Source organism: Bradyrhizobium sp. sGM-13, assembly GCF_018398875.1.
Taxonomy (GTDB): Bacteria; Pseudomonadota; Alphaproteobacteria; order Rhizobiales; family Xanthobacteraceae; genus Bradyrhizobium.
In genome coordinates, this window is sequence record NZ_JAGWDK010000018.1 from 1 (window position 1) to 113923 (window position 113923).

Sequence of the window (113923 nt, forward strand, 5' to 3'; positions counted from 1 at the left end):
GCGCTTTGGCAATGCCGTTGGGGTCGATGATCATGATCACGGCGCCATCGCCCAAAATGGTGTTGCCGGAGAACATGTCGATGTGCCGCAGCTTGGTCGACATCGGCTTGACCACGATTTCTTCGGTGTGGAACACGCCGTCGACCACGATGCCAAAGGTCTGGCTGCCGACCTGGGTGACCACGATGAAGCCGTTCTCCGGGTCGCTGGACGAGCCGTCGTCGATCTTGAGCAGCTTCTTCAGGTGCATCAGCGGCAACAGCTTGTTGCGCAACCGCAAGACCGCGGTGTCCTTGATGCGCTCGATGCGGTGTTCGGAGTTGGCGCGGGCGCGCACCAGCTCGACCACAGACAATTGCGGGATCGCAAAGCGGTCGCCGGCGGCTTCCACGATCAGCGCCGAGACGATCGCCAGGGTCAGCGGGATCTTGATGGTGACGGAAGAACCTTCGCCGGCCACGCTCTTGATGTCGATGGTGCCGCCGATCTGGTCGATATTGGTGCGCACCACGTCCATGCCCACCCCGCGGCCGGAGACCGAGGTGACCTGCGCGGCGGTGGAGAAGCCCGGCGCGAAGATGAACTTGTGGATCTGGGCTTCGGTCATCTTCTCCAGTTCGGCCTCGGTGACGAGGCCGTTCTGCAGCGCTTTGGCCTTGATCCGCTCGGTGTTCAGCCCGCGGCCATTATCGGCGATGCAGATGATGATGTGGCCGCCCTCGTGATAGGCGGAGAGCCGGATCGTGCCCTGCTCGCCCTTGCCGGCCGCGAGCCGCTCGGCCGGCGTCTCCAGGCCGTGGTCGGCGGAGTTGCGCACCATGTGCGTCAACGGATCCTTGATCAAATCGAGCACCTGGCGGTCGAGCTCGGTGTCGGCGCCGTGCATCTCGAGTTCGATCTGCTTGCCGAGTTCGCCCGAGAGGTCGCGCACGATGCGCGGCAGCTTCTGCCAGGCATTGCCGATCGGCTGCATCCGCGTCTTCATGACGCCTTCCTGCAGCTCGGCGGTGACGTTGGAGAGCCGCTGCAGCGGCACCTTGAACTCGGTGTCCTCGTTGCGGCGGGAGATTTCCAGAAGCTGGTTGCGGGTCAACACCAGCTCGGAGACCATGGTCATCAGATGTTCGAGGGTATCGACGTTGACGCGGATCGACTGGTTGGCGATCTTGTCGGCGACCTCGCCGTCGGCATCCATGGCGGCGGCGCGCTTGGCCGGTTTTGCCTTCGTTTCCTTCGCAGTTTCCTTGGCTTCCGGCGCCGGCGCAGCCTTGGCAACGGCAACAGGTGCCGGCGCAGCTTCGGTCTCGGTCTCGCGGAAGGCGCGCTCGAGGTCGTCGAGCGAGACTTCGCCCGGACGCAACGGGCGTTCCAGCACCTGTTCGACCAGCGTGCCCTTGGTCTTCGCGGGCGCTACCGGCGGCGCGGCCACCACGGGGATCGGCGCGGGCGCGGGTTCAGCCGCGGCTTCCGCATGGTGACCACCTTCGGCCATCGCATGCAGCTTCTCGATCAGGTCTTCGTCGGTGCCCTCGGGCTCGGTCTCGGTGGCTTCCAGACCTGCGAGGATCTCCTTGATGCGGTCGATGCTCGACAGGATCAGCGTCACGGCTTCGGCCTTGACCGGCATGCCGTCGCGGAATTTGCCCATCAAGGTCTCGCCGGCATGGGCGAGTGCTTCCAGTCGCGGCAGGCCTAGAAAGCCGCAGGTTCCCTTGATGGTGTGGACCAGGCGGAAGATGTTATCCAGGATCTTCGCGTCGCTCGGATCCTGCTCGAACCGCACCAACTGATTGTCGACCGTATCCAGGCTCTCGCTGGTTTCGGTCAGGAACTCCCGCAACAAATCATCCATGAAACTGGCCTTCGTACGCACCGGCACGCGACATCGACGCGCCTTACGGAACACGGCCAGCTTCTATGCAAAGCGTTTAATATTGGTTGAGCAAATGGAAAAGAACGGGATCAACAAAGAGATAAGACGGCAGAAATGAATTCTGCCGCCTGTTTTCAACCGTTGGTTAACCATGTCGGCGCGGTGGCGCGCTCAGGAAGCAGTAACGAGTACCTTGTCCCCGTCGGGCTCAAGCGTCACGCTCAGCCCGCAGGCCTGCGCCAACAGTCGCGTATAGTAAGGCTGCACTGCATGCGCGTCGACGGTCGCCGTCGAACTCGCGCTCACGAGATTGGCGATGTTCTGCGGCACGCGCGCGTTGAGGCCCGAAGACGTGACGCGAAAACCCATCGTCTCGCTGTCGCCGATCGGATCGATCGTCAGCGTGCCGCCGCGCGGGATCGTTTGCTGCGCGATGATCAGCATGTTCAACAGCAGCTTGACGCGGTTCTTCGGCAGCAACAGCCGCGGCAGATTCCAGGTGATGGTGATCTTGCCGTCCTCGATGTGGCCGCGTGCCATGGTCTGGGCGTCGCCGAGATCGATCTGCGCGCCCGCCGATCCTGCAGCGCCAAACGCCAGGCGGCAGAACTGCAACCGTGCGGAGGCGGTCTTGGCGCTCTTGCGGATCAGATCGAGCGCGAAATCGCGGTCTTCGGGCTTCGGGTTGTCGTCAAGCACCTCAAGCCCATTGACGATCGCGCCAACCGGGCTGATGAGATCGTGACAGACTCGCGAACACAACAGCGCCGCAAGTTCGAGGTTATCGGGAGCCGGACCGGGAGATGAAGTGCCAGACATCATGGGTTCCTGGAAAGCCGCCGGGTCGCAAATTGCTGGCGGACCGTTACGAATCACGCGTGCTTATCGGTTTGATACACTGCGCAGCCCCGTGCTGCCAGCAGGGGGCGGCAATGGTAAGGCAGGACGAACAGCAAATGGGCCGAGCTCATGAATGAGGCACGTCCGCCCGCGCTCGATCGCGAGGCCGCAGCGGTGCTGATCGAACCACTGACCGAGATCGTGATCCGGGCCGGCGCCGCCATCCTTGCCGTCGACCGTTCCGCCATGAAGGTCGACGGCAAGACCGATGGCTCGCCGGTAACGGAGGCAGATCTGGCGGCCGACCGAATAATCGCCGAGGGCCTTGCCCGGGTAGTGCCCGAAATACCCGCACTCTCGGAGGAGCGCGTCCAAACGTCCGCACTGCCCTATATGGAAAGCTTCTTCCTGATTGACCCGCTCGACGGCACCAAGGAATTCGTCGCCGGCCGCAACGAATTCACCGTCAACCTGGCGCTGGTGACTCAGGGGATTCCGCTGCTTGGCATTATCAGCGCACCTGCGCTCGGGCTGATCTGGCGCGGCATTGTCGGAGGTGGCGCGGAGCGGCTGACGCTCGGCAAGGGCAGGCCGCTCGTCGAGCCTATACGTACCCGCGCTTGCCCGCCGCAGGGCCAGCCATGGACCGTGGCGGTCAGCCGCTCGCATGGCGACGCCAGGACCGAAGCGTTTATTGCCGCAAGACCGGAGGCCGTACGGTGCGAGCTTGGCTCGGCGGTCAAATTGGGCCGGGTGGCCGAAGGCTCCGTCGACATCTATCCCCGGCTGTCGCCGGTCTCGGAATGGGACGTGGCCGCGGGCCATGCCGTCGTCGCGGCCGCCGGCGGCAAGATCACGGATTCAAGCGGCGCCGCCCTGCAATTTGGCACGGGACGGACGGGCTTCATCGTTCCGGAATTCATCGCCTGGGGCGATCCGAAGGCGGCGCCCTGAAGACGGAGCATATAGCCCGGGCTTCGGCGCAAGCTACTGCGCCAGCCCTCGCTCGAGCGCCGGCCATCGTGCGGTGGCTTCCTCGAGGAAACGTGCCGGCTCGGCGGCGAACGCATCGCGGTTGTCCTCGCGGCCGAACAAATAGAGCCGCTGGCCCGCAACCACCCAAAAGCGCGGGTTGCCTGGATAGGTTACCCCTCGCCCCAGATCGACCGGGTCATAGCCGCCGAACTGAGGCCCGTAAATTTCCGGATGCGCGACGAAAGAGGCGCGATTGCCCTCGTTGCGAAAACGCCAGACGGCGCCGGCTTCGCGAGCCTCGAAATCGGGTAAGCCCTCGACGGCCATGGATTCCGTAAAATAGGCAACGGGATCGAAGCCTCCGATGGCGAGTCCGGAATAGCGGTTCACCACCACCCGCTCGGTGGTCGCGGCGCGCGCGGCGAAATCAAGGCTAGCTACGCAAAAAAACCCTGCCAATAAGGCAAAAAGGGCCCTTTGGAGGCGCGAACCGTATCTTTCCTGCCGTTGTGCCGTCATAGTTGGTGCCGATAACATGCGAGTCGAGGGGACACTGGGCGCAACCTAGAGCCATGCTTGTTGGCGTCAGGTTAAGGCGGCGGCCAGAATTCGATGCCAGGGGTTCTTTCATGACGTTTGCTTCACGCCTTGCCGCGGTGACGTTCGCCGCGCTGATATGCTGGACCGTGCCAGCTTCTGCGCAGCAGCCGCAGCCGGGAGGGCCTTATCCGCCCCCACCGGGCGGGCCTTACCCGCCACCACAGCGGCAGCCGGGTCCCGAGACTTTCGGGCCCGAGGAGTTGGTGTCGGCCGGGCACAAGTTCTTCGGCAACGTCTCGCGCGGCCTCGCTTCGGTCATCGAACGGGCGGTGAGCCAATGGGGCTTGCCCAATGGCTATGTGCTCGGTGAGGAAGGCTCCGGCGCTTTTGTGGCGGGCCTGCGGTACGGCGAAGGCACGCTCTACACCAAGAATGCCGGCGACTTGCGTGTCTACTGGCAGGGGCCGTCGGTCGGCTTCGACTGGGGCGGCGACGGCGCGCGCACCATGACGCTGGTCTACAATCTGCCCGCCACCAACGCGATCTATCAGCGCTTCGTCGGCATCGACGGCTCCGCCTATATCGTCGGTGGCTTCGGCATGACCGCGCTGACCGCCAACAACATCGTGCTGGTGCCGATCCGTTCCGGCATCGGCTTAAGGCTCGGCGCCAATGTCGGCTATCTCAAATATACCCCGCGGGCGACCTGGAACCCATTCTAAGCCCAGCTTCAAGCATAGACTCCAAATCTCCCTGGATGGATTCAGGTTAACGCGGCATCGGGCTGGCGCAGGGTCGGGCTGGCGTGGCAATGTGATTAACGATTCCTTGTCTGTGTGGAGTAACCATCCATGATCGAGCCGATCATGTATCTGGCGATCGGTTTTTTGGTCTCGATGTTGTTCGGCCTGATGATCGTGCCGCTGGTGCATAACCGCGCGGTGCGGCTGACGACCCGGCGGCTGGAGGCGGCGACGCCGCTGTCGATGGCCGAAATCCAGGCCGACAAGGATCAGTTGCGCGCGGAATTCGCCATGTCGGCGCGGCGGCTCGAAATGAGCGTCGAGCAGCTCAAGAACAAGACCACCAGTCAACTCGCCGAACTCGGCAAGAAGAGCGATGCAATCAATCGCATGAAGATCGAGCTCGGCGAAAAGAACGCCACGATCTTTGCGCTCGAAGCGCGCGAGAAGGCGATGAAAGAGCAGCTACGCGCCACCGAAGAGGAATTCGCGGCCAAGACTGAACTGTTGCGCAATGCCGAGCAGGCGCTGACCGACAAGCAGGCCGAACTCGCCAGGATCAATCATGAATTGAACAACCGCTCGATGATGGCGGATAGCCGCCAGGTCGAGTTGGTCACGGTGCGCACGCAGATCGAGGAACTGAAGGGCCGCGTCGGCGACGCCGAGAAGGAATTTTCGGCAACCCAGGCCCGCCTCGCGCAGGAGCGCGCCGAGTCCGAGCACGCGACGCGCGAATTGGTGGAAGCGCGCAGCCGCGTCGAAAATTTGAGCCAGCGCGTCACCGATCTCGACCGGCAATTGATCGTGCAGGTCAAGGAAGCCGAGATGCTCGGCAACCGCGTCAACGACCTCGAAGCGCGGTTGGCGACGCAAGGCAAAATCCTGGCTGAGCGCGAATACGAGAACAATCAGCTCCGGCAGGCGAACGAAAACGCCGAACGCGCGGCGCGCGAACTGCGCGAGGAGATCGCAGGCATGAGCGGCGGCAAGTCGCCGACCGTGGAAAAATTGCGAGCTGAAAAGGCCGCGGTGGAAGAACAGCTCCGCATCGCCCGCGACGAGCGCGCCAAACTACAGCGCGACCTCAACGCGATGCAGCAGCAGGCCGAAAGCTCCTGGGCGACCGAGCGGATGGAAAACGCACTGCTCCGCGAGCGCATCAACGACATCGCGGCCGAAGTTGCAAAACTCGCGATGCAGCTCGAGGGACCGAATTCGGCGATCGAGGCCATGCTGGCCGCGGAACCGGCCGTGCCGGCCAAACCCGCCAACGACGTCGCCGGTGCCGCCCCCGCCATGGCGGAAGGCGGCGGGACGCTGGCCGAACGCATCCGCGCGCTACAGTCGCACGCTTCGCGGGCCCGCCAGCAGGGGGCGTAACTTCCCGCCTCTACGCGAAAACGCGAGGTCACGGCCCGACTGATCGCTTGACACTATGGGCTCGTCCTTCGTAAATCGCGGGCTCTGATGGGGCTCATTGTTCGCCCACACTTCCCGGACGCATAGCTCAGCGGGAGAGCGTTCCCTTCACACGGGAGAGGTCCAAGGTTCGATCCCTTGTGCGTCCACCATTCCAAAGCCCCGTAAATCGGGGCTTTTGCTTTTGGTACCCGCCTATTCGGCAGATAGCCGCGTCACCAGCGTGACGCGTGTAGGCGCATCGAAATCGACTACCTACTCGATGCGGGCTTTTTCTTTCAGGTCGCGGATGCGAATTTCGGCCTCTTCCTTCGAGGTCACGATTTCGGACTGATCGGGGACGCGGGCCTCGCGGCTGAGCCTCTTCAATTCCTCAAGCTGTTCATGCGTGGGCTTTTCGGTCATGGGCACCTCCTCTGACGGGGCAACCGTGTCAGGAACGTCCTGTTCCCCTCGAGAAGTCCGTTGCGGCCGCCACCAGGATGAGAGAGGCCAAACCGAGACGGCCTTACTCCGGCGCCCTCATGCCGGGCGAGCGGAGCCATTCGTTTAGCCGAGATGCGGCTTCCATCTGTCGCGCCCGCCGCAAGAGCAGTTCCCGGGCCATGCCGGGCTGTGCCTCCCTTGCCGCCTCTCTGAAGCGCTTGGCCTCTTCCGCCAGCCGCTCTTCGAAGGTCTTCTCATGCTTGATGCGCCGTCGTGTTGGCATGCCCGTGATCCTCGTTCACGAGGCCATTGAAATCCCGTGCCGGATCGCTGTCTGTCCGGCACCAGACTCATCGGGCAGGCTGCTTCTTTTCGCCAATAAGTCGCGGCCCGTAGTTTGCCCGTCTTGCCGGAACACGATTCTCGGGGCGTCGTAGTAGCGGCACTTTCCGGGAGCGACCCATGCTTACAACCCTTCTTGTGATGGCGGCCATTACCATCATCGCGGGCGCCGCGCTGATCGCTATTTCCGAACTCACCCGTGCACGCCACCCGCAAGCCGATCCGCCGCCGCGGCGCCGGGCGTTTTGAAGGCGCTCTCCGCGAGCGGAGCCTTTGCTGCAGGCCATCAGCAGAAAGGGCCCCAGCGGCGGCGCTGAGGTCCTTTCAGTCAATGTCGCATCGGGGATATGCGACACACGGTCCAATGCGGGTCGCAGATTTTCGTTCCTATCGCGCGATGGCGCCCGGGATCCAGTGCAGCCGCATTTAGCGCGGTGACGATCGCGTCGATAGCAAATCCGGCCAAATGCCAATCCCAATGAATTCAAGTGGCACCGATCGGGATCATCATATGAATCGAATTCAACTTATACCCATTTCAGGAAAGAGGTCGCTCAACGGCGACCTTTTCGTTTTAGCCAGCGCGGCTGCGTCAATTCTGGCACAACCGCGCTATCGGATTTCACAGGGGATTAAACCACCATTCAAGCAGCATGCGGGTTAACAACCGTGTACCCCCGTAACGAGCGTGCATGAATTCTGGTTGCGCGGCCGCCCGAGTTCGCATCGTATGCCATCCACGTATCGCCTTCGACATGTCGCTCTAGAACGAAAACGTGCCCACGCCGCGCAGCGACCATTCCAGGTGCAGGCGCTGTCCGTGGAAAGCGCAGCCAGTTGGATGCGAGATTTAGACCAGGCACGATCCGGCCGAAAACACGTACAGACGCGCCGCAGCCGCAGAACGAGCGGGGACAACCGGCCGGACGACCGCCGACCGTTTGGCCGCGATCGACACTCACGTCCGCCAATTCGCGACGATAACTCTGTGCGGTCGCTTGATGTGTATAAGAACTAATCCGCTCACGACGGGGCTGCGAAAACGAGAAGTCGCAGGGCATGGTCACATTGCATTCGGGTATCTGAGCGGTGCGAGAAGGACGGGCTTCCGAAGCGATAGACCCGGTTACAACAAGGATAGACGCAACAAGGATTTGTTTGAGCATGCAGGACTCCGATTTAAGCGGTCCTGCCCCGCAATCAGAAGCCAATAACAGTTTGGCGAAAATGCGTTTCGAGCAGCCGACAGTTCCATATGCTGAACCCCACCTAACCGCGCCTGAACGCTTGGTTCACAACGTGTTCATTCGCTTTGCCGTTAGTAATCGGCGGGAGGACCGGACATGGCAAACACGAACAACCGTTTCGATGCTGTAGGTGTTGTCGTCGATTGGATCGATGCCTGTAAGCAGCGGCGCCTCGATGCACTATTGGACCTGTATGACGATGCGGCCATTGTGGAATGCTGCGAGAGCGGCAGCTTCAACGGTCGATCAGAGATGGAACGATATTGGCGGCCGCGGCTCGCCAGGGCGGGAAACGACGCGTTCGCCATCGACGCATTGACGCCGGAGGAGGACGGCATTTCGCTGGATTATCGCGGTTACGACGGAAGGATCATGAGAACGCATTTCCGCTTCACGCGATCCGGCAAAATCCGGCTCACGGCGTGCGAACCCGTGAAATCCACCGCGTGGCGACGAACGATCGGCCATTGATGTGAGGGCCGCCCAAGGGGCGACCTTTTTCGTTCTGGGTTCAGGAAATCAAACTACGTGGTGCTACAGGCCGCCGCGCCGACGATGGTGCGTCCAGACAAGGAAGGCTTACTCGTGGCCGGCAGCGAGTGGCTCGCGCAGAGATAGCCTAAATCAGATCCCGAGCACCCAGATCGCCACGATGGTGCCTAGCGTCGCTAGCCCGCTGATGGTCCATCCGGTTGCATAGGAGATGTCGTCGTCGCTGGTGCCGCGCATTTCGTCGGCGCCTGTGGTTGCAGACCGCCACCGCATGGCATTGCTCCAAAAAGCCTGCCCGCAGGTGTAACGTGGGCCCGGGTTCCCGGTTCCACTCTATTTGGAGGCCGTCGGAGAGACGGCGCACGAATCTTCGATCAGACGAAGGAAAGCCGGCGCGCGTCGGCCGGTGCGACCTCATTTTCGTCGCCGACGATGATGGTGACCTTCCATCCCTCGCTGGCCCAGACGCGCGCTTTGGCGACCGCCACCAGCATGCTGCTCCGGTCCATCCTGACGGTCTCGTCCTTGCGTTCCGCCACGATCCTGTACGCCATGCCACATCCCCTACGCACGTAGAACTACTGGGGAACGATGTTCCGTTACCGCTTTGGCCGCAATTGGCCGACAATTTGTCCAATCGGGGGCATGGTTAAAGGCCTTGGGGACAATCTCGCCCTCTATTTCGCGGCGTTTCGCACCGCAAGCGCCGGTTTGGTCACGCCATCCAGCCCGGTCAGGATCAGGACGGTTAACAGCGCGTTCTGCGGGCCGTACCAGGCGTTGGTTGGCTTGTACCATTCGTTGCGCGAGTGCCAGTTGCCGCCCTCGCCGCCGCCGCCAATGGTGACGGCCGGGATGCCGAGCGACATCGCGATGTTGGAATCGGTGGAGGAACCCGCAAAGATCGGCCGCGGCCCCTTGGTGACGGCAGAGACCGCGCGCTGGGTTGCCTGCACGATCGGCGAATCCATCGCGACAATGCCCGCCGGCCGGTCGCCGATCAGTTTTGCCTCGACCGTCATCTTGTCGGATTTCCAGCGCGCGTTCTCATCCGCCACCGCTTCCTTCACGAGTTCGAGCAGCCGCGCCTCGAGCTTCAAGAGCTCTTCGGTCGAGTTCGAGCGCATGTCGACCGCCATCTTCGCTTCCGCGGCGATAGCGTTGACCGAGGTGCCGCCGGTGACGGTGCCGACGGTAAACGTGGTCTTGGGATCGATTGGGGTCTGCAGCTCGGAAATTTTCGCGATCGCCCGGCCCATCGCATGCGTCGCGCTCGGCAGTCCGAATTCCTGGAACGAGTGCCCGCCGGGGCCCTTGAAGGTGAACTCGTAGCGATGGCTGCCGGTCGCCTGGTTGACGACGCGCGTGATGCCGAGCCCGTCGATCGAGATGAAGCCGTCGATATCGGTGTGATCGCGGAACAGCGCCTTCACGCCGCGCAGATTGCCGAGCTCTTCCTCGCCGACAGTGCCGACGAACAGGATGTCGCCGACGGTCGCGATTCCGTTTTCGTTCATCACCTTGATCAACGACAGCAATGTCGCAAGGCCTCGTGAATCGTCGCCGATACCCGGCGCTACGATCGCGCCGTCCTTTTCCTTCACCGTGACGTCGGTGCCTTCGGGGAACACCGTGTCGAGATGCGCGGAAACCACGAGCTTGGGCCGGCCGCCGCCACTGCCCTTGCGTAGCGCGATCACATTGCCTTCGGCGTCGATCGACGCATTCTTGAAGCCGAGCTCCTGCATCCGCTTCTGAAAATATTCGGCACGGACTTTTTCCTTGAACGGCGGCGCCGGGATTTCGGTGATGCGCTTCTGCTCGGCAAAGGTCCGCTCGTTGTCAGCCTTGATGTCGTCGAGCGTCTTGGTGATTTTCGGGTCGGCCAGAATGGCTTCCAGATCGGGCGCGGAAGCTTGCGCGGCGGCCTGCTGCACCAGAGCGTGCTGTGCGACGGCGACAAATGCGATGGCCAGGATCGATCGACTGAGCGTCATCAAAAATCTCCCTTCGTGGGCTTCAGCCTGCGCTTAGACCTGCATCCTTCAGTTGCTGCGCGAACCAGCCGGACAGGGCCCGATCGAGAACGCCGCTGGTATAGACCTCCGACATCGCGACGTGGGTCTTGCCCAGCGTCAGCAGCACGCCGACCCAGTAGGCGAACCACAAATGCGGATCGGTCAGCGCGCGCAGCTTGTGCTGATCATGTTCGAGCGGTTGGTGATTGGCCGATTTGCGCACCTCGACCGCGAGCAGGTTGTTGGGAATGGCGCGCTGGTGCACCACGATGTCGGGATAGATGGATTTGGCGAGGTGATCGTCGGTCGAGACGGTGGATCCGTGCGGCAGCCGCAGCGTACGGTCGCCGAGTCGATCGTATTCGCAGTCGATCTCCCAGCCCGGGAAGTGCTTTTCGAACTGCACCGCCAGCCGGTGCGTCAGCGCGCGCTCGCCGACATCCCGCTCGAGCAGGAAAGTTTCGCGTGCATAGAACTCGTGCAGTGCGGCCACGACCTTGTTCAGCTCGGTCTGCATAACGCCTCCCAGGAAGGCGAGCGGTGACAGTCGCCCTACATCTGCACTTCGATCAACCGCGGCCCCGGTTCGGCGATGGCTTCCGCTAAGGCCTTGTTGAAGTCGTCGGCATTGGCGACCGCGCGGCCTGGCACGCCCATGCCCTTGGCAAGCGCCACAAAGTCGAGGTCGGGACGATCGATCTTGAGCATATCCTGCGCGCGCTGCCCCGGCTCGCCGGCGCCGACGCCGTCGAATTCGCCGCGCAGGATCTGGTAGATCTTATTGGCGAATACCATCGTGACGACGTTGAGGCCTTCGCGCGCCTGCGTCCACAGCGATTGCAGCGTGTACATCGCGCTGCCGTCGCCGACCATGCAGATCACCTTGCGGTCCGGGCATGCCACCGCGGCCCCGGTCGCGACCGGGGTCGAGAAGCCGATCGAGCCACCCATGTTCTGCAGCCAGTCGTGCGGGGCGGCGGCGGCCGTCGGCGGAAAGAAGCCGCGGCCGGTGGTGATGGATTCATCGACCACGATGGCGTTTTCCGGGATCGCCATCGCAATCGCCTGCGCAATCGAGGCGTGCGTCAGCGCACCGGTCGGTTTGGCGATTTCGACCATCTTTTGCGGCTGCCGGTCCTGCGGCTGCGCGTGCAGTGCGCCAGCCAGCGCTTCCAGCGCGGCAACGGAATTTTCGGCGCCCGTGGTCATGCGGTGCACTTCGCACCCTTGCGGCTTCAGCATGCTCGGCTTGTTCGGATAGGCGAAGAACGCCACGGGGTCGTTGGCCTCGACCAATACGATATTCTTAAAATCCTTCAGGATCGGCAGCGCTTGCTCGATCACGTAAGGGATGCGGTCGATCGCGAACCGGCCCCTGCCGCGCGCCATGCGTGGATTGTAGGTCTGGCCCATCACCTTGCAGCCGGTCTTGCCCGCGATCTGGGCAGCCAGCGCCAGCCCGTGCTCGGTCAGCGCGCTACCGGTCATCAGCAGCAGCGTCGACGCGCCGCCGTTGCGCAAAACCTTGGCGGCATTGTCGACGGCCTGCGCGGAATAATTGGCGCGCTGGCTTTCCACCGGCGCTAGCGCGATGCCGTCGGCCTCGTTCCAGGCAGTGTCGGCGGGCAGGATCAGCGTGGCAATCTGCGGCGGCGAACTCTTGGCGGCGGCGATCGCGGCCGCGCCATCGGCGGCCACGGATTTGGCATCCGGCGAGGTCCGTACCCAAGACGACATCGGCCGCGCCAGCCCTTCGATGTCTGACGTCAGCGGGGCGTTGTAACCGATATGGTAGGTCGCGTGCTGGCCGACGATGTTGACGATGCCGGAATTGGCCTTCTTGGCGTTATGCAGGTTGGCAAGACCGTTGGCGAGGCCGGGCCCGAGATGCAACAGCGTCGAGGCCGGCGTGCCCTTCATGCGGTAGTAGCCGTCGGCGGCCCCCGTCACCACACCCTCGAACAGGCCGAGCACGCAGCGCATCCCCTCGACCCGGTCCAGTGCGGCGACGAAATGCATCTCCGAGGTGCCGGGATTGGTGAAGCAGACGTCTACCCCGCCCGCGACCAATGTCCGCACCAGACTTTCCGCACCGTTCATGGCTTCGTTCCCCTTTGCGCTTCGTTTTTAGAGCCGCCGACGATCAAACATTGTTCGCGCGTTTCGTCAAAGGTTTAGCCGCACAATGCAGCCATCGCTCAGGGCATGTTGCCTTTTTTAACCGCGGTGTTTGAAAATGGCTGTGGTCACAGGCTCGTTGCTTGCACGATCGCCGCAATTATGGCCTGTCTCGACCTGCATATTCAGATTTTTTCGCGAGGGAGAAAAATGATCCGGGCTTTTGCTTTGCTGTTTGCAGCAATCACGATGCTGGTGGGGACCGGCCTAGCGCAGGCCCAAAATCTCTTTTTCTTTGAAGACTCGCGCGACATCATGGGCGGCGGCCCCGGTTTCTTCCGACCCGGCATGCCCAGCGGATCGAGTCCGATCCCACGCACGACCGTTTACTTTCCCGGCAATTACGCCCCCGGCACGATTCTCATCAGCACCGCCGAGCGCCGGCTCTATCTCGTGCTCGGCAACGGCCAGGCGATCCGCTACGGCATTGGCGTAGGCCGGGACGGCTTCCGCTGGAGCGGAACCCACCGCATCACCGCAAAGAAGGAATGGCCGAGTTGGACACCGCCGGCCCAAATGCTCAGGCGCCGGCCCGACTTGCCGCGCCACATGGCCGGCGGCATCGACAACCCGCTCGGCGCGCGGGCGATGTATCTGGGATCGACGCTGTACCGCATCCACGGCTCCAACGAGCCCGAGACGATCGGACAGGCGGTCTCATCCGGCTGCTTCCGCATGACCAATGAGGACGTGACCGATCTCTATAGCCGCGTCCGCATCGGCACGCCGGTCATCGTGAGGAACTAGGCCATAGCCATCCCGGAGTTGGGCGTCATGCGCGCAAGCGCGTGATCGAGCCTTTCAAGCCTTGCACGCACGCGCCAATTGCTGCAGCGTTGTTTGAATGCGCACACCCCGCCTACTCCTGTATGTACGGACGCTAGCGGCTGCTCTGTGCGCCGCGGCACTTGGCGAAGCCTTCACGCCGTACACCGCCTTCGCCGATATTCCCGCCATCGCGCAGCGTCAGCGCACCGAGAAAAAGATCTTCACCGACAGCGAGATCGTCGAAGGCTTTCTGAAAATCGCCTTCGGCGCCGAATATCATCTCGCCGGCCGCGTCGACCGCATCCGCAAATATGACAGGCCGGTGCGGGTGTTCGCCGACGGCACGCGCGCCGACCGCAAGGCGCAGCTTGCGAAGATCGTGGCCGACATCGCCGCGCATGTTCAGCACCTCGACATCGCCATGGTCGAAACCAGCGAAGACGCCAATGTGCAGGTCAAGCTGGTGCGCGACCGCGATCTCCAGCGCACGATTGCGACCTTCTACGGCAGCGAGCGGGCGCGCCAGATTCGCTCTTCGCTCGACCCGCAATGCCTGTCCGGCTTTCGCAAGAACGAGAAATTCGAAATCGAGCATTCCGACGTGATCCTCACCGTCGACAATGGCGACTTCGTCTTCTTCGACTGTGCCTATGAGGAATTGCTGCAGTCGCTCGGGCCGATCAACGATACCTCGACCGTGCCCTGGACCATGTTCAACGACAATGTGTCGAGGGGCTATTTCGATATCTACGATCAATACCTCCTCAACCTTCTCTACGATCCCCGGATCAAGCCCGGCATGACCGTTCAGGAGGTCAAGGCGCTGCTGCCGGACGTGCTGGCCGACGTGCGCACCTGGGTGCGAAAGGTCAATAACCTGCCGCAGTGACCGGCCGCGGGCCGATCCCATCGCGGCCCCCCAGATCGGGGCCATCCACCTTTTTTCAATGACAACGCCAAGTTTTATCGATGAAAGGTTGTGACTTGCAAGAGCAAATCCTGTCTAATGGGGGTCATGGGTGCTTGCTATAAGTCCTTCAAATGAACGACCTGCCGCGGATCCAGGCTTTGCGCTGTTTCATCACCGTGGCCCGCGAAGGCACGGTTTCGCGCGCGGCCACCCTGCTGCACCTCACCCAGCCTGCCGTCAGCCTGCAACTGAAGGGTCTGGAGGAGAGCACGGGCTTGCAGCTTTTCAACCGCACGCCGGGCGGCTTTACCCTGACAGAGGCAGGCGCCGCCCTGCTGCCGCTGGCGCATCGGACGGTCTCGGCGTCCGCAGATTTCAGGACAGCGGCGGATTCCTTGCGCGAATCGCTGCGGGGCACCCTGCGCGTCGGCACGATCCTTGATCCCGAGTCGATCCGGCTCGGTCCGTTCGTGCGAACCCTCGCCACCTCCTCGAAAAAGACCGAAGTCTTCCTTCGCTACGGCATGACCGAGAACATACTGGCGCAGATCGGCAGAGGCGAACTCGACGTGGGATACTATATCGATGCCACGCCCGCCGAATTCCTTACGTCAGGGATGCTGTCCGAACGCACCATCGACGATGGCAAGTTCCAGCTCATGGCGCTGGCGCGCTTCGACTACCGCGTGATCGCTCCGCGCGAATGGAGCGGTAAGGTACTCGGCAAGGGCTGGGCCGATCTCGCAGACCTACCCTGGATCGGAACGCCGCATGACTCGGCGCAGCGGAGGCTACTCGACGACGTGTTTCGGCCGATGGGCTCTTCGCCGAAGCGCGTCGCCTTCGCCGATCAGGAAGAAACCATGATTGACCTTGTCGAAGGCGGCAATGGCCTCGGCCTCGCTCGCGACAGCGTGCTCGACCGCGTCACGAGCAAACGGAATGTCGTGATTGCCGACAAGGTGGCGCTGACCTGCGATCTCGGTTTCGCCTGCCTAACGTCGCGGCGCCACGAGCCGATGATTGCACAAGCCTTCTCGGCCATGCAGGCGGTGTGGGATCTGAAGCCGGCCGGTGTAGCACCCGCACCGATCGAAGCGGCGAGATCACGGAAGAGCGCACGCAGGTAAGCCAGAGCGGGTCAGGATTTGCCGTCGCAGATCGATTTCAGCGATCGCCATTCCTCTGATGTCAACAGCGGCGGCCCGCTGGCCGGTGGGTCTTGCCGGCTCATCCGTGCCAGCCGGTCCTCGCTCAAGGGGTGAGTGGAGATGATGGAGAGGCCCTTGCCCTCTTTTCCAGTGACCCGAAGCAGCAATTCCCCGGTCGGCTTCGCCGGCCGGCCGAGCCGGTGCATGACGTCGATCGCAAAACTGTCAGCGTCGTTCTCGGCTTCGCGTGAATGCGACGACGTCACCAGCGTGCGCGAGCCGAAGATCAGCGCGCTCGAGCCCGTGATATCGCCGAACAACAATCCGATCAGGAACGAGGTGCCGCCGTTGTGAATCATTGCGCGCATGCTGTCGCGATGCTTCAGATGGCCGAGCTCATGAGCCAGCACGCCCGCAATCTCGTCGGCGTTCTCTGCCTTCGTCAATAATCCGTTGAACAGATAGACCTTGCCGCCCGGCAGCGCGAAGGCATTCGGCACCGAGCTCGACAACACACCCGACTGCACCGACGTGTCGAGGCCCGCGGATTCCCGAAGCGCAGTCATGAGTTTGGTGAAGGCCTTTTGCCCGGCGGCATTGTCGCACACCTTGGCATCGAACATCGTCTTGACCTGGCTGTCTGCGACATCGCCGAGCCGCCGTTCGAACGCTTCGGGCACCAGCGGCGTGAGGCGATCGGCCGCGAGCGGAAGTCCGAACAGCACCACGGCAACGATCGACACCGCGGCCGCGAGCGACCAGCCGACGATAGCGGCAACGCCACGGCGGCCGATCATGTGGTCATCGATGTTGGTGCAACGCGACACCAGCTCGTTGGCAAGCTCCTTGTCGCGAAGTTCAAGACGCGCCAGTGCAGGGGCGGTCAGGCAGCTCAGGCGCAGCATACCGGCCGGGCTGTCGGCGCGGCGGATGTCGGCGTAGGCCCACGCCGCCAGCGTTTGCTCGTCCTCGTCGATTTCGAGCCGGTCGGCAAGGCGGAGCGTCACCATGCGTCGCCGGCTCGACGTTCCGTCGAAATAGGCCACCGAACCGAGCGTGGTCGATTTTGCAGGCGTTGGTGTATCGCTATCCATGGCCATAAGAGCTCTTAAGCCTAGAAGCCGCCAACATCGAGGCCGTCGGCAAATCCTTCGCCCAGCGCGCTCGCCATTCCGCCGCGCGCCGAAACGTTGGCGGCTGTCTCGATACCGCTAACATTGATCGATCCGAGCACCCTGACCCAGAGATCACGCAACAGATAGACCCGGATCACGATATTCATCGCTAGCGCAAACACCAGGTAGCCGATGCCCGCGAGCACCAGAAGCGGAATGCTCTTCATGAATTCCTGCGACTTGAAGAACTCGCTGAATGCATCGCCGCTCATGCTGGCGACCAACACCGCCGCCAGCGCAAGGTAGGCCGAGAACACCAATCCGAGCACCACGATCCAGCCGATGACTTTCCAGTACAGGCCGATCAGAGCGCTCTTGGGCAAGGACGATTCCACACGCACTCCGCCGAACCGAATGCCCGAGAGCCACCAGCGCCATTCGATCGCCTTGAAGGCCCCGTAAATGAACGGGGCGAGCGGGAAGACGTAAAGCGCAATCGGCGTGAGCAGCCACAGCCACCAGCCGCGCTTGAAAAACTCCCAGCCGCGCCCCTCAAAACTGCCCTGCAGGTCGCCGTAGAAGGTGTGGCGCATCTTGTAGCGTTCGAGCGCGGCCGAGCGCCACGGCAGCGCCAGCCCGAGGGTCACCGCCGACAACAGGCCCCACAGCGATGCCTGCAAGGCATAGATCCAGCCCGAGCCGGTCATCCAGAACCGCAGGCCGCGCCACACCGTGCGCGTCAGCCGGTAACGGCGCGCGCGATAGATCGCGAACTGCCCGAACACGTAGAAGAACGCGACCAGCGGAATACTGGCAAACGCCTGGATATGCTCGGCCTCGAGGCCAACCAGAAAGTAGCCGAGATAGACCGGCACCAGGATCGCTAGCGCGACCAAAAATCCGATCAGCAATTCCTTGCCGCGGCCGGTATATTCTGCGGCGTCGCCATCGACATGGGTGTTGGCCCAGAGATGGCGGCGGATATCGGTGAGCAGCCAAAACCGGTAGAAGCCGAGGGTGACGAATTCCAGCCCCGCGCCGCGCTTGACCAGATCAAAGAATTCGCCGCGGCTGCCCGAAAACGCCACCGGCATCGGCGGCGGCACGGGCAAAGGCTGCGGAGGCGGCAACTGCGGCGGCCAGCTCATCTGATTCATGGTTCAACTCCAGCGCGAACGATGGGGATCAAACCACAGATTTGCCAGCCGTTGTGTGACCCAGGTCCCACACATGCATTGAAGCTTGCGGGTTTGACGCTGGGCCGAGCCGTCGCGCCACATTGGGATCACCTGCGCTGAGAGAGCCCATCCCGACCTTCTCCCCGTAAGAGCGGCGAGAAGGAGCAAGAGCTACGCCGTCTTTTCGAACAGCTCCCGCCCGATCAGCATGCGGCGGATTTCGCTGGTGCCGGCGCCGATCTCATAGAGTTTGGCGTCGCGCAACAGCCGCCCGGTCGGGTAGTCGTTGATGTAGCCGTTGCCGCCGAGGAGCTGGATGGCATCCAGCGCGCATTGCGTCGCCTTCTCGGCGGCGTAGAGGATCGCGCCAGCCGCATCCTCGCGCGTGGTCTCGCCGCGGTCGCAGGCCTTGGCCACCGCATACACATAGGCGCGCGAGGCGTTCATCGTAGTGTACATGTCGGCGATCTTGCCCTGCACTAGTTGAAAGCTGCCGATCGGCTCGCCGAACTGCTTGCGCTCGTGCACGTAAGGCAGCACCACATCCATGCAGGCCTGCATGATGCCGATCGGCCCCGCCGCCAGCACTGCGCGCTCGTAGTCGAGGCCGCTCATCAGCACGTTGACGCCACGGCCGACCTCGCTCAGCACGTTCTCTTCCGGCACCTCGCAATCCTCGAACAAGAGTTCGCAGGTGTCGGAGCCGCGCATACCGAGCTTGTCGAGTTTCTGCGCGGTGGAAAATCCCTTCATGCCCTTTTCGATGAGGAAGGCGGTGATGCCGCGCGGGCCGGCATTGGCATCGGTCTTGGCGTAGACCACCAGCGTGTCCGCCTCGGGGCCGTTGGTGATCCACATCTTGTTGCCGTTCAGCACGAAGCGGTCGCCCTTCTTTTCAGCCCGCGTCTTCATCGAGACCACGTCGCTGCCCGCGCCCGGCTCCGACATCGCGAGCGAGCCGACATGTTCGCCGGAAATCAGCTTCGGCAGATATTTGCGCTTCTGTGCATCACTGCCGTTGCGGCGGATCTGGTTGACGCAGAGGTTGGAATGCGCGCCATAGGACAGGCCGACGGAGGCGGACGCGCGCGACATTTCTTCCAGCGCGATGCAGTGTTCGAGATAGCCGAGGCCGGCGCCGCCATATTCCTCTTCCACCGTGATACCGTGCAGGCCGAGCGCGCCGATCCTGGGCCAGAGGTCGCGCGGGAACTGATTGCTGCGGTCGATCTCGGCGGCGCGCGGGGCGATCTCGTTCTGCGAAAATGAATGCACGGTCTCGCGAATGGCGTCCGCAGTCTCGCCAAGATCGAAGTTGAACATCCGATGGGCGTTGGGAATCATGGCCGCCTCCCGGCGAATTAAGCGTTGTTTCAAACAGACTTAGTACCCGGGCCTACACTTGTCACGCGGCGAAATACGCGCGCCGCCCAAGATCGAACAGGCACTGCGCTGCGGCCAAATGCGCCCAACTCGCCCTTGCGCCGGGGCACGGCTCGGGATGTAATAGGGTAAAACATGACCCGTCCGGCATGCTTCGCGCGGGGAATCAGGGAGAGCGGCTCATGCACGGAACCATCGATCTCGCCGGAGATTCTCATCTGCGCGCCGCGCGCGATGCGGCTCAATCCATGCCGCTGGCGGATTTCGATGTCGGCAATCCCGAACTGTTCCAGAACGACTCGTTCTGGCCGTATTTCGACCGGCTGCGCCGGGAAGAGCCGGTGCATTACTGCAAGGACAGCATGTTCGGGCCGTACTGGTCGATAACCAAGTACAACGACATCATGGACATCGAGACCAACCACGCGGTGTTCTCCTCGGCAGCGTCGCTGGGCGGCATCACCATTCGCGACGTCGCGCCGGACCTGCGCCGCGAAAGTTTCATCGCGATGGACCAGCCGCGCCACTCCGCACAGCGCAAGACGGTGGCGCCGATGTTCACGCCGACGCACCTGGACCAGCTAGCGATCAACATCCGCAAGCGTTCCGCCGAATGCCTCGACAACCTTCCGAAGAACGAAACCTTCGACTGGGTCGATCAGGTCTCGATCGAACTCACCACGCAGATGCTCGCCGTACTGTTCGACTTCCCCTGGGAAGATCGCCGCAAGCTGACGCGCTGGTCCGATATCGCAACCACGATTCCGCATCATGGCGGCCTAGTGGAGACCGAGGACCAGCGGCAGGCCGAGCTGCTGGAATGCGCGACCTATTTCGCAAGACTCTGGAAGGAGCGCATCAACCAGCCGCCGAAGAGCGATTTGTTGTCGATGATGGCACATAGCGATGCTACGCGCGACATGGACCCGAAGAACTTCCTCGGCAATCTGATCCTGCTGATCGTCGGCGGCAACGACACCACCCGCAACACGCTCTCGGGGAGCGTCTATGCGCTGAACAAGAATCCGGATCAGTACCGCAAGCTGCGCAACAACCCCGAGCTGATCGACAGCTTCGTCCCCGAAGTGATCCGCTGGCAGACGCCGCTGGCGCATATGCGCCGCACCGCGCTCGAAGACATCGAATTCCGAGGGCGTCAGATCAAGAAGGGCGACAAGCTCGTGATGTGGTACGTCTCGGGCAACCGCGACGAGGACGTGATCGAGCGTCCGTACGAGTTCATCATCGACCGCGCCCGTCCCCGCACCCACCTTTCCTTTGGTTTCGGCATCCACCGTTGCGTCGGGATCAGGCTGGCGGAATTGCAACTGAAGATTATCTGGGAAGAAATCCTCAAGCGGTACGATAATATTGAAGTGATCGGCGAACCGAAGCGGGTATATTCGAGTTTCGTCAAGGGCTACGAGACCCTGCCGGTCCGCATCGCTGCCTAGCCGCGCTCACGCTCATCCGGGATGATCGAACCATGAACGTTCAAACTGCCATCAGAGCCGACAAAAAAGAGCTGCTGCGCGCGGCGCGCGAGGAGGCCTATTCGACGCCGCTGAAGGATTTTCATCCCGGTGCGCCAAAACTTTTCCAGAACGACACGCTGTGGCCATGGTTCGAGCGGCTGCGCAAGGAAGAGCCGGTGCACTATTGCGAGAACTCGCCGATCGAGCCCTATTGGTCGGTGACCAAGTACAACGACATAATGCATGTCGACACCAATCACGGCATCTTCTCCTCCGACTCCACGCTCGGCGGCATCTCGATCCGCGACGTGCCGCCCGGCTACGACTATCCGAGCTTCATCGCGATGGACCAGCCGCGGCACTCGGCGCAGCGCAAGACGGTGTCACCGATGTTCACGCCGACGCATCTGGACGAGCTGGCAAAACTGATCCGCGAGCGCTCGCAAAAGGTGCTGGACAATTTGCCGCGCAACGAGACCTTCAACTTCGTCGAGCGCGTCTCGATCGAACTGACCACGCAGATGCTGGCGACGCTGTTCGATTTCCCCTGGGAGGAGCGGCGCAAGTTGACGCGCTGGTCCGACGTCTCGACCGCGCTGCCCAAGAGCGGCGTGGTGGAATCGCCCGAGCAGCGACGCCGCGAGATGGACGAATGCTACGCCTATTTCTCAAAACTCTGGAACGAGCGCGTCAACGCGCCGCCGAAGAACGATTTGCTGTCGATGATGGCGCACAGCGATGCGACGCGGCACATGGACCCCGACAATCTGATGGGCAACATCATCCTCTTGATCGTCGGCGGCAACGACACCACCCGCAATACCATGAGCGGCTCGGTGCTGGCGCTGAACGAGCACCCCGACCAGTATCAGAAGCTGCGCGAGAACCCCGCGCTGATCGATTCCATGGTGCCGGAAGTGATCCGCTGGCAGACCCCGCTCGCCCATATGCGCCGCACCGCGTTGGTCGATACCGAGATCGGCGGCAAGAAGGTCAAGAAGGGCGATCGCGTCGTGATGTGGTACGTCTCCGGCAACCGCGACGAGGAAGGCATCGAGCGGCCCGACGAATTCATCATCGACCGCGCCCGGCCCCGCACCCATCTGTCGTTCGGCTTCGGCATCCACCGCTGCGTCGGCATGCGGCTGGCCGAGCTGCAGCTCAAGATCGTGTGGGAAGAAATGCTGAGGCGTTTCGACCGCATCGAGGTGGTCGGCGAGCCGAAGCGGGTCTATTCAAGCTTTGTGCGCGGCATCGAGCAGCTCCCGGTACGCATTCCCGGGTGAGCAGCGAGCTCCACTCCGCCTGATCCCGACAGGGCGCAAAAGAAAAAAGCCGCCCAAAGGCGGCTTCCACATTCGAACCTGATGATCGTGGATCAGGCAGAGATCACTGCTGGCTGTATCTTCCAGAAATAACCGAAAAGCAGAAACACCAATCTTCCCCACTTCGATGTAGCGCGCAAGGGGCTTGCTTCAAGACCCCGGTCATCCCGTAGAACCGCCGGCCAAAGCCACAACCTACGGGGGTCACGAAATGAGTGCATTTGCTGTCGACGTGCCGATCGCGCAGGGCCGGGTTGATCGCAGCCGCGGAAACGACCGGAGCGTCGCGATGACCGAGCATGCGGTGGTCATCGTTGGCGGAGGTCCGACAGGGCTGATGTTGGCCGGCGAGTTGGCGTTGGCTGATATCGACGTCGCCATCGTCGAGCGGCGTCCTAACCAGGAGCTCGCCGGCTCGCGCGCGGGCGGTCTGCACGCACGCACCATCGAGGTTCTCGATCAGCGCGGCATCGCTGACCGGTTCTTGTCGCAGGGACAGGTGGCCCAGGTCGCAGGCTTCGCCTTGATCCGTTTGGACATCAGCGACTTTCCCACCCGGCACAATTACGGGCTCGCGCTGTGGCAGAACCATATCGAGCGCCTCCTCGCCGGCTGGGTCGAGGAGCTGGCGGTGCCGATCTATCGCGGACGTGAGGTGACGGATTTCGCGCAAGACGACAGCGGCGTCGACGTCGTGCTGTCCGATGGCGCCAATCATTGCGGACGAAGTATCTCGTCGGCTGCGACGGCGGACGCAGCCTGATCCGCAAAGCAGCCGGCATCGACTTCCCCGGCTGGGATCCGACAACGAGCCACCTGATCGCCGAGGTCGAGATTGCCAAGGAGCCGGAATGGGGCATCCGCCACGACGCCATCGGCATCCATGGCCTGAGCAGGCTGGAGGATGGCGGGCCGGTGCGGGTCATGGTGACCGAGCAGCACGTGGGATCCACCAGCGAACCCACCTTGCGCGATCTCCGCGAAGCGCTCATCGCCGTCTTCGGGACCGACTATGGGATCCACAGTCCGACCTCGATCTCCCGATTCACCGATATGACCCGGCAAGCGGCGTCCTACCGCAAGGGGCGCGTATTGCTGGCTGGCGACGCCGCGCACGTGCATTACCCCGTGGGCGGACAGGGCCTCAATATCGGCGTGCAGGATGCCGTGAATTTGGGATGGAAGCTGGCGCAGGTGGTCAAGCAGACATCACCGGAAAGCCTGCTGGATACTTATCACGCCGAGCGCCACCCGGTTGGTGCCCGCGTGCTGCGCAACACGATGGCGCAAGTCGCGCTGATGCGTCGCCCGGACGACCGCGTCAAGGCCCTGCAGGACACCATGTCCGAACTGCTCGATATGGACGAGCCGCGCAAGCGGTTCTTCGCCGCCATGATGTCCGGTCTGGACGTCCGTTACGACCTCGGCGAGGGACATCCGCTGCTCGGACGCCGCATGCCCGATCTCGACCTGGTCACCGCCGACGGTCCGCTGCGGGTATTTACTCTGCTGCACGGCGCCCGCCCCGTGCTGCTCGACTTCGGTCATCCCGGCCGCCTCGACATCACGCCGTGGGCGGATCGGGTCCAGCTCATCAGCGCTGAATATGCAGGTGCGTGGGAGCTGCCGGCAATCGGCGTAGTTGCTGCTCCCACCGCCGTGTTGATAAGGCCCGATGGATATGTCGCCTGGGTGGGGGACCAAACTGAGTTCGGGCTCGCTGACGCGCTAACGACATGGTTCGGACCGCCTGCCGCCGCGTGAGCTGCATAGGTCTTGCCGCAGCCTCTCGCGCGATGGCATTTGATTCTGCACGCTACACGAAGTCGGCCCTTGCGCCGCTATCCGCGTGCGGACCTCTATGCTGCCAGAAACGGTATCTCGACCGCCAGTGTGTAGCCGTTGACCATCAGCAGGCCACCCGCGGCACCGACGATGCCGCCGACGATCGCAAGCCAGGGCAGCGTCGCGACGATCGAGACCGAGATCAGCACGATGGCGATTTGCAGAAGAGCTTCGGCATAGTCGAAGTAGGGATCTTGCTTCAGCGCATGGTCGCGCCTGCTCTCGTAGTCCTTGGCCCGCGCCACCAATTCCTTCTTGCCCTCCTGCGTCTCGGGCTCGGACTCGTAGCGTGCCGCCGTCTTGCGATAGGCTTCCGCTTTTGCCTTCAGGGCCGTCCTAGCCTCGGCGTTGAGGCTTCCGTCCTGCAGGAACGCCAGTTCGATCGCGTCGGCCGCGAGGTTGTAGTCGGTCTGGCGGATGTTCTTGGCCTGGTAGAAGGCATAGTGGTTCGCGGCATAGATGTTGTTGTTGGTCGCCTCCTTGCCGGCGTTGGCGCCGCCAAGCCCGGTGATGGCCAGCAGCATCGCCAGAATGGCGATGCCGACCGCCGCGCGCTGCTTGAAGCGGTCGTTCTCCTTCTCCTGATCCATCATGTCGGCGGCGTCTTCGGCTTTCATCGATCGGCTCCTCCTCGCTCCTAAAGGGCAGGCACGATAAACAACGGCGTTATGTCACCATCGCGACGCACGAGCACGTTGATTTGTTCCGCAGAATGCGGCAGGCGCGATCGGTCATACGAAGGGATCGGCAATTCCACGCAGCGATCAAGGTTTACGCAAACGTTCGGATGCTTCAGTTCAAGCGTCACAGGAACGGCGCGCTGCTACGGGAGAGAAGTCGACCAAAATGAGGTCGAAACAGGCCAGCCACAAGGCCAATACAAAAAGGTCCGGTCCGGGGTCATTTTCAGACCTCTGCGTCATCAAAGCCGAGGTCTCCTTTCCATCTCGCGGCGTCGGGTAGGAACTGCGACCGAACGCAACTGCCGCGGGCCTTGACAAAAAAATTTGTCAATGTACGTTACCGCCATGATCGATATCGAGGTGATCAGCGATCCGGTGGTTGCAGTTGCGGCCCTTGACCCTATCCGAAGCGAGTTGCTGGCCGAACTCGCAGAGCCCGCGTCGGCGGCGATCCTGGCGACGCGCCTGGGACTGCCTCGTCAGAAGGTGAACTATCATTTGCGCGCGCTCGAAGTCTGCAGGTTGGTCGAGGTCGCGGACGAACGGCAGTGGGGTGGATTGACCGAGCGGCTATTGGTGTTGTCGGCCAAGTCGTTCGTTGTTTCGCCAGAGGCGTTAGGCGCGGTCGCAGCCGATCCGAAGCGCAGCAAGGATCAGCTCGCGGCCAGCTATCTGATCGCACTCGGCGCCCGGATCGTTCGCGAAGTCGGCGATCTCTGGAAACGTGCGCGGAAAGCCGACAAGCAGCTTGCGACCTTGTCGATCGATACAGAGATTCGCTTCGCTTCCCCCGCTGCCCGCGCCGCGTTCACGCGCGAGCTGACACAAGCCATCACCGAACTGGTCAGCCGCTACCACGATGCGAGCGCTTCGGGCGGCCGCGACCATCGATTGGTGATCGTGTCTCATCCCTTGCCTCAAACGTCTCACTGAAAGGACAGACCATGCCCGTGAAGAAGGAACCGTCTGGCCGTCGCAGCGTCGAAGCCAAGGTTGAGGTCCCCGGCACACCCGAAGAGGTATGGCAGGCGATCGCGACGGGTCCCGGCATTTCGTCGTGGTTTGTGCCGACGACGTTGGACGAGAAAGTCGGCGGCGAAACCAAATCGAGCTTTGGTCCGGGAATGGATTCCGAGGCCAAGATCACCGCTTGGGAGCCGGCCAAGCGTTTCGTCGCCGAAACAGAGGAAGGACCTGGCACAGTAGCCACCGAGTGGACCGTCGAAGCCAAGGACGGCGGCACCTGTGTGGTCCGGGTCGTTCATAGCTGGTTCGCCAATACGGACGATTGGGATGACCAGTTCGAGGGGCACACCTACGGCTGGATCGCATTCTTCCAGAACCTGCGGCTCTATCTGGAGCAATTCCGTGGGCAACACTCGACGACAGTGGCGCTGTCCGCGATGTCGAACGACAGCGATGCCTGGAGTCGCCTGGTCGGTCCGCTCGGATTAGCTGACGCAAGCGCCGGCACACGCTTTGCGACACCGGCTGGAGTGCCCGAGCTACGCGGCATCGTGGAAAACGTCAGTCCTCCACAGTGGCCAGGGCTGCAATTGCGGCTCGAACACCCCGCACCCGGCATCGCACATCTCTTTGCCATGCCGATCGGAGGGCCGATTCTGCTGACGGTCCGCCTCTACCTCTACGGAGACGCCGGGCGCGCCGTGGCCAATCACGTCGAGGCCGATTGGCGGCGCTGGCTCGACCAACAGTTTCCACCACAGACGTAGCGGCTGACGGTGACGGTCATTCCGGCACGCGACGCAACTGATGTCGTGGGCTGTTGGGCAGCTCATCGGTGAACTGCGACGCTCGCCAACGAATGTCTATTGCTCGGCTCGTTGCCGTCGTTGTGCAATCAAGAACAGCGGAAGTGAGACCATCTGGGCGATGACTGCAAACACGACCAAGCCGATGCGCGATTGCTGGTAAAGGATACCGGCCACAATGCTGCCGATGAGCCAGCCGCCCCCATATCCCATGTAAAATAGCCCAAACGCAAGATTTCGTTGCCCCTCGGGCAAGATGCCGGCGACAACCGCTTTCAGCAGCATGTCCTGAATGACCTGACCGACGCCCCATAGCGCCATCCCGAACAGCACGAAATAAAATCCGCCGAGGAAGACGAATGGCGAAAACAGTGAGGTCACGAAGGTCGCGGCCAACAGCACTGGCAGGCCGAAGCGGTCGTAGAGTTTGCCCAATGCCAGGGTGACCACGACTGCTATGCCGGTCCCGAATGCCAGGAACAGTGGCACTCCGGTCTTGCTGACCAGGCCGCTGGTGGAGAGGTGATACGCGATCAGCTCAAAACTCATGAGACCAGCGGCGAAACAAGCGCTGGCCGACATGTACAGCCAATAGGCCGAAGTGAAGCCTATTGCCTGCGCTTCCCGCTGCTGCTCGAGGTCCGATGGGGCAGGAAATTGGATCCGCGCAAACGCCAGCGCAGCCAGCGCCAACAGCGCCGGGATCAGGAGCAATGCATATCCTGTTCGATCATCTCCTTCCAGGAAAAACACCATGGCGACCACGACAGGACCGAGCGTCCGTCCTGCGCTATCCAGCGCGCCATGCACTGCGTAGACCCACCCGCGGCCGTGTTGCTTCGTCGCGTAAGACAGCATCGCCTCGATGATTGGCTTCCGGATGCCTCGCCCGATGCCCTGCAGAAGAATGAGTCCGAAGGCCAGCGGCCAATATCCGGCCAGCGCCACTGCGGGTACCGCAAGGAGGTTGAGAGCGTAACCGATGGTAACAATGAGCCAGTATTTCCCGGTCTTGTCGGCCAGATAGCCGGATATACCGCGTATCGAGTACTGCACGGCCTCGCTGGCGCCTCCGGCAATACTGACGATGACGGCCTCCGCCTCGAGCGAGCCGAGGAACGGACCGTTCATGCTCGCCCCGCCGGAGTAGGTCGTGTCGCCAAAGAAATCGACGACCCCCATCAAGAGCACGAAGGCAAAGGCGGGCGACAGCGAGCCAAGCAGGCGAGATCCGGACACGGCGTTCACCTTCGGATGAGCGAGTCAACGGACCATCGCCCTGCACCCACATTGAGGAGGTAGGTCGAGCCCAGCGGCATCGTGAGATCAGCGCGTGCTTCCTTCCAACTCATCGCAGCGTGAACTGATTGAGATCGTGGATGCCCACCTGTTGTTCCAGTTGAGCAACCCGGGCCGCCATCTTCTCGAAACCGTCCGCTCCGAACAGTTCGTGCTCCTTCTTCTCGAACGCCTCGGCCATCGCGTCGTACGCGTCCGACGAGACCACGTCTTTCAGCTTCGGGAAGAGATCCGTGTCCTCGCGTGCGGCGTGCGGGCGATACATCGTGATGAAGGACTGTATCGATGCAATGAGCTGTTTGCGGTCGTCAGCATTGGCGCGGCTGGACGGCGCCAGCCTGATGATCGTCTGGGTGACCCTCCGGCCCGCCTCATGTTGGCGCAGTAGGGAATCGACCAGGGTGACCAGCTTCCCGGCTTCCCTGAAGCGCGGGAAAACATACTCCTCTTCGGACTTCTCATGATAGTTATTGATGAAGTCCCGGATGATCTCGGCCGATTGCGTGATCAGGGCCGGATCGAAATCTTCGTTTGAAGAGAACTTCCGGATCCCCGCTTCGTACAGCAGAAGCACCCGATCCAGCACCCCATGCTCCCGCATCAAATCCTCGGGAGGCGTGACCTCCTCTTTCTTGCCCGTTACGATCTTCTTCAGCTTCTCGCCGACGCCCTTCTCTTCCGCCAATGCACGTCTCGTGAACACGGCAGGGGCCGCCAGTGCCGCGGCCACGGCGCTTCCATACAGAAGCAAATCGCGCTTCCTTGGCATGATGGTTTTCATCACGGCCTCCTTGGCGACAGCCGCTGGTGCCACAGCCGCGGATACTGGTCAGCGCCAAGCGCATTCGTTCGTAGTCCTTGAATGCCCTTTCCAGAGCGCCGACGACTCCGGCGGAGTTCGCGAACATCGAGGGACCGTCCGGGAGCTTGCGCGTTAACGACCGGCGGCATGTCGCGTTCCAATTACGAAACTCAACAAACCAGACAAGTTCAAAGATCTGCTTACCGGGTTCATCAGACTGCACATTCTGCATCATGCAGCGGAACATGAGATCTACGGTCAATGGATCATCGATGAACTCGCCCGTTGAGTAGCGGGTGAAGCGTGCCGGGACTGAGCGCGCACCCGGCCGAACCATTTCCGACTCGAAGGAGCCGGCGAGAATCTTGGGCGCTTGCTAATTGTCCGTGCTGGCAAACGCGGTTTCGAGAACGTCGCCGATCGGCTGCCAGGTGCGGCCGTCGAACTGAACGAGCCGCATATGCTTGATCGGCCGGAAATTCCAAGGACCGGTGCTGATCTTGATGCCGGGCAGCAGAACGGAGCTCTGATAATCCTTCAGCGCCGCGGCCTGTTTCATGACGTTCTCGCGCGATAGATCATCGCCGCACTGCCTGAGTACCTGCGCCAGAGTCTCGGCGGCTGCGTAGCCGAACATGGCGGCGCTTTCGTCATGGCCGCCGGCGCGACGATAGTTTTCCAGGAACGACTGCCAGTCGGCGCCAGACTGTTCGTCCTTCCAGGCCGGATCGTTGGCGTCCTTCAGATAGGCAGCGGTAGTCACGCCCACTGCGTTCTCGAGACCTGCGGGCTTCAGCCCTGTCCCGATTGAGGAGGCCATCTGATTCATGATGAACACGGGACGCCAGTCGAGGCTCGCCGCCAGGCGGATAACTTTTGCGGCGTTTTCGGGTACGCCCGCGAACACGAGAATTTCGGCGCCCGATCGCTTCAGGATCGATACATGCGTATCCAGATGTTCATCCCTGAGATCATAGGCGATACCGACCCTGATCATCCGCGCGACGGGACCGAGGCCGTCCTCCACCCCCTTGATGACCTCCCGGCCGAAATGATCGTTCTGCCAGAGAACGACGATCCGCTTGCCCGGATAGAACGCCTGAATGTAGTTGGCGTAGATGCGTCCCTCCTCCCGGAACGAGGGTTGCCAGCCCATGGTCCATGGAAACAGCGAGGGATCGCTGAGATGATCGTCTCCGGAAGCAACGAACAGTTGGGGAAGCTGGCGTTCGTTGAGATATTTGCGGACCGCAAAATTGCCCGGCGTTCCGAACGAGCCGAACATCAGAAGCACGTTGTCTTCCTCGACGAGCTTGCGCGTCAGGCTGAGGGCGGAAGCAGGATCGGATTTGTCGTCGTAGGAGATGAACCGCACCTTGCGGCCGTTGATGCCACCGCGCGCGTTGAGCATCTCGAAATAAGCTGCTTCGGCCTTGCCGATCGCCCCGAAGATCTCGAGGCTCCCGCTATAGGGCATGAGATTGCCGATGCGGATTTCGTCATCGGTCACCCCCTCCTGCCGCAGCCGCTCGGAAATTGCGCCCAGCGAGGCAACGGCTACAACGATCGCCAGCAGGGTCCGCAGGAGCGTGTTCATGGCAGGAACTCCACCTGAGACAGGGCGTCAGATTTTAAAGTCTGCTGAATTAATCGCTTGATCTAAATCAATGACCAGCCAATTCCCGGTGGGGACCGGCTGCTCGGACATCTTATGAGGCTCCGCGAGGGTCGCAATTGCCAGAAGCGGTTATTTCGATCAATTGCCTGCGAACAAAGCGGTGAAAAAGCCCTTTGCGACGGTTAGTGCCAGCAGGCTGCCCCGCCCTATACAATTGCGGCATGACAGAAGTAGCCAGATGAGAATGCCGCACCCGGCCGTTTTGCTCTAAGCCAAGCCACAAGGCCCTCGCATCTGCTCAAGCGAGCTTGATGTCCCAGAGGCCCTCTTCGCGGCAGGCGGAAAGTTCGCTGCGAAGCAGCTCGCTCACGAGCGCAATCGCAGTCGAGCCGGGATGATCGATGGGAGACGCAAGGGTCAGTTCGCGCATCGGCGACGGTCTTGCTATCGCCGCGGTTTCCAGCCGGCCGCTGGCTACTTCCTGGCGCACCGAGGACGGCGGCAGCAGCGTGTACCCTAGCCCTTCCTCGACAAGGCTGGTCAGCACGCGGAAGGAATCGGCTTCCAGCTTGACGTCGAGTTTGATTTTCTTCTTCGCGGCCGCCTGCTCGATCAGCGCACGGAGCCCATGCGAATGACTGGGCAGCACGAGGCGCTGTTTCAGCAGCCAGCCGATATCGACCTGCTTCCTCTCGGACAGCCCGCTGCCGCGCGGCCCGACGGCGACGATGGGGTCGCGGCCGAGGCTTTGCACGGCAAGATGCAGGTCGCTCGACGGCCCGTAGATCAGCGCCAGGTCCATCTCGCCGCGGTGCAGCCATTCCGTCAAATGGCCGCTGTAACTCTCAACGATGCAGAGCGAGATGCCCGGATATTTGTCGACGGTGCGCCGGGCGAGCCGCGCCGAAATCACGTAGCTCACAGTCGGCACCAGCCCAAGCACCACCCGGCCCGAGGGCGGGCCGCCGGCGGACTGGATCTCATCGCGCACCTGGTCGATCTGCCGGACGATCCCCGCGGTGCGCGCGAGCAGGAGGCGGCCGGCGTCGGTCAGCACCATGCCGCGGCCGTTCCGCGTGAACAGCTCGGCCCGCAATTCATGTTCGAGCAGCTTGATCTGGCGGCTCAGCGCCGGCTGCGCCACCCGCAGCGTATCGGAGGCCTTGCTGAGGCTGCCGAGCTCCGCCACGCAAAAGGTCCTGAGCTGCCTGATATCCATTACTTGCCAATCTTCGAAGGCAGGCCATACGCTATAACAATTCAGCATAGGTGCCCAGCCGCAGTTTCACAACGTTCCGCATCCTTAAGCAATTGACATCAACCCGCATCCATCGCCAGAAAACCCAATGACCGCACAAGAACAACAAGACGAATTCCACGACATCCGCGACGCCGTCGCAAAACTCTGCGCCCAGTTCCCCGGCGAATATTGGCGCAAGCTGGATCGCCAGATGGCGTACCCGAAGGAGTTCGTCGATGCGCTGACCGAGGCCGGCTATCTCTCGGTGCTGATCCCCGAGGAGTATGGCGGCTCCGGGCTGAAGCTGTCGGCCGCGGCCGCGATCCTGGAAGAAATCCAGCGCGCCGGCTGCAACGGCGGCGGCTGCCACGCCCAGATGTACACGATGGGCACCGTGCTGCGGCACGGCAACGACGCGCAAAAGGCGAAATACCTGCCCGGGATCGCCAGCGGCAAACTGCGGCTGCAGGCGTTCGGCGTCACCGAGCCGACCAGCGGCACCGACACCTCTTCGCTGAAGACCGTCGCTAAGCGCGACGGCGACCACTACGTCGTCAACGGCCAGAAGATCTGGACCAGCCGCGCCGAACATTCCGACCTGATGATCCTGCTTGCGCGCACCACGCCGAAGGAGCAGGCGAAGAAGCGCACCGACGGGCTTTCGGTATTCATCGTCGACATGCGCGAGGTGAAGGGCAAGGGGCTGGAGATCCGCCCGATCCGCACCATGATGAACCACGCCACGACCGAAGTCTTCTTCACGGATATGCGGGTGCCGGCGGAAAACCTGATCGGCGACGAGGGCAAGGGCTTTCGCTACATCCTCTCCGGCATGAACGCCGAGCGCATTTTGATCGCGGCCGAATGCATCGGCGACGCCAAATGGTTCATTGCAAAAGCCACCGCCTATGCCAAGGAGCGCGCCGTGTTCGGCCGCCCGATCGGCCAGAACCAAGGCATCCAGTTTCCGATCGCAAAAGCCTACGCCGCGATGCGTGCGGCGGAGCTGATGGTGAAGGAAGCCACCCGCAAATACGAGGCCGGGCTCGATTGCGGCGCGGAAGCCAACATGGCCAAGATGCTGGCGGCGGATGCGTCGTGGGAGGCGGCGAACGCCTGCGTGCAGACCCATGGCGGGTTCGGCTTTGCGGAAGAATACGACGTCGAGCGCAAGTTCCGCGAAACGCGGCTCTATCAAGTCGCGCCGATCTCGACCAACCTGATCCTGTCCTACGTCGCCGAGCACGTGCTCGGCATGCCCCGCTCCTACTGAGAACGTCAGATGCTGCCATTGGAAGGATTCATCGTCGTTTCCGTCGAACAGGCGGTTGCAGCTCCGTTCTGCAGCTCCAGGCTCGCGGATGCCGGCGCGCATGTCGTCAAGGTCGAACGACCCGAGGGCGATTTCGCCCGCGGTTATGACGCCGCCGCCAAGGGCCAGAGCAGCTATTTCGTCTGGCTCAACCGCGGCAAGAATTCGCAAGTGATCGACCTCGCCACCAAAGAGGGCCGCGCTGAACTCGAAGACCTGATCGCAAGCGCCGACGTGCTGCTGCAGAACCTCAAGCCCGGATCGATGGACAAGCTCGGCTTCTCGCTGGATCGCCTGAAGAAGGATTATCCCGCGCTGATCTGCTGCACCATCTCCGGCTATGGCGACGAAGGCCCCTACGCGGACCGCAAGGCCTATGATCTGCTGATCCAGGCCGAGAGCGGACTTGCCTCGATCACCGGCGGCCCCGAGGGCCCGTCGCGCGTCGGCATCTCCGTCGTCGATATCGCGACCGGCGCCACCGCGCATGCGGCGATCCTCGAGGCGCTGATCGCGCGGGGACGCACGGGCCGGGGCGCCGATATCCGGATCTCGATGTTCGACGTGATGGCGGACTGGATGGCGGTGCCGCTGATCAATTCGGAAGCCGGCAATCCGCCGAAGCGGATGGCGCTGGCCCATCCCTCGATCGCGCCCTATGGCGTGTTCAATTCCAGGGACGGCAAGGGCATTCTGATTTCGATCCAGAGCGAGCGCGAGTGGAAGAAGCTCTGCGCGGAAGTCCTGGATCGGCCCGACCTGCCCAATGATCCTCGTTTTGCCAACATGGTCGAGCGCGTGCGCAACCGCCAGCTCACCGACAAGGTGGTCGCCGACAGCTTTGCTTCGATGACGCGCGTCGAACTCTTGAAGCGCCTTGACCAAGCCGACATCGCCTTCGCCGAGGTCAACACCATGGCCGACCTCTCGGTGCATCCGCATCTACGCCGCATCGAGGTCGACACGCCGAACGGCAAGGTGAGCTACGCCGCCCCCGCCGCGATCTTCGTCGGCGAGGAACGGCACTATGGCGCGGTGCCGGCCATCGGCGACCACGTCGAACTCCCCAAAGCTCCCCGTATCAGGAGCCGCCAGTCATGACGGACGCTATCAACCTCGATCATTTGCGCCAATGGATCGGCCGCAGCACGGAAGCGTCAGACATCGTCACCGCGCAACTCGTGAAGGGCCTGCGCGCGACGCTATTTCAGGACATCGGCGACCCGAAGCCCGGCGACGCCGCGCCATGGACCACGCATTGGTGCCTGGCGCAGCCGGTGTTTCCGATGTCGCAGCTCGGTCCCGACGGCCACCCGACCCGCGGCGGCTTCCTGCCGCCGGTGCCGCTGCCGCGCCGGATGTGGGCCGGCGGCGAAATCGAATTCCTCCAGCCGTTGCGCGTCGACGATGAATCGACGCGCACATCGCGCATTTCCGACGTGACGATGAAGACGGGCTCGACGGGTGTGCTGTGCTTCGTTTCCGTCGAACACATCATCACGACCCCGCGCGGGGTTGCGATCCGCGAACGGCAGGACATCGTCTATCGCGACATGGGAAGCGCTGCCCCCGCTTCGCCGCCGAAAGCCGCTCCGCCGCCGGTCGCACGGCATCGCGAAACCCATGTCAGCGATCCCGTGCTGCTGTTTCGCTATTCGGCGCTGACCTTCAACGGCCACCGCATCCATTACGACCGCGACTACGTCACCAAGGTCGAGGGCTATCCGGGTCTGATCTTCCACGGCCCGTTGCAGGCGGCGCTGCTCGTCGAGTTCGCGGCAAAGCTGCACGGCGACAGCGCCCCGAAGAAGTTCAGCTATCGCGGCGTGCAGCCGCTGTTCGAAGGCGGCGAGTTCTCGATCAACGCCAATGAAACCCACGCCGGCATGGAGCTGTGGATCGCGAATGCGGAGGGACAGCCGACGATGAAGGGCACGGCTGTGTGGTAGTAGCTTGAACGTCATTCCGGGGCGATGCGAAAGCATCGAACCCGGAATCTCGAGATTCCGGATCTGGTGCTAGAGCACCATCCCGGAATGACGGGATCACCTCAGGGAATCAAAGATGTCGTCCCGCAAACCAGCCAAACCCGCCACCGCCGCCCTCACCGTCAAGGATGCCACGTTCGGCCTGCTGCGCGCGTTCGGCATCAAGCGCGTGTTCGGCAATCCCGGCTCCACCGAATTGCCCTTCCTCAGCGACTGGCCCGACGACATCGATTACGTGCTCGGCCTGCAGGAGGCTTCCGTCGTCGGCATGGCCGATGGTTATGCGCAGGCGACCCGCAATGCCGGCTTCGTCAATCTGCATTCCGGCGCCGGCGTCGGCAATGCGCTCGGCAATATCTACACCGCGCACCGCAACCAGACGCCGCTGGTCATCACCGCCGGCCAGCAGGCGCGCTCGATCCTGCCGCTGCAGGCTTTCCTCTATGCCGAGCGCGCCTCCGAATTCCCGCGCCCGTATGTCAAATACAGTGTCGAGCCGGCGCGTGCCGAAGATGTGCCGGCCGCGATCGCGCGCGCCTATTACGTCGCGATGCAGCCGCCCTGCGGACCGACCTTCGTTTCGATCCCGATCGACGACTGGACACGCCCGACCAAACCGGTCGAGGCCCGCCACGTCAGCCGCGAACTCGGCCCCGATCCGCAAGCGATGAGAGCGCTGGTCGCAGCACTCGCGGCCAGCAAGCGCCCCGCCCTCGTCGTCGGCCCCGCCGTCGACCGCGCCGAGGCCGTCGATCTCATGGTAAGGGTCGCGGAGAAGACGAAGGCCGCGGTCTGGATCAGCCCGTTCTCGGCGCGCTGCTCCTTTCCGGAACGTCATCCGCAATTTGCGGGCTTCCTGCACGCCTCGCCGGGACAGCTATCGGACGCGCTGCGCGAGCATGACCTCGTGGTCGTGATCGGCGCGCCGGTGTTCACCTTCCATGTCGAGGGCCATGCCCCGATCTTCGACGGCGCCACCACGATCTTCCAGATCACCGACGATCCGGATGCCGCCGCGGTCACGCCGTCGGGCGCCAGCATCATCGCGACCATGAAGCCGGCGCTTTCGATGTTGCTCGAGTTGCTGCCGGAAACAACGCGCGCAATGCCGGCGGGCCGCGTGCTGCCGCCGGCGCCAGCGGAGGCCGATCCGCTCCCGGTCGAATTCCTGCTGTATCAGCTCTCGCAAGCCATGCCCGACAATGCAGCACTGGTGGAGGAAGCGCCCTCGCACCGCCCGGCGATGCAAAAGTTCATGCCGATGCGCGGCCAGGACAGTTTTTACACCATGGCGAGCGGTGGCCTCGGCTACAGCCTGCCTGCCGCGGTCGGCATCGCGCTCGGACGCCCCGGCGTCCGCACCGTTTGCCTGATCGGCGATGGCTCCGCGATGTATTCGATCCAGGCGCTGTGGACCGCGGCGCAGCGCAGGCTGCCGCTCACGGTCGTGGTCATCAACAACGCCGGCTACGGCGCGATGCGCTCGTTCAGCCAGGTCATGCAGGTGCGCAATGTGCCGGGGCTTGAGCTGCCCGGCATCGATTTCGTGAAACTCGCGGAAGGCATGGGCTGCCACGCCGTGCGCGTGACGAAATCATCCGAACTCGCGGGCGCGCTCAGCTACGGGCTCTCTTGTGACGGCGTCAGCCTGATCGAAGTGATGGTCGATTCCGCCGTTCCCCTGCTCTACGCGCAGAAGGGGTGAGCGAAGCTCTCTCCCCGTCATTGCGAGGAGCGAAGCGACGAAGCAATCCACTCTTTCTTCACGCGGTGAGATGGATTGCTTCGCGGAGCCTGTCATCCGGCGGCGCTTTGCGCCGACCGGGTAGCTCGCAATGACGGGGAGAGGGCCGCTACTCCTGGCATACCAGCTCGCCCCCTCATTTGCTTCAAAGGCTCGTCTATTCGGCCGCGAGTTCCATGCGCTATATCTACTTGACGTTGTTCTACGTTCGCACGAGAATTTGGTATGGGGCAACCATGGAGTGAACGCCATGAAACAGCCAAGCCTCAGAAAAGCTGCCCTCGCGGTCTCCGTCTTCACATGCGCGACCATGCTCTCGTTTGATTGGAGCGAACAAAGGGGCGCTTCGCTATCTATCGAGCGCGCGCAAGCACAGACGGTCGATCCGTTGACCCCAAGCGTTCCCCGGCGGCAGGCGCGGCGGGCCGCGGCGGGTGCCGCCGCGGTGGGCGCCGGTGCTGTCGCAGCCGGAGCGACTGCCGCCTACTACGGCAGCGGTCCCTACGCCTACTACGGCGGCAACGGTCCCTACGCCTACCGCGGCGGCAACAGTCCCAACATCTATTACGGCGGTCCGGGCGTATGGAGCCAGGACTATGCAGCGCGCAACGGCATAATCTGCCAGCCCGGAACAATGGTCCGCCTGGACGACGGCTTGATGCACAGGTGTCAGTAAGCGAGGTAATCGGGAAAGGGCGGCCCAAGGGCCGCCCTTCTCGCTTCACTACTTCCCGTAAGCTTCCCGCATCTTCGCCTGGATCTTGGCCATGCCTGCAATCCAGCGGTCGTAATTCTCGGTCTTCTTGCGCATGTAGCCGAGCACCTGCGGGTGCGGCAGGATCACAAAGGTTTCCTCTTCCAGCCCCTTCAGCACGTCCTGCGCCACCTGCTCAGGCGAGAGATCGCCGTCGCCGGATTGCGGGCCCTTCGGGATCGAGCGCAGCATGTTGGTGTCGACGCCCTGCGGGCACAGGATCGAAACCTTGATGTTGTCGGCCTTGTGCGAGATCGCGAGATTCTCGGCAAAGCCGACGGCGGCATGCTTGGTAGTCGAATAGGCCGGGCTGCCGACCTGCGACAGCAGTCCGGCCGCCGAGATCGTGTTGAGGAAATAGCCGCCACCGCGCGCCTTCATGCGCGGGATCAAATGCCGCGCCGCATAGACATGGGCCATCACATGAACGGCCCAGCTTCGCTGCCACGGTTCGTCGGAGTTTCCGCCGGCATTGACCGATAGTGGATCGAAGCCGCCGCCGATGCCGGCATTGGAGCAGAACAGCGCAATCGGGCCGAATTGATGCTCGGTCTCCTCGATGACGTGAAGGACGTCCTTCTCTTTTCCGACATCGCATTTGAAGGCCGCCCCACTGATCGGAGTGGCGACGGCTCGCGCGCCATCGGGATCGATATCGGCAACAACGACCTTGGCGGCGCCTTCGCGATGAAAGGCCTCGCACATCGCCTTGCCGATGCCATTGGCGCCACCGGTGACAACCACGACTTTGCCCGTCACCCGCATGGTCGCTCTCTCCCGTTTGTTATGATCCTACGTCAGGACCACCATATCGAGAATAGCCGTATAATGGCAGGCGGCGCCGAGCAACACGAAGCCGTGCCAGATCGCGTTCTGGAAGCGCAACCGCTGCCAGGCATGGAAGATCACCCCAAGACTATAGAGCACGCCGCCCGCCACCAAAAAGCCCAGCGCCAGCGGCGGCACCGCCTTCACCACGGCGTCGTAAAGCGTGACGCCGCTCCAGCCCAAAGCGAGATAAAGGCCAACGGCCAAACGATCGTATCGCCCCGGCAGCGCCAGCTTCAGCACGACACCGGCGATCGCGATGCACCACACCCCGGTCAGCAGCGCGATCGCGAGATAGCTGTCCCGGAGCTCCACGATGAACGGGGTATAGGTCGCGGCGATCAAGAGATAGATCGCCGAATGATCGAAGCGGCGCAGCACCCATTTGGCGCGCGACACCGGCCAGAGATTATAGACTGCCGACAACGTCAGCATCGCGAGCAGGCCTGTTACGTAGACCGACACCACGGTAATCTCGAACGCACCGGCATAGACCGCCGTCAGCACGATCAGGGCGGTGGCGGCGATGAGCCCGAAACAGACGCCGACAATATGCACGACGCCATCGGCGATCAGCTCGGCGCGGTCGTAATTCCAGTGCATGGCGCCAGCCGCTGCATGGATGGATGTCGAGGCGAATTGTTTCAGTCTGAAGATGGTCATGCAGGTCCGTAGTAAGTAGCGAGGGAGCGATTAGGGATATGGGTCTTCCAAGGTCAACGAACCGTTCACGCCGCCGGCTCCAAGCCCGTCGCCATGCGCTTTCGCGAATGATGCCAGTATCCCGTCGCCGTGGCATTTTCGTGCAACCGGTAACCGCCGGATATCCCGAGGGGATTCGCTCATCAGACGATCACAAGCGCTTGATTTCGGCCCGCCAATCGCCACTTCTCCGGTAATTGCACACCAACGCCTCTCTCGAGCTTTCCGCCCCGCATGGCTCCCAGTTTTTCAGATATCGTCGAGGAAGCGCGCCTGTCGGCGCGGGCGCTGCTGGACTACGGCGACAGCTTTTTCAATCCCACCGTGCGGCTCGGCGTCACCGGCCTGTCGCGCGCCGGCAAGACCGTGTTCATCACGGCGCTGATCCACGGCCTGACCCGCGGCGGCCGGTTTCCGGTGTTCGAACCCTACGCTTCTGGGCGGATCGCGGGCGCCCGGCTCGCGCCGCAGCCGGACGACGCGGTGCCGCGTTTCGATTATGAAAACCATGTCCGCACCCTGATCGAGCAACGGAGCTGGCCGAACTCGACCACTGACATCTCTGAATTGCGCCTCGTCATCGATTACCAGCGGCAGAATGGCGCGGACCGCACGCTCACCATCGACATCGTCGATTACCCCGGCGAATGGCTGCTCGACCTGCCGCTGCTCAACAGGAGTTTCGAGCAATGGTCGGCCGAGAGTCTTGCGCTGTCGCGCGAAGGCCCGCGGGCAACACTCGCCGCGCCCTGGCACGAACACCTGAAGACGCTTCATCCCCAGAGCCGCGAGAACGAGCAGGCGACGCTCGCCGCCGCAAGACTGTTCACCGATTATCTGCGCGCCTGCCGCGACGAACGTTTTGCCATGAGCCTGCTGCCGCCCGGACGTTTCCTGATGCCGGGCAATCTCGCAGGATCGCCGGCGCTGACCTTCGCTCCGCTCGATGTGCCCATCGATGGCGCCGCGCCCGATGGTTCGCTGTGGGCGATGATGCGGCGGCGCTATGAAGCCTACAAGGACGTCGTGGTGCGCCCGTTTTTCCGCGATCATTTTGCACGGCTCGACCGCCAGATCGTGCTGGTCGATGCGCTCGCGGCCTTCAATGCCGGGCCCGAGGCGCTGCACGATCTCGAAGCTGCGCTTGCCGGTATTCTCGATTGCTTCCGGATCGGCCGCAGCACCATCCTGAGCAGCCTGTTTCGTCCGCGGATCGACCGGATTCTGTTTGCCGCCACCAAGGCCGATCACCTGCACCATTCCAGCCACGACCGGCTGGAGGCAGTGCTGCGGCGGGCCGCCGCCAAGGCAGCCGACCGCGCCGAATATGCCGGCGCCGCCATCGACGTGGTCGCGCTATCAGCGGTACGCGCCACACGCGAGGCAATGGTTACGCGCGGCCGGGAGAAGCTGCCGTCGATCCTCGGCACGCCCGCGCCCGGCGAGACCGCCAATGGCGAGGCCTTCGACGGCGAGACCGAAGTGGCGACCTTTCCGGGTGACCTGCCCGCCGATCCCGAAGAACTGTTCAAGGGCGGCTTTCGCGGCCTTTCCAGCATGCCATCCGACAGCGCCGATTTCCGCTTCCTGCGCTTCCGGCCGCCGCTCGTGGAGCGCACCGGCAAGGACGAGCCCGCGCTGCCTCACATCCGCCTCGACCGCGCCCTTCAGTTCCTGATCGGAGACCGACTGCAATGAGCGAGAAAACGCCGCATCGGCGGCCGGCGACGTTCAAGCTCGGCGATCCCGGCGTGATCGTGATAGACCCGGACGAGACCGGCCGCCCTGCCCGCGGCACGGTGCAGATCACACCGGAGGCCGATCCGGCGCTGTTGCCCGTTCCGCTCGATGCACCGAGGGTCCCGATACGCCGCGGCTTTCGCTGGGGCGCGCTGTTCTGGTCGGCTATCGGCGGGCTGGTGCTGCTCGGCACAGGGCTCGGCGTCGTCAACCTGGTCGAGGACCTGTTCGCTCGCAGCCAGACATTGGGCTACGTCGCGCTTGTCTTTGCGGTGGCGGCCGGACTGGCGCTGACCGTCGTCATCGCGCGCGAAGCGTTCGGCCTGGCGCGGCTGGCGGCGATCGAAAAGCTGCATCAGCGCGCCACTGAAGTGCTGCGCAGCGACGACCGCGCCGAGAGCCGTGCCGTCGTCAACGAACTGCTCAAGCTCGCGCATCAAAACCCGCAACTCGCACGCGCCCGCGCCACGCTGGCAGGCCACGCTGACGACATCATCGATGGCGCCGACATGATCAAGCTGGCCGAGCGCGAACTGATGGCGCCGCTCGATGAGGAGGCACGCCGGCTGGTCTCGACGGCCGCGCAGCGCGTCTCGGTCGTGACCGCGGTGAGCCCGCGCGCGCTGATCGACGTGCTGTTCGTGTTCGTCGCCGCGATGCGCTTGATCCGTCAACTGGCGCGGCTCTATGGCGGCCGCCCCGGCACGCTCGGCATGCTCAGCCTGTTGCGCCAAATCATCGGCCATCTCGCCATCACCGGCGGCATGGCGGTGGGCGATAGCCTGGTGCAGCAGATGCTCGGCCACGGCATCGCGGCAAAGCTCTCGCAACGGCTCGGCGAGGGCGTGCTCAACGGGCTGCTCACGGCAAGGCTCGGCCTTGCCGCCATCGACGTGACGCGCCCCTTGCCGTTCACGGCGCTGCCACGGCCCGCGCTCTCCGATCTCGCCAAGGATTTGCTGAGCAAGCGGGAACGGGAAGAGTAAGTTCGCGCTAGTTTCGTCCCAGGGCCTGCGTTGATCACTTGGAGAAGCATTTTTGAGTGGCATGTCCGCTTCCGGCGAGACAGTAGACGTCGGTTTAGGCCCCGCGTGACATCTGCTATTGGCCCTGAGCCGTCATTCGTGTGGTACTTGAGTTGACAGAGCGAGCTGCGAAATCAGCTGCCGGGCACCATTGACCAATTCGTGGACGACATCCGCTGCGGGCTTAATCGCATTGACTAAACCGACGCCCTGTCCCGCAAGAAAATCCATTGAGTCAAGGTCGCCGAAGGCATCTGGCGTCGGTGGAAAGCCCATGAAGCGCAAGAGCGGCATTGCCCGGCCGCCGATCTTGGTTTCGCCAATCTGCGGCTCATCGTCTCGCTGTTCACTGCCACGCGCCTCATCTGGTAGCCAGCGCGCGACAAAGGGCGTGCGCAGGGTGCGATGTGGCGCATTGGGCCAACCGTGACCGAAAAGTGTCGTCCGCACCGTGTGATCTTCAGCCGCGTCTATAACCTTCTGCTTATAGACCGGATGCGCGTAGGCTTCTGTCGTGGCAATCAGCCTCGTTCCGATCATTATCCCCTGCGCTCCGAGAGCGAGAGCGGCGGCGAAGCCGCGCGCATCGGCAATGCCTCCGGCTGCGATCACGGGAACTGGAGCTACTGCGTCCACAACCCGAGGTACCAGCGCCATTGTTGTGATCTCGCCAGCGAGGTGGCCGCCGGCTTCCACACCTTGAGCAACGATGGCATCGACGCCGGCACGAGCGGCTCTTTGCGCGTCAGCAACAGACCCGACTTGGTCGATCACCTTCACCCCTGCCGCATGGGCCGGAGCTACAAAGGGTGTCGGATCGCCCCAAAATGTCACAAGCACTGAAACCCGCTCGTCGAGGCACACGTCGACGACTGCCTCGATTGGAAAGGGCAAATGCGGCCCACCCAGCAATACACCGACCCCGAACGGCTTCTCCGTTAGCGACCGCAGGCGGCCAATCTCCTCGCGCAGCACCGGCGGCGGGTTGCCGCTAAATGACATGATGCCGAGTCCGCCAGCATTGCTCACCGCTGCCGCAAGCTCGGGCCCGGTGATAAACCCCATCGGGGCGGCAAGGACGGGCACATCAATGGCCAACAGATCAGAGAGCGGGGTGCGCAACATGACAGCCTCCCGTACATGTCCGAAATTGCCCTGCCGCTGCAGCGGAAGTAAACATCGCCGACCGCGCAGACGCAAGGCGGCACGCTTTGAAGGTCCGGAGTTGGCACGAAACAGACTCGCCCGCGCATTTCGCCGATGTCCGTAGTTGATGGTAGAGCGGACCAAGCGCGTCCGGCGCCGGAGGTCAGTTGATGACCCAATCCGGAGTCGCGCTCATCGGAGCCGCGTTCCGGAAAGCCGTACTGGACCATCGCGATACCTCGCACTTGCGGGCGCGGCAGCATCGTGCGCAACGCCACGCGGGTTCCAGGCGCCGAGGGGATCACCCGTTTCGAGCGCACGCGCTACGGCTCCAATCAGCGATTCCATTTGGAATACTGCCACACTTGTTACTCGCAACAGCGGGCACTACGAGACGCTGCGCCACAGCGTCAGTAGCGCTTCATTGAGCGGCTCTCCGGTGAACTGGATCTCGTGGCCGGCACCTTCGATCACCATGCGAGACGCGCCGATCCGTTGCGCCAGTTCGTCGCATATAGCATCGAATCCGGCACTGTGCCCACCGGATACCACGAGTTTCGGGAAGGCGGCCGATGCCAGCGCGGCGAGCGGCAGTTCAGCCTCCCAGATCGGCCGTCCGCGGCGGAACACGGGTACGAGCGGCACTGCAGCCGCGATCAGTTCGGGGGAAAGAGCGTCCGGATCACTCCCCACAGCTTGCAGGAAACGAATGACCCACTCCTCGTCCGGAACCTTCTGATCCCAGAGAGAGCGAACTTCTGCCACGAGTGTCCTCGCAGCTTGATGGTGCTGGCCCAGCGCGAATGCGGCTGGCTCCAACAGTGTCAGAGATAGAGTCGCATCGGGCCGGCGGGCAGCGGCGAACAGAACCGCGAGGCCACCGTAAGAATGTCCCACAAGGTGGGCTCCATCGCCCATGAGATCGGCAATGTCGTCGGCATCGACCAGGAAATCCTCGCCGTGAGCCGCGGGACTCCGCCCGTAACCACGCCGGTCTGACACCAACAGACAAAAGCCGCCGTCGGCCAGCGGTCGCTGAGCCTGCCACTCGTCGGATCCTGTCGCCAGGGAGCCGTGCACTAACACCACGGGCACGCCCGACCCCCATGCTTCTACGAATAGGTCGCTCATTGTTGGACTCCTCCTTTGGCCAGCCGGTGGTTGAACTCAGCTCGCTTTATATCATCCGTTTACGATGGAACGCCCCATTGTTGTCCGCAACGGGGTCGGGTAGTGACCTTCTATACACCGAGAGCGGCTGTCAGGAGTTGGCACTTTCGGACGTGACAACCCTATGCAGCGATGTCTGCTGTTGGCCCGTAGCCGAACAGCGCTTAAGCCGTTGTGAGGTTGGTTGTCAGCGCTAAACCGGATATCGGTCCGCGCTCGCCTCCATCGCCGCTTACGACCCGGAGCGGACTTCGAATCTCAATGCTGAGCAGGTGCAAGCCGCGCTCGACACAGCGACCGCCTGATTAGGCCTAGTATCCGTCCGGCAGCGTGATACCTGGGAAGAACCTGCCCGAACCTCGAACCGTGCGCCGCGAATTGTACGCGCCAGCTTGTCCAAAGCTTCTCGTCCGATGTGCAGTACAAGAGATACTCGCCGGGGTTTCGCGACGATTCGCGTCTCGCGGCCTGACTGCAGGCAGAGACTTTGCACACTTTGGTATTTGACGCGTCGAGTTAAAAACTATTCGCCCGGACGCGTTCGGTTTCAGGAACTGAGTGGTGGCGAGCGCTGCGGCCTCATTGACTCCCATGGACCGCCTTCGCCAACGCAGCTTCATTGGACCGGACGAACAAAAAGCGGGACGCCACAGGTATTTCTGCGTCGGCGCGACCATCTCGGCCGATGAGGATTAATCCCGCTCCGCCATTAGCCACGGTTAGAATGACAGGTTCGCCCGTCCACGTTTTGATCGGCTCCATTCCGATGACAAACTCCCCCATCGGCTGGTCAAAATATTGGAGCCTTAGTTGCGGAGCGACCTCTGCCGCCGCAAGTCCGAAACCTAATTGCTGAGCGCGCGCATAAATGTCTGCCAGCGGTGCAGTATCGGTCTGAAAGCCGAGTTCGGCCGCCGACACCGCAAAAAGCTCCACGTTTGTTCTTGTAGTGCTGACGGTAAAGGCCGGTCGAGCGAGAATTTCTCCAGCCAAGCCTCCGATGCCACAGCCTGCTGCATCCAATGCGTTAAGGAGGGCAAACGAATTTGCAAACGTCCCTATTGTGATCGTTTTCCACACAGGAGCGGCGAACGCGGATCTGACTAGAACGGGCGGAGTTTTAGCTGCCTTGAGCGTCAAGCGGTTCTGCAGGACGTCTCGCGCCGTACATTGAGCACTGGCTTTGCTCGCGAAGAGGACGATGCACGCGGCGCAAAGCATAGCAATAATGAGGATATCGCCACTTTGTGTGGCGTGGTAACCGCTTTCCTTGCCAGCAGTTCGGTCCATAGCGACCTACTTGCGCATGCTATTATGCGCGGCAATGCAATCTAACAATTCCTTCAGTATCGTCCGCGCGAAGTGGTTCGCAGCGGGGCAAGCTTGTTATGCAAAAGCGAAGCGTTTGGGTCTCACTGCAAATCTGAGTTCTCGAACGACTATGTTGAGAACAGCGCGCTGCTTCAAAGCGGCTGCGGAACCGACGTGATATCGGAACAAAGAATACTGCAGTGACGCTTTGCGGTATGTGAACTAGCTTACATCCGCTCAAGACGTTTCCTTTCCGATAGGTCGCCTGTTGGCCCACCTTCATCGTCGTCCCTGCGAAAGCAGGGTCCCTTAGCCACAGGGTTGCGTGGTCCGTAGGGGCAAAGGCGCGACAGCGCCGTGCCCACCATCTGTCATCGAGCGCGCTTCGTGATGGTGGGCACGCTTGCGTTTTGCCACCCTACGATCCGCGAGCTGATTTGCGGTGCGCCCAAACGAAACTTCAATGCGCGGCTGCGACCAATTGGCACGACGGGCAAATCACTTCCGATTTTCAGAAATCGTGTCAAGCCCGGGAATCAAAAATATTCCGCTTAACAACATGGGCAAATCATCTGCATAACTCCGCCCGTCTCACCCATTGAGGGGCGCTCGCGATCGTCACGAACGTGCGGTGAGATGCGGTGGACGCGGAATGCGCAAGACGTAGGCGCAGGAAGCGTACGGCGAAGTCGTGTGGTTCGGGCGCCGCGGTGCTGGCGTTAAGTTCTTTGAGAAGCGAAAGCTTCTTGGGAGCGACGGAGGCAAAAGAGCCGTTCTCCGGGGAGAGCACGAAGTAAGCCGTAAAGCCATTGCGCAGGGAAGGCCGGGATGCTCCCGCTGTACCTGTATGCTCGTGTGCGCTTTTGCTATGCGCAATTGCACACGAGACCGCGGGTGCAGCCAGCATCCGGTCTTCCCTGCGCCCTCTGAATGAGAGAGCGGGAAATGAAGATGCAAACCTCGGGCGCAATGCGTCGCGAGATCGCAAATACATACTCACTCGTCATCACCCGCGAAAGCGGGTGATCCAGTATTCCAGAGACGTCAATGATTGAGCCGATAAGCCGCGGCGTACTGGATCCCCCGCATGCGCGGGGGATGACGACCTTACCCAAGGCCGGCACCACGCCCGAAAACCCCCGCCAGCACGCGCCAGCGGAACAGCGGCGAATCCGGCGGTGGCGAGAGTTCGGGCGTCCAGCCGGTGAGTTTTTCCAGCGCGTAGGTATCCATCACCATCCCGCGCCAGACGCGCTCGACACGCTCCAGGGGCTGCCGCTTCGCCGTGGTGAGATGCCAGAGCGGCAGGCGGTGGTCCGGCTCGCGGGCGACGTAGAGGCCGGGATGATCCTTGATCAGGTTCATGCCGGGATCGCGAAAGCCTTGGAACCGTCCGCGCTCGTTGATCTGGATGACCGGCACCTGCCCTTTGAAATACCAGCGCAACATTGCATAGGTGCGATAATCCGACGTGGCGATCCAGCTCGCACCGGTCTTCTGCAACTGATCCCGCGCGCGCGTCGCGACCTGCTCATAGCCGGCCTCGCCACCGATGGGATCGGTCCTGCCGATAAAATTCCAGGGCGCCGCAACGTAATAGAAGAACACGCCGACCACGAAGGCGATGCCGGAGATCACCGCCACCCTCGCCCACCGGAACGTCGATTGGACCATCCATTCCGAAAAGCCCTCGCGCGGCAGCATGACGAGGTTGATGGCGGTCGCGGCAAAGCCGGCGGGCCACAGGAACATCGGCCAAGTGTCACCGACGCGGAGCGTCAGCGACTTCCAGAGGAAATAGAGGAACGGCACCAGCACGGCGGTCGACAGCAGGATCGCGACCGGCTCGCGCGTGCGGTAACCGCGCCAGGCCGTCAGCGTGACGCCGGACAGCACCACCGGCAGCAGCACGAAGCCGACAAGACCGAATTGCAGCCCGATGAATTCGCCGACGGTGCGGAGCGACAATTGATGGGTCGCGACCGCGCGCACGAACTGGAAACGAAACGAGGCCCAGTCATGTTGCGCGTTCCAGATCAAGACCGGCGAGAATACGATCGCCGCGATCAGCGCTGCCCGCCATGGATACTGGCTGAGCAGCCAGCGGCGGCGCCAGTCCGGCACCAGCACGAACGCCACAACCGCCGGCAGCAGCATGATCGCGGTGAATTTCGACAGCAACGCCAACCCTGCGAACAGCCCCGCGGCAAGCCACCAGCGCGGGTTGCCGCTCTCGTTGAGCCGCACCAGCGCCCACAGCATCGCGACCGCAAACGGGATCATCGCGGTGTCGGGCGCGACCTTCGCCATCAACAGCCCGTAATACAGCGCTGCTTCCGGCAGCAGCAAGGCGAAGATCACGGCCCGAACATCATGCGTCACGCGCCGGACGATGTCGGCGAGCAGGAGCTGCGTGACCAGCATCGCGACGATGCCACCGAACCGCACACCGAGATTGGTGTCGCCGAAGATCGCGGTGCCGAACCGGATCAGCCAGGCGATGCCGGGCGGATGATCCAGAAAAGCGAGCGCGCTCTCCTTCGACCAGGTCCAGTAATAGGCCTCGTCGGTGCGCAGATCGAGCACGCTGGCATAGACCAGCCGCATCGCCGTCAACGTGGCGATCAGCAACGCCACTGCAAGCCAGGGCGGCGTGGCAGAACGGTCCGGTTTGGCTTGGCTGTTATTGGGCGGGGCTATGGTCACGGCGCTTTCTCTTCGACCACCCCTGGAGTGTCAACCTGCCGCAACGGAAAAAGTTGGTCGTCGTCCCTGCGAACGCAGGGACCCATAACCACCAACCGCGGTAAGGAAAACGGCATGAGCCACAGCCTCACTGACAGGCCGCGGAGTATGGGTCCCTGCGTTCGCAGGGACGACGGCGGGTGGTATTCACCGTATGAATTAGTCGCTACCATTGCCCGATATCGACCCTGTGGATCGCATGGCCGCCCTCTCCCGAGACCAGATCACGACCTTCGTCCGAGGCATCAGCCTGCGGCAGATCCGCCTTATCACCGGCGTGATCCTGTTCGCCTATCTGGTCAGCCATTTCCTCAACCACGCGCTCGGCAACATCTCGCTGGAGGCGCTGGCGACCGGCGTCTATCTCCACACGTCGTTCTGGCAGTTCCTGCCGGTCACGATCCTGTTCTACGCGGCATGCCTGGTGCACACCGCGCTCGGCATCTGGGCGCTGTACGAACGCCGGCAATTCCGCTGGAAGGCGATCGAACCGCTGCAGCTTGCGCTCGGCCTCAGCGTGCCGATGCTGATCATCGCTCACATCATCGGCGTCCGGCTCGGCCAGACGCTTTATGGCCATGAAAAACTCTATCCGCAGGTGCTGTTCCTGTATTGGATCTGGGCGCCCTGGCGGATCTGGATGATGCTCGCGGTCATGACCATCGCCTGGGTCCATGGCTGCATCGGACTGTATCTGTGGCTGCGGATGCGGGCGTTCTACAAGCGCGCCGCACCGTTCCTGCTTGCCGCGGCGGTACTTATTCCAACGCTCTCCATGCTCGGCTTCTATCAGAGCGGGCGCATGGTGATTGACAATGACAGCGCGGAATGGCGGGCGGAAACCCAGTCGCAGCGCCAGATCGGCACGCAGGCCGAGGCGCAAGCGCTCGATCGCATTACCGACTATTTCCTGTTCGGCTATTTCGGCCTGATCGGCATCGCGCTAGTGGCGAGAGGCGTTCGCGCCATCAACGAGCGCCGCCGCGGCATGATCAGCCTGTCCTACGGCAACGGCCGCACGGTGCGCGTGCCGAAGGGCCTCAGCGTGCTCGAGGCGAGCCTGCGCAACAACGTGCCGCATGCCAGCGTCTGTGGCGGCCGCGCCCGCTGCTCGACCTGCCGCATCCGCATCATCGGCGACTGCTCTGCGCTGCCAGAGCCTTCGCAGCGCGAGGCGTTCGTGCTTAGCCGGGTCGGCACGTCGGATCCATCCATCCGCCTCGCCTGTCAGTTACGGCCGCCGTCCGATCTCTCATTCTTTCAACTCTTCCTGCCGCACACCTCCGCCGACGGTCACGAGTCGCACCCGACGCGGATTGGTCAGGAGCGCTATCTCGTCAGCCTATTCGTGGACATGCGCGGCTCGACCAAGCTTGCGGAAAAGCGCCTGCCGTTCGACACCGTCTTCATCGTCAACCGATTCCTCGGTGCGGTATCGCAGGCGGTGCTCGCGAGCGGCGGCATGCCGAACCAGTTCGTCGGCGATGGCATGCTGGCGCTGTTCGGGCTTTCGACCAGCCGGCAGGAAGCCTGCCGCCAGGCATTGCTGGCGGCTGCGATGATCGCCGCCAACATCGATGAATTGAATAAATTTCTCGAACATGATTTGCGCGAACCGATCCGCTTCGGCATCGGCATCAACGGCGGCGAAGTGATAGTCGGTGATATCGGCTACCGTGATCACATGGTGTTCACCGCGCTCGGCGACGCCGTCAATGTCGCGGCGCGCTTGCAGGACATGACCAAGAGCCTTGCATGCGAAGTCGTCATCTCGGACGAAGTTCGCGCTACCGCAGGCCTCGCCGCCGATGCATTGCCGCAGCATGAAGTCGAGATCCGCGGACGCAACGAGCCGATGATCGTACGCAGCGTGACAGATGCGCGGATGCTGCCGGCGCTGGCTAACGAAGAGCAAAGCGCCGCTGCGTGAAATCACGCCGGCAATGGTGGTTCGAGGCGCATGAATAATCGTTCAGAAAATTGTCGGCGAACGCGGCGCGGCCATGCCCAAGCGCGGCGCCGCCATGCCGAAGGCTCGCCGCCGCCACGCTCCAGGCGGAAGAATGGCGTCAACGCAGCGGATCGATCCACTCGCCAAAAATTGGAATTGCCGGCCGCCCGGCCGCGTCAAATGGGCCGGAAACCCTCAAAACGGCTGGAATCGGCTGGAAATGGGGGCATTTTCGCCGAAACGGCCGGTCCGTTTAAGCTACCCAGCCTGCCCCAACCCGCGTATCCTCGCGGTGCGGGCATGCCGGTTAGTGCGGGGACCGACGGCTCGCTTATTTTGTTGATTCCGCGGAGACGACGTGAATGGCTAAAGGTACGGTGAAGTGGTTCAATCCAACGAAGGGTTATGGGTTCATCCAGCCCTCAAGCGGCGGCAAGGACGTGTTCGTTCATATTTCGGCAGTTGAGAAAGCTGGTCTTTCGACACTCAATGAAGGGCAGACCGTCGAGTACGAAGAGATCGCCAACCGCGGCAAGACTTCGGCCGAGAATCTCAAGGTTTAGCGCGACCACATAATCGGCAACGGCGCACTCTCGGAGTTAGATCCGGGAGTAGGGCTTAAGAAACTTCTCGAAACTGTGAGCGTTCGGCGGAGCGGGCACCGCTTCTGCACGCACGATGGCTAGATCGTTGCGCGAAAAACCGGCCGCTCAATCTTCCGTGACCCACTTCTGAACCGTCATCACGTCGGGTGGCTGCAGGTAGCCGCGCGGCCAGAGATCGACGACCCACTCGACCTTGGTGGCGCGATCGACCAGCACCGCGGTGTTGTGCGGCGTCTGCAATACCAGCGTATTGCCGCGATAGCGCGGATCGCCGATCGCGTGATGCTTCAACAGGCCCCACTCCTGCAGCACCAGCAAAAGGCTGGTGGTGTTGCGCGTGGTGTCCCAGCAATCGTAATTGTGCTTGTCGTCGAAGTAGCGGAAGTCAGCCTTCGCGACGCGCTTGTTGGTGCCGATGATCGGCCCCATGCGGCGATCGAACCACACCACCGCCTTCTGCACCGCCGCCCGTTCGGCCGCAGCCGAGGCGCGGCCCGCTTGCATGATCTGCGTCAACGCACTGCGGTCGCCGGCCGTGAAATCGAGGATCTCGCGGCGCCGGCAGACGAAGCCGTAGCACACGGTCATGGATTTGGCTGACGGCGGATAGATCGAAACCGAGCTGTAGAGGTTGGCGATCTCCGCACTCATCTCGACCGCTCTCGCCGGCAGCGCTGCAAACAGCGCGGTCAGGAGCACGCCAAACGCGACCGCGAAGCTGGTCCGCGTTCGGCTTCCCTGTATCGGCGGAGCGGCGCCTCTCATGATTCCTGCTGTTCCCAAGCGACGGCGTGCCTGACGATTAGCGCGGCTCCTGCACGCTGCCAACCAGCAAGCCCGCGATCTGTGGATCAGGCCGCGGAAATTCCGGCCGCTGTGTTTTCCATGCGCCAGTCGGTTCCGCCAGCGCCGGCATCCCCAGCGCAATTGAGGGGACTTGCGGGCCTGTTCCGCCCATCCCGGCCCCGTTAGACTGGGCGAAGCCAAGAGAAATCCCATGCTAGAAATCCCATGCTGATTCCTCCGTCGCCGCTTCCGCCCTTCAGCGCGCCCTACGCGCCCGATGACCGCGCGATGGCCGCCAGCCTGCTCCAGGCCGCGCGGCTGGACGCGGCGCAGGAGCGGCGCATCGAGCGCGCAGCGACTGCGCTGATCAAGGCCATCAGGGCCAATGACGATCCGCTCGGCGGGGTCGAGGACATGCTGCGCGAGTTCGCGCTGTCGACCAAGGAGGGCCTTGCGCTGATGGTGCTGGCGGAAGCGCTGTTGCGGGTCCCGGACGCCCGCACCGCCGACCAGTTCATCGAGGACAAGCTCGGCCAGGGCGACTTCATCCATCATGAAACCAGGTCAAGCGCCTTCCTGGTCAACGCCTCGGCGTGGGCGCTCGGCATGTCGGCCCGCGTGATCCAGCCCGGCGAGACCCCGCAGGGCACCATCGGGCGGCTGACCAAGCGGCTGGGCGCGCCCGCGGTGCGGGCGGCAACGCGGCAAGCGATGCGACTGATGGGCAATCATTTCGTGCTCGGCGAGACCATCGAGGCGGCGCTGTCGCGGGCGCAACCGCATTCCGCGCGCCAGCAACGCTACTCCTTCGACATGCTCGGCGAAGGCGCCCGCACCGCCGACGACGCCGCGCGCTACTTCACTTCCTATGCCAGTGCCATCGAGGCGATCGGCCGCACGGCCGATGACCGTCCCCTGCCCGACCGGCCCGGCATCTCGGTCAAGCTCTCGGCACTACATCCCCGCTTCGAGGCGGTGAGCCAAGCGCGAGTGATGGACGAACTGGTCCCGCGGCTGATCGACCTCGCCAGGCAAGCCAAAGCCTATGATCTCAATTTCACCGTTGATGCCGAGGAAGCGGACCGGCTGGAATTGTCGCTCGACGTGATTGCGGCAGCCTTCGCTGATCCCTCGCTTGCGGGCTGGGACGGATTTGGCCTCGCGGTCCAGGCCTATCAGAAACGGGCCAGTGACGTGATCGATTACGTCAATCGTCTCGCACGCGGCCTGGACCGCAACATGATGGTGCGGCTGGTCAAGGGCGCCTATTGGGATACCGAGATCAAGCGCGCGCAGGAACGCGGGCTCGACGGCTATCCCGTATTCACCCGCAAGGCGATGACGGACCTGAACTACGTTGCCTGCGCAAAACAATTGCTGGCGCTGCGACCACGGATATTTCCGCAGTTCGCCACTCACAATGCGCTGACGGTCGCGACCATCCTCGAACTGGCAACGGAGCAGAGCGGATTTGAATTCCAGCGCCTGCACGGCATGGGCGAGGCCCTCTACGCAAAGCTGGGCGAGGACCGTCCCGATATCGCTCATCGCACCTACGCGCCGGTCGGCAGCCACCGCGACCTCCTGGCCTATCTGGTGCGGCGATTGCTGGAGAACGGCGCCAACTCATCCTTTGTCGCGCTCGCCGCCGACGAGGCGGTGCCGGTCTCGCAATTGCTGCGGCGCCCCGCTGACATCGTCGGCAGCGCCGACAATGCCAGACATCCGAATATCCCGCAGCCGCGCGACCTCTATGGGCCGCAACGAAAAAACTCCCGCGGAATCGAATTCGGTGAACGCGCGGCGTTGAGCAAACTCGTCTCGGCCATCGCTGCGGAACGACTGCCCGCATCCGGAAGCATTGCGGAAGCGACGGAGGTGGAGGCGAATGCGGCGGTATCGGCCGCACGCGCCGGCTTCACGAATTGGAGTAGAACGCCGGCCAAAACACGCGCAGCCGTGCTGAAAAAAGCTGCGGATCTCCTGGAAGCCCGCGCGGCGCATTTCATCGCACTGCTGCAACGAGAGGGCCGCAAGACGCTGGACGATTCGGTATCAGAAGTTCGCGAAGCCGTGGACTTCTGCCGCTACTATGCGGCGCAGGGACGCGAGCTGTTTGGCGATAGCAAGCCGCTGCCGGGACCGACCGGCGAGAGCAATATGCTCCGTCTGCGCGGCCGCGGCATCTTCGTCGCGATCTCGCCGTGGAATTTTCCACTGGCGATATTCCTCGGACAGGTCACGGCGGCATTGATGGCAGGCAACGCGGTCGTCGCGAAGCCGGCCGAGCAGACGCCGCTGATTGCGGCCGAAGCCATCGGGCTGTTGCACGAAGCCGGCGTGCCGGCGTCAGCGCTGCATCTGGTGGCCGGCAACGGCCGGATCGGCGGCGCGCTGGTCGCGCATCCCGATATCGCCGGCGTCGTCTTCACCGGCTCGACAGAAGTGGCGCGCACGATCAACCGCGCGCTCGCTGCCAAAGATGGGCCGATCGTGCCGCTGATCGCCGAGACCGGCGGCATCAATGCGATGATCGTCGATGCCACCGCGCTGCCCGAACAGGTCGCCGACGACGTCGTGACCTCGGCCTTCCGCTCCGCCGGCCAGCGCTGCTCGGCACTGCGGCTGTTGTTCCTGCAGGACGATGTCGCCGACCGCGTGATTGAGATGATTGCGGGCGCGGCGCGCGAACTCGTCATCGGCAACCCCAGTGATCCAGCCACGCATATCGGACCGGTGATCGACGCCGAGGCCAAGCAGCGGCTGGACGCGCATATCGAACGGATGAAGAAAGAAGCCCGGGTGCACTTTGCGGGTCACGCACCACAAGGCAATTACGTCGCGCCGCATATTTTTGAACTGTCCGATGCTGGCCAGCTCACGGAGGAAGTGTTCGGCCCGGTGCTGCACGTGGTGCGCTATCGCGCCGACCGATTTAACGAGGTGCTGCAATCGGTCGAGCGCTCCGGCTACGGGCTCACCCTCGGCATTCATTCCCGGATCGACGATACGGTGGAAGACACGATCGAGCGCCTGCAGGTCGGCAACATCTATGTCAACCGTAACATGATCGGCGCCGTCGTCGGCGTGCAGCCGTTCGGCGGCCACGGGCTATCCGGCACCGGGCCCAAGGCCGGCGGGCCGCATTATCTGGCGCGTTTTGCAACCGAGCAGACGGTGACCATCAACACGGCGGCTGCCGGCGGAAATGCAGCGCTGATGTCTGGCGGCGAGTAGTTGCATCGCCTACCCCACATGGGTCAAATGGCATCCGAATTCCAGCTTTCGCTGGCGGTAATTCCGACTTGCGAAAAAATCAACAAGCCACACGGAGCGGCGGCACTATGGAAAAGGGTATCTTCGACGGCCTCAAGGTTCTGGATTGCGCGAGCTTCATCGCCGCGCCCGCGGCCGCCACTGTGCTGTCGGATTTCGGCGCCGACGTGATCAAGATCGAGCCGCCCGGCTCCGGCGATCCCTACCGCAATCTGCCGAATTTGCCGGGCTACCCGCATAGCGAGCATAATTTCGCGTGGATGCTGGAAGGCCGCAACAAGAAGAGCCTTGCGCTCGATCTCTCCAAGCCCGAGGGACAGGCGGTGCTGCATCGCCTCGCCGCCCAGGCTGACGTCTTCATCACCAACTATCCGCCGCAGGTGCGCCAGCGGCTCGGCATCACCCATGACCATCTGGCGCCCCACAACGAGCGCCTGATCTACGCCTCGTTCACTGGTTATGGCGAGAAGGGCGAGGAAGCCAACAAGCCCGGCTTCGACTCCAACGCCTATTGGGCGCGCTCCGGCCTGATGGACCTGGTGCGGGCGGACGAACATACGACGCCGGCACGCTCGATCGCCGGCATGGGCGATCACCCCTGCGCGATGGCATTCTACGGCGCGATCGTCACCGCACTCTACAAGCGCGAGCGCACCGGGAAGGGATCGCATGTCAGCTCCAATCTGATGGCCAACGGTGTCTGGGCCGCTTCGGTGCTGGCGCAAGCAAAACTGGTCGGTGCGAAGTTCGGCGAACGCCGCCCGCGCGAGCGCGCGTTGAACGCGGTGACGAACCACTACCAGTGCAAGGACGGACGCTGGCTGATCCTCTCCCTGCTGAACGAGGACCGGCAATGGCCGACGCTGGCGCGCTGCCTGGGCCGCGACGATCTCGTCACCGATCCCCGTTTCGAGACCAAGAAGGACCGTCATGCGCGGTCGGTCGAATTGATCAAGATTTTCGACGAGACCTTTGCGACCAAGGACCTTGCGGAGTGGCGCAAGATTCTCGACGGCAATGGTCTCGTATTCGGGGTGGTCGGCATCCTCGACGATATTCCGAATGACAAGCAGATGATCGAAAACGAGGTGCTGGTGCCGTTCGAGAACGACACCATGCTGACGATCAATAGTCCGATCTGGGTCGACGGCAGCCGCAAGGTCCAGCCGCGCAAGCCGCCCGGCATCGGCGAGCACAGCGACGAAATTTTGCGTGATGCCGGCTATGACGAGGCGGCAATCGGCAAGCTGCGCGCCGCCGGCGCGGTGGCGTGAGGCAACCAGCCATGCCCAGCTACCGCCTGCATTACTTCCCCGAGTCGGGAAACAGCTACAAGCTCGCGCTGATGCTCACTCTGTGCGGGCAGACATTCGAGCCGGTCTGGACCGATTTCGGCGGTGGCGTCACGCGCACGCCGGAATGGCGGCGCGACGTCAACGCGATGGGTGAAATTCCCGTGCTCGAGGTCGACGGCGAACGGCTTACCCAAACCGCGCCGATCCTGCTCAAGCTGGCAAAGCAATTCGGCCGGTTCGACGGCGAGACCGAGCAGGAACAGTTCGAATTGCTACGCTGGCTGTTCTGGGACAACCACAAGCTCACCGGCTACATGGCGACGTACCGCTATTTCCGCACCTTCACGCCGTCGCCGGACGAGCACGTGCTGAAACATTTCCGCAGGCGCCTCGACGATTTCCTGTCGATTCTCGAACAGCACATGCAAAAGAATGCATTCGCCATCGGCGAACGGCCGACGGTGGCCGACATTTCCATGATGGCCTATCTGCATTATCCCGCTGACGAGACCGGATATGATTGGGCTGTGAGCCATCCCGCGATCAACGCGTGGCTCGGGCGGATGGCGCAGCTGCCCCGCTGGAAATCGGCCTATGATCTGTTGCCCGGCAAGCGCTTGACGCATTACGCCAAACAATAGTGCGTCAAGTGACCTTGCGTATCGCTACCGGCTTTTGACGAAGCACATGCCGATGCGCGAGGTCTTGCCGGCGGCTTGACAGGTCAGGCCCTCAGCGCAGGTCCAGTCGCGGAAACTCGTGTCATTGTTGGCGGCTGGCTTGCCCCGAACATAGCAATGCGCGCCCCAGCCGTCGTAATAGTTGCTGCCGGCGAGTTCGGTGCTGCCGCGCAACTGCGGACGGCTCGCGAAGCCGCGCGAATAATCCGGCGGCTTACCGTCGCGCAGGCTTGCGAGAATAGCGCGGCGGCGGACCTGGTCGCCGAAGAAATGCGGCGATGCCGGCACGACAGTTGCATTCGAGGGCTTGTCAGCCATCCAGTCAACGCCGGGGAAATGAAAGCCACCGATGCCGCGTGTCTGATGGCAGCCGGAGCAGGTCACGTCGTTGAGGCGCCGTTCGAACCCGGCAAGCGAACGGATATTCTGCAACTTTGCGCCGCTTTCCGTAGCCTTCCTTAACGCCGTCACCACGTCAGCCTCGCTGAATACGGCGCCCTCTCCGTGCACCAGCCCGAATTCCGGCTCCAGATCTGACGGATCGAATCCGACCGGCGTTGGCGCAATCGCGCCATGCGCGAGGAATTTTTCCGGGATCAGCACGGTGCCACGATCGAACGCGACGAGATTGACGGGATCGAGCAGCCATGCCCTGAACTCGCGCTTGAGGCCATCGTCCGCCAGAAGGCGCGCACGGTCGATCTGGTTCTCCATGGGCGATTCCACGAACGCGCGCGCTTGCCGGTCGTAGCGAAACACCTTCAACAGATAGTCGATACGAAAGTCGCGAACCGAGGATTTCGGCGCGTGCGCGATCTGAAGATTGGTCTCGATGCGATCGATATTCTGATAGTCGATCAGATCGAGCGGGCCGTCGCTCGCCGACGGCGCTCCGCCGAGCCAGCGCCTGGCAATTTCGGAGCATGCGATCGCCGCCCCCTCGCCTCTTGCCTTCAGCACGAGGTTCAGCGTCATCGGCAGCCGCGGCGGCGCCGCAACGTCACCCGCCGCCTTGTTGACCCGCGTCAGGCGGTAAATCAGGCGTATCTCGCCACAGCTTGCTTCCGCGGTGAAAGTGCGGTCCATGCGATTGACGATGCCGGCCAGCACGAACCGCGTCTCTGCCGAATAGAGCAGCGTGCGGTCGAACAATTGGAAATCAAAGCCCTCGCCGACGCCGATTGTTTCCTTTGAGAGGCTCGCGTGATGCCGCGCGATATAGCGGTTGAACTCGCCGTCGATCGCTTGCCGGACCGCCGCCATCGATGGCAGGGCGAACAACTCGCTGTTCGCGAGCGGGATGTCCGCCGACCGCTCCGAAACCAGCATGCGATCGAGGCGAAATTTTCCGGCGTCGAGTTCTCGCAACGTCGCGGGATCGGTGATGGCGGCGCCGCGCTCAAGCGCCGCATCTTGTGCCGCGCGCGCCGACAAAGCGCCACACAGCAGAGCAAGCAAAATGGCGAGAAATCGTGGCGCGCGGCTCATGTCGCAACTAACACCGCGCAAAGAGGTCTATTCAAGAAAAAAGGCGCTTCACATCGCCGTGAAGCGCCTTTGCTGTTCGTTTGTCGTGCCGCTATCGCGCGACGATCAGGCCCTTGCTGGTCACGACCACCCAGCGGCCGTCCTGCTTGCGAATGGCGTCGACCCGGCCGAGACCGGGCACGGGATCGCCGGCATAGACCTCATACATGCCGCGACGGCTCTCGATCAGCGCGCTGCCATTGCCGATATCGCGCAACACCCAGCCTTCGACGGTCGGCAGCCGGGCGACTTCAGGCTTGGGCGGAGCCGCGGGCGCTGCGGCGGCAACCTGCTGCGGCACCGAGCCGGTCACGTCCTTCGCAGGGGCCGGCGCAGCCGCAGCGGTCGTTGCGGAGGCCTGGGCTGCGCGGAGCTTATCGACGGTCTCGCTGAGCTTGGCGAGTTTAGCGGCGGGCTCAGCCTGGGCCTTTTCCACCTTGTCGAGGCGATCGCTGGCCTTGTTGAGCTGGCCCGACGTCGTCTTGGACGTCTGCTCCAGGCTCGCCTTCAGTGCACCGATCTCGGCATCGAGCCGCGCCACCGAGGCTTCGAGCGCGCTGTCCTTCGCCGACGCCACGGCCGAATCTCCGGCCATCAACTTTCCAATGCCTGTGGTCGCCAACGCGCCACCGAGCGCACCGGCCACGGTCGCCAGCGCCACGACGGCGGCCATGGCCCCGATCCTGCGCTTGCCGGACGATGCCTCCGCCGGCGCGGCCTTCGCCTCAGTGCCGACGCGGTCGCCAGGCGACATGATTGTCACATTGCCGGGGAAGCGCGGCGCTTCCTGCTTTACGGCGTCGATCTTGGGAGGCTCGACCTTTGATGTCTCGACTTTTGGCGTCTCAACCTTTGGCGCGTCCATGTTGACGGCGTCCACCTTGGGCGCGTCTGGCTTCGGGGCGGTCTCTTCCTGCTCGGGCGCCAGTCTAACGGGCTCGACCTCAGCCGCGGCGGCCACCGGCGCGCTCGGCGCCGGTTTGTCCGGTGCGGCTGGCCCGGCCCCAAGGGTTCCGGTCTCACCGCTGGTGGGCTGGGATTGTTGATCGCTCACGTTGGATTCTCCAGAATTGATTGACCATTTGGTAACTTTTATTGCTTGCCAAATCGTTACCGGCCCGGGCCTTACCGAAATTTTAGGAACTGATCCGGTCCGGTTTTGGCCTGATACACGTCAGCCATCCCGATCCCAGTCTCCCATGCCGCCCTGCGGCATCCGTGGTTCCGTTTGCGCCGGCTCTTTTCCCGACTAACATGGACGCAACCGACCAGCCAGAAAGGCAGGGGGCCACCATGACCATCGAGAAATGCATCAACGAGTTTGATGTAGATGACGTCATTTTTGAGGAAGGCTCGGCCGGGCGGGAACTGTTCGTCGTGCTCGACGGCCAAGTCGAGATCGCCAAGATGAACGGCGCCAGCAAGACCGTCATCGTCACGCTCGGCAAGGGCGAGTTCTTCGGCGAGATGGCGGTCATCGACGGCTCGGCGCGTTCGGCAACGGCCATTGCGGCCACCCCACACACCCGCGTGATGCGCATCAATCACGCCCGCTTCGTCTATCTGGTGAGCCAGCAGCCGGCCTTTGCGCTGATGATCATGGATGCCCTCAGCAAGCGCTTGCGGGCCTCCAACACGGTGGCCTTCGGGGCCGCGGGCGGTTGATGAGCGAGCGCAGACCAAGCCCGTTCAAGACGCTGCTAGAGAGCGACGTCTGTACGCTGATCCAGGCCGCCGAAGACGTCTATCAGGTCCGCTTCAAGAACCGTGGGGCGAACGCCTATCTGGTGCGCGGGAGCTCGCGCACCATCCTGATCGATGTCGGGCTGTCCTCGAACTATCCGCACCTGTTGACGTCTCTCAATCACATCGAAGTGAAGCCCGACGATATCGATATGGTGGTGCTGAGCCACGAGCATCTCGACCACATCGGCGCGGCCTATCATTTCCACGGCCACGCCTTCATCGCCGCGCACAGGCTCGCCGCCAACAAGATCATGCTGCGCGACGACTTCTCGATGCTGCGCAAGATGTTCAACGAGCCGAACGTGCCGATCAACATCGATCTCTGGCTTGAGGAAGGCAATTTGATCGACCTCGGCAATTTCCGCCTCAACGTGATGCACACGCCCGGCCATACCTCGGCCTGCATCACGCTGTTCGACCAGGACAAGGGACTGCTGTTCGCCTCCGATACGCTGATGCCCGGCGGCGTGATGGGCGGCGTGTTCGGCTCCGGCAGCATTGCCGACTACATCCAGTCGCTGGAGCGGCTGAAGGGCCTGAACTCGAAAATCCTGCTGTCGGGCCACGGGCGGCTGTCCGATACGCCGCAGGAGGATGTGCGGATCGGATCCAGCGCTCGCATGGATTGTTGTCGGACACCGCGCAATTATTCGACGCGCTGGATGCGCGAGCGAATTTCGAGCCGATCATGCAGTCGGTGCGCGACCTCAACAAGCTCGACGACTGACTCGTCATTGCGAGCGCCAGCGACTTGTCCGCCATAGCTCAAAGGGGGAAGGCGGAAGCAATCCATTGCGCGAAGCGGCGAGAGAAGGCCCATTGCTGAAGCAGCCGGCCGCCGCGCCCATTTGAATCGCACGATGTCGAGCAGTTCGCTCACCGCTCAAGAAAAAGGCCGGCGGGCGTTACGCCGCCGACCTTGTCTTGCAACTGCCGGCTCGCGGGTCCGGTTCCGTTGCTTTGCATTTCGCTTACTGCATCTACCTTGATCGGTACCACCCAGTGCCCGCTGATGCCATTGCACGCAGGTATGGCCAAGCCGTCCAGAGGTAGCCTCACATTATGGAAACGGATGGCGCCAACTATCCAGAGGTTTAGGGCAGTGGTAGCGAGCTACAGTACCACCGGCGCATCCGGGAGTTCATTCGCCCCGCCGCCCGCCTTCGGAAAATGCGTCGCCAATTCGCGCGACACCGCCGCGACGCCCTTGGTCACGCCGCGTTCGAAATCCCCTGCCCTGAAATCCGCTTCCATCTCCTTGCAGATCGTCTCCCAGCCGGCCGCGCCGACCTTAGCGTTGATGCCGCGGTCGGCGACGATCTCGACGTCGTGATCGGCGAGCAAGAGATAGATCAGCACGCCGTTATTGTCGGCGGTGTCCCATATCCGCAAATGCGAGAAGACGTCCAGCGCCCGCTCACGCGCGGGCTGGTTGCGAAACAGCGGCGCGCCGTCGAGCGCGCCTTCGACCACGAAACGGACCTGCCCGGAATGAGTTGCCTCGCCCGCTTTGATCGCCTGTTCGATCCTCGCCAAGACGGCTGGCGGGAAATCGCGACGGCGGCGCCAGTGATGCTGGAGAAGATGCCTGATGATACGTCCGATGCTCATGTCTACCAGCTCCCCGATGCACCGCCGCCGCCAAAGCTGCCGCCGCCACCGCGGAACCCACTGTCGCTGGAGCTGCTGCCGCCGGACCAGGAGCCGCCGCTGCCACCGACCCATCCACTGTCCCTGCCGCGGCGTCCCACGCTTGGGCCCATCGAGCCCATGTTCTGGACGAGGAAACTTACGACGAACACGATAAAACCGATGAGGATCGCCGCTGCGAGCGATCCTACAACGAACCAGCCGAAGACGCCCACGATGCCGCCGGTCGCCGCCGCGCCGATGAATCGGCCGAGCACCGCCCTCAGCACCCCGCCGACAATGAAAACGAAGACGAGAATAAATGGATTGAACGGGTCGACATAGTCGGACAAGCCGGGACTTTGCCAGTGTGGCGGCTCCGGCTCCGGCAGTTTCTCACCATTGGCGACCGCGATCATCCGGTTGACGCCCGCCGAAACACCACCGGCGAAATCGCCGCTCTTGAATTTTGGCGTGATGTCCTCGTCGATGATGCGCTTGGTAGTGGCATCCGTCAGCGCGCCCTCGAGGCCGTAACCGACCTCGATCCGCAAGCGGCGATCGTTCTTGGCGATCACGAGAAGCGCGCCGTCATCGATCTTCTTGCGGCCGATCTTCCAGGCTTCCGCGACGCGGAGCGCGAATTGCTCGATGGCCTCGCCGTCCGTCGTCGGCACAATCAGCACGGCGACCTGGCTGCCTTTTCGCGCCTCGAGATCCCTAAGCTGCTGCGTCAGCGCGGCGACGTCGCCGGCGGTGAGCGTGCCGGTCCGATCGACCACCCGTCCGGAGAGCGGTGGCACCGCGACGAGTGCTAGTGCGGAAGAGGCCCAGCACAGCAGTAGCGCAAGAAGGGACGCTCTCGCAGCGTTCATCGCAGTGGCCTTTTCAGCCGCTACTTGGCGGGCGCCGGCGTCGGATTGAAGTCCACCTTCGGCGCCGTCGAGATCGCCTTCTCGTTCTCGACCGCAAAATTCGGCTTTTCCTGGTAGCCGAACGCCATCGCCGTCAGATTGTTCGGGAACGTGCGGATGCCGACGTTGTAGTCCTGTACCGCCTTGATGTAGCGGTTGCGTGCCACCGTGATACGGTTCTCGGTACCTTCGAGCTGCGCCATCAGGTCGCGAAACAGCGCATCCGATTTGAGCTGCGGATAATTTTCGGTGACGACCAGCAGCCGCGACAGCGCGCTGGTGAGTTCACTTTGGGCGGACTGGAATTTCTGGAACGCAGCGGGATCGTTCAGCACCTCTGGAGTGGCCTGGACGCTGCCGACCTTGGCGCGGGCATTGGTGACGCCGAGCAGCACGTCTTTCTCCTGCTGCGCAAAGCCTTTTACGGAATTGACGAGATTGGGCACCAGATCGGCCCGGCGCTGGTACTGGTTGACCACTTCTGACCACCCCGACTTGACCCGCTCGTCATTGGTCTGGATGGCGTTGTAGCCGCAATTGGTCAGGCTCAGCGTCGCCAGCGCCGCCAGTACAGTCCAAATTCTGCGCATCGAACTCTCCCAAAGGAAAGTTCAACGCCAACCTGTTTGATTGGTTGCGTCTGGCATGCAAGGCGCGAGCCTGCTTCAGGTTCATTTTGCAGCCCGATGGCCCTTGCCTATCATTCGCCGAAATAACAACATGGCCCGATAACAATAATTGAGGGAGGGCCGATTGACCGCTTTCGAAACCATCGTCGTGGAGCGGCCGGAGCCGCGCATCGCGCGGATCGTGATGAACCGGCCCGAGGCGCGCAACGCGCAGAACCTGCAGATGACCTACGACCTCAACACCGCTTTCGATCAGGCTGTGCAGGACGACGCGGTCAAGGTCATCATTCTCGCCGGCAACGGCCCGCATTTTTCGTCAGGGCATGACCTGCGCCCCGGGGCCAAGAATACTGCCGGCGCGGATTTTCCGCCGGTCGGAAATTGGGGTGGGTTCGCCGAACCCAACGCCCACGGCCGCTTTGCGCGCGAGCAGGAAATCTATCTGCAGATCACGCGGCGCTGGCGCAACCTCGCAAAGCCGACGATTGCCGAAGTGCATGGCAAATGCATCGCCGGCGGATTGATGCTGGCGTGGGCCTGCGACCTCATCGTCGCAAGCGATGATGCCGAGTTCTGCGATCCCGTGGTCACCATGGGCGTCTGCGGCGTCGAATGGTTCGTGCATCCCTGGGAACTGGGCCCGCGCAAGGCCAAGGAATTGCTGTTCACCGCCGACGTCTGGAGTGCGCAGGAAGCCCACCGGCTCGGCATGGTCAACCACGTGGTGCCGCGGGATGAGCTTTCCCCCTTCGTTATGAAGCTTGCTGAAAGGATCGCGGCAAAACCTTCCTTCGCGCTGAAGCTGACCAAGGAAGCGGTCAATCGCTCGGTCGATGTGATGGGACAGCCGGCGGCGATCGAGCAGGCATTCGCGCTGCATCAGCTCTGCCACGCACACAATCTTCAGGAATTCGGAATGATCGTGGATCCCGCGGGCCTTCACCCGTCCGTCCGAAAGCCGGCGCAGGCCAGCTAAGAAAAGGCAAAAGCAAATCAGATGGACCTCAACCTGAGCGACGAGCAGCGATTGCTGCGCGAAAGTGCCGACCGCTTCGTCAACGAGACTTACACCGCCGATCACCGCCGCAAGATCGCGAACGACCCGCTCGGCTTCAGCATGGATATCTGGAAGCAGTTCGCCGATCTCGGCTGGCTGGCGCTGCCGATCCCGGAGGCCCATGGCGGCCTCGGTGGCGGCGCGATCGAGATCGGTATTCTGATGGAAGCGTTCGGGCGTGGCCTCGTCTCCGAACCTTATCTCTCCACCGTCATCGGCACTTCGCTGATCTCGGAGTGCGGCACGGAAACGCAGAAGCAGGCGCTATTGCCGAAAATTGCTGATGGTTCACTGATTCTGGCATTCGCGCATTCGGAACGACAAGCGCGCTACGACCTTGCCGAAGTGGCTACGACAGCGAAGAGAACACCTGACGGTTGGCGTATCGACGGACAGAAGACAGCCGTCCTCGATGGCGGAGCCGCCGCGCAGATCGTCGTCTCGGCGCGAATTGATGCCGGCAAGATCGGTCTGTTCATGGTGCCGCAAGGTGCGGCCGGCCTCACCTCCCATGATTTCCCGCGGCTTGGTGGCGGCCGGGCCTGCAACCTCGAACTCAGGGATGTGGAGCTTCCCGCCGATGCCCTGCTCGGCGACGGCAGCGACGCGCTGCCGGCGATCGAAGTCGTGGTCGACCGCGCCATGGCCGCGCTCGGTGCCGAAGCCGTCGGTATCATGCAGACCCTGCTCGACCAGACGCTGGAATACACGAAGATACGAAAGCAGTTCGGCCGGCCGCTCTCTGCCAACCAGGTGATCCGTCATCGCCTCGCCGACATGGCGATGCAATGCGACGAGGCGCGCTCGATGGCGTTACGCGCCGCGCTGATGGCCGATGCCGAACCGGTCACGCGCAGCCGCGCCGCCTCGGGCGCCAAAGCTAAGATCGGTAAATGCGCGCGTTTTGTCGCCGAACAGTCGGTCCAGCTTCACGGCGCGATGGGCGTTACCGAAGAGCTGGACATCGGCTCCTACTTCAAGCGGCTGCTCGCCTTCGAGACGCTGTTCGGCGGCAGCGCCCATCATTACCGCCGTCACGCCGCCCTCGGCGGACGAGCCGTTGAGGCCTGAAAGGAACATACCCATGGATCTCACCTTCAGTGCCGACGAGCGCGCCTTCGAACAGGAAGTGCGCGACTTCATCGCGGCCAACCTCACGCCGGAGATGAAGCGCGCCACCGCGCTGACGCCTTCGGTGTTCTCGGATCCTGATATCGGCATGGCCTGGCAGCGCGCGCTGCACAAGAAGGGTTGGAGCGCCCCGGGCTGGCCGGTGGAGTATGGCGGGCCGGACTGGACGCCGGCGCAACGCTGGATTTTTGAGGCCGAATGCGCCCGCGCCGGCGTGCCCAATGTGAACGTGATGGGCGTCAAGATGGTCGGCCCGGTCATCATCGGCTTCGGCTCGCCCGAGCAGAAGAATTTTTATCTGCCGCGGATTCTCTCAGGCGAGGATTACTGGTGCCAGGGCTATTCCGAGCCGGGCTCGGGCTCCGACCTCGCCTCGCTGAAAACCCGTGCCGCGCGCGACGGCGACGACTACGTCATCAACGGCACCAAGATCTGGACCACGCACGCCCACCACGCCAACCGGATGTTCGCGCTGGTGCGCACCAACGAGACCGAGCGGCAGCAGGACGGAATCTCCTTCATCCTGATCGACATGAAGACCCCGGGCATTACGACGCGGCCGATCCTGACCATCGGCGGCGACCATGAGGTCAACCAGGTGTTTTTCGACGACGTACGGGTGCCCGTCGCCAACCGCGTCGGCGAGGAAGGCAAGGGATGGACCTACGGCAAATATCTGCTCGAGTTCGAGCGCGGCTCCGGCATCGCCTCGGCCAAGCTGCGCGACGCGCTGAAGACGATTTCGGAGCTTGCCGAATCTGACGCGACCGGCCACGCCATCGGCGATCCCGATATCGCGGTGCGGATGTCGGAGATCGAGGTCGATATCGACGCGCTCGAGATGACGGAATTACGTGTGCTGTCGGCGCTGCAGACCGGGCAAAATCCCGGCGCGGTGTCGTCGCTCCTAAAACTGCGCGTCAGCGAAATCCGCCAGGCGGTGACGCGGCTCGGCGTCGACGTGATCGGCAATGACGGGCTCTATGTCGAGCCAATGCGGCCGCTCTACCGGCTCAAGGAGGCGCCGGGAATCCCCGAGGAGTTGCTTCCCGTCGTGCCGGAATATCTCAACGGCCGGGCCTATACGATTTTTGGCGGCTCGTCGGAGATCCAGCGCGATATCGTCGCGAAGATGGTGTTGGGGCTTTGAGGCTGTCGTCCCGGGGCGATGCGAAGCATCGAACCCGGAACTCGAGATTCCGGGTTCGCGCTGACGCGCGCGCCGGAACGACGGCATCTAGAATCCGCCCGCCCTCGCATCCCTTATCGCCTGCCAGACCTTCGCCGGCGTCAGCGGCGCGTTGAGCTGCTTGATGCCGAGCTCGCTCAACGCATCCATCACGCCGTTGGTGACGCAGGGCGGGCCGCCGATGGCGCCGGATTCGCCGCAACCCTTGGCGCCGAGCGGGTTGGTCCGGCACGGCGCGGAATCGTCCAGCGTCACCACGATCGGCGGAATGTCGTCGGCGCGCGGCACGCAGTAGTCCTGGTAACTCGCGGTCAATAGCTGCCCTTCCTCGCTGTAGGCGACGCCCTCATAGAGCGCCTGCCCGATGCCTTGGGCGATGCCGCCGTGCACCTGGCCGGTCACCAGCATCGGGTTGACGGCAATGCCGACGTCATCGACCGTGGTGTAGCGCACCACCTTGCTGACGCCGGTTTCCGGATCGATTTCGACCTCGCAAATGTGAGTGCCGTTCGGCCAGCTCGGGCCGTCGACTTCGCCTTCGGAATCGACGGAGAGCCGCGCGCCATCTTCGTTCTTCGCGATCTCGAACAGGCTGATGCGCTTGTCGGTGCCGACCACCGTCAGCCAGCCGTCGCGGTACTCGATATCCTCGATGGACGTTTCCAGCACGTTCGAGGCCTTCTCGCGCGCCTTCTGAATCATGTCGTTGGTCGAAACTGCAACCGCCGTGCCGCCGACAAACAGCGAGCGCGAACCGACGCTGCCGAAGCCGGTGGCGAGATCGGTATCGCCCTGCACGACGTCGATCTTGTCCATGGGAATGCCGAGCGTATCGGATACCATCTGCGTGTAAGTGGTCTGCAGGCCCTGCCCCATCGCCATGGTGCCGGAATGCAGGATAATGCGGCCTTCCGCGGTCGCGTGCAGGCTGACCTTTTCGGTATGCGCGCGCCCACCAGTCCATTCGATATAGCTGGTAAGGCCGCGGCCGTAGAGCAGGCCCTTCTTCTTCGCCGCCTTCTTGCGCGCGTTAAAACCGTCCCAGTCCGAAAGCTCGGAGGCGCGCGACAGCATGTGCGCGAAGGCGCCGGAGTCGTACACCTGCCCGACCGCGTTGGTGTAGGGCAGTTGCGCCGGCTTGATGTAGTTGACCTTGCGAATGGTGCGCGGGTCCATGCCGATCTGCCGTGCCGCAGCATCCATCAGCCGCTCGACGATGAACACGGCTTCGGGCCGCCCGGCGCCGCGATAGGCGCCGACCGGTGCGGTGTGGGTCATCACCGATTTCACCTCGAAATGCACCAGCGGCAGATCGTAGACGCCGGTCTGCACGAAGGGCCCGAGCACCAGCGGAATGATATTCGCGGTCCCCGACGAGTACGCGCCGGTGCCTCCGATCGAACGCACGCGGTAAGCGAGCACGCGGCCCTTGGCGTCGAGCGCGAATTCGCCGGTCGAGGTAAGATCTCGGCCATGGGTGCCGCCGACGAACTCGTCGGTGCGGTCGCCGCGCCAGCGGATCTTCTTGTTCAGCTTGGTCGCGGCGTAAGCAACGATGCCGTCCTCGGGATAGAGGCTGGTCTTCTGGCCGAAGCCGCCGCCGATGTCGCCGACCAGCACGCGGACGCTGTCCTTCGGCCGCTTCAGAATCGATTCCGCGAGCAAGTCCCGGGTCGAGCCGGGTGTTTGCGACTGCACGTGCAGGATCAACCGACCGGTCTTCTTCTCGATCTCGGCAATCGTCGAGCGAGGCTCCATCGCGGAGGGCACCAGCCGCTGGCTGACCAGGTCGAGCGAGACCGTGTGCGCAGCCTTGGCAAAGGCTTCCTCGACCTTGGCGGCATCGCCGTAGCTCATGGCAGCGACGATGTTGTCGGGCGCCTCGGGCCATACTACCGGTGCGCCGGGCTTCACCGCCTCGACAGGGTCGACCACCGAGGGTAGCACCTCGTAATCGACCACGATCGCTTCGGCCGCGGTCTGCGCCAGCACGCGCGATGTTGCGACCACGGCGGCCACAGCTTCGCCGGCACACCGCACGATTTCATGCGCAAGCAGACGTCGCGGCGGCACCGTCATCGGCGATCCATCCGGCCGCTTGAAGATCGCGAGCGTCGGGATGGTGCCGACATCGTCCTTGATCAGCTCCGCGCCGGTATAGATCGCGTGGACGCCCGGCATCCCGGCGGCATCAGTCGTATCGATCGAGACGATCTTTGGGCATGGGGCGAGCGCAGCACGTAGAGCCAGAGCGCGCCCTCGTCGGGCTTGTCGTCGATGAACTGCCCCTTCCCGGTGAGCAGTCTCTGGTCTTCCAAACGCTTGACCGGCTGGCCCGCACCGAAACGCATATTGCCGGGAAGAATGTTCATCAGTTTGTCCTTAGCTTGTTCGGATTGGGCGGGGTTTTAGCGGTTTTTCACCGCGAGACAACTCATTCAGCCCGCTGCAACAAGCGCCAGCGCTGAAGACGCAAGCACCGCGCGGGGTACGATTCTGCCCTTCAGGGGGACTATTAGCCGCGGCTGATATCCACGATATCGACGTTGACATCGCGCGTTTCCGAACCGCGTTTCAATGTGATGCGGACGCTTTTGCCTGCACCGACCTGCTCGATCTGGTCGGTCAGGTCGGAGAGCCGGTGAACCGGCTTACCATCGGCTTGAACGATCACGTCGCCGAGCGCGCCCGAGTTGAAATCAACGCCACGGATGCCAGCCCGTTCGGCCGGACTTCCGGGCGCGGTGCGCACGACGATCACCCCTTCGACGCCCATGCGCGTCGCAACGGCTTCGCCGGCGGCGACGATCCCGATCCCCGGGGTCGGCACCCGACCATTCTTGATGAGCTCGGGCACGATACGATTGACGATATCGGCTGGAATCGCGAAGCCGATGCCGGCGCTGGAGCCGGAGGGCGAGATGATGGCCGTGTTGACGCCGATCAACCGTCCCGCCGAGTCCAAAAGGGGGCCACCGGAATTGCCAGGATTGATCGCGGTATCGGTCTGGATCACATTGGCGATCTCGCGACCGCTGCTGGTCGGCAGCCGCCGCTTGAGCGCGCTGATGATTCCGCTCGTCAGCGATTGATCTAGTCCGAATGGGTTGCCGATCGCAAATGCAATTTGGCCTACCTTGAGGTCGTTAGAACTGCCAAGCGCCACCGGCGGCGGTAGTTGGCGCGGATTCCTGATCCGCAGCACCGCCAGATCGTAGTTCGGTGCAACGCCGACGATTGAAGCTTGGGCCACCTCGCCTGAGGCGAAGCGAACAGCCACCTCGCGGCCATTTTGCACGACGTGATTGTTGGTGACCACATGACCGCTACTGTCCCAGATAAAGCCAGTGCCGGAGGCCGCCCGCCCGGAGGCCGCCGGGCCTTCCTCTTCTTCGAAGGGATTGGCCACGGCGGATCGCGCCGCGACTTGCACGACGGATGGCGAGACGCGTTCGAACAACTCGATGTTCGCGCGCTCGGCATCAGACAGCGGCCCACGCTGGTCGACGCTGCGGGCGACTGTATTGGTCCACGGGCTGTAGCGGATATTGGAGAGGGTTAACGCCACCAGTACGGCTGCGATAGCGGCTAATGAAAGCGCGAAACGACGATTCATCGATCACTCACTAGATATCGCGCAAAGCGCGATGCGGAAGGTAAGCAAGCCGGGCATCATCACCAACCAAACGTCCTGGCCGGACTAAAGTTTCTGAACTTTCAGAGACTTAATCATGCGGCAAAATCGACCGGCGGAGCTGATTTATGCATGACGGTTTGTCGCGCAAGCAGCGGCATGCGCTTGAAACCAAATCCTGCCATTCTAATTGTTCTAAAGCCGCAGTCCGTCATTGCGCCACCGGTCCTGATCGGGCGCCTGGCATGGCCATCAGGCAAAGGTCCCGATGCGGCTTCCTGCGACAAGGCGTCCGGAGTTGCGAGATGAACAACAAGACGCGCTTCAATATCGGATATGCGATCGCCGCAATCTTTGCTGTCCTGATCATCCAATATTTCGTTTCCACGGCGAGCCAGATCGCCATCATTCCCTACAGCGAATATCAGCAATTGCTGAAGCAGGGAAAGGTCGCGACCGTCGGCATCTCCGACCGCACCGTGCAGGGCACCTTGAAGGAGCCGCTGTCCGGCGGACAAAAGCAGTTCGTCACCACGCGCGTCGATCAGGAGACCGCGCAGGAGCTCGAGAAATACAACGTAAAATTCACCGGCCAGATCGAGAGCACGTTCCTGCGTGACCTGCTGTCTTGGGTCATGCCGGTGCTGCTGTTCTTCGGCCTGTGGTGGTACATCGCCAGACGCGCTGCAGAAGGCGGCGGTCTTGGCGGCGGGCTGATGGCGATCGGCAAGAGCAAGGCCAAGATCTATGTCGAGTCCAATACCGGCGTGAATTTTTCCGATGTCGCCGGTGTCGACGAAGCCAAGGACGAACTGCGCGAGGTGGTCGACTTCCTGAAAAATCCAACCGACTACGGACGACTCGGGGGACGCATGCCCAAGGGCGTGCTGCTGGTCGGTCCGCCCGGCACCGGCAAGACGCTGCTGGCCAAGGCGGTGGCCGGCGAGGCCAAGGTGCCGTTCTTCTCGATTTCAGGTTCGGAATTCGTCGAGATGTTCGTCGGCGTCGGCGCGGCGCGGGTGCGCGACCTGTTTCAGCAGGCACATCAGAAAGCGCCTGCCATCATCTTCATCGACGAACTCGATGCGCTCGGCCGCGCCCGCGGCATCGGGCCGTTTGCGGGCGGCCACGACGAGAAGGAGCAAACGCTCAATCAGCTTCTGGTCGAACTCGACGGCTTTGACTCGCGCTCCGGCCTCGTCATCCTCGCCGCCACCAACCGACCGGAAATCCTCGATCCAGCGCTTCTGCGCGCCGGTCGCTTCGACCGCCAGGTGCTGGTCGACCGCCCCGACAAGAAGGGCCGCACCGAAATTCTTAAAGTTCATATGAAGAAGGTGCAGCTCGACTCCAGCGTTGATGCCGAGGCGGTCGCTGCACTGACGCCCGGTTTCACCGGCGCCGATCTTGCCAATCTGGTCAACGAAGCCGCTCTGCTGGCGACACGGCGCAGCGCCACTGCCGTCGCAATGACTGATTTCAACAACGCGGTCGAGCGCATGGTCGCGGGGCTGGAGAAGCGAAACCGGCTGCTCAATCCGAAGGAGCGCGAGATCGTTGCCTATCACGAGATGGGTCACGCCTTGATCGCGCTGTCGCTGCCAGGCGTCGATCCCGTGCACAAGGTGTCGATCATCCCGCGCGGCGTCGGCGCGCTCGGCTACACCATCCAGCGCCCTATCGAAGATCGCTTCCTGATGACCAAGGAGGAACTGGAGAACAAGATGGCGGTGCTGCTCGGCGGCCGGGCGGCGGAGTTGATCGTGTTCAACCACCTTTCCACCGGCGCCGCCGACGATCTTCGCCGCGTCACCGACATCGCCCGCAGCATGGTGACTCGCTACGGCATGTCCGAGAAACTCGGCGGCGTGGCCTACGAGCGCGACCCCGGCAATTTCCTGGCCGGCGCCGATCGGCCCTTCCCCACGCGCGATCGCGATTATGCCGACGAAACCGCTGCGGCAGTCGACGAGGAGGTTCGCGCGATCGTCGACCGAGTGTTCGACCGCGCGCAGGGCATCCTGAAGGCGCGCCGTGCGATCCTGGATCGCGCAGCGAAAAAATTGCTGGAGAAGGAAACCCTGGAGCAGAGCGACCTCGAAGCGCTGATGCGCGAAACGCCGAAGGAGGCGCTGCGGGCGATCTAAGCTACGCCGGATATTGTAGGGTAGGCAAAGCGAAGCGTGCCCACCGTCTTTGCTTGAGCACGCATGGTGGGCACGGCAAAATGCGCCTTTGCCCATCCTACGGAATCTCGCAGGCTGCGTTATCCGAGGTCGCGCAGCGCCGCCTCGACCATCTGGCGCTGCTCGGCCGTAAGCGCCACTTGCGGCGGGATGGGATCGCCGACCGCGTAACCCTGGATGTCGAGCCCGGCCTTGATGCAGGCGGCGAGGTTGAACCGCGCAAAAGCCTCGTTGATGCGCCACAGTTTGCGCTGCAATGCCATCGCCTCATCCCAGCGCGCCGCCTCGCAGAGCTTGTAGAGTTCGACGCTCTGCCGCGGGATGATGCAGGCAGGACCGGCCATCCAGCCCACCCCACCGATCAGCATCACCGCCGCCGGGATGTGGGCGGATGCGGAGAACACGCGGATCGCCTCCCCACAGCGGTTCATGATCGATAGCAGCCGGCCGGTATTGGTGGAGGCGTCCTTGATGTAGCCGATGCGCGGATGGGTCGCGAGCCGCGCGATCACGTCAAGCGTGAGATCGGAGCGCTGGAATTGCGGATTGGTGTAGATCACGACGGGAATGTCGACCGCGTCAGCAATGGCGCGGAAATAGGATTCGACCTGCGCGTCGTCGAGCGGGAAGTAAGCCTCCATGATCGCGAGAATCCCGTCGGCGCCGAGCTTCTGATACGCCTTCGCCTGCGCCACCGCATCCGCCGTTGACGTCGAGGCGACGCCGGCGATCACCGGCACGCGGCCATCAGCGGCTTCGATCGTGGCCTGCACGACGCTGGCACGCTGCGCCTGGTTGAGATAGGCGAACTCGCCGGTCGACCCCAGCGGCGTCAGCCCATGCACGCCTGCCTTGATGAGGTCGTCGCAGAGCCGGCTCAGCACTTCCGTGCGAATTTGACCGGATCCATCGACTGGTGAGACCAGGTAGGGAAAGACGCCGTGAAAATCAGCCATGAAGGAAGATGCCTTTGGCAGGAGAGTCCGGTCCGCATGGCTATCCGGAATACCGGTGCAAGACAACATTTCGCAAACGCGATGACCTGATCCCGCACGCCGAAGCAATGTCATATTGGCTGCGTTGAGCGGCAGCCGCGCGCGTGGGCCGCAACTCCGATATCGACACCTCAGCTCGATTGAACAGTTGATCGGATCGGCCGTCGTCGGTGGCCGGCTCGGATTACGCAGCGCCTAAAGCAACATCATCATCGCGAGCATTGCGCCGAAATATCGCGCCAGGGATGCCGTCTCGATGAGCTTCACATGCGCCAATAAGCTCTTCAGGTTCCGGATCATACCGTCGCACCACTTGCCGGAAAGCAGGCCCGAAAGGCCGCGTCACGCACTAGGCGCGCTGCACCACATGGCCAAAAGATGTCCACAGATGTTCACAGGTTCTAACGATTTAACTCACGATAATTTCACGACTTTCTCCGCACTCTCGCAGCCTTGACCAATCGCGAGAATAGTCTTGATGGCTGTGCAGAAGGTCGCTGACGTATCCTCTTTCCGAACTTCCGAGCTCAATACGCGCGGCTCTGTTCCACCGGCGGCAGTTCCCGGCTTTCGCCACTTCCTCGGCACACCGACTCCTTCGCAGCGCTTCCGCGCCTTCGGTATCGATCCGCTCGAATCGCCGTCACACCATGCAAAGCTTCGCGGATTGATGCATCGCCTGTCACGGCGAATGGATGCCGCCATAAAATGGCCGTCACATCAAGTTCGATCGCTGGAACATTGGGAAAATCCCTCCATCCCCTCGGGCTATACCTATCTGCTGCAGTTCATTGCGCATGATCTGGTTCACTCGGCGATTCCGCTTTCGGTGGCGGGCGGGCTTGGCCGAGGCACCACCAACGCCCGCCGCACGCCGCTTCGGCTGGAGACGCTGTATGGCAGCGGCCCGGTCGGATCGCCGCACATCTATGCGCTGGACGCGCCGAATGACGACCGCCGCACCAAGCTGCGGCTCGGCCGCATGCGCTGGAAGGAGAACGAGCCCGCGACCGGCTGCCCGTTCCGCGACATCGCGCGAACCCCAGCCGAGAACGTGACGGGCATTGATCGCAGTATCAAGGGCGTCCGCGTTGCCCTCACCGAGGCATTGGTCGCTGATCCCCGCAACGATGATCATGCCGTCATGTCGCAGCTCACCGCGCTCTTCGCGCTGCTGCACAATGGGCTGATCGACCTTATTCGCCGCCAGGAAGACAACGCCGGTCCGAACGACCGGTTCGGCGCGGCCTACAAGCGTTTCCTGTGCGCCCGTGAGGCATTGACTGCCATCTATCACAACATCATCCGCAAGGATCTGATGCGGCGCGTAATCCATCCGGCGATCTACCAGGCATATAGCTGCCCGAAGCCGGACTTCATCGATCGCCCCGATCCGGCCGAAGGCCTTGCGATCGGAGACTGGGAAATCCCCTTCGAATTTTCGCACGGCGCGTTTCGCTTCGGTCACGCGATGGTGCGGCACGAATACCGCATCAACGACCTGTCGCTCCACGACCTCAACAACACGCTCGAGAAGTCCTCCGCGAATGACCCCCTCAACATGCCGCTCGATGAGACGTGGATGGTGCAGTGGTCGCGCTTCTTCGAGATCTCCGGCTCGAAGCCGAATTTCAGCCGCCGCATCGGACCATATCTGAGCGATGGGCTGGGTAACGACCAGATCTTTCCAGCGTTCGACGACACCGAGCGCGTGGGCTTGCTCTATCGCGATCTGCTCGGCGCCGGGCTCGCCGGCATGTGGTCGGTGGACGCATTGATTGCCGAGATCGGCAAACGCAAACCGCACCTCATTGCCACGTCGCGCCTGCTGGCCGACCGCGCCTATCGGATTGGCATGCTCCGTGAGTGGCTGAGGGCCGCGCCGGCCTATGGCACGCTCTCGGCAGCGGACATCGAAACTGTTTCGAACGATCCACCGCTGCCCTTCTTCATCCTGTTCGAAGCGATGCAGCAACCGCACTCAGAGGGACTGCACCTCGGCCCGCTCGGTTCGATCATTGTATCGGAAGTGATTTTCGGCGTACTCGCCTGCGACCCGCGATTGGCCGACGGCGCATCGCTCGCCGAGCGACTGGCAAGCATTTCCCGCGAATTTTATCCGGCAAACGTACTTCAGGAAATTCCAGACATCTCAAGCATGGCGCAGTTGGTGCAGTTCACTACCGAAATTGCCGAACTGCAGCAAGCCGTACCCGCATTTCTGTGAGCGGAAATTGCTCCGTCTCACGCAACCCGAGGAGAAGATCATGCGTATTGAAAGGCTGCAAGTTACCAACCACGAGCGCTGGGGCAAACTGGTAAAGACTTGGGCAACTGGCACTAACTATCTTGAGGACGATAACACCTACCCGATACCGGCGACGGTGGACGAATTCAAGGAGCAACTCGCCAAGGCGCAAGTGTTCGCCACCGTGCCGGATCGCTTCAAGCATATCAAGTTCGTATCCCAGGAGCAGGACACGATCACGGTCAAGTTGCCGCCGAAGGTGATGATCGAGGATTCCGAGGCGTTGCTAAGCGAGCCCGGCTCGACCTATCCGCTTCCGCCGTTCTACAAGCGGTTGTTCAACGGCATCGATCCGGTGATTCCGGAGGAAGAGAAATTCAAGGTGCATGCCGAACGCATCGGCGATTACACCTTGAGCCTTTGCGCCTGAGGCAACAGGCCTAGACCGATAGCTTGACGATACCTTCGACCGGAAGCCCTGCGCCACGTAAGCCGTGGCGGAGGGCCTCCCATCGCTCGCTCACGCTGATCGGATGGGCCTGCAGTACCCAGCGCGTGATGGCTTCGTCGGTTGGCGCCAATCGCCCGACCCAGAACGAGCGCAGTCCGTTCACGAAGCGCTGCGCCTCCTCCCGCGCCATCTCCTTTTCCCCGAGATAGAATAGCGTCGCCGCCCGCCATGCCGGCAGGATCGGTACCACGCCGTGGGCGCGATCATAGGCTTCGAGTGCGCCCCTGTAGTCACCGGTCAGGAAGCGGATGATGCAGTGATAGCTCCATTCAAGATATGATGGGGCCGGCGACACCGTCATCGCCTGCTCGGCCCGCAGCCGGGCCTGCTCGATCGATCCGCAGAATGCGTCGTAGTGTGCGCTGGACAGCAAGGTCCAGGGATCGTTGTCGTTGAGCTCGCAAGCAAGCTGCATATGCGGCGCCGCTTCGGCTTCCCGCAGCGCCATCATGTAGGACCAGCCGCAGCACAGATGCGCTCTTGAATCCACCGGATCGAGCTGGACGGCGGTCTTCGCCAGGTCGAGCGTGGCGCGCGCTTTGTCGAGATCGCGGAACAGACCCGGATGAACGAAATGCTCGATGTTGTTCATCTGCACGAGGCTGCTGTAGCAGGGCGAGAAGCCCGGATTGTCGCGAATGGCATCGCGAAAGATGGCGACAGCCCGCCGCCAGCTTTCGGGATCGAACTTCGACATGAGGTTCTGGCCGCGCAGCCAGCGGTCATGCAGGTCGAGCGATACGTCAGGCTCGCCGGCCAACCGCATCAACCGCTCGGTCGAGAGCTGCACGTTTAGCGAGGTGGCGATCCGGCGGATGATGCGCTGCTGTGTTTCGAACCAATTGCCGAGGCCGAGGCGGAAGCTTTCGCTCCAGACGTAAATCCCGGTGGTATCGTCCCGAAGCACCATCACGATGTTGATTTCGGCTCCCGCCTGATAGGCGGTGGTCTCGATACAGTATTGCGGAGACGTACCCGCCGGAAGCACGAGGGCCGCCGGAGGTCGATCGACGACGCTCCATTCCCGGAAGCGCACGAGACAGGCCGCAAGATGCTGGGAGAACCCCTGCACCAGATGGCTGTGGTCCTCGTCGACACCGTGCATCGCAAAGGGCCGCAGCACCAGCCGCGTCTTGGCAGGTGCATTGACCGGTGGCGCCATCGGGACTACCGGCTGCAGAGCGGTCCCTCTGACCATCCTGACAGCGAATTCATCATTCGCTGCCGACGCGGCGCGATCCGCCGGCGCGCGCTCCAGGATGCCGAGCTTGATGTTCGCGACGAGTTCTTCGGTGGCCGACGACGGCTCCATCGCGTAGTCGCGATCGAGCAGGTCCCACAGCGCCTTGTAGATGCGCAGCGCGCCGGCAATATCGCCTTCTTCCGCATGCGCCCGCATCAGATAGCGGCAGGCGTATTCATGGGTCGGATCGAGATTGACGATCGCGGCCGCAATCCGTTTCTTGGACTCGGCGGCCACGCTTGCGGAGGTCAATCCTTCGTCGAGATTGCGCATCAGCCGTTCATGGATCGTCTGCCGCTTCGCCAGCACCCAGACCCGGAACGACGGGTCGAGATCGTCCATTCCTTCGAGCAAACGCCCGTCGAGCTGCGGGGTATCGAGCAGCAGCGGGTGAACGCGTCCGCCTTCGGCGAGTTGAATCACGCTTTCGATATCGACTTCGATTCGTCCGACGTCGAGGCCGATCAGCAGCCGCTCCGCGATAAAGCCGTCATAGCCGGCCTCCTCGAACATTGCCCGCAGTTCGCGCACGACCTGCCGCAGCGAGGCACGCGCCTTTTCCTCGTCGGAACGGCTCCAAAGCAGGCCGACCAGCCGCTCGCGGCTCTCGTGCTTGGTCTCCGACAGCGCGAGATAACTCAGGACGGCGCCGGCCTTGCGGGTTCGCAGTTCGATCGGCCGGCCGTTGAAGCGCACGCCGAGCCGCCCGACCAGCGATACCGACAGACGCGGAACGCTTTCGGGCGCGGCCGCGGCACTGTCTGATGTCATGGCGTTGGCACTGGCCGGCATGAAACGGTTTCCGGAACCGGTTGGTTAATTCCCGCCACTCTATATCAAAGGGACGCCCCCGGTATAGGTTGCGCCGCCTCCACTCCGCGCCATCGCATCCTGCAGCCTGGCCGTGACAATTTCGGATGGCTCGAGTTGCAGGCCCGGGGCGATCACGCGGACCACTGGAATGGCGAAACGCTGGCGCGTGAGTTCGAGGTAGAATGTTTCGATTCCGAGCTTTTCCAAACGCTGTACGATCAATCTAAATATGACGCTCGCTTCAGTTGCGGCAAGGGGCAGGTGGGCCGCGCACTCTGCGACCGGCTGCAGCAATCTGCACTCGTCGGCGTTGATCGCTGCGCGCTGCAGGTGGATGCGATCCTGTGCGTTGAGCGCGTCATCGCCGCGTTCGCTGCGTTTGGTTGCGACGACGCTGTCGGCCAGTTCGATCTGGCACATTTCCAGAATCGCCGAGCGGACTGCGGCCTCGAGGGACGGCCGCGCGGCGAGGCCGAAGGCGAAACTGGAACCGTCCGCCCGGCAGGAAACCGCCGCGACGCAGGACACGCCGATATCCGTCGTAATGTCGAGCAGCCATGTCCGGCGCAGCACCGCTGCGCCATCCCGAAGCTGCCGCAACAAGCCGTCCGCTGCGATGCCCGCTTCATGCTGCGGCGGAATCGATCGCGGCAACTGACCGCCTCGCCACCACAGGCTGGCTGCGTCGCGCTCGATCAATTCCAACAGGCCATGCAGCGCTGCGGCGTCCCGTGACGGACCGGCGGCTGATCCGATGCTCAGCGGGAACGGCGGCGCAAACTCGCGTTGCGCTGGCGGCCGCCGCAGGCAGATGTCCGCCGGAAGCAGCACCTCGCCGCCGTCGGTCAGTCGCGTTGCGCGACACCAGGAAAGCGCTCGCTCCGGTTGCATGCGGCGCTCCGAAAGGGTAGCGACCAACTCCAGCGCCTTCGGCCCGAGCTTTCCGGCCCAATCGTCGACGCCGGGTTTGAGCAACAGGTCGGTTCCGGTCTGCAATTGAGAGAGGTACTCGATACCCTCGCCGATGCAGCCCTGAAACGCTTCCCGCAACGTCAGACCGACGCCGGAAACGCCGACCATCGGGCTTGCCTCATGCAAGGGATCGGCAAGCGCTGGATCGAATTGCGCGCCAAAGCTGATCAGGCCGGGCGCAGCGGGCGAGGCCAGTTCGAACACGCGCGCAAATCGGGAAGCAGCGATCAGCAAATGAGCGCGATTCGCGAGCTGCGAATCAATCCCGTTGCTGGATTCTTCGGCATATTCCAGCGCCTGAAGGATGAGTCTGGCATCGCGATCGCCGGCCGCATCCACATCGTTGCCAAGAAGCAACGATGCAGCACGCGCAAACAATTCCTGCATCGACTTTTCGGTACCGCTCACGGTGACCTCACGACTTGACGTGCAGACTCCAGATGAGAGGTCAGTCCGCCCTCGCCCTGGAGGAATTTATGCTCGCGAAAGCCTTCGTCATAGCCATGGCAGCAGATATTGCTCGATCGGATTACGCCAAGCCGACCTTGATTCGTAGCCGCAGCCGTGAATGGCTGATCGCCTGCCGTTGGGGACCCGAGGGTGAATATCTTTCGATTGCGACAGCCGGACCGATCACGGAGCCTCTCGCATTGATTGCACCGCAGGCGATCGCGCCAATCCACAGCCTGGTCGGCGTGCTGGTTTCCGAATCGGAAACGCAAGCGTCCAGCACGTTCCTGCTGGTGCGCCAGTTGCCTGCTGCGATCGAGCTTGCCGGCACGTTTTTTCCCGCCGACGGATACGTGCTGCTGCAGGATCACGGCGATGTTCATCTCGTCTGCAAGACGCGCTATTCGCATAGCTGCGGCTGGCTCGACGGCAAGGAGGTCCGCAAGGACATTCCCGATCCGGCACCCTATTCGGCTGAGGCGATGTCCTGGCATATCGAAGCAACGCGCCGTGACTGGATCGGCGAGTTCATTCCCGGCAGCAGGCCGCCGGAGCGGTTTGCGATTCGCGCGACGGGTTGAAGCGCGAGCGAACTAGCGGCAAAGACAGGGCGGCACGAGGGGCCGCGCAACCGTGGCCTTCGCCCCTGCCGTTCGATCGCCGACGCTTTCAACCAGCTTTGGCGACGCAACGCCGCACGAGCGGGGTGGTCATTCGCGCATAGGCCCTGAGAACGCGCAGAGCGCGCCCGGCTCGGCGAGCAAATGAACCGGTGAATTCAAGCCGGGAGATCCGGGCCGGGAAGATTCGAACAACTCACCGACCGAAACGCCGAGCACCGAAGCGATTTGCGCCAACCGGCTGGCACGAACCCGGGTGGCGCCCCGCTCGTATTTCTGCACCTGTTGAAAAGTCACATCGATGCGTTCCGCAAGCATGGCTTGGCTGATGCCGCGGTTGACGCGAAACAGGCGAATCCTGGCGCCCACCATCGCATCGAGCGGGCCTGATTTCCTCGTCGCCATCGGCAGGCTTCCCAGCTAAAGCTGGGAGATTCTAGCACAACCTCAGCGAGACGCAGGTGCTAATTCGCGATCCTGGGAAGCAATTTTATCCGCTTCTCCTCAGTGACTTGCTCAATAGTCAACCGGCCCTTCGGGTCGATCGCCGCCTTCATGGCCAGCGGGTGACCGGTTTCGAGGAAATGCTGCAGGACGGCGCGGCTCTCATCCGAGAGCGCAAACAGCCCGCGCATTAATTCAAAGAAGCCAGGTTCTTCCGCGACATAGAGCAGTTCGCGCAATTCTGCGCCGGTATACTGCCCCAACGCCGTTACAAGCCATTCGGTTTGGTCGTTCGGATCGCTCTCCGGCACGCGATTCAGATAGTAGACAACCGATTCCGCACTCATTTCATCCCCCGGTACCTCGCGATAGCTCACAGGCCGCCCGTTCGGTACGGCTTTCTGGCAGCTAACTCCCGACCGTAACACTGCGTGGGCTCTCGTGATTTCAGCGTGATCGCAAACGCAACGGTGTGCCTGAAATTCCGTTGCCAGGTTCCAGGCTGTGCCGAACTGGTGCGGCCTTGGGCGGCCGGGCGCAATATCCAACATTCTGCCGCCGTTCGGCGGCAGTCCGGCATTTACCCGTACCCACCGCCTCACGGCGCGGGCAGTCAGAAAGCCTTTGCGATGGCCTGCTGGGCATCCTGCTGAATCGTCTTCAGGTGATTCTGGTCCCGAAAACTCTCGGCATAGATCTTGTAGACGTCTTCGGTGCCCGATGGCCGCGCGGCGAACCATCCTGCCTCGGACTCCACCTTGATACCACCGAACGATTGATCGTTACCCGGCGCCCGGGTCCGAATCGCGCTGACCGGTTCACCGGCAAGCTGTTGCATGTTGAGTTGCTCCGGCCCGAGCGCCTTTAGCGCGCTCTTCTGTTTGGGCGTCGCCGGCACGTCGATCCGCTCATAGAAGGACACGCCGAGTTCGGCGGTCAGGGCCGCAAACTGCTGGCTCGGATCGCGGCCGGTGCGGCCGATGATTTCGGCGGCGAGCAGCCCCATCACCATGCCGTCTTTGTCGGTCGTCCAGACCGAGCCATCGCGCTTGAGGAACGATGCGCCGGCGCTTTCCTCGCCCGCGAATCCGAAGCCGCCGGTGCCAAGGCCATCGACAAACCATTTGAAACCGACCGGGGTTTCGACCAGCTTGCGGTTCAGCTTTTTCGCGACGCGGTCGATGATCGAACTGGAGACGATGGTCTTGCCGATCGCGGCCTCGCTGCCCCATTGCGGCCGATGCGCGAACAGGTACGCGATCGCTGCCGCGAGAAAATGGTTCGGATTCATCAGCCCGCCGGTGCGGGTCACGATGCCGTGCCGATCGGCATCGGTGTCGTTGGCGAAGGCGACGTCAAATCTATCGCGCATTTGGATCAGGCTTGCCATCGCGAACGGAGAAGAACAATCCATCCGGATCTTTCCATCCCAGTCCGCCGTCATGAAACGAAACGTCGGGTCGACAGCGTCGTTCACGACAGTTGCGTTGATCCCGTAATGCTCGATCAGCGGCTGCCAGTAGTGAACGGCGGCGCCGCCCAGCGGATCGATCCCGATTCTAACGCCGGATGATTTGATCAGCGCCATGTCCACGGCATTGCCGAGATCGGTGACATAGGGACGGATGTAGTCGTGCAGATGCGTCGATGGCGCCTTGCGGGCACGCTCATACGGCATCCGCGCAACGCCCTTCATGTCGGCTTCGATGTAGGTATTGGCAGCCTTCTCAACCTTGCCCGTTACGTCGGTATCGGCCGGGCCGCCATGCGGCGGGTTATATTTGTACCCGCCATCCTCTGGCGGATTGTGCGACGGCGTGATGACAACGCCATCGGCAAGTCCACTCGCTCGTCCCTTGTTGTAGCTCAGGATTGCATGCGAGATGACGGGCGTCGGCGTATAGCCGCCGCGCTCGTCAACCATGATGTTGACGCCGTTGGCGGCAAACACCTCTACCGCGCTCGCAAGCGCCGGCTCGGCCAGCGCATGGGTATCGATGCCGATGAACAGCGGACCGGTCAGTCCCGTCTCGCGGCGATGATCGCAGATCGCCTGCGTCGTTGCCAGGATGTGATTTTCATTGAACGAGTTCTTCAACGACGTCCCGCGATGGCCCGAGGTGCCAAACGCAACGCGCTGGGTGGGATCGGACGGATCCGGCTTCGACGCAAAATAGGCCGTGATCAACCGCGGTACGTTGACGAGGGAGGCGGAATCGACCGGTTTGCCGGCAGCGGGATTGGGGGCAGTCACATGACCTCACGGAATGGTGGTTTCGCCGGATTATAGGTGCAAGCGTTGGCTAGGGCAAAATCGGGCGTCACGTCTGCGACGCATGCCGATGCCACCTTCGGTAAACGCCGCGCTGCCGGGGCGGTTTCCTGACGCCTTGCGCAAAGTACGGATTGTTCAAACATTGGGCCGCGCGGCCCGAAGCGGACGCGGCACACTGCCCCAGCGATGCGAAGCTGCAGTCGATATGGCCCCCACCGATGGAGTAGGTTTGCAGGCAAACCGGGTAGTTTGGATCATAGGTCTGGGCGCATGCGAGCGCGGGCGCCAAGACCGCTCCAAGCGTCAGAATCGTGCAAGCCAATACGCGAATTGGGAGCTCCTTCGGGGCAACCGATCTGAAGAACGCCGTGAAGCAAGCGACGCACCAAGGCCGCGCCTGATCTTAACGACGCAATTTGTATCCGGCGGCATCGCGGTCCCAGGTGTCCGGAGTCATCCCAGCCTCGCGCAGCACGACCTTGCGTATCTTGCCGTTCTCGGTCAACGGCATCTCGGTGACGATCCGGACAAAGCGCGGAATCGCGAAATAGGCCATCTTGCCTTCGCAATGGCTGATGATCTCGACAGGATCAAGCGCCTGGCCAGGTTCAAGCTGGACGGCTGCCGCCACCTCGTCCTCGCCGAGTTCGGACGGCAGCGGATAGATCGCGCAGGCGGCGATCGCCTGATGCTTGAGCAGCACCTGCTCCACCTCCCAGGACGAAACATTCTCGCCGCGCCGGCGGATCGAATCTTTCATTCGGTCGACGAAGCGATAGTGGCCGTCCGCGTCGCGTACGACCCGGTCACCGGTGCGAAACCACCCATTCCGCCAGGCTTCGGCCGTCTTGTCGGGCATTGCGAAATATCCCGTCGCAAACGCGAGCGGTTCGCGCGCGCGTAACAACAGCTCGCCGGCCTCGCCGTCAGGCAGGGATTCGTCCTCGGAGTTGACGATACAAGCCTCCACGCCTTCGACGAGATAGCCCATGGTGCCGGGGCGATCGGACGGGATCGTGCCCGCGAACACGAAATTCGTCTCGGTCGACCCGTAACCGTCGAGCAGCGGCACGCCAAAACGCTCGAGGAACGGACCGTGAAATTGGCCGGGCACGCCGCCACCGAGCGCTACACGCACGAAATGCGCGGTGTCGTTCGCTGACGAGGGCTGTGCCAGCAACATCACGGCCATCGCGCCGAGGAGGTAACCGACCGTTGCCTGATGTCGGCGCGCCGCGGCCCAAAAACCGGAGGCGGAGAATTTCGGCTCGAGCACGTAGGTGCAGCCGTTGAGGAGCGCCTGATAGAACGCGTTCAGTGCGTTGGTGTGGAACAGCGGCAGCGTCGTGAACAGGACGTCGCCTTCGCGAATGTCCAGCGCACGCGCCGAATAGACGCCCCACCAGAACATCTGCGCCTGCGGGCAGCAAACTCCCTTGGAAGGACCTGTGGTACCCGACGTATAGAGGATCGCGACCGTGTCGCCCGGCTGTACCGGCGCGGGCGGCGTTCCGTCGCCGAGCGTCGCCAGCGGCGAGATCGATCCGGGCGCGAGTTGAGACGCGACACCTTCGTCGATTGTCCAGACAGTATCCGGCGGCGCGACGTCGCTTTCCAGCGTGTTGATGGCAGGCACAAAGCACGACTCGATCACCAGCAGCTTCGGCGTGGCGTTGCGCAGGATGTGGCCGAGCTGGATGCCGCGCAGTGCTGTGTTGATCGGCACCGTGACGGCGCCCATCCAGGCGCAGCCGAGATAGATTTCCAGGAATTCCGGTCGATTCGAGCACATCAGCGCGACGCGATCGCCGGCGCGAATTCCGGCCTGCATCAGGCGGGCGGCCGACGCAGCGGCGATTGCAGCCGTTTCAGCATAGCTCCATCGCGTTTCGCCAAAGACAAACAGCGTGCGGTCACGGTACCGCGCGGCTTGCCGTGTCAAAATGGTCGAGAGAATTCGATCCGCCGGCGTAAAACGCTCAACCGCCTGCGGCCAGATCGACCCACCCCGCCGCTGCCCGGCCGCGCCACCATCACCTGCCTGCATACGCACCTCCAAGGCCCAACTCCAAGGCCACTTCCAAGTTTCGCCGGGCAGGTCTGCGATAGATCGCTATTGGCCAGCAATATAGTTTAGGCTTAAAGTATTCGACGAGGACCGCTGCAGCAAGCGCTGCGTGCGGACTCTGCGTCCGGCGGCAGGAAATGAACGGGAGCGACGCCCGCAATGAGTCTCAACATTCCGTATCGATCGCCATCCGATGCTTTCGCCGCCACGGCTGCAAGGCGGCCGGACGCGCCATTCCTGCTGGCGCCCGCAAGTGCGCAACTGCCCTACGCTCCGGAAGGTTTCAAGATCGAATACGGCGTCTTTAGGTCCGAGGTCGAGCGCCTGCGTGCTGAATACGCGGCCGCCGGCTACGGACGCGGTGCGCGGGTCGCCTTGCTGCTCGAAAATCGTCCGGTCTTCTTTCTCCATTGGCTCGCGCTCAATGCGCTCGGGGTTTCGATCGTTCCGATCAACCCCGACGTCCGCTCCGATGAACTATCCTTCCAGCTTGAGCTGTCCGAGGCCGACCTGCTCGTGGCAACGCTCGATCGCATCCATGTGACGAAAGATGCGGCGCTTGGCCGCGCCCGCCTCATCGACACCGATAGCCGCATCCCGCCGTGCCAGACGAACGTCAGCGCCCAAAACCCCGAGTTCAATGATGAATGCGCACTGCTGTTCACCTCAGGCAGCACCGGCAAGCCAAAGGGCTGTATGCTCTCGAACCGCTATTTTTTGCAGGTCGCCGACTGGTACCTCGCGCAAGGCGGCGTGGCAGAGCTACAGCCAGACCGCGAGATCAACCTGACGCCGCTGCCGATGTTTCACATGAACGCGCTCGGCTGCAGCGCTGTCGGCATGATGGTGCTCGGCGGCGCAGTGGTACCGCTCGACCGCTTCCACGCCAATCGCTGGTGGCAGTGCGTGGCTGATAGTGGCGCCACCGTGGTGCATTGTCTGGGCGTCATCCCGGCCATTCTGCTGCAACTGCCTGTTACTGAAGTGGAACGGCAGCATCGCGTGCGCTTCGCCTTCGCGCCCGGCGTCGATGTCCGCCACCGCGCCACCTTCGAGGAGCGCTACCACATCCCGATCGTCGAGGCCTGGGCCATGACCGAGACGGGGGGTGCGGCGGCGACGACCACCGCCCGTGAGGCCGCGGGGTTTGGCGCGCGCTGCGTCGGCCGGCCATCATCAGATATGGAGTATCGCCTCGTTGACGATCAGGGCTCCGATGTCGCGCCTGGAAAGCCCGGCGAATTGCTGGTCCGCGCAAAGGGCGACAATGCCCGGGCTGGGTTCTTCAGCGGATACCTGAAAGACGAGGAAGCCACCGAAGCGGCGTGGCAGGACGGCTGGTTCCACACGGGCGATCTGGTTTTCGCCGACGAGGACGGACTTCTGTATTTCTTCGATCGCAAGAAGACCATCGTGCGGCGCAGCGGTGAGAACATCGGCGTGCTCGAGGTCGAAAGCGCGCTTTACATGGATGCGCGCATCGGCGGCTGCGCGGTGACACCCGTTCCCGACGACATCCGCGGCGAAGAGGTCTTTGCTTTCATTGTGCCGAATGTGGAGATCGACGATGCTACCGCACTGGCGGCTTCGATCGTCGAAACCTGCGCCGAGCGCCTCGCCTATCACAAGGTGCCCGGCTACGTCGCCATCCTCGACGAGCTGCCGCTGTCGTCAACGCGCAAGCTCGCCCGGGGCGAGATCAAGACGTTGGCGGCTGCCGCCGTCAGCGCCAATCGCGCGATCGACATGCGCGCGCTGAAGGCGAAGCTACGCCACGTCTGAGCCGCGGGTGCCGATCCGGCTACTACGGCAGCAGCTTGTATTTCCCGTTTTCGATCTGGACCAGTATCCGGGCGCGGCTATCGACGCCGTGGCGGTCGGCCGGCGTATAGGTGTAGATGCCGTGCGCACCGACGACATCCTTGGTCGCGAACAAGGCTTCGCGTAACGCGTTACGGAACGCCGGCGTTCCGGGCGTCGCGCCGGTCGCCTTGGCACGTTTGGCGGCATCCATGAACACCAGCCAGCCATCGAAGGCATAGGGCGAAAAAGCATCGGCCGGCGCCTCGCCATTAGCTTTCTCATAGGCCGCGCGGAATGCGAGCGCGACCTTGCGGATAGGATTGCTCTCGGGAAGCTGTTCGCCCGCCGTCACCGGCCCGGTCGGGCAGATGATGCCCTCGGCCGATTTGCCGGCAAGCCGCAGAAAATCCGCGCTGATCATGCCGTGATTGCCGTAGAGCGGCCCCTTGTAACCACGCTCGGATAGCGCGATCACGGGCAGCGCGCCGGGCGTTCCAGTGCCGCCCAGCATGATCGCCTCGGGCCGCAAGGAAACTGCACGCAGCACCTGCGCAGTGACCGAGCTGTCGGAGCGCGCATAGCGTTCGTTGGCGATCACCTTGATGTCGGCCTTCTCAGCGCTTTGCAGCAGCGAATTATACATCAGGTCGCCAAAGGCGTCGGAGAAGCCGATGAAGGCCACGCTCTTCACCTTGCGGCTCTTCATGTGATCGACGATGCCTTGGACGAGCAGCGGCGTCGGCTGCGGGGTTTGCACCACCCACGGCCCGCCCTCCCCGGCCGACACTGGCGCGATCGGCGAGACCGCTATCATCGGCACTTTCATCTCGACGGCGGCGGTCGCCATCGCCAGCGTCTGCGGCGCGCCTGACGTGCCGATCAGGAAATCAACCTTCTCCTGCTCGACCAGCTTACGCGCGTTGCGCGTCGAGGCGGCCGGATCCGAGCCGTCATCGAGCTGGATGACGCGGACTTTTTCACCGTCGATCTCGCCGACATAGGCCTGGCCTGCGGCCAATCCTTTGGCGTTCGGCACGCCGATCGAGGACACCGGTCCGCTCAGGCCGGTAACAAAACCGACGAGGATGTCGGCATGCGCCGGCGCCACGGCGGCGAGCAAGAGCGCAGCGCCGATCAACAAAGTCTTTTTCTTGTTCATGATGTCACTCGATGTCGATGAAAAGGTTCAGCCCTGCCCAGGTATCAACGCAAGCACGCGCAACGGACTGCCGGAGCCATTCTGGATTTTGAGCGGCGCGGCCACGATCACCGCGCCGGTCGGCGGAAGCTGATCGAGATTGCACAGGCACTGCAGGCCGTAGCGTCCGCCGCCGTGAAGGAAATGATGCGCCGGATACGGAGGATCGAGATGCCCGGCCTGACCGGCATCGGTGCCGATCGTCTCGGTGCCAAAGCCGATGACGCCGCGCTCCTCGACGAGCCAGCGCATCACGGCGGCGTTCGGTCCGGGCGTGTGGGCGCCGTCGTCCTTCAGATTGGCGTAATCGCGCCACCCTTTCTTCGACCAGTCGGTGCGCAGCAGCACCCAGTGCCGTTCCGGAATCCGCCCGTGGCTTTTTTCCCAGGCTTCCACGAACGGTATCGTCAAAAGGAAATCCGCATCCTTTGCGGCCTGCGCCGAGCAATCGATCACGCAGGCCGGCGCGATCATGTCGCGCACCGGCAGCGTGTCGACCGCGTTGTTTGGCAGGTCCTTGCCGGTGAACCAGTGGATCGGCGCATCGAAATGGGTGCCGGTGTGCTCGCCGAAGGTGAGATTGTTCCAGTACCAGGCAGGGCCGTTCGCGTCGTAGCGCGAAATCTGCTGGATGCGGACCGGCGCGGCCTGACCAAATTCCGGCGGCAGCACGATGACGGGAAAGTCCGGGCTGAGCGTAAACGTCAGATCGACGACGCGCACCTCGCCGGATGCAACCGCGCCGGCAAATTGCATGAGACTGTTGCTGTCCATTGCGCTTCTCCCGTTCTCAACAAGCCTGGCTATGCCCCCAGCTCTCGCTCGACCGCCTTGGGGTTGGCGGCCAGGCGCTGACGAATGTCTTCGGCGACGTCGCCCACGAACACCTCTTCAAGCCCGCGCTTGAGCGCTGACACGATCGCACCCGCCACCGCGCGTGGCGCCACCTTCGGCGGCGGCACCGTCTGGAACCATTCGATATCGAGCGGACCCGTGAACACGTTCACCACCTTGACGCCGCCGGGCCGAAGCTCCGCCCGCAGGCAGTGCGACAGCGACAGACAGGCGGCCTGCGACGCCGAATAGGCGCCAAACACCGGCCAGTTCGCCAGCGCATAGACCGACAGGATATTGACCCAGGCGGCAGCGCTGTTGACGCCATCCGAGCCGCGCATCCGCATCGCCGGTCCGAACGCCTGCGCCAGATGCACGAAGCCGAGATAGCTCTGGTCGATCTCGTCGCGCACGACGCTGGTGCCTTGCCGATCGAGCAGCCCGCCGGCGCGAACATGTTCGGTGGTGTTGACGAGGATATCGATCTTGCCGCCAATATCGGCCGCCAGATCTGCGACCGACTTCTCGTCGCCAATATCGAGCGGCACGATCTCGACGCCCGCCATGGCGCGCAACGCATCCTCGCCGCGGAACGGCTTCCACGGCTCGGCGACGCCGACGAACACGATCGACGCGCCGGCTGTCTTCAACGCAGCCACCGCTTCCTGACCGACGATGCTGCGCCCGTTGGTCACCAGAACGCGCCGGAATTTTGGATCGGCGGTCATCTCACGCCACTGCCTGTCGTCCGTCATGTTGGGAGTCTCACGTTCGGGGTGCGCGAAGGCCACGGCCTGTCCGCTCTTGTCCAGTTGGAACGACATCACGACCAGCCCGCCCTCTTCGCAATCGGCGTGCAGGTGCGTCACGAGGGTTGGCCCGCACTCCATCGCAACCAGGCCGATGCGCCATGGCGCGCGCTCGCGGAAGTGCACGTCCGCCGGGACATGCAGCGTCGTTTCGGACAAAAGCGTCCCTCGCCGCGGCGCATCCGTGAAGGCGAGATCGGGGGAAAGGCATGCAGGGCATGCATCACGCGCCGGATAGCCGAACGTTCCGCAGGCTCCGCAGCGCTGCAGCATGAAGTGCCCCTCGGCAGCGGCCCGCGTAAAGCCGTGCGAGGCACGGCTGCGTGCGCGTGGCGGCGACGTCGGCAGCCGCGTCCGCTGTAAAGGATCCTTCCGGCGCGGCTTTTGGATCGGTTCGATCATGCGTCTGGCCCCGCGAGGATCGCCGCGCCCGAAGCAAGGCCGCGATCATAGTTGATCATTCCAAAACCCGAAGCCAACCCGACGCGTGCATCCCTAACCTGCGTCGGACCGGCCTGCCCGAGAACCTGGCGCAGCGCCTCGACCACGCCGAGATAGGCGCCGCCCGCGCCGGCCTGCCCGACCGAGAGCTGACCGCCGGAGGTGTTGTGCGGGAAGCTGCCGTCGATCGTGAGATCGTGCTGCCGAACGAAGTCCGGTCCCTCCCCCTTTCGGCAGAAGCCGAGGTCCTCGAACTGCATCATCGAGATCACCGGATAATCGTCGTAGGTCTCGACGAAATCGAGATCATCCGGCTTGATGCCCGCCATCGCGTAGAGCTCATCGACATCAACAGCCCATCCGCCCCGCACCTGAACGGGGTCGTCGCCGAACGCATTGTGGCGCTCGATCGTGGCGAGAATTTTGGCCGCAGGCAAATTCAGCGATGCGGCGACATCCTCGCCCATCACCAGGAAAGCCTCGGCGCCCGCGCAGGGCATCACGCAATCGAACAGATGGATCGGATCGGCGATCGGTCGCGCCGACATGTATTGCTCCATGGTCAGCGGCGCCTTCATCAGCGCGTTGGGATTGCGGAGCGCATTGCTGCGCTGGGCGACGGCGATCTTGCCGAAATCCTCGCGCTTGGCGCCGAACGTTCGCATGTAGTTGCGCGCGATCAGTGCAAAGCTCGCATTGGCGCCGCCGGCGCCATAGGGATAGACGGCATCCTGGTTGAAGCGCGAGAAGTTTTCGAGTGTGTAGCGGAAGGAATCGACGTGGTTGGTATCTCCAGCCACGCAGGCCACGATGCGCGCGTCGCCCGCCTGCACCGCTCGCGCCGCGCGGCGCAGCGCAGCGATGGCGCTCGCACCGCCCAGCGGAATGGTGTCGATCCATCGCACGCAGAGGCCGAAATGCTGGGTAAGCCCGATCCCGCTGTCGAGCCCCGCCGTGAAACTCGAAACACAGAAGCCGTCGATGTCGCGCGGCGTGATTCCGGCGCCATCGACCAGCGCCTTCAGTGCGCGGCCGATCCACCACTGCGCGCTCTCGATCGAGTAGCGCACGTACGGGATCGTCACCGGAACTGCCATCACGACCCGATTGTAAGGTGTTCGGATGGAGCTCTGCATCGGACCGCCGGATTCCTGTGAGCCGTTCAGAGTACGGTCAATTTGACGTCGTCGCTTGCCGCCTTGCCGTCGCGCCCGCCGGTCGCCGTCACCTCGGCTTCATACAAGATCTTGTCGGGCTGCAGCATGTCTTGTCCTCAAGCGCTGTTCGGTTTGTGGGGCGTGCGAGCCACGGTGGCGCGGAAATCCCGGCGGGCACGGTCATTGGCCAACGCAAAACTCGGCCCGCGGCTCGGCTCGGTGCCGTTGAGACGCTGCAACTGCACCCACATCTCGGCGCTCTTCAGCGCGACCGCCGCACAGTTCACCACTGGCGCATGGTCGATCTTGAAGCCACGCTCGCTCGCAATCAGGAGACCGGGCAACACGCCGGCCGGAATGATGACGTCGGCGCCGCGATCGACCAGCGGCTGCGCGCAGGCTGCAAAGTCGCTCAGCATGCGTGCCTTCGCCGCCGCATCGCCCGCAAACGCGGCGCTGAAATCTTCAGGACGACAGCCCATGCCGGTAACATGCACCACGCGGCCGGAAAGCCCGTAACGATCGGCCTGCTCGTAATGCCAGACCTCGAAGGCGGCATCGAGCGTGACAAGGCCGAGCCGACGGCCAAGCTGCGACGCCGCGAGCAGCGTGGCCTCGCCGGCGCCGACCACCGGGATCGTCAGCGCCGAACGCAGTTCGTACAATCCCGGATCCTGGAAGTGGCCCATGACATAGGCGTCGAAGCTGTTTTCCTGCGCTGCGAGTCCGTTGTCGACCGCCTGGATCGCGCAACGGAATTCGCTGAGGCGGCCGAAGTCGCGATCGGCGGGCGTGATGCCCTCGACGTGGACGCTGGTGCCGGGTGCCGCGATCTCATTCAGATAGGCCGCAAGCCGCGCCATGTAGGGCGCGCTCGTAGCCTGGTCGACGAAGCTCTGCCAGAAGATGCGCACAGCGGATATCCCGTTCAGAGGCGACGCGTGCCGATCGATCCTCAAACCACGTATCTGAGGAGACTGACGATCTGCACAAGCCATCGATGTGAAGGCACACGATAGCTCAGCACCATTCCATCGACTGAAATATTTCAACCACAAAATAATTTTCGCGTCAATTGAACGGCTTTCCGACGATATCTGCGCGCGACGAGATCGAGTTGCCGAAAGGACAGGCAGAGAGCGCCTCACGCTTTTGCACGCGTGAATTCAGCTTTCGCGCTTGCACGCGCCGCCGCAAACTTTTCCGCAAAGCCACGAAGCTGGCGTATTGACGTTCGGCGAATAAATACTTTAGGCTTTAAACAATTACGGGCATCCACGCCTGTGCGGGCATGCGCCGCATTGGTAGTTGCGTTGATAAAGGTCATCAATCGTGGCTGAGATTATCGACCTCGGAACAACAGGTATTGCAGACGGGTTCGCATCCGCCGCGGTTGGAATCGGCGCTTCAGGTGCCGTTCCCGCCCTTGGCCATCTCGGCGGCGACGAAGTCGCGGACCAGGCCGGCGAAGGCCTCCGGCATCTGATCGGGAAGCGGCACCATGCCTCCTGAGAGCTCGCACAAGGTACTACCCTCGATAGCTCCAGCAACTCTTGGAGCCACGGGATGAACGTGAGGATCGGCTGTCGGAGCAATAACCAGCGTGGGACACTGGATGCTTCCCAGACGATCCTCCATCCGATAGCGATTCACCACCCGATGACCTTCCGCCGCCATCTCGCCAGCCCGCAACGCATCGATCATGAAGCTCTGCAGCAAATCGATATCATCAGCGGGATAGAACGGCTGCCGACGCGCCCAGAGCTCGGTGAGATGGGAGCCGTCGGGACGCGCCTCGACCTCGTCGATCACACGCATGCCGTCATGCCTGGCCCGGCGCGCCGCATCGACGAAAGGACAGGCCGAGAGCACCAGTGCGCTCACCCGCGCAGGCGCCGAGGCGGCCATTTCGACCGCGATCACCGCGCCGGTGTGATGACCGACGATCGCGGCCCGCGGCTCTTCCAGCGCATCGAGCAGCGCGAACGCCCCTTCGGCCCACAGTTCAATCGAAGGATCAGCGGCAGGCCGATCGGAATCTCCGAAGCCCAGCGTATCCATTGCGATCGCGCGGAAATCGCGGCCGAGCAGCGGCAGCACATCACAGTATTCGTCCCACGAGCGCGGCGTCTGATGCAGCAGAAGAATGGGAAACCCGGTTCCGGCCATAGCGACATGGATGCGGCCAAGACGCGTCGTGACGAAGCGGCGCTCGAGATTGGAACCGACTTTGCTGACGCTCATTTCATAACTCCCATCCGGAGGCGGGGAACGGACCCGCGCCGGGTTTCGGCGGCAATCACGGCATCGATCGTGCTGGTCCGACCCGATCCATGCTGACATCTCGCTCAGGTCGCGGCTGTTTTCAACCAAGGGGAATGCAATGCGCAAGATGTTGAGTTTGACTGCCCTCATCGGCGGCCTCGTTGCGGCATCGACCGCACAGGCCGACATGACGATCGGCTTCGTGACGTCGCTCAGCGGGCCCGGCTCCTCAATCGGCATCCCATACGGGCGCGGCATCCAGGCTGCCATGGAGTACAAGAACGAGGTCAACGGCGAGAAGATCAAGCTGATCCAGCTCGACGACGGCTCCGATCCTTCCGCTGCAACCCGCAACGCGCGCAAGCTGATCGAGGAAGAGAAGGTCGACCTCCTGATCGGCACCGCAACCGCTCCATCGACCATCGCCATGATGGCAGTTGCGACCGAACTGAAGGTGCCGATGATCGCCGTCTCTCCGGTGATAGGACAGCCGAATCCGGCAGACCAATGGGGTATTTCCGTTCCGCAACCCGCTTCGCTGCTGGTCAAGGTCGTCGCCGATCGCATGAAGCGCGACGCGATGAAGAACATCGGCTATATCGGCTTTTCCGATGCCTGGGGCGATCTTGTCTACAACGGCGCCAAGGCGGTGGAAGCCGACGAAGGCATCAAGGTGCTGACCAACGAGCGCTATGCGCGCGTCGATACGTCGGTCACCGGCCAGATCCTTAAAGTTCTTGCCGTGCGTCCGGATGCCGTGCTGATCGGCGGATCGGGCACGCAGGGCGCGCTGCCGCTGCTCGCGCTCGGGGAACGTGGCTTCAAAGGCAAGACCTACGGCACGGTCGCGCTGGTCAATCCCGATTTCGTGCGCGTCGGCGGCAAGGCTGCGGAAGGCATTCAGGTCTCGGCCGGTCCGGTCATCGTGGCCGAGCAGCTTCCGGACAGCCATTTCGCCAAGAAGCTCGCGCTCGAATTCCGCGCCGCCTACCAGAAGGCCAACAATCTCCCGAGCACGGACGGCTTCTCGGCCTATTCGTTCGACGGCTGGATGATCTTCACGTCAGCCGCGGCGCGCGCGCTGAAGACCGCTAAACCCGGCACCGTCGAATTCCGCAAAGCCCTGCGCGACGAGATCCTCAACACCAAGGAGCTCTCGGGCGTGCACGCGGTCTACAACTTCAAGCCCGGTGCCTATCACGGCGTGGACGAGCGCGCGCTGGTGATCGTTCGCCTGGTCAACGGCGCCTGGACCTACCAGCCCTGAGCGATGCCGATGCGTGACACGGAAGGACGATTGAGGGCATGACGGCAGACATCGCAGCGATCCTTGCGATCGACGGAATAGCCACCGGGGCGGTCTACGCCCTGGTGGCGATCGGAACCGTGCTGATCTTCACCGTGACGCGGGTGATCTTCATTCCGTTCGGCGACATCGCAGCTTTCACGGCGCTGACGCTGGCCGCATTGGATGCCAAGCAGCTTCCCGGAACAGTCGGATTGGTTGTCGTGTTGGCGTGCATGGCCTGCGCGATGGAAGTCGTCTCGCTGGCGCGCGCCGGCGAGCTTCGCACGGTGCCAAAGGCCGTCCTCTTCTATCTCGTGTTACCCCTGATCGTCGTCGGGACCGTCTGGCTGACAATGCGCTTTGCTCCGCCGATGCCGGTCCGGATCGTGCTGGCGCTGCTCTTGATCCTGCCGATCTCGCCGCTCTTGGACCGGATCGTGTTTCGCCCGATCGCGGATGCCTCTGTTCTCCTTTTGCTGACCGTCTCGGTCGCGCTCCACTTCGCGCTGGTCGGACTTGGCCTGCTGTTCTTCGGCCCCGAAGGCGTCCGGACCGAGCCGCTGACGTCGATGGCGATGGAGATCGCTGGCGTGCACGTCTCCGGACAGACAGTGCTGATCCTCACGGCCGCGCTGGTGTTCAGCGGCCTGCTGTTTCTGTTCTTCGACTTCACGCTGATCGGCAAGGCGCTGCGCGCGACCGCCCTGAACCGGACCGGCGCCCGGCTGATGGGCATTAGACCCGCGCGTGCCGGGACCATCGCTTACCTGCTGGGATCACTGATGGCGGGCGTCTCCGGCATCCTCATCGCGCCGGTCAACACGATCTTCTATGACTCCGGATTCCTGCTCGGCCTGAAGGCCTTTGTCGGCGCCATCGTGGGCGGCATGACGAGCTATCCGGGGGCTGCGCTCGGCGCGTTCGGCGTCGGCCTTCTCGAAAGCTTCGCCTCGTTCCAGAGCAGCACCCTGAAGGACGTCATCGTCTTCTCGTTACTGATTCCAGTTCTGCTCTGGCGCTCGCTCGCCTCGCAACATTCCGAGGAGGAAGTCGAGGAATGACGCCGCAGCAGATTCGTCTCATCATTGCCGCGGCGATCGCCTGCCTCGTGGCGGCACCCTTTGTGCTCAATCCGTTCAGCATCACCTTGCTGAACTATATCGGCATCTACTCGCTTGCAGCCATCGGCTTGGCGCTATTGACCGGCGTCGGCGGCATCGTCTCGTTCGGGCAGGCCGCTTTCGTCGGCGTCGCTGCTTATGCGACGGCATGGGTCACAGCGCTGAACGGCTATTCGCCCTGGCTCGGACTGGTGCTGGCTGTCATTCTGACCTGCAGCATCGCGGCAATCCTGGGCTTCGTGACGCTGCGCCTGGGCGGCCACTTCCTGTCGCTCAGCACTGTCGCGTGGGGGCTGGCGATCGCGTTCCTGTTCGGCAACATCCAGGGGCTCGGCCAACATAATGGCATCTCGGGCATTCCGCCGATCTCGATCGGCCCGTTCGCGCTGGTGGAGAGCCGGCAGATCTATTTCTTGATCTGGGCGATCGTCGTCGCAGTCCTTCTCCTCTGCTACAACCTTCTCGACTCCCGCATAGGCCGCGCGATGCGCGCGCTGCGCGGCGGTAATACGCTGGTCGAAAGCCTCGGCATTAGCGCCTTCCAGATCAAGCTGGCGACATTCGTGATCGCCGCGTTCCTCGGCGCGCTGTCCGGCTGGCTTTATGCCCATCTCGGCCGTTTCGTCAGTCCTGGACCGTTCGAAGCCATCATGGGCATTGAATATCTGATGATGGCGATGGTCGGCGGCGCCGGCAGCATTCTTGGCGGTGTGGTTGGTGCTGCGATCGTCACGCTCCTGAAGAATGCCGTGCAAGACTACCTGCCGCTGATTGCGAAGGGCGCCTCTGGCCAGCTCGAGATCGTGGCGTTCTCCGCGCTGTTCATCCTGTTCCTGCAGCGGGCCCGGCAAGGCATCGTGCCTTTCCTCGCGGGTTTTCTGCCGGAACTAAAGCAGTCCCGTCCGCAACCGGCTAGCCCACTGCCGCGCCGCGAGCAGCCAGCGCCCGGCACGCTTCTTCTTAAAGTGAGCGGCGCGCAGCGGCGGTTTGGCGGCCTCGTCGCCGTCAACAATGTCAGCTTCGAAGTGAGGTCCGGCGAGATCCTCGGGCTGATCGGGCCGAATGGCGCCGGCAAGACCACGATGTTCAACCTGCTCACGGGGGCGCTGCGCGCGAATAGCGGCGAGATCGCGTTTGCTGGACGCTCCATCACCCACGACCAGCAATTTCACATCGCTCGCTCCGGCATCTCCCGCACCTTCCAGCACGTCAAGCTGCGTCCGCGCATGACGCTGCTCGACAACGTGCTGCTCGGCACCTATGCGCGCACCAGGACCGGCCTGCTCGCTGGCGCGCTCCGCCTCAATCAGGCGGAAGAGGCCAGCGCACGCTACGAGGCGTTGCAGCAGCTCGAACGCGTCGGGCTCGGCGACAAGCCGTTCGAGCTAGCCGGCAACTTGCCGCTCGGAAATCAGCGCGTGCTCGAGATCGCCCGCGCGCTCGCAGCCGACCCGACACTGCTCGTTCTCGACGAGCCGGCGGCCGGCCTACGCCGCCAGGAAAAGCTAAAATTGGCCGAACTGCTGCGGTCGCTTCGCGCCGACCATCTGACGATGCTCCTCGTCGAGCACGACATGGAGTTCGTGATGTCGCTGGTCGACCGCATCGTCGTGCTCGATTTCGGCTCCAAACTCTGCGAAGGCGAACCGGCGGCGATACGCAGTGACGCCCGCGTCCAGGAAGCCTATCTTGGAGGTGTCGCGTGACACAGATGTTCTCGATCGAGAATGTGTCGGTCGCCTACGGCAAAGTGGAGGCGGTGCGGAACGTCTCGCTTTCCGTCGAGCAAGGGCAGATCGTGACCGTGATCGGCCCGAACGGCGCCGGCAAAACGACGCTGCTGATGGCCGCCATCGGTCTGCTGAAGTCCACCGGACGAATGGTCTTTCAAGGCCACGATCTTGCGCGGATCGATGTCGAAGGACGTGTCGAACGTGGTCTCTGCCTAGTTCCCGAGAAACGCGAGCTGTTCGCCGATCTGTCGGTCGCCGACAATCTGTTGCTCGGCACCTACAGCCTGCGCGATCGCTCGACGACGCGCAAAAGCCTCGACGATGTGTTCGACCGCTTTCCGCGGCTGAAGGAGCGCAGCAAGCAAGCCGCCGGCACGCTCTCGGGCGGCGAGCGGCAAATGCTGGCGCTGGGCCGTGCGCTGATGGCGAAGCCGAAGCTCCTGGTGCTCGACGAACCCAGCCTCGGCCTTGCGCCGCTCATCGTCCGGGAAATCTTCCGCACCATCGCCTCGCTGCGGAGCCTCGGCGTGTCGGTCCTGCTCGTCGAGCAGAACGCCCGCGCAGCGCTTGAGACCGCGGATTACGGCTATGTGCTGGAAACCGGCGAGATCATCCAATCCGGGCCGGCGGATACTCTGATTCACGACCCGAAGCTGATCGCGGCCTATCTCGGCGGCCACTGAAGCGATGGCGCGTAGCGCTCGCTTCAGGCGACGGGTTCGCGCGCCAGTCCCATGGCCCGCAGCGCCGAAGCAAAGGCCGCCAGCCGCTGCTCGCGATAGGCGGCTTGGTCAACGCCTTTGTAGTTCATGAATCCTTGCCCGGTCTTCATGCCGATGCGGCCCTCGCGCATATTGGTCTCGATAATCGCCGGTGCCGCATAACGGCTGTCGCCGAGCGCCTCGACCAGATAGCGGCTCGCATGATGCAGGATGTCGCCGCCGCCCCAATCGATGAACTCCAGCAGGCCCAGCACCGCGAAGCGGAATCCAAAACCGTAGATTACGGCCTTGTCGATATCTTCCGCGGAGGCGACGCCCTCCTCCACCATCCGGGCAGCTTCATTCATTGCCAGCGCCTGGATTCGCGGAACGATGAAGCCCGGCCGCGCCGCGCAGACCACCGGCACCTTGCCGATGCCTTCGAGCAGCGCTTTCATCCGCGCTGTCGTCTCCGGCGCGGTGAGCCGTCCAGGAGACAGTTCGATCAGCGGCACGAGGTAGGCGGGATTGAGCCAGTGCGCATTGAGGAAGCGGCCGGGATGTTCGATCGATCCGGCGAGGTCGTCGACCAGGATCGTCGAGGTGGTCGAGGCGATGATCGGACCCTCGCCCGCCAGCCGCGAGGCTTCCGCCAGCGCCGCCTGCTTCAACTCAAGGATCTCCGGCATCCCCTCGAAAATGACGTCGCAGCGCGGCAACGTCGCAGCCGCCTCCTGCCGAGATACGATTGTGATCCGTTCGGCAATCGTTGGCACAAGCTCAGGCGGGAGCAGATCAATGCGCGAGAGGATCTCAAGCGCCGAACGGATTTCGGCCTTGGCTTCGGCCGCTAGCGTCTCGAAGGCCGACGCCTCCCGTTCCTTGAAATCGATGACGATAACCTGATGACCGGCGAAAGCGAACACGACGGCGATGCCGCGGCCCATTCGTCCAGCGCCGAGGCATCCGATAACCGGTTTCATCGGAAGCCCTCGGCGAGATGATCTTGCAACGCGGCCCGGTCGAGATCGCCGAGGCCGAGCGAGGACAGGCTCCGGCCCGTCACCGCGAAATCCTCACCGGTAATGGCGGAACCGATCGCGAGGAACGCCTTTGACCAGCGCCGTGTGCACGCCTGCAAGACCAGCGACCGATGCGAGGAACGACAGGCCGAGACGCAGATCCTCCAGCATGTAGCGGTGCTCGACAAGAATGAGTCGTTCGGACCAATCGCCGGAATCAGTGAGCTGCTCGTGCGCGTCGCGCGCATACATCCAGGGCTCACCATGCCGTGAATAGTGATCGGCCAGGGGAAAATGCGGCTTTCCATAACCAAGCGCCTCGCGAATGGCGATGCGCTCGGCATCGAGCGCGTCCGTGACGCGGCGTATGGCCGGCTGCGTTCCTTCCTTGTGAATATCCCATTTGTCGAAATGTTCGATCGGACCGGCGTTCATGGTGATCAGCGGCGGATGAATGATCGGGCCGGCATTCATCAGCGCCGCCGAGAGCGCATCGCCGCACGGTTCGATGGCATTCGGAAACGCGCGCTCGATCACATCAAGCGCGTGCGGGGCAAGGCGCTGCGGAAACACACCGGTTGGCAATCGAGCGCCCCTGCCCGAGATGCGGACCGCATAAGGGCCGTGCTTGCGCGCCAGCCACGGCAAGGTCCCGGTCTCCGCCGTTGCAATCTCCGCGCGGTTGCCCGCATCGCGGGCGGCACGGGCGAAGATGTAGGAGCCAAATGTGCCGGGCGGCAGGAACACGACCTGGCCGTCGCGCAAATGCGGTGCGGCCAGATTCGCGATCGCCGGTTGCGCAAAAGCCGGTGCCGGACAAAGGATGAGATCGGCAGCGTCGATCGCTTCCGCGATCGAAGACGTAATCACAGCCAGCCGGATTTCACGGCGGCCCGATCGATCGATGACCGTGATCGTACCGCCCTGCGCACGGTGTGCGTCGACATCTCCGGGATTCCGTCGCCACAGCCGGATTTCGTGACCGGCCAACGCGAGGTCGCCGGCAGCCGCGAACGAACCGTTTCCTCCACCCAACACTGCGATCTTCAAGATGTCCTCCGCTTCGTCGCCACGCGTATCGGCAATCCTGTCACGCAGGCTCTGCCTTGACGTTCTTTTCCTGCCACGTCGCCCAGCTCGGCCGATCGATCTGAAACAAGTCGGTGGAGCGCGCATACCAGCCGCTGCCGTGCATGCGCGCGATCAGTCGCAGCGCCTGCGTGTCGATGTGGCAGCGCTCCTTATCCAGAATTAACGCATCGTCGATATGGGCGCGAACGATACGACCGATCACGGCCGTTTGTCGCGGCCCTGTCACCAGCGACGTGAGTACCCGGCACTCGAATGACACCGGCGATTCCGCGATGCGCGGCGGGCGCACCGCCTGCGAGGCCGCCGGGGTCAGTCCGGCCAGCGCCAGTTCATCGATCTCGGGCGGCGCATCGATGCAGGTAATGTTCATGGCCTCGGCGTTGCGCTCGGCGACGAGATTGACGACGAATTCTCCGGTATCGAGGATATTCGCCGCCGTGTCCTTGAATCGCTGCGAGCCTGCCAGCAACCCGATCGCGACGGTCGGCGGCTCGTGGCCCATCACATTGAAGAAGCTGAACGGCGCGGCATTGATCACGCCGCTCGCGGAGAGCGTGGTGATCCAGGCGATCGGCCGCGGCGTCACCGTGGCCGTCAATATTTTGTAACGGTTCTGCGCTTCCAGCGCCTCCATATCGAAGATCATGCCAGCCTCTCAGATCGCGACCACCGGATGACGCAGCCGGCCGATGCCCGTTACTTCGGCTTCCACCACATCGCCAGGCCACAGCCATTCCTGCGGAGAGCGGCCGGCGCCGACGCCCTCGGGCGTGCCCGTCGCGATGATGTCTCCCGGCTCCAACGTCATCGCGGCCGAAATGTCGGCGATCAGGAGCGGCACCTTGAACAGCATGTGGCGGGTGTTGGATCGCTGCTTCTCGACGCCGTTCACCGTCAGCCAGAGATCGAGTGCATGCGGATCGGTGATTTCGTCCGCCGTGACGATGCACGGCCCGAACGGCGCATAGGTGTCCTGCCCCTTGGAGTAGATCCACTGGTCGGCGCGGCGATTGTCGCGGGCGCTGACGTCGATCATCACGCTGTAGCCGAACACGAAGCCGAGCGCTTCGGCTTCCGACACGCGCCGCGCGGTTCGCCCCATCACAACCGCAAGCTCGACTTCCCAGTCGAGTTGCTGCGTGATCGCCTTGTTGTGCTGAATCGCTTCGTCCGGCCCGATGACGCTGGTCGGCGGCTTCGAAAAGATGATCGGCTGCTTGGGCAGGTCCTTGGCGGTGTCGAGGGCGCGCGAGGATTCCGCGACGTGCTCGACGTAATTGAGACCGATGCCGAAAATGTTTTTTCGGGGACGCGGTATCGGCGCCAGCAGCCGGACATTTGCAAGCGGAAATGCAGCGCCGACCGGCCAGTTATCCCCGCCTTCGTTCAGTATGTTCTTGAGCGCCGCCAAAGCGGGCGGCCCCAAATCGATGAAATCGAGCATCGACGACGGAAGGCAGACGCCGGCATCCTGGCCAGCCTTGGCGACATCCAGGACGAGATCGTCAACGACGGCGCCGAGACGGGCGGCAGCCTCAACATTGCCGCGATAGGTAACAAGACGCACGATGCTCTCCTATAGCGTTTTCAAGCGAACTGGATACCGGTTCGCGTGAAGAAAACGCGTCAAACAGAAGTCTAGAGCTTCGGTTCTGATCAGAACCGAAGCTCTAGGATACGAGCGGCTGGCGGCCGCCATTGTCGCCAAAAGCTTCCTCGCGATAGAGCCCGAGCGCGTGCATGACCGGCAGGTCGTTGAAGGTGAAGAGGCAGGCGTCCTCACTGGTGGAGGCGTTCACATGTTCATGCCAGGCCCAGGACGGAACGCAGAAGATGTCCCGCTCCTTCCAGTCGAAGCGCTTGCCGTCGATGATCGAGTGGCCGCGGCCCTTCGCGACCTGATAGATGAAGCTGCCGGTGTGACGATGCGCGCGCGTGCTTTCGCCCGGCCGCAGCATCTGCATCGACGCGCCGATGGTCTGCATCACCGGACCGCCGGTCACCGGGTTGACGTAGTTCATGAGAACGCCGTCATATGGCGAGCCGTCGGTGGCTTTGGCGTAACGCTGCAGCGCCTCGTAGGTCGGACCCCACTCATATTTCAGTAGCGGCGAATATCCCTTGGACCATTCGGCGCCCGCCGGGCGCAGGCCGGGATTGCCCCAGGTGTGCGTCATGTCGTCGACGGGATAACCGACGCTCTGTTGCAGGTCGGGGTGAACCACATAGAAGTTGGCTTCGAGCGTGTTGACGAGGGGAATGTCGAGGCCGTCCTGCCAGATGCATGGCGTGCCGTCGCTGGAGACGCCATGCTCGTGCCAGGTGCCGTTCGGCGTCAGCACAAAGTCGTTGGTACCGAGCGTCATCTTGTGACCATCGACGATGGTATAGGCGCCCTCGCCTTCCATAATGAAGCGGAGCGCGGAGGCCGAGTGGGCGTGGGCGGATGCGACCTCGCCCGGATGCATCACCTGCAGGCCGGAATAGAGCCAGCCCACCGCGGCGGCGTGCTCGCGACGTCCGGGATTGTTCAGATAGATGACGCGGCGCCCGGCCTTTTCGGGTGACACCAGCTCAACGGAACGCAGCACGTGCGCGCGGAGGTCCTCATAGCGCCACAGCACCGGAACGGAGGACGATTTGGGCTGCCACGGCTCGATCTTGTTGGCGACCGTCCAGAGTGCGCCCGTCTCCAGGCGTTCGAGTTCGTCATAATAGGCGAGCAATTCAGGGGTGTCTTCGACATTGGCCCGCCCCGCCACATCTTCCCGATGGTTTTCACGCGCTTTCGTTGCCATGTCGCCCTCCTGTGAGTTGGCGCCGCTTCCGGCGTCGCGGTGTCAATCATCTAATCAGGTGTCATTGCAATCGCCTGGATTTCTACCTTGGCACGATCCTCGACCAACCCCGATACCTGCAGCGCGGTCATGGCCGGAAAGTGCCGGCCCATGACACCGCGATAGGCTACGCCGATTTCCTTCAGGCGCGCCGAATACTCCTTGCGATCGAGCAGGAACCAGGTCATCGACACCACGTGCCCGGGCGTAGCACCACCGGCGCGCAAGACCGCATCGATGTTCTTCAGGGTCTGGCCGATCTGATCCACCAGATCATCGGACTCGAACTTGCAGTGCTCGTTCCAGCCGATCTGGCCGGCGACGAAGATCATCCTGCCGCGAGCGGCGATGCCGTTCGCGTACCCCCTCGGCTTGGCCCAACCGGGTGGTTGCAAGACTTCGAACATTTCATACTCCCGTAGCGCAGGACGCGACTGAACGGCCGTTCAGCTAGACCGCCTTCAGGACGTCGCGTCCGATGATGAGTTTCTGGACTTCGGTCGCGCCTTCATAGATGCGCAACGCACGTATCTCGCGATAGAGCTGCTCAACAACTTCGCCCGAGCGCACGCCGCGGCCGCCGAACATCTGTACGGCGCGGTCGATCACCGCTTGCGCGGTTTCGGTCGCGACCATTTTGGCCATTGCCGCTTCACGGGTCGTGGAAGCCTTCTGCACGTCGCGCCGCCATGCCGCGCGGTAGGTGAGAAGCGCGCTGGCATCGACGCCTGCGGCCATGTCGCCTAGGGCTGCCTGCGTCAACTGCTGGTCGCCCAGCACGCCACCGAACATCCTCCGTGACAGTGCATGCGCCACCGCCTCATCCAGCGCGCGGCGGGCAAAACCCAGCGCGGCGGCCGCGACCGATGCGCGGAAGATATCGAGAGTGCGCATCGCAATCTTGAAACCTTCGCCCGGCGAACCCAACAGCCGCACCGCCGGTATCCGGCAGCCCTCGAAACGCAACGTCGCCAGCGGGTGCGGCGCCATCACATCGATGCGATCGGCAATCGAAAAACCCGGATCGTCCGGCAGCACCACGAAGGCCGAAATGCCACGCGCGCCCGGCGCCTCGCCGGTTCGCGCAAACAGCGTATAGACGTCGGCAATGCCGCCGTTGGAGATCCAGGTCTTCTCGCCATCCAGAATATAGTGGTCGCCTTCGCGGCGGGCGCTGCAGCTCATGGCTGCGACGTCGGAACCGGCCTCCTTCTCCGACAAGGCAAAGGCGGCAATCCATTCGCCACGCCGCGCCTTCGGCAGCACCAGCGCGCGCAATTCGGGCGACCCGGCAATCGCCACCGCACCGGTCCCTAGTCCCTGCATCGCAAATGCGAAATCGGCGAGCCCGCTGTGCCAGGCAAGCGTTTCGCGGGCGAGACAGATCAGCCGCGAGTCGATCACTGCATCGGACTGATCGCCTGCGACCGATGCTTCCAGCAATCCGGCCGCACCAAGCTGGCGTACCAGCGAACGGCAGGTTTCGTCGACGTCATGGCCATGCGTGTCGCCAAGGTCGGCTGCAAATGCGTCGAGCGCGTCGGCGTATTCGCTGTGGCGGGAATCGAAGAACGGCCACGCGAGGTGTTCGCGCGACGGCCCGCGTAATGGCGAAACCGGAGTCATGTCAGTCTCCCGCAAAGGCCGGTTTTGCGCGCGCCCGCCAAGTGCAACGCGCGCCTCAATAATGTTTCATGGCTAAAATATCCTGTCAAGCGAACCGGCCGCCGATCGGAAGCCCGGCGCGTGTGCACGAAGCCTATGAAACAGGCTAGAAAACGCGCTCAAATGCGCGTGAAGCGTTTTGCGGCCTCAGAACTCGCGGGTCCGATTGACATCATTTTTGTTTGATGTCTAAAATTATATTAGGTCATCCGGAGTTCCGGGCGAGCCCTCAGGAGGCGAGCATGGCAGAACGCTCTTTCGCGCGCGAGGTGGAAGACCTGAAGCTCGGCGGCGGCCAGGAATTTCGCGGCGAAGGCATCCTCGCCATTACCAAGGCGCTGCTGGAATGCGGCGTCAGCTATGTCGCCGGTTACCAGGGCGCGCCGATCTCGCATCTGATGGACGTGCTGTCGGACGCGCAGGACATTCTTTCCGACCTCGGTGTGCATTTCGAATCCAGCGCCAGCGAGGCCACCGCCGCGGCAACGCTGGCTGCCTCCGTGATGTATCCGGTGCGTGGCGCGGTCACCTTCAAGGCGCCGGTCGGCATCAACGTCGCGTCTGACGCGCTCGCCAACCTCTCCTCGGGCGGTGTGACCGGCGGCGCGCTGATCATCATCGGCGAGGATTACGGCGAAGGCTCCTCCATCATGCAGGAGCGTTCGCATGCGTTCGCGATGAAGTCGCAGCTCTGGCTGGTCGATCCGCGACCGAACGTGGCCTCCATCGTCAAGGCCGTGCACGATTCCTTCGAGCTGTCGGAGGCGTCGAATACGCCTGTCATGCTGGAGGTACGGATACGCGCTTGCCATGTGCATGGCCGCTTCGCCACCCGCGACAACGTCCGTCCCGCCTTTCCGCTGTCCCGCGCGCTGGATCAGCCGTCGCGCGACACCAACCGTATCGTGCTGCCGCCGGCCTCGTTCCTGCACGAGAAGCAGAAGGTCGAGCATCGCTGGCCCGCCGCGGTCGAATTCATCCACGCCCGCGGCATGAACGAGACCTTCGACGGCGACATCGACGATATCGGCATCATCATGCAGGGCGGCATGTACAACGGCGTCATCACCGCGCTGCGCGAGGCCGGGCTTGCCGATATCTGGGGCGAGACGCGCGTGCCGCTCTACGTGATGAACGTGACCTACCCGATCGTCGACCGCGAGGTGATCGACTTCTGCCACGGCAAGAAAGCGGTGCTGATGGTCGAGGAAGGACAGCCCGAGTTCATCGAGCAGGCGTTGCACAAGATTCTGCGCAACGCGGACATCCCGGCCAAGCTGCACGGCAAGGACCTGTTCCCGATGGCCGGCGAATATACATCACAAGTCATGGGCGAAGCGATCGGCGCTTTCATCCGCCGCTGGCGCCCGGATGCCTTGTCGGATGCCGCGCGCGCGCCGAACATCGACCGCACTGAGGTCGATGAGAAAATCCGCGTGCTCGCCGACGTGGTGCCGCCGCGCCCGCCCGGCTTCTGCACCGGCTGTCCCGAGCGGCCGATTTTTTCCGCAATGAAACTGGTTGAGAAGGAACTCGGACCTCATCACATCGCCGCCGATATCGGCTGCCACTTATTCTCGATCCTGCCGCCGTTCAATATCGGCGCCACCACGATGGGATACGGACTAGGCCCGGCCTCCGCCTCCGCCTTCAATGTGCCTGCGGGCAAGCGGCCGATCTCGATGATGGGCGACGGCGGCTTCTGGCACAACGGGTTGACCAGCGGCGTCGGCAATGCCGTCTTCAACCAGCACGATGGCGTGATCGTCGTGGTCGACAATTACTATTCCGCCGCGACCGGCGGCCAGGATATCCCCTCCTCGCGCGCCGACAACCGTTCGCGTTCGACCAAGCACCCGATCGTCGAGGCGGTGAAGGGCGTCGGCGCCAAATGGGTGCGCCAGATCGACCGCACTTACGATGTCACGCGCATGCGCGACACGCTGCGCGAGGCGCTGACGACGGAGGAGAAGGGCCCAAAGATCATCGTCGCTTCGTCGGAGTGCATGCTGAACAAGCAGCGCCGCGTGAAACCGCTGGTGGCCGCTGCCGCCAAGCGCGGTGAGCGCATCGTGCGCGAGCGCTTCGGTGTCGATGAGGATGTATGTTCCGGCGACCACGCGTGCATCCGCCTGTCCGGCTGCCCCTCGCTGTCGGTGAAGCCGACCAGCGATCCCCTGAAGGACAATCCAGTCGCCGCTGTCGACGATAGTTGCGTCGGCTGCGGCCATTGCGGCGAGGTCGCGGACGCTGCTGTCTTGTGTCCCTCATTCTATCGCGCCGACATCGTTTCCAATCCGACCCCGTTCGAAATGCGGCTCGATCGCCTCTGGCAACGAATGATCGGCGCTTTGCAGCGCTGGCGCGCCGGACGCCGCGTCACGTTCGAGCAGGAGCCGGCATGAACGTCTCGGTCGCGCCCTCCTCCATCGCGCTTAGTCAGGCTCGCCCGATCACCGTTGCGGTGCTGGCGATGGGTGGTCAGGGCGGCGGCGTGCTGGTGGACTGGATCGTGGCACTGGCCGAGCGGCGCGGCTGGTACGCGCAATCGACATCGGTTCCCGGCGTCGCCCAGCGCACCGGCGCCACGATCTATTACATCGAGATGATCGCGCCCGACACGAGCAAGCCCGACCGCCACCCCGTGCTGTCGCTGATGCCAGCGCCGGGCAAGGTCGACATCGTGATCGGCGCCGAATTGATGGAAGCTGGCCGCGCCATCCTGCGCGGGCTGGTCTCGCCTGATCGCACGCTGTTGATAGGTTCGTCCCACCGCTCATTGGCCGTGATCGAGAAGACCGCGCCCGGCGACGGTACCGCCGACGCGGCGCAGGTCTATGAGGCGGCAAACGTCGCCGCCAACCGCTTTATCGCCTTCGATATGGCTGAAATCGCCGATGCCGCCGGCAGCGTGGTTTCCTCGGTGCTGTTCGGTGCGCTCGCGGGCTCCGGCGCTCTGCCCTTTGCCACCGAGGATTTTGAAGCCACGATCCGGGCAGCGGGGGTCGGTGTCGATGCCAGCCTGCGCGCCTTCACTACCGGCCGCGAACGGGCCGTGGCCATGGTCAAGCAGGATCCCAAGATCAAGCCTGCGGCGAAGCCGCCGCTCGCAAAGCATTTTCCGCGCCTCGAGCCGATCGGCCACACTGGCTATGACGCGCTGATCGCGCGAGCGCGACAGTTGCCGGAAGCGCTGCACGGCATCGTCGCGGCCGGCTTGCAGCGCGTGGTAGATTATCAGGATGTCGCATACGGCAGTGAATATCTCGACCGGCTCGAAGCGATGCCGCGCGAGGCGACCGGCCTGCTGCAGGCTTTTGCAAAGTATCTCGCGGTCGCAATGGCCTATGACGACGTGATTCGCGTGGCCGATCTGAAGACGCGAGCGGGACGATTCGACCGGGTCCGCCGCGAGGTCCGCGCCGGCGACGACCAGGTGGTCGCGATCACCGAGTTCTTCCATCCACGGGTTGAGGAACTGGCCGGACTCCTGCCACCAGTTCTCGGCGAAAAAGTCGAGCGTAGCCAGCGGCTGGCTCGGCTGATCGATCGGGGACGTAAACTGCGCACCACCGCGCCGTCGTCGTTCCTGCTGCTGTACGGGGTGGCCGGACTGCGGCGCTTGCGACGGCGCACGCTGCGGCATGCGCGCGAGATGCGCCATCTCGAGGAGTGGGTGCAGCGCGTCCGGAAGTTCGCCGGGACCGATCCGGCGCTTGCGACCGCCGTGTGTGAGGCTCGCCGTCTCGTCGGCGGCTATTCGGATACGCATTCGCGCGGTGAATCGAAGTTCGACAAGGTCATGCTTGCGTCCGAGCGCCTGGCCGGCCGGCCCGATGCCGCCGAATGGGTACAGCGGCTGACCAAGGTGGCACTGAAGGACGCCGACGGCACTGAGCTCGACGGCGCCTTGCGCACCGTCGAGACACTGTTCGAGGACGCCTGAGGATGGATCAATTCGAAGTCGTGGTGTCGAAGGCCGAGGCACTCACGTCGCGCATCCGCGAATTCGTGCTGACGCGCGTCAACGGTGCGCCGATGCCAGGCTGGTCCGCCGGCGCCCATATCGACGTCCACCTGCCTGATGTCGGCCGTCGCTCCTATTCGCTGATCGAGACGGTTTCGCCGCGCGCGGCCGAACATCCGACCGCCTATCGCATCGCCGTGCTGCAGGAAAGCAAGAGCCACGGCGGTTCCAGCTTTATGCACGGCCTCAAGACCGGCGATCGCCTGACAATCTCGCCGCCGGCAAACAATTTTCCGCTTCGATCTGGCGCGGGCGAAGTCGCACTTGTCGCGGGCGGCATCGGCGTGACGCCGCTGCTCACGATGGCCTGCGAATTGAACGCGGCGAAGCGGCCGTTCTCGTTCTATTATGCCGGCCGCAGCCGCCGCGAACTCGCCTTTCTCGGCGACATCGAGCGGCTGGCTAGCGCCAGCGCGACCATCCACGCCGACGACGAAGCCGGTCGCTTCTTCGACCTTGAGGGCTTGATGAGCCGGCTCGCACCGGACGTGCCGCTCTATCTATGCGGACCGCTTCCGATGATCGAAGCAGCCATCGCGCTGGCCAAGCGGATGAACTGGCCGCAAGGGCGGCTGCATTTCGAAATCTTCACCGCGCCCGAAGAGAAGTCCGGGGACTCCGCTTTCGAGGTCGAGCTCAAGAGCAACGGGCGCGTCTATGAGATTCCCGCCGGCAAGACCATCCTCGACGTGCTGCTCGAGGCCGGCGAAGACCCGATGCATGACTGCAAGCGCGGCGATTGCGGCATCTGCCAGACCACGGTGATCGCAGGTATTCCCGACCATCGCGACTACATCTTGAGCGACAGCGAGAGGGCCTCGAACAAGGTGATGCAGATCTGTATTTCCCGCGCGAAGACCACGCGACTCGTGCTCGACCTGTGATGGAGAAACGCATGACCCGATATGCCGGCAACGCTGCGGCCATTCGCGCCCTGGTCCGCGAACAGGAGGTTCACCGCGATGTCTATGTCAGCGAGGAAGTTTTCCAGCTTGAGATGGAGCACATGTTCCCGAATAGCTGGGTGTATGTCGGCCATGACAGCCAGGTCCCCAATCCCGGCGATTATTTCGGCACTACGATCGGCACGCAGCCGATCCTGCTGGTCCGCCACACTGACGGGACGGTAAAGGTGCTGCACAACCGCTGCCCGCATAAGGGCACGCGCATCACGTCCGAGACCTGCGGTAATGCCGGAAAGTTCTTCCGCTGCCCCTACCATGCCTGGAGCTTCAGGACCGACGGCTCGCTGCTCGCGATTCCCCTGAAGAAGGGCTACGAGAACACCGGCTTCGAACAGAGCCATGCGGCGAGCGGCATGGCGCCGGTCCGCCATATCAGAAATTACCGCGGCTTCGTGTTCGCCAAGATCAATGACGGCGGGCTCGACTTCGAGGAATTCTTCGGTGAAAGCCTATCGAGCTTCGACAACATGATCGACCGCTCGCCGGTCGGCCAGCTCAAGGTCGCTGGCGGCGTGCTGCGGTACATGCACAATTGCAATTGGAAGATGCTGGTGGAAAACCAGACCGACACCTGCCATCCGATGGTCGCGCATGAGTCCTCCGCCGGGACCGTGGTCGAAGTCTGGAAGAAGGCGCCGCCCGGCACCAAGAAGCCGATGGCGGTCGAGATCATCGCTCCCTTCATGAGCCCCTACGAGTTCTTTGAGAATATGGGCATCCGAATCTGGGACAACGGCCACGGCCACACCGGCGTGCACCACTCGATCCATTCCGACTATTCGGCGGTGCCCGGCTACTTCGACAAGATGAAAGCGGCCTATGGCGAAGAACGCGCCAAGGCGATCCTCGGCGAGAACCGGCACAACACGGTCTATTTCCCCAACATCATGATCAAGGGGCCGATCCAGCTATTGCGGCACTTCAAGCCGATCGCGGCTAACAAGACGCTGGTCGAATCCTGGACGTTCCAGCTCGTCGATGCGCCCGACATGCTGCTCGAGCGCACGCTGATGTACAACCGGCTGATCAATGCGCCGACCTCGATCGTCGGCCATGACGACCTCGAAATGTATGAACGCGCGCAGGAGGGCCTGCACTCGAACGGCAATGAGTGGGTGAACCTCCAGCGCCTCTACAGCCCCGACGAAGCCGGGCAGACCAACGTAGCGGTCAACGGCACCAGCGAGTGGCCGATGCGCCACCAGTTCCGGGCGTGGACCAAGTTCATGACGATGGGGATGTAACATGACATGGTCACTGAGGCTCAAGTGAAGAATGCGATTCCCACCGACCAGGAACTAATCGACTTCGTGGTTCGCGAGGCGCGGCTTATCGATCAGCAACGTTTCGACGAATGGCTCGATCTCTACGCCGACGACGCATTCTACTGGATGCCGCTGGAATGGAATCAAACCGATCCGCGGCTGACATGCTCGCTGATGTATGAGGACAAGCTGTTGCTCTCGATCCGGGTCGAACGGCTCAAGGGCGCGCGGACATTCAGCCAAAAGCCGAAAAGCCGCTGCCATCATGTGCTGCAGACGCCGCAAGTGGATTCGCGCGATCCTGCCGCCAACAACTATGTCACCTGGACCCCGATGCATTACATCGAGACCCGCATGGACGAGCAGACACTCTATGCGGCCTGGGCCACACATCATCTCAGCGTCGAGAACGGCACGCTGAAGATCAAGCTCAAGCGTGTTGACCTGATCAATTGCGATGCTGCCTTCGGCAACATCCAGCTCTTCATGTGAGGGAGGATGAACGTGGTCCACCACACGGCGATCGTGAGCGGCGGCAATACCGGCATTGGCGCTGCGATCGCGCGCGGCCTGCTCGCCGATGGCTATGACGTGATCTCGCTGTCGCGGCGCAAGCCGGACTGGAGCCATCCAAAACTCTCCTCGCGCGAGGTCGACCTGCTCGATGCGACGGCAACGCGCCAGGTGGCGGCCGAAATCGCCGCGAGTTTTGCGATCACCCATGTCGTGCACAATGCCGGCGCTATTCGGTCTAAGCCTCTGGAAGAGGTTGACGACGCGGACGTCGGCGCCTTGGCACAACTCCATTTCGGCGCCGGGATTGCGCTGGCGCAAGCAGCGTTGCCCAACATGAAGAAAGCCCGCTTCGGCCGCATCGTGCTGCTATCCTCCCGCGCCGCGCTCGGCGCCGCCACACGCACGGTCTATTCGGCCACCAAGGCCGGCATCATCGGCATGGCACGAACCTGGGCACTCGAGCTTGCCCCGTTCGGGATCACCGTCAATGTCGTCGCGCCGGGCCCGATCGGCGATACTGAGATGTTCGAGAGCGTGATGTCACCGGAATCCGAACGCGCGAAAAAGCTCGCGCAATCGATTCCGCTCGGCCGTCTCGGCAGATCCACCGACGTCGCCCGCGCGGTCAGTTTCTTCAGTTCACCGGATGCCGACTTCATCACCGGGCAGACACTTTACGTCTGCGGCGGAGCCAGCATCGGGTCGATTTCCATCTAGCTTGGGGTGAGACGCCAGCCATGGACGCCACGGTCAAACGAAAGGCTCGATCCGCCAAGGGCGCGCGCATGCAACCGCTGCACCCGGGCGAGCCGGCGCACGAATCCGACGGCGCGCATCTCGAATTGCGGATCTGGCTGCGGCTGCTTTCCTGTTCCACAAGGATCGAGAAGGCGCTGAACGCACGGCTGCGCAAGGAGTTCAACACTACGCTGGCCCGCTTCGATCTTTTGGCACAGCTCGCGCGCAAGCCGGCAGGCGCGACCATGTCCGAAGTCTCCGAGCTCTTGATGGTCTCGAACGGCGCCATCACCGCGCTCGTGCAGAAACTGGAAGCCGACGGCTTTATCCATCGAGAAGTCGATTCCGAAGACCGCCGCACTTTCCGCCTGCGCCTGTCACAGGAAGGCGCTAAGGAATTCGGCCGGATGGCGCGCCGGCACGAGGAATGGGTGATCGCCCTGATCGGCGAGTTGTCGCCGGTCGCGCAATCGGACCTGCTGCAGCATCTGACTCTGCTCAAGCGCCGCCTCGACAAGCACACTTGACGCGGATGTCGCGCGGCGATCCGCCAAGTGATCTGACAATGTCCCTTGCTCGACCATTGTACGACGCTCCCGCCGATCTCAGGAGCCCAGTATCGCCTTCACTTCGAGATATTCTTCAAATCCGAAGATTCCGAATTCACGCCCATTGCCGGATTGCTTGTAGCCGCCAAACGGCAGGCTGCGGTCGAAAGGAGCACCGTTGAGGTAGACGCGCCCCGCGCGGATGCGGTTGGCGACGGTGCGAGCGCGATCGGCATTCCTGGACTGCACGAAGCCCGCCAAGCCGAACGGCGTATCATTGGCGGTTTCGATCGCCTCCTCCTCGCTATCATAACTCATGATCGACAGCACCGGGCCGAAGATCTCCTCGCGTGCAATCTTCATCTGCGGCGTCACGTCGCCGAAGACGGTCGGGCGAACATAGTATCCGCGGTTGATTTCGGCAGGCCGACCCGTTCCGCCCGCCACCAGCGTCGCCCCCTCATCAACGCCGGACTGAATAAGATCCTGAACTTTCTGAAACTGCGCCTGGCTCACCAGTGGCCCCATCGTCGATGCCGGATCGAGCGGGTCTCCCAGGCGAATACTGTCGACCGCCTCACGCGCCGCCTCGAATGCCGCGTCCCGCTGCGCACGCGGAATCAGCATGCGCGTGGGAGACTGGCAGTTCTGGCCGGCATTGGTGTAACAGGCGTGAACGCCCTGGATCACAGCCGCTTTCAGATCAGCATCGGCGAGGATGATGTTGGCGGACTTGCCGCCCAGCTCCTGCGCGACGCGCTTGACCGTATCCGCCGCAAGCTTGGCCACCCTTACGCCAGCCGCCGTCGATCCGGTGAACGACACCATGTCGACTTCGGGATGGGCGGCGATGGCCTCGCCCACCGTGGGACCGTCGCCGTTGACGAGATTGAAGACGC

General features: G+C 63.0%; 99 protein-coding genes, 1 tRNA gene and 3 pseudogenes (1 of these 103 cut by a window edge). 48 read left to right on the forward strand and 55 right to left on the reverse strand.

The annotated features are described in order from the left end of the window. Together KJQ96_RS24855 and chpT are read right to left on the reverse strand one after the other, a co-directional pair. Positions 1–1852, reverse strand: a 1852-nt coding sequence (locus KJQ96_RS24855) for a chemotaxis protein CheA (protein WP_213289049.1), incomplete at its 3' end; no start/stop codon positions are given. Between the two features lie 192 nt (positions 1853–2044). After that, positions 2045–2692 carry a histidine phosphotransferase ChpT gene (gene chpT / locus KJQ96_RS24860; protein WP_213289050.1) on the reverse strand — a complete coding sequence of 216 codons (648 nt, stop codon included), beginning with the start codon at positions 2690–2692 and terminating at the stop codon, positions 2045–2047. Between the two features lie 150 nt (positions 2693–2842). Between chpT and KJQ96_RS24865 the strand changes: the two genes are divergently transcribed. Next, a complete protein-coding gene (locus KJQ96_RS24865; protein ID WP_213289051.1) occupies positions 2843–3667 on the forward strand; it encodes a 3'(2'),5'-bisphosphate nucleotidase CysQ in 825 nt (274 codons plus the stop codon). Positions 3668–3700: 33 nt separating this feature from the next. Here the strand turns inward: KJQ96_RS24865 and KJQ96_RS24870 are convergent, their stop codons facing one another. Next, positions 3701–4207, reverse strand: a complete 507-nt coding sequence (locus KJQ96_RS24870; RefSeq protein WP_213289052.1) for a YHS domain-containing (seleno)protein — start codon at positions 4205–4207, stop codon at positions 3701–3703. Positions 4208–4317: 110 nt separating this feature from the next. Between KJQ96_RS24870 and KJQ96_RS24875 the strand changes: the two genes are divergently transcribed. From KJQ96_RS24875 to KJQ96_RS24885, 3 genes are all read left to right on the forward strand, one after another. Then, on the forward strand, positions 4318–4950 hold the full coding sequence (locus KJQ96_RS24875; RefSeq protein ID WP_213289053.1) for a DUF1134 domain-containing protein: 633 nt from the start codon (positions 4318–4320) through the stop codon (positions 4948–4950). A 129-nt stretch (positions 4951–5079) separates the two neighbouring features. Continuing rightward, positions 5080–6354: a hypothetical protein gene (locus KJQ96_RS24880; protein WP_213289054.1), complete on the forward strand. Its 1275-nt coding sequence runs from the start codon at positions 5080–5082 to the stop codon at positions 6352–6354. A 116-nt stretch (positions 6355–6470) separates the two neighbouring features. Further along, positions 6471–6545: transfer RNA gene (locus KJQ96_RS24885), tRNA-Val, on the forward strand. A 103-nt stretch (positions 6546–6648) separates the two neighbouring features. Here the strand turns inward: KJQ96_RS24885 and KJQ96_RS24890 are convergent. Both KJQ96_RS24890 and KJQ96_RS24895 read right to left on the reverse strand, forming a co-directional pair. Then, a complete protein-coding gene (locus tag KJQ96_RS24890; RefSeq protein ID WP_156908888.1) occupies positions 6649–6798 on the reverse strand; it encodes a hypothetical protein in 150 nt (49 codons plus the stop codon). Between the two features lie 103 nt (positions 6799–6901). Then, positions 6902–7102 carry a hypothetical protein gene (locus KJQ96_RS24895; protein WP_028351264.1) on the reverse strand — a complete coding sequence of 67 codons (201 nt, stop codon included), beginning with the start codon at positions 7100–7102 and terminating at the stop codon, positions 6902–6904. 179 nt (positions 7103–7281) lie between these two features. Between KJQ96_RS24895 and KJQ96_RS41430 the strand changes: the two genes are divergently transcribed. Together KJQ96_RS41430 and KJQ96_RS24900 are read left to right on the forward strand one after the other, a co-directional pair. Then, on the forward strand, positions 7282–7410 hold the full coding sequence (locus KJQ96_RS41430; RefSeq protein ID WP_256441659.1) for a hypothetical protein: 129 nt from the start codon (positions 7282–7284) through the stop codon (positions 7408–7410). 1094 nt (positions 7411–8504) lie between these two features. Then, on the forward strand, positions 8505–8879 hold the full coding sequence (locus tag KJQ96_RS24900) for a nuclear transport factor 2 family protein (protein WP_213289055.1): 375 nt from the start codon (positions 8505–8507) through the stop codon (positions 8877–8879). A gap of 153 nt (positions 8880–9032) precedes the next feature. Here KJQ96_RS24900 and KJQ96_RS24905 read toward each other — a convergent pair whose 3' ends face one another. The 5 genes from KJQ96_RS24905 to KJQ96_RS24925 form a co-directional block, all read right to left on the reverse strand. Continuing rightward, positions 9033–9173, reverse strand: a complete 141-nt coding sequence (locus KJQ96_RS24905) for a hypothetical protein (RefSeq protein WP_213289056.1) — start codon at positions 9171–9173, stop codon at positions 9033–9035. Positions 9174–9274: 101 nt separating this feature from the next. Next, complete coding sequence (locus tag KJQ96_RS24910; RefSeq protein ID WP_156433882.1) at positions 9275–9454, reverse strand: hypothetical protein; 180 nt, start codon at positions 9452–9454, stop codon at positions 9275–9277. Positions 9455–9577: 123 nt separating this feature from the next. Then, entirely contained in the window at positions 9578–10897 is a 1320-nt protein-coding gene (locus tag KJQ96_RS24915; protein ID WP_213289057.1) for a M20/M25/M40 family metallo-hydrolase, read from the reverse strand. Positions 10898–10919: 22 nt separating this feature from the next. Beyond that, on the reverse strand, positions 10920–11435 hold the full coding sequence (locus KJQ96_RS24920; protein WP_213289058.1) for a hypothetical protein: 516 nt from the start codon (positions 11433–11435) through the stop codon (positions 10920–10922). Positions 11436–11470: 35 nt separating this feature from the next. Beyond that, positions 11471–13018 (reverse strand): acetolactate synthase large subunit, encoded by a 1548-nt coding sequence (locus KJQ96_RS24925; protein WP_213289059.1) that lies wholly within the window; start codon positions 13016–13018, stop codon positions 11471–11473. A gap of 228 nt (positions 13019–13246) precedes the next feature. On the opposite strand from KJQ96_RS24925, the gene KJQ96_RS24930 reads away from it, so the two are divergent. From KJQ96_RS24930 to KJQ96_RS24940, 3 genes are all read left to right on the forward strand, one after another. Then, a complete protein-coding gene (locus tag KJQ96_RS24930; RefSeq protein ID WP_213289060.1) occupies positions 13247–13843 on the forward strand; it encodes a L,D-transpeptidase in 597 nt (198 codons plus the stop codon). Between the two features lie 97 nt (positions 13844–13940). After that, positions 13941–14753, forward strand: coding sequence for a DUF2927 domain-containing protein (locus KJQ96_RS24935; protein WP_213289061.1), 813 nt, complete (start codon positions 13941–13943; stop codon positions 14751–14753). 152 nt (positions 14754–14905) lie between these two features. Then, positions 14906–15904 (forward strand): LysR family transcriptional regulator, encoded by a 999-nt coding sequence (locus KJQ96_RS24940; RefSeq protein WP_213289062.1) that lies wholly within the window; start codon positions 14906–14908, stop codon positions 15902–15904. An 11-nt stretch (positions 15905–15915) separates the two neighbouring features. On the opposite strand, the gene KJQ96_RS24945 is transcribed toward KJQ96_RS24940, so the two are convergent. The 3 genes from KJQ96_RS24945 to KJQ96_RS24955 form a co-directional block, all read right to left on the reverse strand. Beyond that, a complete protein-coding gene (locus tag KJQ96_RS24945; RefSeq protein WP_213289063.1) occupies positions 15916–17019 on the reverse strand; it encodes a M48 family metallopeptidase in 1104 nt (367 codons plus the stop codon). A gap of 20 nt (positions 17020–17039) precedes the next feature. Then, positions 17040–18197, reverse strand: coding sequence for a DUF898 family protein (locus KJQ96_RS24950; RefSeq protein ID WP_213289064.1), 1158 nt, complete (start codon positions 18195–18197; stop codon positions 17040–17042). Positions 18198–18389: 192 nt separating this feature from the next. Further along, positions 18390–19562 (reverse strand): isovaleryl-CoA dehydrogenase, encoded by a 1173-nt coding sequence (locus tag KJQ96_RS24955; protein WP_213289065.1) that lies wholly within the window; start codon positions 19560–19562, stop codon positions 18390–18392. A gap of 221 nt (positions 19563–19783) precedes the next feature. Between KJQ96_RS24955 and KJQ96_RS24960 the strand changes: the two genes are divergently transcribed. The 3 genes and pseudogenes from KJQ96_RS24960 (at position 19784) to KJQ96_RS24970 (ending at position 24165) form a co-directional block, all read left to right on the forward strand. Continuing rightward, complete coding sequence (locus tag KJQ96_RS24960; RefSeq protein ID WP_213289066.1) at positions 19784–21055, forward strand: cytochrome P450; 1272 nt, start codon at positions 19784–19786, stop codon at positions 21053–21055. Positions 21056–21087: 32 nt separating this feature from the next. After that, complete coding sequence (locus tag KJQ96_RS24965) at positions 21088–22362, forward strand: cytochrome P450 (RefSeq protein WP_213289067.1); 1275 nt, start codon at positions 21088–21090, stop codon at positions 22360–22362. A gap of 328 nt (positions 22363–22690) precedes the next feature. Beyond that, positions 22691–24165, forward strand: a pseudogene (locus KJQ96_RS24970) (FAD-dependent monooxygenase). A gap of 95 nt (positions 24166–24260) precedes the next feature. On the opposite strand, the gene KJQ96_RS24975 reads toward KJQ96_RS24970, so the two are convergent. Next, the gene (locus KJQ96_RS24975) at positions 24261–24863 is read right to left on the reverse strand and encodes a DUF4337 domain-containing protein (protein ID WP_213289068.1); all 603 of its coding nucleotides are present in this window, start codon (positions 24861–24863) and stop codon (positions 24261–24263) included. A 396-nt stretch (positions 24864–25259) separates the two neighbouring features. Here KJQ96_RS24975 and KJQ96_RS24980 point away from each other — a divergent pair, with 396 nt between their 5' ends. Together KJQ96_RS24980 and KJQ96_RS24985 are read left to right on the forward strand one after the other, a co-directional pair. Then, positions 25260–25862, forward strand: coding sequence for a helix-turn-helix domain-containing protein (locus KJQ96_RS24980; protein ID WP_249734478.1), 603 nt, complete (start codon positions 25260–25262; stop codon positions 25860–25862). An 11-nt stretch (positions 25863–25873) separates the two neighbouring features. After that, the gene (locus KJQ96_RS24985) at positions 25874–26662 is read left to right on the forward strand and encodes an SRPBCC domain-containing protein (RefSeq protein WP_213289069.1); all 789 of its coding nucleotides are present in this window, start codon (positions 25874–25876) and stop codon (positions 26660–26662) included. A gap of 96 nt (positions 26663–26758) precedes the next feature. Here KJQ96_RS24985 and KJQ96_RS24990 read toward each other — a convergent pair whose 3' ends face one another. The 4 genes from KJQ96_RS24990 to KJQ96_RS25005 form a co-directional block, all read right to left on the reverse strand. Next, positions 26759–27940: an MFS transporter gene (locus KJQ96_RS24990; protein ID WP_309142467.1), complete on the reverse strand. Its 1182-nt coding sequence runs from the start codon at positions 27938–27940 to the stop codon at positions 26759–26761. A gap of 109 nt (positions 27941–28049) precedes the next feature. Beyond that, on the reverse strand, positions 28050–28781 hold the full coding sequence (locus KJQ96_RS24995) for a hemerythrin domain-containing protein (protein WP_213289070.1): 732 nt from the start codon (positions 28779–28781) through the stop codon (positions 28050–28052). A gap of 397 nt (positions 28782–29178) precedes the next feature. Further along, complete coding sequence (locus KJQ96_RS25000; protein ID WP_213289071.1) at positions 29179–30399, reverse strand: ABC transporter substrate-binding protein; 1221 nt, start codon at positions 30397–30399, stop codon at positions 29179–29181. A 319-nt stretch (positions 30400–30718) separates the two neighbouring features. Then, on the reverse strand, positions 30719–31639 hold the full coding sequence (locus KJQ96_RS25005; RefSeq protein WP_213289072.1) for a LysR substrate-binding domain-containing protein: 921 nt from the start codon (positions 31637–31639) through the stop codon (positions 30719–30721). Positions 31640–31766: 127 nt separating this feature from the next. Between KJQ96_RS25005 and KJQ96_RS25010 the strand changes: the two genes are divergently transcribed. The 5 genes from KJQ96_RS25010 (at position 31767) to KJQ96_RS25030 (ending at position 37380) form a co-directional block, all read left to right on the forward strand. Next, positions 31767–32933 (forward strand): acyl-CoA dehydrogenase family protein, encoded by a 1167-nt coding sequence (locus tag KJQ96_RS25010; RefSeq protein WP_213289073.1) that lies wholly within the window; start codon positions 31767–31769, stop codon positions 32931–32933. 9 nt (positions 32934–32942) lie between these two features. Continuing rightward, the gene (locus KJQ96_RS25015) at positions 32943–34073 is read left to right on the forward strand and encodes a CaiB/BaiF CoA-transferase family protein (RefSeq protein WP_213289074.1); all 1131 of its coding nucleotides are present in this window, start codon (positions 32943–32945) and stop codon (positions 34071–34073) included. Beyond that, on the forward strand, positions 34070–34921 hold the full coding sequence (locus KJQ96_RS25020) for a MaoC family dehydratase N-terminal domain-containing protein (RefSeq protein ID WP_213289075.1): 852 nt from the start codon (positions 34070–34072) through the stop codon (positions 34919–34921). The genes KJQ96_RS25015 and KJQ96_RS25020 overlap by 4 nt, the downstream gene beginning before the upstream one ends. 115 nt (positions 34922–35036) lie before the next feature. Continuing rightward, the gene (gene mdlC, locus KJQ96_RS25025) at positions 35037–36665 is read left to right on the forward strand and encodes a benzoylformate decarboxylase (protein ID WP_213289076.1); all 1629 of its coding nucleotides are present in this window, start codon (positions 35037–35039) and stop codon (positions 36663–36665) included. Positions 36666–36954: 289 nt separating this feature from the next. Then, positions 36955–37380: a hypothetical protein gene (locus tag KJQ96_RS25030; RefSeq protein WP_213289077.1), complete on the forward strand. Its 426-nt coding sequence runs from the start codon at positions 36955–36957 to the stop codon at positions 37378–37380. 48 nt (positions 37381–37428) lie between these two features. Here KJQ96_RS25030 and KJQ96_RS25035 read toward each other — a convergent pair whose 3' ends face one another. Continuing rightward, positions 37429–38223, reverse strand: a complete 795-nt coding sequence (locus KJQ96_RS25035) for an SDR family oxidoreductase (RefSeq protein WP_213289078.1) — start codon at positions 38221–38223, stop codon at positions 37429–37431. Between the two features lie 27 nt (positions 38224–38250). Continuing rightward, positions 38251–38949, reverse strand: a complete 699-nt coding sequence (locus tag KJQ96_RS25040; RefSeq protein ID WP_213289079.1) for a hemolysin III family protein — start codon at positions 38947–38949, stop codon at positions 38251–38253. A 273-nt stretch (positions 38950–39222) separates the two neighbouring features. Between KJQ96_RS25040 and KJQ96_RS25045 the strand changes: the two genes are divergently transcribed. Next, complete coding sequence (locus tag KJQ96_RS25045; RefSeq protein ID WP_213289080.1) at positions 39223–40686, forward strand: YcjX family protein; 1464 nt, start codon at positions 39223–39225, stop codon at positions 40684–40686. Beyond that, positions 40683–41714 (forward strand): YcjF family protein, encoded by a 1032-nt coding sequence (locus tag KJQ96_RS25050; protein ID WP_213289081.1) that lies wholly within the window; start codon positions 40683–40685, stop codon positions 41712–41714. Before KJQ96_RS25045 ends, KJQ96_RS25050 begins: the two co-directional genes overlap by 4 nt. Positions 41715–41846: 132 nt before the next feature. On the opposite strand, the gene KJQ96_RS25055 is transcribed toward KJQ96_RS25050, so the two are convergent. The 4 genes from KJQ96_RS25055 to KJQ96_RS25070 all read right to left on the reverse strand — a co-directional run bounded on the left by KJQ96_RS25055 (position 41847) and on the right by KJQ96_RS25070 (position 47987). Beyond that, positions 41847–42878: a nitronate monooxygenase family protein gene (locus tag KJQ96_RS25055; protein WP_213289082.1), complete on the reverse strand. Its 1032-nt coding sequence runs from the start codon at positions 42876–42878 to the stop codon at positions 41847–41849. 408 nt (positions 42879–43286) lie between these two features. Beyond that, positions 43287–44030: an alpha/beta fold hydrolase gene (locus KJQ96_RS25060; protein WP_213289083.1), complete on the reverse strand. Its 744-nt coding sequence runs from the start codon at positions 44028–44030 to the stop codon at positions 43287–43289. Positions 44031–44648: 618 nt separating this feature from the next. Continuing rightward, positions 44649–45359, reverse strand: coding sequence for a hypothetical protein (locus tag KJQ96_RS25065; RefSeq protein WP_213289084.1), 711 nt, complete (start codon positions 45357–45359; stop codon positions 44649–44651). Between the two features lie 1128 nt (positions 45360–46487). Next, entirely contained in the window at positions 46488–47987 is a 1500-nt protein-coding gene (locus KJQ96_RS25070; protein WP_213289170.1) for a glycosyltransferase family 39 protein, read from the reverse strand. 337 nt (positions 47988–48324) lie between these two features. Here KJQ96_RS25070 and KJQ96_RS25075 point away from each other — a divergent pair, with 337 nt between their 5' ends. Then, complete coding sequence (locus tag KJQ96_RS25075; protein WP_213289085.1) at positions 48325–50055, forward strand: adenylate/guanylate cyclase domain-containing protein; 1731 nt, start codon at positions 48325–48327, stop codon at positions 50053–50055. A 383-nt stretch (positions 50056–50438) separates the two neighbouring features. After that, complete coding sequence (locus KJQ96_RS25080; RefSeq protein WP_028351035.1) at positions 50439–50639, forward strand: cold-shock protein; 201 nt, start codon at positions 50439–50441, stop codon at positions 50637–50639. A 147-nt stretch (positions 50640–50786) separates the two neighbouring features. Here the strand turns inward: KJQ96_RS25080 and KJQ96_RS25085 are convergent, their stop codons facing one another. Continuing rightward, entirely contained in the window at positions 50787–51446 is a 660-nt protein-coding gene (locus tag KJQ96_RS25085) for a hypothetical protein (protein WP_213289086.1), read from the reverse strand. 246 nt (positions 51447–51692) lie between these two features. Between KJQ96_RS25085 and putA the strand changes: the two genes are divergently transcribed. From putA to KJQ96_RS25100, 3 genes are all read left to right on the forward strand, one after another. After that, a complete protein-coding gene (gene putA, locus KJQ96_RS25090; protein ID WP_213289087.1) occupies positions 51693–54704 on the forward strand; it encodes a bifunctional proline dehydrogenase/L-glutamate gamma-semialdehyde dehydrogenase PutA in 3012 nt (1003 codons plus the stop codon). Positions 54705–54811: 107 nt separating this feature from the next. Beyond that, positions 54812–56017, forward strand: a complete 1206-nt coding sequence (locus tag KJQ96_RS25095; protein WP_213289088.1) for a CaiB/BaiF CoA-transferase family protein — start codon at positions 54812–54814, stop codon at positions 56015–56017. 11 nt (positions 56018–56028) lie between these two features. Beyond that, positions 56029–56679, forward strand: a complete 651-nt coding sequence (locus KJQ96_RS25100) for a glutathione S-transferase family protein (RefSeq protein WP_213289089.1) — start codon at positions 56029–56031, stop codon at positions 56677–56679. 24 nt (positions 56680–56703) lie between these two features. Here the strand turns inward: KJQ96_RS25100 and KJQ96_RS25105 are convergent, their stop codons facing one another. Next, the gene (locus KJQ96_RS25105; RefSeq protein WP_213289090.1) at positions 56704–58206 is read right to left on the reverse strand and encodes a hypothetical protein; all 1503 of its coding nucleotides are present in this window, start codon (positions 58204–58206) and stop codon (positions 56704–56706) included. Between the two features lie 91 nt (positions 58207–58297). Beyond that, on the reverse strand, positions 58298–59299 hold the full coding sequence (locus KJQ96_RS25110) for a hypothetical protein (protein ID WP_309142468.1): 1002 nt from the start codon (positions 59297–59299) through the stop codon (positions 58298–58300). 200 nt (positions 59300–59499) lie between these two features. On the opposite strand from KJQ96_RS25110, the gene KJQ96_RS25115 reads away from it, so the two are divergent. Together KJQ96_RS25115 and KJQ96_RS25120 are read left to right on the forward strand one after the other, a co-directional pair. After that, entirely contained in the window at positions 59500–59910 is a 411-nt protein-coding gene (locus KJQ96_RS25115) for a Crp/Fnr family transcriptional regulator (protein ID WP_249734480.1), read from the forward strand. After that, positions 59910–60755 carry an MBL fold metallo-hydrolase gene (locus KJQ96_RS25120; protein ID WP_249734482.1) on the forward strand — a complete coding sequence of 282 codons (846 nt, stop codon included), beginning with the start codon at positions 59910–59912 and terminating at the stop codon, positions 60753–60755. Before KJQ96_RS25115 ends, KJQ96_RS25120 begins: the two co-directional genes overlap by 1 nt. A gap of 349 nt (positions 60756–61104) precedes the next feature. Here the strand turns inward: KJQ96_RS25120 and KJQ96_RS25125 are convergent, their stop codons facing one another. From KJQ96_RS25125 to KJQ96_RS25135, 3 genes are read right to left on the reverse strand one after another with little or no spacing between them, the layout of a single operon-like run. Continuing rightward, positions 61105–61602 (reverse strand): TPM domain-containing protein, encoded by a 498-nt coding sequence (locus tag KJQ96_RS25125; protein WP_213289091.1) that lies wholly within the window; start codon positions 61600–61602, stop codon positions 61105–61107. Positions 61603–61604: 2 nt separating this feature from the next. Continuing rightward, complete coding sequence (locus KJQ96_RS25130; protein WP_213289092.1) at positions 61605–62495, reverse strand: YgcG family protein; 891 nt, start codon at positions 62493–62495, stop codon at positions 61605–61607. A 20-nt stretch (positions 62496–62515) separates the two neighbouring features. Continuing rightward, positions 62516–63124, reverse strand: coding sequence for a LemA family protein (locus KJQ96_RS25135; protein ID WP_213289093.1), 609 nt, complete (start codon positions 63122–63124; stop codon positions 62516–62518). A 163-nt stretch (positions 63125–63287) separates the two neighbouring features. Here KJQ96_RS25135 and KJQ96_RS25140 point away from each other — a divergent pair, with 163 nt between their 5' ends. Genes KJQ96_RS25140 through KJQ96_RS25150 form a run of 3 tightly spaced genes read left to right on the forward strand, consistent with a single transcriptional unit; the run spans position 63288 to position 66501 of the window. Continuing rightward, a complete protein-coding gene (locus tag KJQ96_RS25140) occupies positions 63288–64139 on the forward strand; it encodes an enoyl-CoA hydratase (RefSeq protein ID WP_213289094.1) in 852 nt (283 codons plus the stop codon). A gap of 21 nt (positions 64140–64160) precedes the next feature. Continuing rightward, a complete protein-coding gene (locus KJQ96_RS25145) occupies positions 64161–65291 on the forward strand; it encodes an acyl-CoA dehydrogenase family protein (protein WP_213289095.1) in 1131 nt (376 codons plus the stop codon). Between the two features lie 13 nt (positions 65292–65304). After that, positions 65305–66501: an acyl-CoA dehydrogenase family protein gene (locus tag KJQ96_RS25150; RefSeq protein ID WP_213289096.1), complete on the forward strand. Its 1197-nt coding sequence runs from the start codon at positions 65305–65307 to the stop codon at positions 66499–66501. Between the two features lie 87 nt (positions 66502–66588). Here the strand turns inward: KJQ96_RS25150 and KJQ96_RS25155 are convergent. Both KJQ96_RS25155 and KJQ96_RS25160 read right to left on the reverse strand, forming a co-directional pair. After that, positions 66589–68912: pseudogene (locus KJQ96_RS25155) on the reverse strand (xanthine dehydrogenase family protein molybdopterin-binding subunit). A 143-nt stretch (positions 68913–69055) separates the two neighbouring features. Further along, positions 69056–70156, reverse strand: coding sequence for a S1C family serine protease (locus KJQ96_RS25160; RefSeq protein WP_213289097.1), 1101 nt, complete (start codon positions 70154–70156; stop codon positions 69056–69058). 323 nt (positions 70157–70479) lie between these two features. Here KJQ96_RS25160 and ftsH point away from each other — a divergent pair, with 323 nt between their 5' ends. Next, positions 70480–72321, forward strand: a complete 1842-nt coding sequence (gene ftsH / locus KJQ96_RS25165) for an ATP-dependent zinc metalloprotease FtsH (RefSeq protein ID WP_213289098.1) — start codon at positions 70480–70482, stop codon at positions 72319–72321. A 119-nt stretch (positions 72322–72440) separates the two neighbouring features. On the opposite strand, the gene KJQ96_RS25170 is transcribed toward ftsH, so the two are convergent. After that, positions 72441–73316, reverse strand: coding sequence for a dihydrodipicolinate synthase family protein (locus tag KJQ96_RS25170; protein ID WP_213289099.1), 876 nt, complete (start codon positions 73314–73316; stop codon positions 72441–72443). Positions 73317–73833: 517 nt separating this feature from the next. Here KJQ96_RS25170 and KJQ96_RS25175 point away from each other — a divergent pair. Together KJQ96_RS25175 and KJQ96_RS25180 are read left to right on the forward strand one after the other, a co-directional pair. Next, a complete protein-coding gene (locus KJQ96_RS25175) occupies positions 73834–75582 on the forward strand; it encodes a peroxidase family protein (protein WP_213289100.1) in 1749 nt (582 codons plus the stop codon). A gap of 40 nt (positions 75583–75622) precedes the next feature. Continuing rightward, positions 75623–76033 carry a hypothetical protein gene (locus KJQ96_RS25180; protein ID WP_213289101.1) on the forward strand — a complete coding sequence of 137 codons (411 nt, stop codon included), beginning with the start codon at positions 75623–75625 and terminating at the stop codon, positions 76031–76033. Between the two features lie 10 nt (positions 76034–76043). On the opposite strand, the gene KJQ96_RS25185 is transcribed toward KJQ96_RS25180, so the two are convergent. Both KJQ96_RS25185 and KJQ96_RS25190 read right to left on the reverse strand, forming a co-directional pair. After that, on the reverse strand, positions 76044–78149 hold the full coding sequence (locus KJQ96_RS25185) for a BTAD domain-containing putative transcriptional regulator (protein ID WP_213289102.1): 2106 nt from the start codon (positions 78147–78149) through the stop codon (positions 76044–76046). 39 nt (positions 78150–78188) lie between these two features. Beyond that, on the reverse strand, positions 78189–79250 hold the full coding sequence (locus tag KJQ96_RS25190; RefSeq protein ID WP_213289103.1) for a YcaO-like family protein: 1062 nt from the start codon (positions 79248–79250) through the stop codon (positions 78189–78191). Positions 79251–79262: 12 nt separating this feature from the next. Between KJQ96_RS25190 and KJQ96_RS25195 the strand changes: the two genes are divergently transcribed. Together KJQ96_RS25195 and KJQ96_RS25200 are read left to right on the forward strand one after the other, a co-directional pair. Further along, positions 79263–79568 carry a hypothetical protein gene (locus KJQ96_RS25195; RefSeq protein ID WP_213289104.1) on the forward strand — a complete coding sequence of 102 codons (306 nt, stop codon included), beginning with the start codon at positions 79263–79265 and terminating at the stop codon, positions 79566–79568. A 50-nt stretch (positions 79569–79618) separates the two neighbouring features. Then, entirely contained in the window at positions 79619–80173 is a 555-nt protein-coding gene (locus tag KJQ96_RS25200; protein ID WP_213289105.1) for a hypothetical protein, read from the forward strand. 129 nt (positions 80174–80302) lie between these two features. Here KJQ96_RS25200 and KJQ96_RS25205 read toward each other — a convergent pair whose 3' ends face one another. From KJQ96_RS25205 to KJQ96_RS25225, 5 genes are all read right to left on the reverse strand, one after another. Next, on the reverse strand, positions 80303–80617 hold the full coding sequence (locus tag KJQ96_RS25205; protein WP_213289106.1) for a helix-turn-helix domain-containing protein: 315 nt from the start codon (positions 80615–80617) through the stop codon (positions 80303–80305). A gap of 59 nt (positions 80618–80676) precedes the next feature. Continuing rightward, entirely contained in the window at positions 80677–81033 is a 357-nt protein-coding gene (locus KJQ96_RS25210) for a hypothetical protein (protein WP_213289107.1), read from the reverse strand. 236 nt (positions 81034–81269) lie between these two features. Beyond that, a complete protein-coding gene (gene pgm, locus KJQ96_RS25215) occupies positions 81270–82910 on the reverse strand; it encodes a phosphoglucomutase (alpha-D-glucose-1,6-bisphosphate-dependent) (protein WP_213289108.1) in 1641 nt (546 codons plus the stop codon). Between the two features lie 67 nt (positions 82911–82977). Continuing rightward, positions 82978–83253, reverse strand: coding sequence for a DUF3551 domain-containing protein (locus KJQ96_RS25220; protein WP_249734483.1), 276 nt, complete (start codon positions 83251–83253; stop codon positions 82978–82980). Between the two features lie 81 nt (positions 83254–83334). Further along, positions 83335–84978 (reverse strand): ATP-dependent acyl-CoA ligase, encoded by a 1644-nt coding sequence (locus tag KJQ96_RS25225; protein WP_213289109.1) that lies wholly within the window; start codon positions 84976–84978, stop codon positions 83335–83337. Positions 84979–85158: 180 nt separating this feature from the next. Between KJQ96_RS25225 and KJQ96_RS25230 the strand changes: the two genes are divergently transcribed. Next, on the forward strand, positions 85159–86781 hold the full coding sequence (locus KJQ96_RS25230) for an AMP-binding protein (RefSeq protein ID WP_213289110.1): 1623 nt from the start codon (positions 85159–85161) through the stop codon (positions 86779–86781). 22 nt (positions 86782–86803) lie between these two features. Here the strand turns inward: KJQ96_RS25230 and KJQ96_RS25235 are convergent, their stop codons facing one another. The 7 genes from KJQ96_RS25235 to KJQ96_RS25270 form a co-directional block, all read right to left on the reverse strand. Further along, positions 86804–87961 carry an ABC transporter substrate-binding protein gene (locus KJQ96_RS25235; protein WP_213289111.1) on the reverse strand — a complete coding sequence of 386 codons (1158 nt, stop codon included), beginning with the start codon at positions 87959–87961 and terminating at the stop codon, positions 86804–86806. Between the two features lie 27 nt (positions 87962–87988). Then, a complete protein-coding gene (locus KJQ96_RS25240) occupies positions 87989–88774 on the reverse strand; it encodes a cyclase family protein (RefSeq protein WP_213289112.1) in 786 nt (261 codons plus the stop codon). A 29-nt stretch (positions 88775–88803) separates the two neighbouring features. Continuing rightward, entirely contained in the window at positions 88804–90045 is a 1242-nt protein-coding gene (locus KJQ96_RS25245) for an SDR family NAD(P)-dependent oxidoreductase (protein ID WP_213289113.1), read from the reverse strand. Continuing rightward, entirely contained in the window at positions 90042–91220 is a 1179-nt protein-coding gene (locus KJQ96_RS25250) for a thiolase family protein (RefSeq protein ID WP_213289114.1), read from the reverse strand. Before KJQ96_RS25250 ends, KJQ96_RS25245 begins: the two co-directional genes overlap by 4 nt. 137 nt (positions 91221–91357) lie before the next feature. Further along, positions 91358–92155: an aspartate/glutamate racemase family protein gene (locus tag KJQ96_RS25260; protein ID WP_213289115.1), complete on the reverse strand. Its 798-nt coding sequence runs from the start codon at positions 92153–92155 to the stop codon at positions 91358–91360. 230 nt (positions 92156–92385) lie between these two features. Beyond that, positions 92386–92568, reverse strand: a complete 183-nt coding sequence (locus KJQ96_RS25265) for a hypothetical protein (RefSeq protein ID WP_213289116.1) — start codon at positions 92566–92568, stop codon at positions 92386–92388. An 80-nt stretch (positions 92569–92648) separates the two neighbouring features. Beyond that, entirely contained in the window at positions 92649–93485 is an 837-nt protein-coding gene (locus KJQ96_RS25270; RefSeq protein ID WP_213289117.1) for an alpha/beta fold hydrolase, read from the reverse strand. 139 nt (positions 93486–93624) lie between these two features. Between KJQ96_RS25270 and KJQ96_RS25275 the strand changes: the two genes are divergently transcribed. From KJQ96_RS25275 to KJQ96_RS25290, 4 genes are read left to right on the forward strand one after another with little or no spacing between them, the layout of a single operon-like run. Further along, on the forward strand, positions 93625–94773 hold the full coding sequence (locus KJQ96_RS25275; RefSeq protein WP_213289118.1) for an ABC transporter substrate-binding protein: 1149 nt from the start codon (positions 93625–93627) through the stop codon (positions 94771–94773). A 38-nt stretch (positions 94774–94811) separates the two neighbouring features. Further along, on the forward strand, positions 94812–95855 hold the full coding sequence (locus KJQ96_RS25280) for a branched-chain amino acid ABC transporter permease (protein ID WP_213289119.1): 1044 nt from the start codon (positions 94812–94814) through the stop codon (positions 95853–95855). Then, a complete protein-coding gene (locus tag KJQ96_RS25285) occupies positions 95852–97621 on the forward strand; it encodes an ATP-binding cassette domain-containing protein (RefSeq protein ID WP_213289120.1) in 1770 nt (589 codons plus the stop codon). Before KJQ96_RS25280 ends, KJQ96_RS25285 begins: the two co-directional genes overlap by 4 nt. 5 nt (positions 97622–97626) lie before the next feature. Continuing rightward, complete coding sequence (locus KJQ96_RS25290; protein WP_249734492.1) at positions 97627–98331, forward strand: ABC transporter ATP-binding protein; 705 nt, start codon at positions 97627–97629, stop codon at positions 98329–98331. A gap of 23 nt (positions 98332–98354) precedes the next feature. Here the strand turns inward: KJQ96_RS25290 and KJQ96_RS25295 are convergent, their stop codons facing one another. From KJQ96_RS25295 to KJQ96_RS25325, 7 genes and pseudogenes are all read right to left on the reverse strand, one after another. Next, entirely contained in the window at positions 98355–99332 is a 978-nt protein-coding gene (locus KJQ96_RS25295) for a 3-hydroxybutyryl-CoA dehydrogenase (RefSeq protein WP_213289122.1), read from the reverse strand. Then, positions 99329–100421: pseudogene (locus tag KJQ96_RS25300) on the reverse strand (NAD/NADP octopine/nopaline dehydrogenase family protein). The gene KJQ96_RS25295 and the pseudogene KJQ96_RS25300 overlap by 4 nt, the downstream one beginning before the upstream one ends. A gap of 40 nt (positions 100422–100461) precedes the next feature. Further along, positions 100462–101109, reverse strand: coding sequence for a flavin reductase family protein (locus tag KJQ96_RS25305; RefSeq protein ID WP_213289123.1), 648 nt, complete (start codon positions 101107–101109; stop codon positions 100462–100464). A 9-nt stretch (positions 101110–101118) separates the two neighbouring features. Next, positions 101119–102030, reverse strand: coding sequence for a fumarylacetoacetate hydrolase family protein (locus KJQ96_RS25310; RefSeq protein WP_213289124.1), 912 nt, complete (start codon positions 102028–102030; stop codon positions 101119–101121). A 103-nt stretch (positions 102031–102133) separates the two neighbouring features. After that, the gene (locus KJQ96_RS25315) at positions 102134–103261 is read right to left on the reverse strand and encodes a cupin domain-containing protein (protein ID WP_213289125.1); all 1128 of its coding nucleotides are present in this window, start codon (positions 103259–103261) and stop codon (positions 102134–102136) included. A gap of 50 nt (positions 103262–103311) precedes the next feature. Beyond that, on the reverse strand, positions 103312–103707 hold the full coding sequence (locus tag KJQ96_RS25320; RefSeq protein WP_213289126.1) for a RidA family protein: 396 nt from the start codon (positions 103705–103707) through the stop codon (positions 103312–103314). A 43-nt stretch (positions 103708–103750) separates the two neighbouring features. Next, entirely contained in the window at positions 103751–104926 is a 1176-nt protein-coding gene (locus tag KJQ96_RS25325) for an acyl-CoA dehydrogenase family protein (protein ID WP_213289127.1), read from the reverse strand. Between the two features lie 281 nt (positions 104927–105207). Here KJQ96_RS25325 and KJQ96_RS25330 point away from each other — a divergent pair, with 281 nt between their 5' ends. The 7 genes from KJQ96_RS25330 to KJQ96_RS25360 are packed head-to-tail and all read left to right on the forward strand — an operon-like array spanning position 105208 to position 113003. Then, on the forward strand, positions 105208–107370 hold the full coding sequence (locus tag KJQ96_RS25330) for an indolepyruvate ferredoxin oxidoreductase subunit alpha (RefSeq protein WP_213289128.1): 2163 nt from the start codon (positions 105208–105210) through the stop codon (positions 107368–107370). Further along, entirely contained in the window at positions 107367–108911 is a 1545-nt protein-coding gene (locus tag KJQ96_RS25335) for an indolepyruvate oxidoreductase subunit beta family protein (protein ID WP_213289129.1), read from the forward strand. The genes KJQ96_RS25330 and KJQ96_RS25335 overlap by 4 nt, the downstream gene beginning before the upstream one ends. Before the next feature lie 2 nt (positions 108912–108913). Continuing rightward, a complete protein-coding gene (locus KJQ96_RS25340) occupies positions 108914–109876 on the forward strand; it encodes a PDR/VanB family oxidoreductase (protein WP_213289130.1) in 963 nt (320 codons plus the stop codon). A gap of 11 nt (positions 109877–109887) precedes the next feature. Beyond that, entirely contained in the window at positions 109888–111201 is a 1314-nt protein-coding gene (locus KJQ96_RS25345; RefSeq protein WP_213289131.1) for an aromatic ring-hydroxylating dioxygenase subunit alpha, read from the forward strand. A gap of 6 nt (positions 111202–111207) precedes the next feature. Continuing rightward, complete coding sequence (locus KJQ96_RS25350; RefSeq protein WP_213289132.1) at positions 111208–111714, forward strand: aromatic-ring-hydroxylating dioxygenase subunit beta; 507 nt, start codon at positions 111208–111210, stop codon at positions 111712–111714. A gap of 6 nt (positions 111715–111720) precedes the next feature. Beyond that, entirely contained in the window at positions 111721–112455 is a 735-nt protein-coding gene (locus KJQ96_RS25355) for an SDR family NAD(P)-dependent oxidoreductase (RefSeq protein ID WP_213289133.1), read from the forward strand. Positions 112456–112475: 20 nt separating this feature from the next. After that, entirely contained in the window at positions 112476–113003 is a 528-nt protein-coding gene (locus tag KJQ96_RS25360; protein WP_213289134.1) for a MarR family winged helix-turn-helix transcriptional regulator, read from the forward strand. A gap of 78 nt (positions 113004–113081) precedes the next feature. Here KJQ96_RS25360 and KJQ96_RS25365 read toward each other — a convergent pair whose 3' ends face one another. Then, positions 113082–113923: the 3' portion of an aldehyde dehydrogenase family protein gene (locus tag KJQ96_RS25365; protein ID WP_213289135.1), read on the reverse strand. The gene runs 577 nt beyond the window's last position; the window shows 842 of its 1419 coding nt (coding positions 578–1419); its start codon lies off the right edge, out of view — the gene reads right to left on this strand; the stop codon is at positions 113082–113084.

Excerpts from the sequence above, each read along its gene's own strand:
- chpT (WP_213289050.1), bottom strand. The coding sequence starts at position 2,692 with ATGTCTGGCACTTCATCTCCCGGTCCGGCTCCCGATAACCTCGAACTT.
- KJQ96_RS24865 (WP_213289051.1), top strand. The coding sequence starts at position 2,843 with ATGAATGAGGCACGTCCGCCCGCGCTCGATCGCGAGGCCGCAGCGGTG.
- KJQ96_RS24870 (WP_213289052.1), bottom strand. The coding sequence starts at position 4,207 with ATGACGGCACAACGGCAGGAAAGATACGGTTCGCGCCTCCAAAGGGCC.
- KJQ96_RS24875 (WP_213289053.1), top strand. The coding sequence starts at position 4,318 with ATGACGTTTGCTTCACGCCTTGCCGCGGTGACGTTCGCCGCGCTGATA.
- KJQ96_RS24880 (WP_213289054.1), top strand. The coding sequence starts at position 5,080 with ATGATCGAGCCGATCATGTATCTGGCGATCGGTTTTTTGGTCTCGATG.
- KJQ96_RS24890 (WP_156908888.1), bottom strand. The coding sequence starts at position 6,798 with ATGACCGAAAAGCCCACGCATGAACAGCTTGAGGAATTGAAGAGGCTC.
- KJQ96_RS24895 (WP_028351264.1), bottom strand. The coding sequence starts at position 7,102 with ATGCCAACACGACGGCGCATCAAGCATGAGAAGACCTTCGAAGAGCGG.
- KJQ96_RS41430 (WP_256441659.1), top strand. The coding sequence starts at position 7,282 with ATGCTTACAACCCTTCTTGTGATGGCGGCCATTACCATCATCGCGGGC.
- KJQ96_RS24900 (WP_213289055.1), top strand. The coding sequence starts at position 8,505 with ATGGCAAACACGAACAACCGTTTCGATGCTGTAGGTGTTGTCGTCGAT.
- KJQ96_RS24905 (WP_213289056.1), bottom strand. The coding sequence starts at position 9,173 with ATGCGGTGGCGGTCTGCAACCACAGGCGCCGACGAAATGCGCGGCACC.
- KJQ96_RS24910 (WP_156433882.1), bottom strand. The coding sequence starts at position 9,454 with ATGGCGTACAGGATCGTGGCGGAACGCAAGGACGAGACCGTCAGGATG.
- KJQ96_RS24915 (WP_213289057.1), bottom strand. The coding sequence starts at position 10,897 with ATGACGCTCAGTCGATCGATCCTGGCCATCGCATTTGTCGCCGTCGCA.
- KJQ96_RS24920 (WP_213289058.1), bottom strand. The coding sequence starts at position 11,435 with ATGCAGACCGAGCTGAACAAGGTCGTGGCCGCACTGCACGAGTTCTAT.
- KJQ96_RS24925 (WP_213289059.1), bottom strand. The coding sequence starts at position 13,018 with ATGAACGGTGCGGAAAGTCTGGTGCGGACATTGGTCGCGGGCGGGGTA.
- KJQ96_RS24930 (WP_213289060.1), top strand. The coding sequence starts at position 13,247 with ATGATCCGGGCTTTTGCTTTGCTGTTTGCAGCAATCACGATGCTGGTG.
- KJQ96_RS24935 (WP_213289061.1), top strand. The coding sequence starts at position 13,941 with ATGCGCACACCCCGCCTACTCCTGTATGTACGGACGCTAGCGGCTGCT.
- KJQ96_RS24940 (WP_213289062.1), top strand. The coding sequence starts at position 14,906 with ATGAACGACCTGCCGCGGATCCAGGCTTTGCGCTGTTTCATCACCGTG.
- KJQ96_RS24945 (WP_213289063.1), bottom strand. The coding sequence starts at position 17,019 with ATGGATAGCGATACACCAACGCCTGCAAAATCGACCACGCTCGGTTCG.
- KJQ96_RS24950 (WP_213289064.1), bottom strand. The coding sequence starts at position 18,197 with ATGAATCAGATGAGCTGGCCGCCGCAGTTGCCGCCTCCGCAGCCTTTG.
- KJQ96_RS24955 (WP_213289065.1), bottom strand. The coding sequence starts at position 19,562 with ATGATTCCCAACGCCCATCGGATGTTCAACTTCGATCTTGGCGAGACT.
- KJQ96_RS24960 (WP_213289066.1), top strand. The coding sequence starts at position 19,784 with ATGCACGGAACCATCGATCTCGCCGGAGATTCTCATCTGCGCGCCGCG.
- KJQ96_RS24965 (WP_213289067.1), top strand. The coding sequence starts at position 21,088 with ATGAACGTTCAAACTGCCATCAGAGCCGACAAAAAAGAGCTGCTGCGC.
- KJQ96_RS24975 (WP_213289068.1), bottom strand. The coding sequence starts at position 24,863 with ATGAAAGCCGAAGACGCCGCCGACATGATGGATCAGGAGAAGGAGAAC.
- KJQ96_RS24980 (WP_249734478.1), top strand. The coding sequence starts at position 25,260 with ATGTACGTTACCGCCATGATCGATATCGAGGTGATCAGCGATCCGGTG.
- KJQ96_RS24985 (WP_213289069.1), top strand. The coding sequence starts at position 25,874 with ATGCCCGTGAAGAAGGAACCGTCTGGCCGTCGCAGCGTCGAAGCCAAG.
- KJQ96_RS24995 (WP_213289070.1), bottom strand. The coding sequence starts at position 28,781 with ATGAAAACCATCATGCCAAGGAAGCGCGATTTGCTTCTGTATGGAAGC.
- KJQ96_RS25000 (WP_213289071.1), bottom strand. The coding sequence starts at position 30,399 with ATGAACACGCTCCTGCGGACCCTGCTGGCGATCGTTGTAGCCGTTGCC.
- KJQ96_RS25005 (WP_213289072.1), bottom strand. The coding sequence starts at position 31,639 with ATGGATATCAGGCAGCTCAGGACCTTTTGCGTGGCGGAGCTCGGCAGC.
- KJQ96_RS25010 (WP_213289073.1), top strand. The coding sequence starts at position 31,767 with ATGACCGCACAAGAACAACAAGACGAATTCCACGACATCCGCGACGCC.
- KJQ96_RS25015 (WP_213289074.1), top strand. The coding sequence starts at position 32,943 with ATGCTGCCATTGGAAGGATTCATCGTCGTTTCCGTCGAACAGGCGGTT.
- KJQ96_RS25020 (WP_213289075.1), top strand. The coding sequence starts at position 34,070 with ATGACGGACGCTATCAACCTCGATCATTTGCGCCAATGGATCGGCCGC.
- mdlC (WP_213289076.1), top strand. The coding sequence starts at position 35,037 with ATGTCGTCCCGCAAACCAGCCAAACCCGCCACCGCCGCCCTCACCGTC.
- KJQ96_RS25030 (WP_213289077.1), top strand. The coding sequence starts at position 36,955 with ATGAAACAGCCAAGCCTCAGAAAAGCTGCCCTCGCGGTCTCCGTCTTC.
- KJQ96_RS25035 (WP_213289078.1), bottom strand. The coding sequence starts at position 38,223 with ATGCGGGTGACGGGCAAAGTCGTGGTTGTCACCGGTGGCGCCAATGGC.
- KJQ96_RS25040 (WP_213289079.1), bottom strand. The coding sequence starts at position 38,949 with ATGACCATCTTCAGACTGAAACAATTCGCCTCGACATCCATCCATGCA.
- KJQ96_RS25045 (WP_213289080.1), top strand. The coding sequence starts at position 39,223 with ATGGCTCCCAGTTTTTCAGATATCGTCGAGGAAGCGCGCCTGTCGGCG.
- KJQ96_RS25050 (WP_213289081.1), top strand. The coding sequence starts at position 40,683 with ATGAGCGAGAAAACGCCGCATCGGCGGCCGGCGACGTTCAAGCTCGGC.
- KJQ96_RS25055 (WP_213289082.1), bottom strand. The coding sequence starts at position 42,878 with ATGTTGCGCACCCCGCTCTCTGATCTGTTGGCCATTGATGTGCCCGTC.
- KJQ96_RS25060 (WP_213289083.1), bottom strand. The coding sequence starts at position 44,030 with ATGAGCGACCTATTCGTAGAAGCATGGGGGTCGGGCGTGCCCGTGGTG.
- KJQ96_RS25065 (WP_213289084.1), bottom strand. The coding sequence starts at position 45,359 with ATGGACCGAACTGCTGGCAAGGAAAGCGGTTACCACGCCACACAAAGT.
- KJQ96_RS25070 (WP_213289170.1), bottom strand. The coding sequence starts at position 47,987 with ATGCGGCTGGTCTATGCCAGCGTGCTCGATCTGCGCACCGACGAGGCC.
- KJQ96_RS25075 (WP_213289085.1), top strand. The coding sequence starts at position 48,325 with ATGGCCGCCCTCTCCCGAGACCAGATCACGACCTTCGTCCGAGGCATC.
- KJQ96_RS25080 (WP_028351035.1), top strand. The coding sequence starts at position 50,439 with ATGGCTAAAGGTACGGTGAAGTGGTTCAATCCAACGAAGGGTTATGGG.
- KJQ96_RS25085 (WP_213289086.1), bottom strand. The coding sequence starts at position 51,446 with ATGAGAGGCGCCGCTCCGCCGATACAGGGAAGCCGAACGCGGACCAGC.
- putA (WP_213289087.1), top strand. The coding sequence starts at position 51,693 with ATGCTGATTCCTCCGTCGCCGCTTCCGCCCTTCAGCGCGCCCTACGCG.
- KJQ96_RS25095 (WP_213289088.1), top strand. The coding sequence starts at position 54,812 with ATGGAAAAGGGTATCTTCGACGGCCTCAAGGTTCTGGATTGCGCGAGC.
- KJQ96_RS25100 (WP_213289089.1), top strand. The coding sequence starts at position 56,029 with ATGCCCAGCTACCGCCTGCATTACTTCCCCGAGTCGGGAAACAGCTAC.
- KJQ96_RS25105 (WP_213289090.1), bottom strand. The coding sequence starts at position 58,206 with ATGAGCCGCGCGCCACGATTTCTCGCCATTTTGCTTGCTCTGCTGTGT.
- KJQ96_RS25115 (WP_249734480.1), top strand. The coding sequence starts at position 59,500 with ATGGACGCAACCGACCAGCCAGAAAGGCAGGGGGCCACCATGACCATC.
- KJQ96_RS25120 (WP_249734482.1), top strand. The coding sequence starts at position 59,910 with ATGAGCGAGCGCAGACCAAGCCCGTTCAAGACGCTGCTAGAGAGCGAC.
- KJQ96_RS25125 (WP_213289091.1), bottom strand. The coding sequence starts at position 61,602 with ATGAGCATCGGACGTATCATCAGGCATCTTCTCCAGCATCACTGGCGC.
- KJQ96_RS25130 (WP_213289092.1), bottom strand. The coding sequence starts at position 62,495 with ATGAACGCTGCGAGAGCGTCCCTTCTTGCGCTACTGCTGTGCTGGGCC.
- KJQ96_RS25135 (WP_213289093.1), bottom strand. The coding sequence starts at position 63,124 with ATGCGCAGAATTTGGACTGTACTGGCGGCGCTGGCGACGCTGAGCCTG.
- KJQ96_RS25145 (WP_213289095.1), top strand. The coding sequence starts at position 64,161 with ATGGACCTCAACCTGAGCGACGAGCAGCGATTGCTGCGCGAAAGTGCC.
- KJQ96_RS25150 (WP_213289096.1), top strand. The coding sequence starts at position 65,305 with ATGGATCTCACCTTCAGTGCCGACGAGCGCGCCTTCGAACAGGAAGTG.
- KJQ96_RS25160 (WP_213289097.1), bottom strand. The coding sequence starts at position 70,156 with ATGAATCGTCGTTTCGCGCTTTCATTAGCCGCTATCGCAGCCGTACTG.
- ftsH (WP_213289098.1), top strand. The coding sequence starts at position 70,480 with ATGAACAACAAGACGCGCTTCAATATCGGATATGCGATCGCCGCAATC.
- KJQ96_RS25170 (WP_213289099.1), bottom strand. The coding sequence starts at position 73,316 with ATGGCTGATTTTCACGGCGTCTTTCCCTACCTGGTCTCACCAGTCGAT.
- KJQ96_RS25175 (WP_213289100.1), top strand. The coding sequence starts at position 73,834 with ATGGCTGTGCAGAAGGTCGCTGACGTATCCTCTTTCCGAACTTCCGAG.
- KJQ96_RS25180 (WP_213289101.1), top strand. The coding sequence starts at position 75,623 with ATGCGTATTGAAAGGCTGCAAGTTACCAACCACGAGCGCTGGGGCAAA.
- KJQ96_RS25185 (WP_213289102.1), bottom strand. The coding sequence starts at position 78,149 with ATGCCGGCCAGTGCCAACGCCATGACATCAGACAGTGCCGCGGCCGCG.
- KJQ96_RS25190 (WP_213289103.1), bottom strand. The coding sequence starts at position 79,250 with ATGGTCGGCGTTTCCGGCGTCGGTCTGACGTTGCGGGAAGCGTTTCAG.
- KJQ96_RS25195 (WP_213289104.1), top strand. The coding sequence starts at position 79,263 with ATGCAAGGGATCGGCAAGCGCTGGATCGAATTGCGCGCCAAAGCTGAT.
- KJQ96_RS25200 (WP_213289105.1), top strand. The coding sequence starts at position 79,619 with ATGCTCGCGAAAGCCTTCGTCATAGCCATGGCAGCAGATATTGCTCGA.
- KJQ96_RS25205 (WP_213289106.1), bottom strand. The coding sequence starts at position 80,617 with ATGGCGACGAGGAAATCAGGCCCGCTCGATGCGATGGTGGGCGCCAGG.
- KJQ96_RS25225 (WP_213289109.1), bottom strand. The coding sequence starts at position 84,978 with ATGCAGGCAGGTGATGGTGGCGCGGCCGGGCAGCGGCGGGGTGGGTCG.
- KJQ96_RS25230 (WP_213289110.1), top strand. The coding sequence starts at position 85,159 with ATGAGTCTCAACATTCCGTATCGATCGCCATCCGATGCTTTCGCCGCC.
- KJQ96_RS25235 (WP_213289111.1), bottom strand. The coding sequence starts at position 87,961 with ATGAACAAGAAAAAGACTTTGTTGATCGGCGCTGCGCTCTTGCTCGCC.
- KJQ96_RS25240 (WP_213289112.1), bottom strand. The coding sequence starts at position 88,774 with ATGGACAGCAACAGTCTCATGCAATTTGCCGGCGCGGTTGCATCCGGC.
- KJQ96_RS25245 (WP_213289113.1), bottom strand. The coding sequence starts at position 90,045 with ATGATCGAACCGATCCAAAAGCCGCGCCGGAAGGATCCTTTACAGCGG.
- KJQ96_RS25250 (WP_213289114.1), bottom strand. The coding sequence starts at position 91,220 with ATGCAGAGCTCCATCCGAACACCTTACAATCGGGTCGTGATGGCAGTT.
- KJQ96_RS25265 (WP_213289116.1), bottom strand. The coding sequence starts at position 92,568 with ATGACCTTTATCAACGCAACTACCAATGCGGCGCATGCCCGCACAGGC.
- KJQ96_RS25270 (WP_213289117.1), bottom strand. The coding sequence starts at position 93,485 with ATGAGCGTCAGCAAAGTCGGTTCCAATCTCGAGCGCCGCTTCGTCACG.
- KJQ96_RS25275 (WP_213289118.1), top strand. The coding sequence starts at position 93,625 with ATGCGCAAGATGTTGAGTTTGACTGCCCTCATCGGCGGCCTCGTTGCG.
- KJQ96_RS25280 (WP_213289119.1), top strand. The coding sequence starts at position 94,812 with ATGACGGCAGACATCGCAGCGATCCTTGCGATCGACGGAATAGCCACC.
- KJQ96_RS25285 (WP_213289120.1), top strand. The coding sequence starts at position 95,852 with ATGACGCCGCAGCAGATTCGTCTCATCATTGCCGCGGCGATCGCCTGC.
- KJQ96_RS25290 (WP_249734492.1), top strand. The coding sequence starts at position 97,627 with ATGTTCTCGATCGAGAATGTGTCGGTCGCCTACGGCAAAGTGGAGGCG.
- KJQ96_RS25295 (WP_213289122.1), bottom strand. The coding sequence starts at position 99,332 with ATGAAACCGGTTATCGGATGCCTCGGCGCTGGACGAATGGGCCGCGGC.
- KJQ96_RS25305 (WP_213289123.1), bottom strand. The coding sequence starts at position 101,109 with ATGATCTTCGATATGGAGGCGCTGGAAGCGCAGAACCGTTACAAAATA.
- KJQ96_RS25315 (WP_213289125.1), bottom strand. The coding sequence starts at position 103,261 with ATGGCAACGAAAGCGCGTGAAAACCATCGGGAAGATGTGGCGGGGCGG.
- KJQ96_RS25320 (WP_213289126.1), bottom strand. The coding sequence starts at position 103,707 with ATGTTCGAAGTCTTGCAACCACCCGGTTGGGCCAAGCCGAGGGGGTAC.
- KJQ96_RS25325 (WP_213289127.1), bottom strand. The coding sequence starts at position 104,926 with ATGACTCCGGTTTCGCCATTACGCGGGCCGTCGCGCGAACACCTCGCG.
- KJQ96_RS25330 (WP_213289128.1), top strand. The coding sequence starts at position 105,208 with ATGGCAGAACGCTCTTTCGCGCGCGAGGTGGAAGACCTGAAGCTCGGC.
- KJQ96_RS25335 (WP_213289129.1), top strand. The coding sequence starts at position 107,367 with ATGAACGTCTCGGTCGCGCCCTCCTCCATCGCGCTTAGTCAGGCTCGC.
- KJQ96_RS25340 (WP_213289130.1), top strand. The coding sequence starts at position 108,914 with ATGGATCAATTCGAAGTCGTGGTGTCGAAGGCCGAGGCACTCACGTCG.
- KJQ96_RS25345 (WP_213289131.1), top strand. The coding sequence starts at position 109,888 with ATGACCCGATATGCCGGCAACGCTGCGGCCATTCGCGCCCTGGTCCGC.
- KJQ96_RS25350 (WP_213289132.1), top strand. The coding sequence starts at position 111,208 with ATGGTCACTGAGGCTCAAGTGAAGAATGCGATTCCCACCGACCAGGAA.
- KJQ96_RS25355 (WP_213289133.1), top strand. The coding sequence starts at position 111,721 with ATGAACGTGGTCCACCACACGGCGATCGTGAGCGGCGGCAATACCGGC.
- KJQ96_RS25360 (WP_213289134.1), top strand. The coding sequence starts at position 112,476 with ATGGACGCCACGGTCAAACGAAAGGCTCGATCCGCCAAGGGCGCGCGC.